60 protein-coding genes and 2 pseudogenes are annotated in these 82,269 nt (G+C 44.8%); 32 read left to right on the forward strand and 30 right to left on the reverse strand.

Annotated features, from left to right (window positions below; genetic code table 11):
- Window positions 1-80: 80 nt before the first annotated feature.
- Both QUA25_RS15840 and QUA25_RS29510 read left to right on the forward strand, forming a co-directional pair.
- Window positions 81-602: pseudogene (locus QUA25_RS15840) on the forward strand (IS630 family transposase); the annotation flags it as partial.
- A gap of 311 nt (window positions 603-913) precedes the next feature.
- Window positions 914-1,030, forward strand: a complete 117-nt coding sequence (locus QUA25_RS29510) for a transposase (RefSeq protein WP_445304874.1) — start codon at window positions 914-916, stop codon at window positions 1,028-1,030.
- Between the two features lie 487 nt (window positions 1,031-1,517).
- Here the strand turns inward: QUA25_RS29510 and fabD are convergent, their stop codons facing one another.
- The 3 genes from fabD to plsX all read right to left on the reverse strand — a co-directional run bounded on the left by fabD (window position 1,518) and on the right by plsX (window position 5,020).
- Window positions 1,518-2,399 carry an ACP S-malonyltransferase gene (fabD, locus tag QUA25_RS15850; protein ID WP_333039425.1) on the reverse strand — a complete coding sequence of 294 codons (882 nt, stop codon included), beginning with the start codon at window positions 2,397-2,399 and terminating at the stop codon, window positions 1,518-1,520.
- A 405-nt stretch (window positions 2,400-2,804) separates the two neighbouring features.
- A complete protein-coding gene (locus QUA25_RS15855) occupies window positions 2,805-3,806 on the reverse strand; it encodes a beta-ketoacyl-ACP synthase III (protein ID WP_333039428.1) in 1,002 nt (333 codons plus the stop codon).
- A gap of 164 nt (window positions 3,807-3,970) precedes the next feature.
- Window positions 3,971-5,020, reverse strand: coding sequence for a phosphate acyltransferase PlsX (plsX, locus tag QUA25_RS15860; RefSeq protein WP_333039555.1), 1,050 nt, complete (start codon window positions 5,018-5,020; stop codon window positions 3,971-3,973).
- Between the two features lie 214 nt (window positions 5,021-5,234).
- Between plsX and QUA25_RS15865 the strand changes: the two genes are divergently transcribed.
- The 8 genes and pseudogenes from QUA25_RS15865 to QUA25_RS15900 all read left to right on the forward strand — a co-directional run bounded on the left by QUA25_RS15865 (window position 5,235) and on the right by QUA25_RS15900 (window position 10,914).
- Window positions 5,235-6,569 carry a D-alanyl-D-alanine carboxypeptidase gene (locus QUA25_RS15865; RefSeq protein WP_333039430.1) on the forward strand — a complete coding sequence of 445 codons (1,335 nt, stop codon included), beginning with the start codon at window positions 5,235-5,237 and terminating at the stop codon, window positions 6,567-6,569.
- An 81-nt stretch (window positions 6,570-6,650) separates the two neighbouring features.
- Window positions 6,651-6,935 carry a 30S ribosomal protein S16 gene (gene rpsP / locus QUA25_RS15870; RefSeq protein WP_333039433.1) on the forward strand — a complete coding sequence of 95 codons (285 nt, stop codon included), beginning with the start codon at window positions 6,651-6,653 and terminating at the stop codon, window positions 6,933-6,935.
- Window positions 6,874-7,425, forward strand: coding sequence for a KH domain-containing protein (locus QUA25_RS15875; protein WP_190663637.1), 552 nt, complete (start codon window positions 6,874-6,876; stop codon window positions 7,423-7,425). Before rpsP ends, QUA25_RS15875 begins: the two co-directional genes overlap by 62 nt.
- 374 nt (window positions 7,426-7,799) lie before the next feature.
- Window positions 7,800-8,753 carry a PhoH family protein gene (locus QUA25_RS15880; protein WP_333039441.1) on the forward strand — a complete coding sequence of 318 codons (954 nt, stop codon included), beginning with the start codon at window positions 7,800-7,802 and terminating at the stop codon, window positions 8,751-8,753.
- A gap of 178 nt (window positions 8,754-8,931) precedes the next feature.
- Window positions 8,932-9,339: a ChuX/HutX family heme-like substrate-binding protein gene (locus QUA25_RS15885; RefSeq protein ID WP_333039443.1), complete on the forward strand. Its 408-nt coding sequence runs from the start codon at window positions 8,932-8,934 to the stop codon at window positions 9,337-9,339.
- 254 nt (window positions 9,340-9,593) lie between these two features.
- Window positions 9,594-10,370, forward strand: coding sequence for a DUF6816 family protein (locus QUA25_RS15890; protein WP_333039446.1), 777 nt, complete (start codon window positions 9,594-9,596; stop codon window positions 10,368-10,370).
- A 24-nt stretch (window positions 10,371-10,394) separates the two neighbouring features.
- A pseudogene (locus tag QUA25_RS15895) lies at window positions 10,395-10,586 on the forward strand (photosystem II q(b) protein); the annotation flags it as partial.
- A gap of 205 nt (window positions 10,587-10,791) precedes the next feature.
- Window positions 10,792-10,914, forward strand: coding sequence for a hypothetical protein (locus QUA25_RS15900; RefSeq protein ID WP_333039449.1), 123 nt, complete (start codon window positions 10,792-10,794; stop codon window positions 10,912-10,914).
- A gap of 29 nt (window positions 10,915-10,943) precedes the next feature.
- Here QUA25_RS15900 and QUA25_RS15905 read toward each other — a convergent pair whose 3' ends face one another.
- Window positions 10,944-12,149 (reverse strand): ISAzo13 family transposase, encoded by a 1,206-nt coding sequence (locus QUA25_RS15905; RefSeq protein ID WP_333039450.1) that lies wholly within the window; start codon window positions 12,147-12,149, stop codon window positions 10,944-10,946.
- 162 nt (window positions 12,150-12,311) lie between these two features.
- Between QUA25_RS15905 and QUA25_RS15910 the strand changes: the two genes are divergently transcribed.
- Window positions 12,312-12,767, forward strand: coding sequence for a Uma2 family endonuclease (locus tag QUA25_RS15910; protein WP_333039454.1), 456 nt, complete (start codon window positions 12,312-12,314; stop codon window positions 12,765-12,767).
- A gap of 60 nt (window positions 12,768-12,827) precedes the next feature.
- On the opposite strand, the gene QUA25_RS15915 is transcribed toward QUA25_RS15910, so the two are convergent.
- Window positions 12,828-14,219, reverse strand: coding sequence for an ATP-binding protein (locus QUA25_RS15915; protein WP_333039457.1), 1,392 nt, complete (start codon window positions 14,217-14,219; stop codon window positions 12,828-12,830).
- A 224-nt stretch (window positions 14,220-14,443) separates the two neighbouring features.
- Here QUA25_RS15915 and QUA25_RS15920 point away from each other — a divergent pair, with 224 nt between their 5' ends.
- A complete protein-coding gene (locus QUA25_RS15920) occupies window positions 14,444-15,853 on the forward strand; it encodes a hypothetical protein (RefSeq protein ID WP_333039459.1) in 1,410 nt (469 codons plus the stop codon).
- Window positions 15,854-15,969: 116 nt separating this feature from the next.
- Here QUA25_RS15920 and QUA25_RS15925 read toward each other — a convergent pair whose 3' ends face one another.
- The 4 genes from QUA25_RS15925 to QUA25_RS15940 form a co-directional block, all read right to left on the reverse strand.
- The gene (locus QUA25_RS15925; protein ID WP_333039462.1) at window positions 15,970-16,953 is read right to left on the reverse strand and encodes a hypothetical protein; all 984 of its coding nucleotides are present in this window, start codon (window positions 16,951-16,953) and stop codon (window positions 15,970-15,972) included.
- Window positions 16,954-16,978: 25 nt separating this feature from the next.
- Window positions 16,979-17,176, reverse strand: a complete 198-nt coding sequence (locus QUA25_RS15930; RefSeq protein ID WP_333039464.1) for a DUF433 domain-containing protein — start codon at window positions 17,174-17,176, stop codon at window positions 16,979-16,981.
- A 323-nt stretch (window positions 17,177-17,499) separates the two neighbouring features.
- Window positions 17,500-17,745 (reverse strand): Uma2 family endonuclease, encoded by a 246-nt coding sequence (locus QUA25_RS15935; RefSeq protein WP_333039467.1) that lies wholly within the window; start codon window positions 17,743-17,745, stop codon window positions 17,500-17,502.
- Complete coding sequence (locus QUA25_RS15940) at window positions 17,720-18,028, reverse strand: hypothetical protein (RefSeq protein ID WP_333039470.1); 309 nt, start codon at window positions 18,026-18,028, stop codon at window positions 17,720-17,722. Before QUA25_RS15940 ends, QUA25_RS15935 begins: the two co-directional genes overlap by 26 nt.
- Before the next feature lie 242 nt (window positions 18,029-18,270).
- Between QUA25_RS15940 and QUA25_RS15945 the strand changes: the two genes are divergently transcribed.
- The 3 genes from QUA25_RS15945 (at window position 18,271) to QUA25_RS15955 (ending at window position 19,995) form a co-directional block, all read left to right on the forward strand.
- Window positions 18,271-18,435, forward strand: a complete 165-nt coding sequence (locus QUA25_RS15945; RefSeq protein ID WP_333039473.1) for a hypothetical protein — start codon at window positions 18,271-18,273, stop codon at window positions 18,433-18,435.
- Between the two features lie 233 nt (window positions 18,436-18,668).
- A complete protein-coding gene (locus QUA25_RS15950) occupies window positions 18,669-19,307 on the forward strand; it encodes a lysophospholipid acyltransferase family protein (RefSeq protein ID WP_333039474.1) in 639 nt (212 codons plus the stop codon).
- 154 nt (window positions 19,308-19,461) lie between these two features.
- Window positions 19,462-19,995 carry a hypothetical protein gene (locus tag QUA25_RS15955; RefSeq protein ID WP_333039477.1) on the forward strand — a complete coding sequence of 178 codons (534 nt, stop codon included), beginning with the start codon at window positions 19,462-19,464 and terminating at the stop codon, window positions 19,993-19,995.
- 266 nt (window positions 19,996-20,261) lie between these two features.
- Here QUA25_RS15955 and QUA25_RS15960 read toward each other — a convergent pair whose 3' ends face one another.
- From QUA25_RS15960 to QUA25_RS16000, 9 genes are all read right to left on the reverse strand, one after another.
- Window positions 20,262-20,807: a GAF domain-containing protein gene (locus tag QUA25_RS15960; protein WP_333039478.1), complete on the reverse strand. Its 546-nt coding sequence runs from the start codon at window positions 20,805-20,807 to the stop codon at window positions 20,262-20,264.
- Between the two features lie 176 nt (window positions 20,808-20,983).
- A complete protein-coding gene (locus QUA25_RS15965; RefSeq protein WP_333039480.1) occupies window positions 20,984-21,574 on the reverse strand; it encodes a YdcF family protein in 591 nt (196 codons plus the stop codon).
- Between the two features lie 727 nt (window positions 21,575-22,301).
- Window positions 22,302-23,132: a GUN4 domain-containing protein gene (locus QUA25_RS15970; RefSeq protein ID WP_333039482.1), complete on the reverse strand. Its 831-nt coding sequence runs from the start codon at window positions 23,130-23,132 to the stop codon at window positions 22,302-22,304.
- 150 nt (window positions 23,133-23,282) lie between these two features.
- Complete coding sequence (locus QUA25_RS15975; protein ID WP_333039484.1) at window positions 23,283-24,425, reverse strand: hybrid sensor histidine kinase/response regulator; 1,143 nt, start codon at window positions 24,423-24,425, stop codon at window positions 23,283-23,285.
- A gap of 150 nt (window positions 24,426-24,575) precedes the next feature.
- Window positions 24,576-27,230, reverse strand: a complete 2,655-nt coding sequence (locus QUA25_RS15980) for a GAF domain-containing protein (protein WP_333039485.1) — start codon at window positions 27,228-27,230, stop codon at window positions 24,576-24,578.
- Window positions 27,231-27,244: 14 nt separating this feature from the next.
- Window positions 27,245-27,472 carry a hypothetical protein gene (locus tag QUA25_RS15985; RefSeq protein ID WP_333039487.1) on the reverse strand — a complete coding sequence of 76 codons (228 nt, stop codon included), beginning with the start codon at window positions 27,470-27,472 and terminating at the stop codon, window positions 27,245-27,247.
- A gap of 340 nt (window positions 27,473-27,812) precedes the next feature.
- Complete coding sequence (locus QUA25_RS15990) at window positions 27,813-28,946, reverse strand: glycosyltransferase (RefSeq protein WP_333039489.1); 1,134 nt, start codon at window positions 28,944-28,946, stop codon at window positions 27,813-27,815.
- A gap of 713 nt (window positions 28,947-29,659) precedes the next feature.
- Window positions 29,660-30,808, reverse strand: coding sequence for an NAD-dependent epimerase/dehydratase family protein (locus tag QUA25_RS15995; protein WP_333039493.1), 1,149 nt, complete (start codon window positions 30,806-30,808; stop codon window positions 29,660-29,662).
- A gap of 110 nt (window positions 30,809-30,918) precedes the next feature.
- Complete coding sequence (locus QUA25_RS16000) at window positions 30,919-31,509, reverse strand: chromophore lyase CpcT/CpeT (protein ID WP_333039495.1); 591 nt, start codon at window positions 31,507-31,509, stop codon at window positions 30,919-30,921.
- Between the two features lie 158 nt (window positions 31,510-31,667).
- Here QUA25_RS16000 and QUA25_RS16005 point away from each other — a divergent pair, with 158 nt between their 5' ends.
- On the forward strand, window positions 31,668-31,892 hold the full coding sequence (locus QUA25_RS16005; RefSeq protein ID WP_333039497.1) for a KTSC domain-containing protein: 225 nt from the start codon (window positions 31,668-31,670) through the stop codon (window positions 31,890-31,892).
- A 245-nt stretch (window positions 31,893-32,137) separates the two neighbouring features.
- Here QUA25_RS16005 and QUA25_RS16010 read toward each other — a convergent pair whose 3' ends face one another.
- Together QUA25_RS16010 and petL are read right to left on the reverse strand one after the other, a co-directional pair.
- Window positions 32,138-37,600: an AAA family ATPase gene (locus QUA25_RS16010; protein ID WP_333039499.1), complete on the reverse strand. Its 5,463-nt coding sequence runs from the start codon at window positions 37,598-37,600 to the stop codon at window positions 32,138-32,140.
- Window positions 37,601-38,323: 723 nt separating this feature from the next.
- Entirely contained in the window at window positions 38,324-38,425 is a 102-nt protein-coding gene (petL, locus tag QUA25_RS16015) for a cytochrome b6-f complex subunit PetL (protein ID WP_006633742.1), read from the reverse strand.
- Between the two features lie 77 nt (window positions 38,426-38,502).
- Between petL and aroB the strand changes: the two genes are divergently transcribed.
- Window positions 38,503-39,597: a 3-dehydroquinate synthase gene (gene aroB / locus QUA25_RS16020; protein ID WP_333039501.1), complete on the forward strand. Its 1,095-nt coding sequence runs from the start codon at window positions 38,503-38,505 to the stop codon at window positions 39,595-39,597.
- A 96-nt stretch (window positions 39,598-39,693) separates the two neighbouring features.
- Here aroB and QUA25_RS16025 read toward each other — a convergent pair whose 3' ends face one another.
- Window positions 39,694-40,464, reverse strand: a complete 771-nt coding sequence (locus QUA25_RS16025) for a tetratricopeptide repeat protein (RefSeq protein WP_333039503.1) — start codon at window positions 40,462-40,464, stop codon at window positions 39,694-39,696.
- 191 nt (window positions 40,465-40,655) lie between these two features.
- Between QUA25_RS16025 and QUA25_RS16030 the strand changes: the two genes are divergently transcribed.
- Window positions 40,656-41,495 carry a stomatin-like protein gene (locus QUA25_RS16030; protein WP_333039505.1) on the forward strand — a complete coding sequence of 280 codons (840 nt, stop codon included), beginning with the start codon at window positions 40,656-40,658 and terminating at the stop codon, window positions 41,493-41,495.
- Here QUA25_RS16030 and folP read toward each other — a convergent pair.
- From folP to QUA25_RS16055, 5 genes are all read right to left on the reverse strand, one after another.
- Window positions 41,486-42,355: a dihydropteroate synthase gene (gene folP, locus QUA25_RS16035; protein WP_333039508.1), complete on the reverse strand. Its 870-nt coding sequence runs from the start codon at window positions 42,353-42,355 to the stop codon at window positions 41,486-41,488. The genes QUA25_RS16030 and folP overlap by 10 nt on opposite strands.
- A 135-nt stretch (window positions 42,356-42,490) precedes the next feature.
- Entirely contained in the window at window positions 42,491-43,051 is a 561-nt protein-coding gene (locus QUA25_RS16040; protein WP_333039511.1) for a Uma2 family endonuclease, read from the reverse strand.
- 129 nt (window positions 43,052-43,180) lie between these two features.
- The gene (gene tpiA, locus QUA25_RS16045; protein ID WP_333039556.1) at window positions 43,181-43,906 is read right to left on the reverse strand and encodes a triose-phosphate isomerase; all 726 of its coding nucleotides are present in this window, start codon (window positions 43,904-43,906) and stop codon (window positions 43,181-43,183) included.
- A gap of 75 nt (window positions 43,907-43,981) precedes the next feature.
- On the reverse strand, window positions 43,982-44,167 hold the full coding sequence (locus QUA25_RS16050; RefSeq protein WP_006633749.1) for a PCP reductase family protein: 186 nt from the start codon (window positions 44,165-44,167) through the stop codon (window positions 43,982-43,984).
- A 100-nt stretch (window positions 44,168-44,267) separates the two neighbouring features.
- Window positions 44,268-45,236, reverse strand: a complete 969-nt coding sequence (locus QUA25_RS16055; RefSeq protein ID WP_333039513.1) for a hypothetical protein — start codon at window positions 45,234-45,236, stop codon at window positions 44,268-44,270.
- 850 nt (window positions 45,237-46,086) lie between these two features.
- Between QUA25_RS16055 and QUA25_RS16060 the strand changes: the two genes are divergently transcribed.
- Window positions 46,087-47,091, forward strand: a complete 1,005-nt coding sequence (locus QUA25_RS16060; protein WP_333039517.1) for a PleD family two-component system response regulator — start codon at window positions 46,087-46,089, stop codon at window positions 47,089-47,091.
- 234 nt (window positions 47,092-47,325) lie between these two features.
- The gene (locus QUA25_RS16065) at window positions 47,326-53,358 is read left to right on the forward strand and encodes a response regulator (RefSeq protein WP_445242239.1); all 6,033 of its coding nucleotides are present in this window, start codon (window positions 47,326-47,328) and stop codon (window positions 53,356-53,358) included.
- Between the two features lie 312 nt (window positions 53,359-53,670).
- Here the strand turns inward: QUA25_RS16065 and QUA25_RS16070 are convergent, their stop codons facing one another.
- From QUA25_RS16070 to psbD, 3 genes are all read right to left on the reverse strand, one after another.
- A complete protein-coding gene (locus QUA25_RS16070; protein ID WP_333039522.1) occupies window positions 53,671-57,528 on the reverse strand; it encodes a GAF domain-containing protein in 3,858 nt (1,285 codons plus the stop codon).
- Window positions 57,529-58,096: 568 nt separating this feature from the next.
- A complete protein-coding gene (gene psbC, locus QUA25_RS16075) occupies window positions 58,097-59,476 on the reverse strand; it encodes a photosystem II reaction center protein CP43 (RefSeq protein WP_333039523.1) in 1,380 nt (459 codons plus the stop codon).
- Between the two features lie 156 nt (window positions 59,477-59,632).
- On the reverse strand, window positions 59,633-60,691 hold the full coding sequence (gene psbD, locus QUA25_RS16080; RefSeq protein ID WP_333039525.1) for a photosystem II D2 protein (photosystem q(a) protein): 1,059 nt from the start codon (window positions 60,689-60,691) through the stop codon (window positions 59,633-59,635).
- Between the two features lie 203 nt (window positions 60,692-60,894).
- On the opposite strand from psbD, the gene QUA25_RS16085 reads away from it, so the two are divergent.
- The 7 genes from QUA25_RS16085 (at window position 60,895) to QUA25_RS16115 (ending at window position 69,413) form a co-directional block, all read left to right on the forward strand.
- Window positions 60,895-61,461 (forward strand): photosystem I assembly protein Ycf4, encoded by a 567-nt coding sequence (locus QUA25_RS16085; protein ID WP_333039529.1) that lies wholly within the window; start codon window positions 60,895-60,897, stop codon window positions 61,459-61,461.
- A gap of 176 nt (window positions 61,462-61,637) precedes the next feature.
- Window positions 61,638-62,423 carry a peptidylprolyl isomerase gene (locus QUA25_RS16090; protein ID WP_333453084.1) on the forward strand — a complete coding sequence of 262 codons (786 nt, stop codon included), beginning with the start codon at window positions 61,638-61,640 and terminating at the stop codon, window positions 62,421-62,423.
- 218 nt (window positions 62,424-62,641) lie between these two features.
- Complete coding sequence (locus QUA25_RS16095; protein WP_333039535.1) at window positions 62,642-63,913, forward strand: beta-ketoacyl synthase N-terminal-like domain-containing protein; 1,272 nt, start codon at window positions 62,642-62,644, stop codon at window positions 63,911-63,913.
- Window positions 63,914-64,253: 340 nt separating this feature from the next.
- The gene (locus QUA25_RS16100; protein ID WP_333039537.1) at window positions 64,254-65,348 is read left to right on the forward strand and encodes an ATP-binding protein; all 1,095 of its coding nucleotides are present in this window, start codon (window positions 64,254-64,256) and stop codon (window positions 65,346-65,348) included.
- Window positions 65,349-65,545: 197 nt separating this feature from the next.
- Window positions 65,546-67,423, forward strand: a complete 1,878-nt coding sequence (gene mutL / locus QUA25_RS16105) for a DNA mismatch repair endonuclease MutL (protein ID WP_333039539.1) — start codon at window positions 65,546-65,548, stop codon at window positions 67,421-67,423.
- A 168-nt stretch (window positions 67,424-67,591) separates the two neighbouring features.
- Window positions 67,592-68,416 (forward strand): transglutaminase family protein, encoded by an 825-nt coding sequence (locus QUA25_RS16110; RefSeq protein WP_333039541.1) that lies wholly within the window; start codon window positions 67,592-67,594, stop codon window positions 68,414-68,416.
- 310 nt (window positions 68,417-68,726) lie between these two features.
- Entirely contained in the window at window positions 68,727-69,413 is a 687-nt protein-coding gene (locus QUA25_RS16115) for an alpha/beta hydrolase (protein ID WP_333039543.1), read from the forward strand.
- 153 nt (window positions 69,414-69,566) lie between these two features.
- On the opposite strand, the gene QUA25_RS16120 is transcribed toward QUA25_RS16115, so the two are convergent.
- Entirely contained in the window at window positions 69,567-70,031 is a 465-nt protein-coding gene (locus tag QUA25_RS16120) for an SRPBCC family protein (RefSeq protein ID WP_333039545.1), read from the reverse strand.
- Between the two features lie 147 nt (window positions 70,032-70,178).
- Between QUA25_RS16120 and QUA25_RS16125 the strand changes: the two genes are divergently transcribed.
- From QUA25_RS16125 to QUA25_RS16145, 5 genes are all read left to right on the forward strand, one after another.
- Entirely contained in the window at window positions 70,179-71,117 is a 939-nt protein-coding gene (locus QUA25_RS16125) for a transposase (protein ID WP_333039546.1), read from the forward strand.
- A gap of 362 nt (window positions 71,118-71,479) precedes the next feature.
- On the forward strand, window positions 71,480-73,156 hold the full coding sequence (locus tag QUA25_RS16130; RefSeq protein ID WP_333039548.1) for a mechanosensitive ion channel: 1,677 nt from the start codon (window positions 71,480-71,482) through the stop codon (window positions 73,154-73,156).
- Between the two features lie 111 nt (window positions 73,157-73,267).
- Entirely contained in the window at window positions 73,268-73,666 is a 399-nt protein-coding gene (locus QUA25_RS16135; protein WP_333039549.1) for a transposase, read from the forward strand.
- 821 nt (window positions 73,667-74,487) lie between these two features.
- Window positions 74,488-80,532 (forward strand): AAA family ATPase, encoded by a 6,045-nt coding sequence (locus tag QUA25_RS16140; RefSeq protein WP_333039550.1) that lies wholly within the window; start codon window positions 74,488-74,490, stop codon window positions 80,530-80,532.
- Window positions 80,533-80,541: 9 nt separating this feature from the next.
- Window positions 80,542-82,041: a response regulator gene (locus QUA25_RS16145; protein ID WP_333039553.1), complete on the forward strand. Its 1,500-nt coding sequence runs from the start codon at window positions 80,542-80,544 to the stop codon at window positions 82,039-82,041.
- Window positions 82,042-82,269: the final 228 nt, after the last annotated feature.

An 82,269-nucleotide genomic window follows, 5' to 3' on the forward strand; every position in this document is an offset into this window, starting at 1 on the left:
GAGCAAATTAGTTCGTTGTCATCTTACAAGTTTATTCTTGAAGCCCTATTCTATGCAGCTTCATATTAAATTGGTATGAGAGAATGAAGGGTAACTACCGAAAAGCTACAGAAGAATACATTAATTTACTTTTAGAGACAATTGAACTAGAGCCGGAGCAATGTGGCTATGAATTCGGGAGATGGACGACAGCCAGACTGGCAATATATCTAGGAGAGAAGACAGGAATCGAGTTGAGTAGTACCCAAGTAAGGAGGATTTTAAAATCAAAAAAGTATGTTTACATCTGGGCTAAATATAGCTTAGAGGATAAGCAAGATACCGTAGAGAGAAGTTTATTTAAAGATAAATTAGCTGAGTATCTAAGAATCGCCAAAGAATCTCCAGCTCTTCTACAGGTATGGTTTTGGGATGAGAGTGGATTTAGTTTGAGAGTAATTAGAAGGAAAAATTGGTGTAAAAAAGGGACTCGAAGCAAGAAAAGAGGAGACCGAAGAAAGGGTCGTATTAATGTCATGGGTGGAGTGAGGTATTCAGACAAGAAAAGATGGGTAGATTTTATTCCATCTGGAAATTCTGCTAATTTTTATGCAGTGCTGAAAATTTGTAAGGATTCAGGTCACTGAACTCCTTGCTGGGCAAAGACTTTAGATCTGGAGCTTGATGCTAAATAAATCTCTATTCTCAATAAAAGACAAAAAATGACAGTTTTTCGTCCTTTATTGACAATCAACCACGAAAGGCAAAAACCCTTATTTTGCCCTACAACCCTTGCCAGACAAGCGTTGGAGCCGCAAGTTTTTAGACCTGAATCCTTACGAAAATTTTTTATGGAGATTTAAGAGCCGAGTGGATATTGCAAGGGAATTTAGCGGAAGATTTTCAAGATAAAGGCTGTAAGTTTGTCATTATTTTGGACAATGCTAGTTTTCATAAAAAAGCAGAGATTTTGCAGAAAATAGCAGCAGATATGCCTAATCTAATCATAGAGTTTCTGCCCAAGTATAGCCCGGACTACAACGCGAGTTGAGTTGGTATGGCATTCGGCTAAGGAATATGTTGCTAATAGATTATTTGAATCCCTTGAAAAACTAGAGTCACTGTTAAATAAATTGTTAAATGAAGGAGAACTAATTATGAAATGGAACCGAAAAGTAAAAAATAAAGGTAACGCGAGTTAATGCAGTTTAGATGTTTGACAGCTTACTGCTCGCTCAAACTCTCGATCAATTTATGAATCATTTACGATTGCTATAGTCCACATAAAATTCCATGACAGTAAATGTATAGTTTGTTACATTATACACCATAAAGTCAGGAGAGCCATTCCTCTTTTACCATGATAACCATTAGTCTTTCAGCAACGCCTATTTTCTAACTGTCTGGATCGTCTATCCCCAATTTGCACAACAGGCAATATTCGGATTTGCCTGTTGTGCGATTCATTTTTCGGCAATCTTCATGCCTGTTAACTCTCAATTTTATAACCTGCCGTTTAATAACAGGTTAAAAATAGATTAAGCGGGGAAATCTGCAAAACTGCTAACATTTACCAGCGCTAAATCTGGACAAGTCCGTTTGATCAAACCTGTGAGAACTTTGCCGGGGCCAATTTCCACTACGCGATCGATTCCTTGTTGTGGCAATTGCAGGGAAATTTCTCGCCAGCGCACGCCTTTGGTCATCTGCTGAGTCAACCGCTGCTTTAAAGTGGCTGCGCTGGTAGTGGCTGACGGTTCTGCGTTCGAGAGCACCAGCATTTTAGCATCGGAAAACCTGGCAGACTTTAAGGCTAGTTGAAACTCTGCCGCCACTGATGCCATCAGGGGAGAGTGAAACGCACCGGAAACATTCAATTTAACGGCGCGTTTGACTTTGATTTTGGCAAGCAAATCTTCTACTGCTGCGGGCGTTCCAGAAATCACGACTTGTGCTTCGCTGTTGTCGTTTGCCAGCACTACGTCTCGGCTGTATTGAATTTGCAATTCTAGTTCCTGCCTGTCGAACCCGATCAAAGCCACCATTTGCCCGCCGGAGGCAGTGTCCATGAGTTCGGCGCGGCGTTTGACTAAGCGCAATCCGGTTTCAAAGTCAAAGACGCCTGCTGCGTAGAGGGCAACATATTCTCCTAAACTGTGACCGGCAACTACCGCTGGCCGATCGCTTTTTTCTCGCATTAAGTCGGTCAAAATACTTTCTACTACGAACAAGCAAGGCTGAGTGTAGAGAGTTCGAGATAGTTTTGCTTCTTCTTTTTGGCAAACTTCCGAGACAGACCAACCTAAAATTTCTTTAGCGAGCTCAAATTTGGCTTTGGCTGTTGGCAAGTTTAATAAGTCTGCACCCATCCCGATCGCCTGGGAACCTTGCCCGGGAAATACCCATGCTGTTTTAGTCATTTTTCCGGTAATCTGCTAATTGGTGGTTGCTAATTGGTGATTGCAAAAATTCTTTCTTTCCCGCTTCTAAGTTCGCTCGCTGGTATCCGCTATCTTTCGGTTAACGAACTCTCTACTCGCGACTCACAATTATAACATAATAATTGCAGTTTTTACGAAGTTTATATTTTTTTTGCTACTTTAATTAAATTAATAGCAGTAACAAAATTTTCCACCTTCTAGCCCGGGAAAGTCGATCAAACAATAGAGGATTTTCTATTTCAGGGCGTGCTTGTCAAGAACTCCTCTCCCGGGGGTGTGCGGCTGCACACCTTGCCCTATGTATGGCGTGTTCAAGGATTTGTATTTTGCAAGTGTCACAGCCCCGACAATAAGCAGGGCTAGTTTACAGCCGGCCGCCAAATATTACCTTCCCCATTGAAAAATCGCCGCCCCCCAAGTCAAACCTGCACCGAAACCAGCCGCAGCAATAGTATCGCCCGGTTTAACTTTACCCAGACGCACGGCTTCGTCTAAGGCAAGGGGAATTGAAGCCGCTGAGGTATTGCCGTAATTCGCCAAATTGCTAATTACTTTTTCGGGGGGAATCTTTAGCCTTTGGGCAACTGCATCAAGAATCCGCTGATTGGCTTGATGTAACAACAGCCAGTCAATTTCAGCACCGCTAATATTTGCCCGAAACATAGCTTTTTCTATGACTTCCGGCACTTTTTTTACGGCAAAGCGATAAATTTCTTGACCATTCATTGTGATGGGATTAAATCCGCCAACTCCGACGCTGACGCCCTCAATTAATTCTTTTGACTCGGCTTTGTAAGCCAAATTTAGAGACGAATTTTGTGTGCCGTCGCTGCGAATTTCAAATCCCAAAAAGCGATCGACTTCTGAAGCTTGTAATACCACCGCACCTGCACCGTCTCCAAAGAGAATACAAGTACCCCGATCCGACCAATTCACCCACCGAGATAAAATATCTGCTCCGATCAGCAAAACATTTTGATAAACCCCTGTCCGAATGAACTGCGAGGCTGTAACTAAACCAAAAACAAAGCCCGAACAAGCTGCTGTTAAATCAAAAGCCACAGCTTTTGTGGCGCCCAACTGATATTGAATTTTACTGGCAGTGCCAAACAAATCGTCAGGACTCGAAGTCGCCAAAATAATCAAATCAATATCTGTCGGCGAAATTTCTGCCATTGCGATCGCCTGAAGCGATGCCTCCGAGGCTAAATCGCACAAAGAAGTACGAGCGTCCGCCAGCCTGCGGGAGCGAATGCCCGTCCGCGCCCCAATCCACTCGTCAGAAGTTTCTACTATCTGACTCAAACCGTTATTATCCAGCGAAACCTGCGGTGTACAAGAACCGCTACCTGTGACGGCAATGCCGAACCCTGATTGCTGCAACATTCCTCTCCATTTACTCGCTGTTCGATCGAGAAATTAAAAATTAAAAACTACCAATTAAAATTATTTTTTAAACTGCTGAAATTACTTTATTTTAAGCAAAACAGTGGGTTTAAGCTGACTTTTTTAATTTTACATTTTTAATTTTTAATTCCTACTTACTGCCTCTAATTCACAGCTTCTTGTTCCATAGCGCTTTGGTGATTGGACGATCGAATTCGCTCCAGCACTTGGTTGTCAATAGCCTCCTTCGCCAAACGAATGGCATTAAAAATAGAGCCAGCTTGAGACGAACCGTGGCTGATAATGCAAACTCCAGCAACGCCCAATAGCAAACCGCCGCCGTGTTCAACGTGGTCTACCCGCTGCTTAAATCCTTGCAAGCTTTTTTGCAGCAGAGGATCGTTAATTTGATTTTGGAGTCCTTTGACTAATTCTTCCTTAAGAACTTGCACCACAACTTCGCCCACCGCTTCGGCAAACTTCAACAACACGTTGCCGACAAACCCGTCGCAGACAATCACGTCGAATTTCCCCGACAGCACGTCGCGGCCTTCGGCATTGCCCACAAAAGGAATGTTCGGGTTGTCCACCAATAACTGGTGGGTACGTACCGCTGCGTCGTTGCCTTTAGAAGGTTCTTCGCCAATGTTGAGCAGGCCGATTTTAGGTTCGGCGACGCCCAGCACGCACTGGCTGTAAATAGTTCCCATAAGAGCGAACTGCTCCAAAAATTTGGGGCGGCAGTCCACATTAGCGCCGACATCGAGAATAAGTACAGAGCTGCCCGGTACCATTGTCGGTAAAACCGCACCGATCGCAGGGCGATCGATTCCGGGGAGCCGGCCCAACCTGAGCAGGGCAGCAGCCATTGCCGCGCCGGAGTGACCGGCGGACACCACAGCATCAGCTTGCTGCTGCTTTACCAAGTTCATCGCTACGTTAATTGAAGCGTTGGGCTTGCGTTTGAGGGCACTCAAAGGTTCTTCGTGCATTTCCACCGCTCCTTCAGAAGGAACGATTTCTAGCTGACCTGTAGAGACGCGGCCGATCGCGTCTTGTTGCCGGAGCGAGTCTTCTATTTGCTGCGGGTCGCCCACAAGCAAAATCTCTACGCCTAATTCTTCTTGTGCCTTAAGCGCTCCAGCTACAACTTCGGCGGGGGCATGATCCCCGCCCATAGCGTCTATTGCAATTCTTGCGCGTGTCGATCCCATTGACCAATGTTTGAGAAACACTAAAAATTCTACCAGGAAGTCAGGAGCGTGAATCCAGAAGTCTGAATAAAGAACTAAAATCCGCTCGCAACGGCGATCGGACAATTCTCATTTCCGACTACTCTGATAGAACTTGTTTTGTCACTACTTTACTATTTTTGACTGCAAATTGAAAAAATCAATGCAATAGTTTACATGACTTTAGGAGTAAAAGATGCTGGATTTATTTAGCTCAGGGATCGTGTCTCTGTGGCTGGACATGGCTGGGGTACGCAGTGTCGGGCCTAATGCTGCGTCAGTGCTGGCTTGGCGGGGAGGGATACCCGGGTTAGTGGTGGCCGAAGATTTGGCTTTTGGGGGAATAGATGCGGCAAATCCAGACTTGCCAGCAGAAGCGACGGTGCGGGAATATTTAAAAGATTTGAAAGACAAGAACCTGATTGATGGGAATCAGGGAATTTGGGTGCAAGCGGGAATGGTGCCGCTGGTAAGTCAGCAGGGCAAGACGCTGATGCCTGGGGCTTCGCTGACTAAGATTGCTACTTCTCTGGCGTCGCTGGAGACTTGGGGCGCGGATTATCAGTTTGAAACGCGGTTCCGAGCAACGGGGCCGATTACCAATGGTGTATTGCAGGGAGATTTGGTGGTCAGCGGCGGGGGCGATCCGCTGTTTGTGTGGGAGGAGGCGATCGCCGTTGGCAATGCTCTCAATCAAATGGGTATCGAGCGCGTGGCGGGAAATTTGGTGGTGACAGGCAATTTCCGCATGAATTACCAGTCCGATCCTTTGGTGGCGGGGGAGATACTGCGGCAAGCTCTTGAGGGTAGCAATTGGCCTGCGGAAGTGGTGGCCATGTATTCTAAGATGGCTCCGGGAACTAGAAAGCCGCAAGTAACGGTTGCCGGCAGCGTCATTGCTGAGAAATTTGTGACTTCGGGGCATTTGCTGCTGAAACGCCGATCGCTCCCTTTAGCGGAAATTCTCAAGCAGATGAACGTCCACAGCGACAATGAAATAGCTCAGATGCTGGCCGACGACTTGGGCGGGGCAAAAATAGTCCAGCAGCAAGCGACTTGGGCTGCGGGAGTGCCGGAGGAGGAACTTCAATTAGTTAACGGTTCGGGATTGGGAGTGGAAAATCAGATGTCTCCGAGGGCTGCTTGTGGGATGATGCAGGCGATTGCCCGCAACCTTCAGACTACAGGGCTGACGATTGCTGACTTGTTTCCGGTGTCCGGGCGCGATCGAGGAACTTTGGAAAACCGACACATTCCGCGATCTGCTGTGGTGAAAACTGGTACTTTGGACACGGTGATTGCTTTGGCTGGAGCCATACCCACGCGCGATCGGGGTTTAGTTTGGTTTGCAATTATTAATCGCGGCACCGATTGGGACTCTTTGAGAGCGCAGCAAGATATATTTTTGCAAAAATTGGTGCAGCAATGGGGAACTGCATCGATTTTGCCACTAGCAATTACACCGCACATTGACGGCGCCAGACCTGCCTTGGGGGCAGCAAATCGTAGCGATATTTTGGTCGGAGGTTAAGAAATAGGGGTTGAGTTGGAGTTCGGGGAAGGAGCGCTGACAAAATAGCTTAGAATTGGAACAAGACTATTGTGCAAGAAGATGATCAAACTGCGATTGAAGAGATACGGGAAAAAACGCGAGACAAGCTACCGGATTGTAGCGATGAACAGTTCTACTCGCCGCGACGGCCGTCCCCTAGAAGAGCTCGGCTATTACAACCCCAGAAATAATGAAACCAGGCTGGATGTTCCAGCGATTGTCAAGCGCCTGCAACAAGGCGCTCAGCCAACTGACACCGTGCGTGACATCCTGAGAAAAGCCCATGTATTTGAACAAGTCGGAGCCGGAGCCAACGTTGAATCCAGCACAGCAACAGTCAGCTAGTCCCAACTATGCTGGACTGGTTAAATTTTTAATTGGGCCTTTTTTAGAGACCCCAGGCTCTTTGCGGGTTGATTGCGAACTGCACCCGCGCCAATCGCGGGTCTGGGTTAGGCTTGCTTTTGAAGATCCCGACAAAGGCCGGGTGTACGGTAGGGGCGGACGCAATATTCAGGCAATTAGAACTACGCTCGAAGCGGTGGCGCAGACGGCGGGTCAGTCCCTCTACTTAGATATATACGATGGTGAAGCGGGCGATCGTGGATCTGGCCCGCCCAGGGGCGATCGCGATCGTCCGGATCGCGATCGCCCAGATCGCGACCGCCCGGATCGCGACCGCCCAGATCGTGGCTCGCGGGAGCCGCGAGGCGACTTCCGACCCCGGACGCCACCTCCGTCGCCGAGTCCCTTAGCTAGCAGAACTCCGAGAGAACAACCTCGCCGTACTAACACACCTACGTTTAGAACGAGCCGAAATACTCCCGGTTATTAACTAACTGCAGAGCCCAGAAAGAATTTTAGATTTTAGATTGCCTGTTGTAGACTTTGTATTACAAGCCCCGTTTGGTTTGAAATTGCCGGTTTTGCGATCGGAAACAAATGTAAAATTTAAAATTTCAAATGTCAGCGGCATCAGGTTAATCTAAAATCTAAAATTTCCAATCTAAAATCTAAAATTGCCTGACTTAATAGAAGGGAGATTTGATTTGTGCCTCAAGCACCAAACTCATTTGGGAGCTAAATCTAAAAGACGCCTTAGATACTAGGTAAAACCTAGTAACGGGCGTTTTTTTGTTCGCAAATAGTGAGTGGTTTAACGTTTAGTTGTTAACTTTTAATTGCTTATTTGGAGGAGCTTATGTTGGCATGAATGAAAAACTAACAATAGAGTTACCGAGCATTCAAAGCGCAATGTCGCTGGCGGGTAATCAAGAAGAAAACCTGAAAATGATCTCTAAGCAAACCGGTGCTACCCTGGTAATGCGAGGGCAAGAACTGCTGATTTCCGGCACAAAAAGTCAAGTAGAATTGTGTCATAAATTAGTGCGATCGCTCTCCGACTATTGGAAATCCGGCAAAAATATTACCGGAGTTGAAATCCAGACGGCGCGCCAAGCTTTGGATACCAACCGCCAAGGCGATTTACAAGACTTACAGCGAGACGTTCTCGCCAGAACCCGCCGCGGCGAAGAAATTAGAGCCAAAACCTTCAAGCAGCGGCAATACGTCCAAGCAGTACGCACGCATGACCTGACATTTTGCATTGGCCCCGCTGGTACTGGCAAAACATTTCTAGCAGCTATATTCGCCGTGCAAGCGCTGTTAAGCAAGCAGTACGAACGGCTAATTTTAACCAGGCCAGCCGTGGAAGCTGGTGAAAAATTAGGGTTTTTGCCGGGAGATTTGCAGCAAAAAGTCGATCCATATTTGCGCCCGCTTTACGACGCCCTACAAGAAATGATCGACCCTGAAAAAATGGCCGATTTAATGGAAAGAGGCTTGATCGAAGTAGCTCCTTTAGCTTATATGCGGGGGCGCACTCTCAGCAATGCTTTCGTAATTTTGGACGAAGCTCAAAATACGACGCCGGCTCAGATGAAAATGGTGTTGACTCGTCTGGGCTTTCGATCGAGAATGGTAGTAACGGGCGATATCACTCAAACAGATTTGCCGCCAAACCAACAGTCGGGATTGTCAGTCGCCCAAAACATTCTACGCAACGTTGAGGGCATTGCTTTCTGCGAATTTTCTCAGGCGGATGTGGTGCGACATCCTCTAGTGCAGCGGATTGTCGCTGCTTACGAACTGCACGAAACATGAAGGAATAAGGCCCTTCGACTTCGCGATCGGGTAAAAATAAGGAAGAAGGAAGGCTTTAGTTATCTGGGAGAGAAGGGAGAAGGAAAATTTATCCTTTTTTCTCTAATTCGTTTTCCTAATTCCTAACTTTCATTTGATTATCATCGATTTAATCCACAATCCACAATCCAAAATTGATATGACTGCGACTCTGAAAGAATTCTTGGAAGCTTGCGAACAATTGGGAACGCTGCGTTTAATCGTGACTAGCAGCGCGGCGGTGCTGGAAGTGCGCGGTTCAATTCACAAGCTGTTTTATGCGGAGTTGCCGAAGGGAAAGTATGCCAATATGCACGCCGAAATATTTGAGTTTCACCTAAATATGGACAAAATAAAACAGGTGAAGTTTGAAACTGGTGAGGCGAAAAGAGGCAATTTCACTACTTATGCTATCCGTTTTCTGGACGAACAGAATGAGGCTGCTTTGAGCGCGTTTTTGCAGTGGGGAAAGCCGGGGGAATACGAACCAGGACAGGTGGAAAATTGGCACGAATTGAAGGAAAAATACGGGGAGGTTTGGGAACCTGCACCTGTTGAGGCGCTTTAAAACCTAGGCTTTTCCACCTTTGAATTGGATATTGGGGGCGGGTAGGATGCCCCACCCCTACTCCCCACAAGCAGAATATTTATTTTTGTGCAACAGGCATCTTGCCTGTTTATGAAAATGGTATAAAATATGATGTTTAACGGATTTGTTGTCTAATTTTTGAATTAATGAACCGCAGAGGGCGCAGAGAACGCAGAGAAGAGATAAAGAAGAGAAAGAGAGACAGAAGGTTAGTTGTTTGAATGTAATGTGGTATGAAGGTAATTTGGGGTTTTTGTCTGGTTTTGGTGGTACTGCTGTGGGGTGGCGGTGCGAGGGCGGGGGTTTTGGGCGATCGCATATCAAGTTTTCCCAATTGGGAAAGCAAGCCTCCTATCGCTGTAGCTAAGGGAGACTTGGTATATCCAGACTGGATGGCGGGGAATTGGAATGTTGCTAGCACTTTGGTAGATTTAGCCGCTCCTTTAGCGCCAAATATTGTCACGCCAGGGTTTGAAAGCAACCGCCAGTATTTGGAGCATCCGGTATTATTTAAAGTGCGATTTCAACCTGAAAAAAATCTTGGGTTAATTTCTAATTATACATTTAAAAAGGCTCAAAAGATTGTAGCCGATCGCACTTTTAACGGTTTGAATATTGCTAAGGCTTATTTAGGCGATGGTGGGGTAGTTTCGGTGAAAGTCGATCCGACCAATCCCAACCGCCAAATTACTGTGTTGAAAGGGGAACGCCAATTAATTTCGATTGTTACCAGTCGCAGCACTGAAACGCCGAATCCTCGCGAGTTTGTGTCTACAGAGATTTCTCAGCAGATTTTTCGGGGAGAGTCTGATATTTATTTAAATGAGGTGGAAACAACAACGGCTTATCGAGTTGTTGGAGGCGGAGAAAATGGCGATTCTGCGAGTAAAAGAATTGAGGCCGATCAGGTGACGGCGATTTATTTGTCGCCGCAAGACCCGGATTATTTTGCTGCTGGGGGGCATCCTGTGGCTCTGTATCGATATCGGTTGGAGTTGGTGCGGGCATAATTAAGCTGTCATCTCGATCGACCTAGCAACTTCAATTTCAACCAATCGATTATCGACTCTCAAGGTCGTGCGATCAATACTTGGGCTGATGTGATTAACCGCGCTAACTGGGGTAGGAAAGTGATGCACGAGCGCAATGCTCACAACTTCCCGCTTGATTTGGCTGCTGGTGAAACCACCCCAGTAGCAATGGTTGCTCCTTCTATCAATGGTTAATTTTTAACTTGAGATAATCAAAAAGCGCCCCTATTTCTAGGAGGACTTTTTGTTTGGAAAAAATAATTTTGCGATGACTCGGCGGTTGAAACCGCGTCTACACAAACGAAGTCCACCTCCGCGGACTAAAGAATAGAATATTAGGATAGACGCCAAGTTTTAGAAGTCGTATTTTATAGAAAAGCGATTGTAAAAGGTAAGTCAAATGGTTGTCGCAATTTCTAAAGCAGGATTGGGTACAGGTGTGGCTTTCCTGTCAAACGTGACATGGGAGACTCTGGAAAAGTTGGATGCAGATTTGGCTGACACTGGGGCGCGTTTAACTTAGGAATGACAATTTAATAACTTTAGCGTCTGCTAAATAGTCGGAACTGCACGATAATTCCATTTTGGTAGATAGTCATCAAAAATAATTTTCATTGTTTCTTTAAATCCCTTAGCTACTTTTCGACCAGTTTCATAAATTTTATCGCTCACATTTACTACCACAGAAAGCCCGGTTTTAGTATGAGTTTTTGCCATGAGTTTTTTCACTAACTCAATACTGGTAAAAATTACTCCTTGACAGGCTCTGGTTACGTGAGGAAACAAACGATGTTCAATCGGATTATACTTCGATGTATAGGGAGGATAGTGTGCGATCCTAATTTCTATTCCTAGCTCGTCAACTAATTTTTGTAAATCCGATTTAAAGATATGATGATTGGAATTATTACTGCCACCGCCATCGCATTTTATCAAAATTGAATCGGCTTGAGGGTAGATAAAATTTCCGTAATTAACCCACCATAATTTTATCGATTCACAAGCAAATTCACTCGTGTCTTTACTGATTCCCAGGTTTAAATATCCTCGGTTATGTTGTAGATCATAAATTCCATGAGGTACTACTTTTCCGTCAGCCAAACTCCAAAAATCATGGTCAAATGTCGTAATAGCTTCCGTAGTATATAGACTTCCGGCTCGATATAGATTTCCAATAAATTCCTTCTTTTTCGTGTCCATACTAACAATTGGATTTCCCTGTAACTCATACTCTGCCGTAATTCGTGCCAGATTTTCAAATTGTTCATTACGATTCTTTGTTACTCCGGTTGTTTGTTTTTTTTGAGCTTGACGTTTCACATATCCATGTTTTTTTAACAGTTTTTTAACAACTGTTGTACTGACTATTGTTTCCTGAGCCTTCAGACCTTCAACTATTTGTTGCTGGGTAAGATTTGTCCATTTAATTTTTTCCGACATTGGATCTCCGGCTGTGTGGTTTTTTAAGACTTCTAAAAAACGCTCATTTAAATCAGGTATCTCCGACTCCCTAGTTTTTCTTCCTCCTCCACGTCGGCGAATTCTGTGTTGATTTAAAGTAGTGTTTGATTCAGTTTTTAATTCCTTAATTCCCTTGGCTATTGTATTCCTGTCTACTCCCAAAACTCGGGCTATGTAAATAATTCCACCACGACCAAGTTTTACGGCTTCTATCGCTGCATATTTTCTTTGATCTTTTTCAGATAAAGACTGGTGATGTTTTCGCATTAAATCAGTAATTTCGTCTGAGTAACACATAAATTAAGTTAGTAAGAAATGATTTAAATCAAAAAATCCTGGGCGACATAAGAAGAACCAAGTAGGTATAATATTTGACATCTCTACCGAAACATAAACCTCTTCATATTCACTCATTTATTTATTATACATCGCTGATGTTATTAAATTTTCATTCCTTATTTGGATGGGTGTTTAGAAATTATGGGTTCTTTTTCTGAGGAACATGAAGAGTCTACAAACACTTTAGATCAGCTTTTAGAAATGTATATGCGGACGAAAGACATTCGTTTTTATGCGCGTGGTAGTACAACCATCGGGATGAAGGAATTGGGCGCACGGAAGGAACCAGATGAGTCTTATTGTTTGGGTACGCGCAAGTCAGTTCCAGATTTGGCGATCGAAATAACAGTGACGAGTGGTGGAATTGATACGCTGGAAATCTATCGTCGGGTGGGTGTGCAGGAGGTTTGGTTTTGGGATGATGGGGTAATTTCGGTTCATTGTTTGCGCTCTACGGGATATGAGTTGGTCAGTAAGAGCGAATTGTTGCCGGAGTTGGATTTGCGATCGATCGAGTTTTATTCGCGGATGGCCGACCAATATGATGCGGTGAATGCTTTTATGCGATCGATGTAGAATAGAAAAGAGTAATTCTGTGGTTTAATTGCTTTACTATCGGGTGAAATTACCGATAGGTTATAGAATATTTAAGTTGCACTGAATGTATGCTTTGAATACGGGATTGAGAAAAAACATCGATCGCGCTCCTACTAACATTTTTTCCACTAAGCCGCGTCGGGCTAAGGATTGTATGGCTTGCCAAAATTCTGATTGGGATAATTCAGTATCAGCAGGTTGTCGTGAAATATCTACAGCTTCATTTTGACTGGCTAACGAGTATAACGCCTTTTTTTCTGAGTCTGATAAACGCTCTAGATGAGATTCTAAAAAGGGTTCTAACTCACCTAAAAATAAATCTGCTGTTCCATCTGCTAAAAATAGGGAAACGCTACCGTTAAATAATTCCAAAATTGTAGCAGCGATGATATTTAGCCAGGAAGGATGTCCTTGATAAAGGTCGATCAAGTCTGACCATTTTTCCTCATCTGCTAATTCTTTTTCTCTGAGAATTTCTGCTGCTTGTTCTCCTAACCCTTTGAGGTTTAAGGTTTGCGTCGAGAGGTTTACTGCTTCTAAAGCAGTAATTTCTCTTGGTTTTTCCCAACAGAGGAGGATTAAACAACTTTGATGAGAGGATGTGGCAATTTGTTTGAAAAATTTGCCATAATCTTCATAGCCGGCTAAATATTGACCGGCTAATTGACTGCTTTTAAAAATATTTTGTACGTCATCAAGGATTACTAAACAGCGAGAATATCGAAAATAATCGATGACTGTGGGTAATGAGGGTTGTGGCGATCGCCCAAAAAATTGCTTGAGTTCGGTTTTGAGGGTTGAAAGTGTGGGTGTGTCAGCGAGGCTTAACCAAATAATATAATCAAATTGGGTTTGAGTTTGTTCGATGAGTTTGAGGGCGATCGCGCTTTTGCCAATTCCGCTTAAGCCGTAGATGGTAATCAAGCGGGTGTGGGCTTGCAAAATCCATTGTTTGAGGGTGGAGAGTTCTGAGGTGCGATCGTAAAAGTAAGGGAGTTCGGGTGCGTCTGTTAAATCGATTATGGGCGATCGGGCATTATTTTGGGGAGAGTCAGGGGCAGAGGGCGATCGCTGCTTGGCCTCTTCTGCACCTTGCCGTTTTTCTCCACAGATATTGATATGACTATTAATGTAACCAACAATCTGTGAACCATTATTGTTGTAAATATTAGACAATGCTTGTGTTTCTAAAATAGATCGAACATTAGATTGTTTAATATCTTCTCCCAATACGTCAGAAAGCATCTTCCATAATTTTCTAGAAACTTGTTTAATATGATCTTCACTCCGATTGCACTTTTTAGCTATTTTATGATATTTCTCCCCCTCCCAAACTTCTTTTAATATAGAGCTTTGCAATGAATCAATATGTTTTCCCGTCTTCACAAATACTTGCTCGTCAGTCCATTGTAAAACCTCTTGGATATCCATAGCTAAAAGTTGGTTTATTTTTGACAATCACACTATATCACACTTTCTGACACCTGTGAAACTAAATAACACTTTTTATTCTTAGTGAAAAGTGTTTTAAAAATGTAACTGTACACTAAATAACACTTTTATTGATCTCAAAAAATATAGTTTCCGAGTAAAATAATTAGAGATACAAGGAATCTAGTATAAATTTATAAGTTATCAAAGGCTCTGGAGGAAATATGACACGGTTTAACTGGTTTGCCAAAGACACCTCTCAAGAAGATCACAAACTCACTTCTGGGGATGTGCAGCGGATCGTGGGCGAATTTAATAAATGTTTGCCACGCATTCTGGGGATACCTGAAGTTTTAGAGGGGATCACCTTTGAGGAAGCTATAAATTATTTCCAGAGCGATCGCCCTGGGACTCCTAATGTAAAAAAAGGAGCAATTATTTGCCAAAAGCATCCCGAAGGAAAAATTATAGGACAGGTATTTTTAGATCAAAATAACCACTTGATTTGTAGTTCAAATGAAATACCTTATGGTCGTCACTTCATCGCCAAAAAGCTCGACCAAAAATTAACTGATATCTTGGGCGATCAAGAATTAGTTCCCATTGAGTTGAAGGCTAAAGAATCTGGTGAATCTCAGCTTAGTGAAGAAACTACTCAAAAACCGCGGATTGTAAAAATTTCTAAGATAGTTAGTATCATTATTTGGTCGATTATAATTCTAATTGTATTAATTCCGTTACTGGGACGATTAGTTATGAGTCAGGCTTTAGCGGCAGAATTAACCTCTCCTCCCTCCATAGAAGTTACTCAATCTCTAGTCGCCTTTGGTGGAAGAGAAGAAGCTTTCAAAAACGCTTTGAACACGGCGAATCAAAGTGCGAAAAAATATGCTAACAATGAATTAAATCGGTGGGAGGAACAATTAATTAATCGAATTGATACAGATTTTTTAAATTGGTATTTTAATTACTTTAATCAGAAGCAGCAAGAATTTGGTGTTCTTTTTCAATATATAGGCGAGAATGTTATGAATGGGTTTAATACGAGTATAGTCAATGAAAAGATTGCCAAAAGCATAAATGACAACATTCAAAGAGAGTTTGCTAGGAGAGTATTGCAAGCAAACTCAGCAGAAATGAAATTTCATACAATAGTAATTGAGACAGCTAATTTTTATATTGAACAAGTATCTAAGGAGTTTGATGATGTACCAAAAATGTATAAAATTCCCCAAGCCGACTGGGATAAATATTTAGAAGGTATAAATTTTAGGTTAGAAAATGAACGAGGAAAGGAAGTATCTTTAGTAAGATTTGTAGGGGCTGCTGGAACTGCTAAAATTACGGCTACAATTGCTGCTAAAGCAGGTAGTAAAGCTGTAGCTGCTATTTCTTCGCAACTAGGAAGTATGATTGAGCCTACCCTGGCCATAACTTTAATCGCTTGGGATTATTGGGATTATACTCAAGGAGTTCAACAAGACAAGCCCCGTTTGCGTGAAGATTTAGTCAACTCTTTACATGACATCAAAAAATCTATTTTAAGCGAGCCAGAACATAGTGTAATGTCTGTTGTCAATGAATTGGAGCAAAAAATTAAAAACAATGTTTTGCAGGCGAACTTTCCGGCTTAAAAGTTTAGAAGTGATATGCTTTCTATCTAGATAGCAATTATAGGCTGCGTCAGGTAAAATCAATCTCCAATTTGAGAACAGGACTTGCCCTGACGCACTGTTATCCCCACATTTAACTAGCGAGGCCCAGCTTCAATTGCAGAATTGGCTATTTGAACGAGCGTTTCCTCTCGCCCATTCTTCATCGTTACTCGATACAAAACTCCTTGATACTGCCATTCAACTAAAGCCGTGCAGTAAGCACCGCAGCCATTATAAAAAACTCCTTGTGTTCTGCCAGCTAATTGAATGGTTTTGAATTCACTCCTAAATCCTCTAGGCGGTGCTTGGGCTGGTTCTCCACCTCTTTCTGCTGAGATACTCCCGATATAGCAAGGCGTACTGCTGCAATTAGGTATGTGGCCCATTTCAACACTATAGCCATTTGTTTCTACTTGGTTTTTCAAGTAAATTTTTTCGGAGAAGGGAAGCTGACTGGGGAGAAAAATTGGTACTCTCGTCTTACCTTCAATCTGCGAAAGAATTTCACGAACTGGAAAAGAAATACTTGATCGCGAATTACCAGCTTCAGAATTAGCAGACTGAGGGCGAAACCCTTGCACAAAATTCGTCCACCGCTGAATTTTATTACCAGTAATATCTAAAATTGGAATAGAACGAGTCCTCGATATTGGCCGCCCAGCCTCCCCCTGAGAATATTCGATCGCAGTACGCTCTGGTTTCCCTAAACCGTAAGTATTAGCAATATCGCTAGCCAACTGACAGTTGATTCTGAATTGCCCCATATCAATTTTACCATTTCCGGCGCGGTAATACCAAGTTCTACCGCCAGCGTTGGGTATCTCCCGACAATCCGAATATGTCACCTCAAACATCTTGGCGATATGCACGTCATAGAGGCGCAATTGACCCCCATAAGCAGATTTTGTGGTATTGGTTTCTGACACCGTAAGGGTATAAGTTCCTTCCGCGTGTTGCAATCTCATGGGAACTTGTGTTTGAGCGATCGCCCCTGGTATACCCTGAATTTGGGTTACTGCTCCCCAACTCAAAGTAACAAACCCCAAACTTGTTAGTAATAATTGTTTTGTAACTTTCATTTGTCACTTAAAAGCTAGAGGATATTTACAGCCTATCTTCAATATAAGCTAAAGCTGCGTTAATTTGTTCCTCTGTAAGCTCAAATAATCCCCTGATAAACTTAGGCGGATATTGAGCCGTCACATAGTCCATGATGTCGTAGATAGTGATGCGCGTACCTGCGAGCTTCCGTCCTCTTTCTGTACGGATGATAGCTATTTTTTCGTTAGATATGTTTGTCATGCTTATCGCCTCCTAGAACAATAGTCCGGACAGTTTTTATAGGGCCCAATGGCTTATGCTCGCTTGACTTTGAGCCACTATGAATAATTAAATCAATGTCAGATCCACGCCTGACTTACATTTAATTCGACTAATTCGACTTTTTTATGATCCTTGCCCCGCGTAAGCTTGTAGTATCGTTCCAAAAACTGTCCGGAGTCTTGCTAGAAGTTATCTTTATATTAATATCTGATTCGCCGCAATTTTTGGATTCTGTCTTACTAACTGCCTAAGTTAAATTATTAATAATACTCGCAATTTTCCAGAGTCCGATCGCACTTTCATTAAAAAGCCAGTTTTTGAAATAACTCCGCAATCGGAAGAGTAAAGCGGGGGACGATTTCTTCGCCATCTAGGGAATCAGCAGACTTGAGCAGGCGATCGGGATCTTGGGACGATCGATACACCAACACATACTGTTCTTTAGGATGAATCACCCAAACTAAACGCGCTCCATTTTCAAAATATTCTACGAGTTTCTCGTAAATTTCTGCCACTATATTGCTAAGAGAAAGGATTTCTACTCGCATTACGCTCTGGTTTCCCTAAACCATAAGTATTAGCAATATCGCTAGCCAACTGACAGTTGATTCTGAATTGCCCCATGTAAATTTTACCATTTCCGGCGCGGTAATACCAAGTTCTACCGCCAGCGTTGGGTATCTCCTGACAGTCCGAATATGTCACCTCAAACATCTTGGCGATATGCACGTCATAGAGGCGCAACTGAGCCCCATAAGCAGATTTTGTGGTATTGGTTTCTGACACCGTAAGGGTATAAGTTCCTCCGCTCAAGTTCAAGATAATCTTCAAGGAAAATACTCAAGACTCGTCGAAAGTCGGCGGCACGGCAACCCAGATTAAAGAAAGTAATTAACAGACCGGCAGTTAGCTGCACTCACCAAACGTTTAAAGAACAAGTGCTCGGAGGTAGCGAGTTTGGCACGGCGCCAAATATTACCACGCTCCGAAATGCAACAACTCCCCTGCTGCAAGTCTTAGGCAAGAACAGCATTGGTTAGGCCACATTCGCTCAAGTAGCCAATCAGAAAGCGGTGCGCGTTGTTCCAGTCAACGGTGCGACGCCGGATGCGGGTAACTATCCTTACAAGCGGCAGTTGTACTACGCCTACAAAAATCCTCCTAGCCAAGCAGTTAAGGATTTCTTGGGCTATGCGACTTCTTCGGGAGGACAGAAAGCTATGCTGGCCGGAAATTGAGCCTTTGCAAACCTCCGACATTCAGTGAAATAGTCCACCAGACTGAAGTCTGGCGCTACACAAGCTTGCGTCCGCGCCGGCGGACTTCTTCTTTAACCCACGTAGGTGGGTTTTGTGTGTGTAGCCGCGGTTTCCAACCGCCCGCAACCCTACAAACCTCAAAATACTATTCATTTGTCATTGCTGAACTGATAGGCTAATATTCGATGTAATTTAAAACTTAAGGTTTTTCTGTGAGCAAAAGTCGCGAACCCGTCGAAAGTTTACTTCTCTACTATTTATTCAAATGGTCCATTGTCAGCCCGATGCTGCACCTGTACTTTCGAGGCCGCATCTACGGTGCAGAAAATGTTCCGACAGAAGGGCCTGTGGTAGTAGTCAGCAATCACGCCAGCGATTTTGACCCGCCGATTTTGTCGAATTGCATGAGGCGGCCTGTCGCATTTATGGCAAAGGAAGAGTTATTTAAAGTTCCTATTTTGAAACAGGCAATTACGCTTTACGGTGCTTACCCAGTCAAGCGGGAAAGTGCCGATCGCAGTGCTATTCGCTCGGCGATCAATTCTTTGGAAAATGGCTGGGCGACGGGTGTATTTTTGCAGGGAACTCGCACCCCAGACGGCAGAATTACTGAACCGAAATTAGGTGCTGCGCTGATAGCTGCTAAGGCAAAAGCGCCGCTGTTACCTGTTAGTTTGTGGGGAACTCACGCGATTTCGTCGAAAGGTTCGGCAGTGCCGCGTCCGGTGCCGCTGACGGTGCGAATTGGCAAGCTAATTGAAGCGCCCGGTTCCTCGGATCGCGAGGAGTTGCAAGCGCTGACTCAAAGATGTGCGATCGAGATTAATGCCATGCACGATTTGGGTCGCTGATTTTATAACTTTTGTTGCTGTTTTTCAGGTTATATCTACAGATAGATGAATGCTGAAGATAAACATCGAAAAATATCAATATAAGTGATTGAAAACAAGCGCAATAATTAGGCTTGAATTTGACTTTCCTTTGATAGGAGATAAGAAGAAAGATATGGTAACAAGCAATCAAACCCGCGCGTTGGGATTGTTTTCTAACCGCGAAGATGCGGAGCAAGCTCTGACAGAATTGAAATCTTCCGGGTTTCCAATGGATAAAGTTTCGGTTGTTGCTAGGGATGCAGGCGAGTCTGTAGGCGAGACTGAAACGATCGCTCAGGTGGGCGATAAAAATCTAGACACAGGAGCAGGAGTGGTAGCAGACACTCTGACAAATAGTGCTTTAGCCACCGTGCTAGTGGGTCTCGGAAGTTTAGCTATTCCCGGAATCGGGCCGATGATTGCAGCGGGCACTTTGGGCGCCTCACTGTTGGCTAGCGTAGCAAGCACTGGCGTCTCGGCAGCGGCTTTCGGTGGAGTGGTGAAGGCATTCACTGACTTGGGAATTCCCGAAGAAACAGCTAGAATTTACACCGATCGCCTGCGGGCCGGCGATTATTTGGTGGTAGTAGATGGCGCTGAGGATGATATTAGTCGGGCTCAAGGGATTTTCAGCAGTCGGGGCATTCAAAATTGGGGCGTTTTTTAAACAAGAATTGTGCACCAAGTCTATCCCTAGGGCGATGCACACCTCACCATTGGTGACAACAATCCGCTCAAATTTAGTACCAGACTTTTCGGTGAAAATTAGCGCATCGATCCCCCCTAACTAAAAAAGGGGGGAAGCGGAAACGGTGTTTCGTCCCCCGGGAAGGGTATTGAGATTCGGCTAAAACCGCGATCTAGATGCGGTTTTAGTCTGAAGTGGACATTCATTCATTGCCCACGCGCTCCCTACAGGTAAATTATTGATTTTTATCGCTCATCTTTTGATGCTGAGGCGGTGACATAAGCGACAGCTAAAGGCGAAATTTTTTCTGTAACTGCTGCGATAACTTGGCGATCGAAGTCAGTCCAAACTCTGGGGCGATCGAACCTACAAGGCTGCAAAACCCCCCACAATAAGCCGTCAGCACAAAGGTGAGCGTGAATCAAAGCTCGATGTCCGAACTCTTTTGCCTCAAAATCTTTGTTGACAACTTCAGGATTTGCTGTTTCAACATCCTCAACAAAAATCGAAGGTTCAGTTCGCAAAGCTGCTGCAAACAAAGGGTCTTCTTCCCCTAAAGATTCCGGTTCTTTTTTCCATTCTGCGTCCCAAACCTCTGGAATGTTCGAGTTGTGACGCCAGCAGTAAGGTACTCTGCCCATTTGCGTTTCAGGATTGCGGAGGTAGAGAAAGACCCGATCGCAATTTAACACCTCCCCTAAAGCCGGCACCAAAGCCGAAAAAACAGCATCCGGCGTTTTGCTGTCACTCAAAATTTGCTCTAGAACTTGTGGCAGAATTTGGTCGGTCATTAACTTTAGCTTTTGAAGTTCATCTACTAATTTTAAACTACTCCTTCTTTTCTCTTCTCTCCTTTTACCCATTTGTTATCAGCGTCTTCCCGATGCCTTAAATCGCTATAGAAGACAAGTTTTAAAACCAGAGGGAATGGGAAAAAATTTAAAACTTGCTCAATGCTTTCCTTTGTTTATTCAATTCTGGCTTGGCTGAAGTCAGCACCCGTATAACCGGTTGTCAGCCAAAGAATAGCCCTAGCACCGTCGCGAACAGCTTTTTCCACCGGTTCGGGGGTTCGCCCAGACGGAACTGCCACAGGCTTAAAACTAATGCCTCGACTGCCGAGTACGATTTCGCCGATAATCTGAGCTCGCCGCATATGATCGTCAGAAGTGATCAGATACACGCTCTCAATCCCTTGAGCTTTCAATTCATCTACCAGGGTGGTAAAATTTGTTACCGTGTCCACCGCTCTGTAGTCTAAGTGCAGGCGATCGGACTCAATTCCCGCTTCTGAAAATACCCATTCCGCGAACTCCGGATTGCTCCCAGACGACACCCAAATCGGCAATTCAGGATGAGCCCGAGCAAATTTGGCGGCAAACACCTCTCGCTCCGTAGCCCCACCTAGAACTAACAAAGCTTGGGGTCTCTGAAATTCGCTCTTAACCTGCTGATAGCCAAACCAGCACGCCGTCAAAAGCCCTACTAGGAACCAAAAACTGCGTGAAGTGTTCAAACGCTTGTAACGCTGCGTGTTTGAGTTGATTCTTAACCACATCTAAACCTATAAAAATTTTATGTAACTCACAAAGGAACCATAACAAAAAATACCGCACGTATAGCCCACTAACAGGAATTAAAAATTAAAATTAAAAAAAGGGTCGGGGGATCATAGATTTTAGATTTTAGATTTTAGATTTTAGATTGACTCTACGCTTGTGGTGGGGCTTAAACAGGTGATTTTAGATTTTAGATTTTAGATTTCAGATGGATTCTATAGATGTTCTGCGTAAGTCCTCATCTTCAAGCAAGTATTCGTCTGTGGGCGAATTCGTTAGCGGATATGCAAAAAAGAGGGGCAAAACTTAGGCTTACCCCTCCTGCTGTTAATTTTTCTTGATTTTTAACGGGACTGGCCGGGTTCGAACCGGCGACCTAGCGCTTCAGATTTGTGTGAGTTTCCCCACTCTCTGGACTATACCTTCACCATATGCTTGCAGCTTTTAGGTGGTGACCGTCTAGTCTCTAAACCTTCCTGATTTCAATATAGGCGATTGTTTAATCGCCCTGAACTCAGGCTTGGCTTGGTATTGCCTTAGAGTTATAGGAATCCACGAACTCTTTAGGTTTCACCAAATTTGACCACATTCACTCCCAGAGTTTCCTCGCAGGGTGCCCGATGCTTCAGGAGGCGCTTGCTCTATCCATCTGAGCCACAGCCCCAGTTGCTAAACCGTTTTGATTATAGCAGTTAATGTCGATTTTGAATTTTTTATTTTCGATGATTAGCGATCGCACGCTACCAATTTCGCAGCGATGCGGGCAAAGTTTTCTGCTGCCGTGAGTTTACCAGCACCGTAACAGGCGCGCTGTCTCCATGCGGTGACGGGGAGATGTCCGGGGGGAGCATCTTCGTTGAAGGAGAGCTCGCTGTAATATTTCCAATTTTCCTTGACTCGCCAGCCGACTCGATCGCAAAATTCAGTATAATTTGCCTCGGTACTTTCCCAAATCTGCTGCTGCACGCTTAACCCGAACCGCCCGCTGCTGTATTGTTGCCAAAGTTGGTCGATCGTGCGAAGGTCTGTAAGAGGAAAACTGTCAATATCGGCTGCACTCAGCCAGCCTTCGTCTTGCCTGACAGCGATTTGCAGCAAGATTTCCCAAGTGTGTTCATCAGCTTTGCGCCATTTTCCGGTTTCTAATAGCTTTGTCAGTTGGCGGTAGTCCATCCCCACTTCCGAGATAGCGGGAGTTTGGTCAGGTATGGCGGCTATTTTGTCTTCTAGTCGCAGTAGAGTGCTGACAATCAATTCGGGGTTTAGTTGTTCGAGGCGGTACAGAACCCATTCTAACTGAGATTGAATGTACGTGCGGGCGATCGCACCTTCCTGAAATTCGCTCTGCAACTCATCAAATTTAGCTGACCAATTTTGTTGATTGCGAGCCAATTCCCACATTTGTTTGGCCCACTGCAATCTAACTTGTTCTTTTTTTAAATAAGTTTTGGAAGGCTTAGCACGTTGCGGGTAGGGAGTCAAATCCCAGCCGCAAATCGAGCAAAACTCTGCTTTTTCTTCTATGTATTCAGCACCGCACACTGGACAGTTAGACATATTGCCATAAATTCGGTTGCCAAGTAATTATATTACATCGCGTAAATTAACCCTAATTCTATTAGGTACGCACTTTGCACCCTACAATGAGAGTTTTTCTGTACTAATTTGGGCATTTAGCACCCGAAAGTTAGAGTTATTTATACCCCTCTAACAAGGCAAGCGAATAGTAAACAAACTGCCTTTGCCCAAATCTGATTTTACCTCGATCGTCCCGCGGTGAGCTTCGACAATTTGCCGACAGAGGTGTAGTCCCAAACCTGTAGCGGATCTCTTGTGAGTTCCCGAACCAAACCTTTCAAATAACTTTGCTTTTTCGGTGGGAGAAATACCGGCACCAGTGTCTTTTATTTCTATTATTACCCATGCCAGCGGTTGGTTTTTGAAGCTCGTATAAGCAGGTGAATTGGCAGCTTTTAAGCTGACATCTATTGAGCCCTTGTCGGTGAATTTAATCGCATTTCCGATGAGATTTGTTAGCAAGCGGTGGAGTTCCAGACGATCGCCCGGATACTTCGCAATCGGTGCACTTTCTGCACTTTCTGTCAAGTCTAAATTTATCGACAAACCTTTAGCATCGGCTAGGGGAGCTAGTTCTTCAGCTACCTCAGTAATAAGCTGGCGCAAATCCACGGCAGCGAAACTTAGGGATTTGGCGCCTGCTTCGTAGCGGTAGACTTCCAGCAGCATATTTACGAGCGCGATCAGGTTTTTGTTGCTGCGAACCATCGTCCCGAAAGCGTCGCGCATGGGAAGGGAAATTTCTCCCAAAGCTCCCTGCTGCATTAAAGTTAGCATTCGATCGGCTGCTACGAGGGGCGTCCGCAAGTCGTGAGCGAGTCGGGAGACAAAATCTTCGCGCTGGAGGGCGATCGAATTGCGCTCGTCTACGCTGTGTTTTAGTCGCAGGAGCGATCGAACCCTCGCCAGCAGTTCATCCATTTCTACTGGTTTGCGGATGAAATCGTCTGCTCCCATGTCCAATCCCTGCACTACGCTCGCACTGTCGTGAGCAGTGATCAGCAAAATCGGCATAAACGGCAATTCCTTATTTTCTCGGATTCGTTTAGTGACTTCGTAACCATCCATTCCCGGCATCATCACGTCTAGCAGTACCAAATCCGGGGCTGACTTGTCAATTTGACTCAAGGCAGAAAAGCCGTTTTCCGCCGTGCTAATTTCGTAACCTTCTTCTTCTAGGATTGTCTGAACCAACAAAACATTATCTGGTGCGTCGTCTACCACCAGAATGCGATCGGCTTTTGTGGCATTCGGAACAGATAAATAACTCATTTAATTGTTAGCCTGGAAATAAATACTAACTTTAATATGCCATCCGATTTATCATTTCACATTTTTACACTTGTTAACTCTGTCATAAGGAAGATTTAAAATCTTTATCAAATCTTTTTACTTTTGAGCACTCGGATGTAATATGAGCTACTACTTGGTTGTCATCCTATGCACACCGTCCCAATCATCGGGCGGGGGTACTTCCAAATAGCTCAGGGATCGATCGAGGTGAACTTCCACAGGTCGATCGCTGGGTCGCATTGCTAAAGCCGCTTCAAAATAACTAATAGCTTTCTGAAAGTTTCTAGCAATATAAGCATCCCTACCGTTACTGTAAAGTTCCAAAAACCGAAGGGTTTCCCCATCAATTGGTTCAGAACTATTTTGCAGCAACTCGTAAATACCAACTGGCTGATTTTTGCCCTTAACCCGCACCTTGTCTAACTCTCGCACCCAAATTCCTTCGCGACACAAACTGTATGTAAATTCGCTCAAAATTATATCGCATCCGTACTCCTTTGTAAGCTGTTCCAATCGCGAACTCAAATTCACCGCATCCCCGATTACCGTGTAATCCATGCGCTTTTGGGAACCAATATTTCCCGAAACCACTTCTCCAGAACTAATCCCGATTCCGAAGCGAAATGGATCTGCACCGGGGCGAGAATCATTAAACTCTTTCAAACGCCGGCGCATATCTAAAGCCGACTGCACCGCCATCCAACCGTGACTTTCCGGGGGATTCAGCGGCAGGGGTGCGCCGAAAACTGCCATTAAAGCATCGCCGATAAACTTGTCTAAAATGCCTTCGTAGTGGATAACGGCCTCCACCATCGTCTCAAAATATTCGTTCAGCAGAGATACCACATCGGACGCTCCCAAATTTTCGGTCAGCGTGGTATAGCCGCGAATGTCGGAAAATAAAATAGTCACTTCTTTGCGTTCGCCCACCATCAAGGCGCCTTCGCCCAAGGCCATCACTTTATCTACGACTCCAGGAGTCAGGTAGCGGTACATCGTATTTTTCATCCGCTTTTCGCGGCTGATGTCTTCGAGTACCACTAAACCGCCGCGCACTCCGCCCTCTGGATTTAGCAGCGGGTTGACCGTCAAATTCAAACTGCGTTCAATTACTTTAATTCGAGAGGCGGGGATGGGCAGCGGGCAATAAGGGTGATACAGGGCAGAATTTCGCAGGGCAAATAGAGATTGGGCATTAGCTAATTCTGCCAGCGCTACTTCCTCAGTCCACGCGCGGTTTTCGCCCCAAGCGTAATATAAAGTAGGCTCAGCGCGATCGGGCACAGCCAAAATATAACTTTCTTCTTCTTCTTTTTGTTGTTGGGAATTAAGTGTTTTTTCTACCAACAGTCCCACAGTTAAACTTTGTTCGGGAACGTAATGTCGGGCAGCATTTTTGAGACTGTCTTCTAGTCGAAATTGCAAATTGTCGATCGGCACAACTTCCCAAACATAGCGATTCACCAGTTTATCTTCCCAAATCTGGGGATTGTGTTTGCTTTTAGCTTGATTTACCGGACAGCCCAACAATTCTAGGGCTGCTTCATTGATAGTCACAACTCGCCCCTTCAAATCCGTGGAAATCACTGCATCAGAAAGACTTTGCAGCATATCTTTTTGATACTGCTTTTCCACCATCACGTTCTGAAACAGTTGAGAATTTTGCAACGCCATTCCCGCTTGGGAATTAAACGCTCGCAAAAACTCTTCGTCGGAAGGGGTGAAAGTACCTTGGTTCTTATTAATTAGCTGAGTTACCCCGATCAGCTCACCTTTAGCGTTATGCACTGGCATACACAAGACAGTCCGAGTGCGGTATCCCGTTTGCTGGTCTGTAGAGGGGTCAAAGCGGGGATCGTCGTAAGCATCTGTAATATTTAGAGGTTGACCAGTCGAAGCCACGTAGCCAGCAATTCCCCTATTCGCCGGAAGGCGGACTTCCATCATCGTTGTGCCGTCAGCCTTAGCTAATTTTGTCCAAAGTTCGTTGGTTTCCCGATTTAACAAAAATAGCGTGCTGCGATCGGCTTGCATCAAGTCGCGAGCTTGATCCATCACAGAGCGCAAAGTTGTTTCCAAGTCAAGACTTTGACCCAAAGTCGTGGTGGCTCTCAACAGTGCGGCAACCCCTCGCTGGTTGCGGGCCACGACGTAGAAAGACTGACAGCTTTCGAGAATAATCCCGATCGAATCTGCAAAAGCCTGGAACTGTTGTTCGTCTTCCTCGCTAAAGGAGACTTTGCCAGCTTTATTTAACAGTCTGACCACCGCTACGGGTTCCTCTTGGCTCTTACTGCTAAAAATTGGCATACAGAGCATGGTATCGATCTGGTAGCCCGGTGGTTCGTCTACTTCGGTATTAAAATACTCGTGCGATCGAGCTTCGGCGACATTAATCGATTTTCCGGTTGTTGCTACGTAGCCTAAAATGCCTGCATCCATAGGCAAGCGCACTTCTACATCCTCGCCCGTCAGTGGATCGAGTGTTTTGTGCCACAGTTGATTTTTGTTGGAGTCAACCAAAAAAATTGTTGTCCGGTCTGCTTGCAAAATTTGACCAATTTTGACAGTGAAGGCATCTAAAAGTTGCTCTAAGAGACTTTCGAGTGCTTCATTGTTAATCAGGTCCATCGCCCGGATAAATTGCTGAAATTCAGCCGTGATAAAGTCCAGCAGGCACACTAATTCAGGAACTGGCAGGCTCTTAACACGGGAGGTCAATGCCCCCATAAAATTGACTTGAGTCAGTGTAGCCAGAACGCTACCAGTATTGGAGAATGTCATGATTAACTGCTTGCTCAGAGGGATAGACTGACCGCAGGTCGATCGGCGCGAGATGCGACGGCGGTGCAAACTCTTGAATTTGTTTGCAAGCGCATCGGCACTCGCTTGTCGCTTTGATGAATCGTGAGTTCAAAAGTGGCGCACGCAACTTCTGTTTGCTTGTTATGTATGCTCGATCGATCTTTTTTACAACCTCGATACTGATGAGGGTTCGTCAATTCAAGCTGAACTTGAGTTCGCAAAACGGCTAGCCTGAAAATTAGGTGACAGGCTTTAGTTCGATCGAGAGTGCAGTGTGGATTTGACGCTCTGTGCTCGGCCCCAGCGCGCGGTGTGACTGTTTTAGCGCACTCGGCGACCGTATCCGGTCAGGTAAAGGGCGCTATGAAAGCAGCGCGCAAGGCATTCCTACAGAGCTTACTCATAGTTTAATGGTAAACGCAACAGCAGGATAGCGACGGTAATTTATGCAGCAAAAAAGTTTGATCAATCTTTGAAAACATCCCTCTTCACTACCAACTGACGATCGAACAGCGAAACTAAGCTGGCGGTGAAGTTTAAAGGTGCTACAGATCCTCACATTTAGGCTGCTCTGGGCACAGACTGGGCAAATACCACTGATTGATAGTACCGCTGGAGTTGTGCGGTGGCGGCGGCCCAACCCCAGCGTTCGGCTTCTCGGCGAGCGTTATGGCGCAAGGTTTCCCGTTCTTCGGGATTCGCAAACAGACGCTTGGTGGCGGCGAGTGCTCCTTCTTCGTCGGCGGGGTCAAATAAATATCCGTTAACACCGTCGGTGACGATATCGGGAATTCCGCCGCTGCGCGCCGCCACTACAGGCGTCCCCGCAGCCATTGCTTCTAGGAGCACTAAGCCCAGGGTTTCGGTGCGGGAGGGAAAAATGAAGGCGTCGGCCGATGCGTAAGCTCTTGCGAGTTCTTGCCCCTTGAGGTAGCCGACAAAATTAGTGGGTGTACCGGCAAAATATTGTTCAAGGGTTTGCCGATGCGGGCCGTCTCCCACTAAGGCGAGGCGGGCATCGGGAATCGCTGCGAGGACTGGTTTGATCCGTTCGATTTCTTTTTCTGCACCGAGGCGACCGACGTACAGCAGCAGGGGACTGTCTGGGTTATTTTCCGAAAGGCGCGATCGCATTTCTCGACTTGCCAATTCCGGGACAAACATTTCAGTATCTACGCCCCGCTGCCACAAATCTACCCGATCGATGCCGTGGTTTCTGAGTTCTTCCACCATTGCTGTAGAAGTACACAGATTCAATTCTGCTTGGTTGTGCGCTCCTTTGAGTAGTTCCCACAATAAAGGTTCGAGGACTCCGAAACCGTAGTGGTGCAAGTATTTGGGCAAATGCGTGTGATAAGAAGCCAAAATCGGAATGTTGAACTTTTTGCCGTAATATATACCGCCCAATCCCAAAATAGCGGGATTGACAACGTGAATAATATCCGGTTTAAACTGCTCTAATTGCCGACCGACAGCCGGAGAAGGAAGTGCCATTTTTAATTCCGGGTACATCGGCAAAGGCAAACCCTCCACACCGTAAACTCGGGCGCCTTTGTACTCTTTAATCCCGTAATCTGGAGAAAATATCAGAACTTGTTCGCCTGCGCGCTGCAAGTGATCTACAGTGTGAATCAGGCGCGTCACAATGCCGTCTATTTTCGGCAGAAATGTTTCAGTGAAAAGAGCAATTTTCATAAAAATAAGTTACTTAGGGAGCCGATAATCATAGCCAGGGGCCAAGGTCATCGGTAACAAAATACACTGTGTCGCGGGGAGTAAGTCATGGCGTGCGATCGGCTGATTTTCTACACTTCTTCTTTCTGTTGCACTACCGCTTATTTCGAGCGAGAGGTTTTTGGGATAAAATGCCAATTCCCTGAATGCCAATTGATACAATTATCCCACCTAAAAGCCTTCCCACACTTTCGGTCAAGCAATTAATTCTGTGAATTTCCTGTGCTGTTCCGGCAATTTATCTTGCTTTTTAAGTGGCAGATAAGCCTTCGCTAACTCGCCACTAATTTAGATAGATCACTTGTCGTTACAGCAGCTCATTCCGCTATTAAATAATAAGCACAAACTGCCCTCGCTGACAATCCCAGCAGAACCACCAAAAGCAACAGAACGAGAATTTGACTTTGTGCGGCTTTATTCCCCAAAAGCCCGCACAAAAAACCTTATGCCATTTGGCAATTAAGCGCAGAGGACGCATAGGACACAAAACAAAAGATCAAAAAGATAGATATGAAAAAATTAATCTACAACGAAATCCCTTCTGAACTTGCAAACATTTCTCTTCTCTTCCCTTCTTTTCTCTTACTTCGCGCCCTAGCGCTTACGCGCCGCTTCGCTAACGCGCCTTCGCGGTTCGTTAAAAAATCTCTTACCCCGCAGGTAGATACCAGAACTTACTTCCAAGAAACCTTCGGCAAAATCTGGTTTTTATCGACACGGTGCTGATATTTTGTAGCAAAATTCAGCAGAGAATCGAGCAGGGAATCTGAGAGATAGTGCGGTTGCAAACCGAGGTCTAGCAAATTGGTGTTTTTGGCATTGAAATAATGTTCTTCTTTCTCGACTCTGGGATTTTCGATGTTGTTGATTTCTACTTTTAATCCCATTGCCATGCCTGCTTTTTGCACCAAGGAGGCTAAGTCGCCGACGCTGAATTGTTCGGTGAATTGGTTGAAGACGCGGAATTGTCCGGCTTCGGCGGGGTTGGCGATCGCCAATTCCACGCACCGCACGGTATCCCGAATGTCTAAGAAGCTGCGGGTTTGTCCGCCAGTTCCGTAAACGGTCAAAGGATGACCGATCGCAGCTTGGATGCAAAATCTGTTCAATGCTGTCCCGAATACTCCGTCGTAGTCCAAACGGTTGATCAACAGTTCATCCATGCCGGTTTCATCTGTGAGCACGCCGTAGACTACGCCCTGATTTAAGTCGGTGGCTCTTAAACCCCAGATTTTGCAAGCAAAATGGATGTTGTGGGAGTCGTGGACTTTTGACAGGTGGTAGAAACTGCCTGGTTGTTTGGGATAGGGTAGTGTATCCTTGCGGCCGTTGTGTTCGATCGTAATGTAGCCTTCTTCAATGTCAATATTCGGGGTGCCGTATTCACCCATTGTCCCCAATTTCACTAGGTGACACTCGGGGAAGTCTTCGCGGATGGCGTACAGCAGGTTGAGTGTCCCGACGACGTTATTGACTTGAGTGAGGACTGCGTGTTCGCGATCGATCATTGAGAAAGGTGCCGAACGCTGTTCGCCGAAATGGACGATCGCCTCTGGTGCAAATTTTCTCATGCTTTTGCTGAGAAAATCGTAGTTGGTGATGTCACCGACGAACAAGTCGATCGACTTGCCCGTTAAATCTTGCCATCGCTGGAGTCGTTGCTGAATCGGTGCGATGGGAGTGAGGGTGTCGCTGCACAGTTCCAGATCCCAGTGCCGCCGCACGAAGCTGTCGAGGATGCCAACTTCGTAACCTTTGTTAGAAAGGTAGAGTGCGGTTGCCCAACCGCAATAGCCATCGCCACCAATAACCAGGACTTTCATAAATCAACGGTGAATCTTGCTTGCCAATACTGGGTTAATGTACCAGGTATTGGTGCATTCTGAACCTTTAATCAAGCGTGTTGGCCCAGGAAGGAGTCTGTTTTTTTAGATTAAACCTGAATTTCGTCGGCGAAACTGGCCCGGCGGGTGAATTCAAAGGGGCCGGCCTGGGCTCCCCAGACGTGGGCGTCGGTTTCTGGGTCACGTCCGCGATCGTGGCTAATAAATTTGTCTTGGTCAATCTCGAATTCGCTGTCTAGATAGGTTTTTTTGCCCTTTCTGACCACCATGCAGCCTTTTCCGGGTTCGACAGACCCTTTGAAGCTGTGGCCCGTCCACTGCGTAATAAAGGTGCAGCCGGGAAGCAGTGTCAGTTGTGCTTTTTTGATTTCTTGCAGCCGTTGCGGGTCGCGGGAAGCGCCGTAGAATTGTTCTTCGTTTTCTATGGCATAATTTTCGATGTCGATTCGATCGTCCACGGGGACTAATTTCAAAACTCGGACTCGGTACGGTACATTCAGTTCAATATCGTAGGCTTGTTCTAGGTACAAGCTGATCCCATCGAGGAGTTCGACGGGCAAAGGCCTCATGCAAACGCGGATGTGGGCGAAGAATGGCGGGTTTTCAAAGGCTTGGGCTTGGTTGCTGAAGTCGGCAGCCATCCAGCGGGCGAGGGTGACGATATCTGTGGAATGAGTCATTTCGATTTTAGATTTTAGATTTTAGATTTTGGATTGAGGGAGTAGAAATTATTTTAGGGGAAATTCAGGTGCGATCGGGCTTTAAAGTCGTGACTTCTTTAAAAAGTCCGGGATTTGGGTATGCTTTTTTTTCAGGTGCGCTCACTTATCGGGAAATCATGAAACTACAACCAGTCGAATCTAGCATGATAAAAGCTGTGGGTTATGACGAAACAACTTCTACTCTGGAGGTTGTTTTCAATAGTGGCAAAACCTATCTATATTCTGAAGTGCCGAATAATGTCTATCTAGAACTGATGGACTCTGATTCCAAAGGGAGTTACATGAGAGATTGTGTGATTGACTGCTATCCGTACCAACAGGCGAAGAAACGGCGGCGGTAAGTACGGCATTAATCTAGGCGTTTTGAATCTCTAATCGTGATTTTTGCGAGCGACGAACTCTCACCCAGATTTTTTGATTGTGGAGGTGAGAGGAACAATTGGAATTGCTGGATACTCACCCTTTGTTTACCACTCGGTGTCCCCGATGCGATCGTCCCTTTCCCAATTACGAAAATCCCGGTTATTTTTTAAGCCCCTTCTAGTTTCCTCTTGACATCAATATTTGAGTCCCTCTCTAGCTCAAGTTATACCAGATAGTTTATCGGAATCTCAATTACAAAAATTGTCCCGCTGCTCACGGTCGAATCACAGGTTAATTTACCCCCATGTTTTTTGATAATAGCATAGCTTACAGATAAACCTAAACCTGTACCACTACCCACAGGTTTAGTTGTAAAAAATGGCTCGAATATGCGTTTTTGAATATCGGTAGGAATCCCACTACCATTATCAGCGATCGCAATTCTTACCAACTCTTTTTCTATGACTTCAGTCTGAATCTTAAGAAAAGGATGTTTATTAGTTTTACTAACTTGTTTGAGAGCATCAAGAGCATTACTAATAATACTGATAAATACCTGATTCATCTCACTCGCATAACAGGTGACATGAGGAAGGCTGCCATACTCTTTAATCACTTGTACCTTTGGTTGATTGTCACTTTCTTGGAAGCGGTTTTGTAAAATTAGTAAAGTGCTTTCAAGCCCGGCGTGTAAATCTACAGATTTCATTTCTGCTTCGTCTAAACGAGAAAAATTACGCAAACTCAGGATAATTTGTTTGATTCGTTCGCTTCCGACTTTCATGGATTGCAGGATCTTAGTTAAATCTTCCGTGATAAATGCTAACTCAATTTCCTCAATCTTTGCTTTAATTGCTGAGCTTTTATTTGGATATTCTTGCTGATAAAGTTCCAGCAAATTCAGCAAAGCTTTTATATAATTTTCTGTGGGCTGAAGATTACTATGAATAAAAGTAACTGGGTTATTAATTTCGTGTGCTATCCCCGCTACCAGTTGACCGACGGCTGACATTTTTTCACTCTGAATTAATTGTGCTTGGGTTTGTTGTAAATTTTTCAAGGTTTGCTCTAAATCAAAAGCTTTTTGGCTTAACTCTTCTGTTTTTCGCTCTACTTCCGCTTCCAAGGTTTGAGAGTAGTTTTCTACTTGTTTATACAAACGGGCGTTTTCAATGGATATAGCGGCTTGAGCACTAAGAATTGAGAGGGTTTCGATGCGCTCGCTTGTAAACGCTCCCACTGTAAGATTATTTTCTAAATACAAAATCGCGATTAATTTTCCCTGCTTGCTAATCGGAATACATAAAGCTGATTTAGGCTGCTGGGTGATGATATAGCCATCGCCTGCAAATTGAGTGGAAGCACTCAAGTTATCAAAAACCGCCGTTGTTTGACTTCTGGCTACAGAATAAATAAACTTTTGGGGTAATTCTTGACATTCAGCTAAAGGAATATGCCTCTTTTCTGTATGGTTTTGATCCGCTTTCGCCACTACTAACCATTTTGCCTCTTGATCAATCACTAAAATTCCGGTTTGCGCTCCGGCATGGGCGATCGCAATTTGCATCAAAGTCGCTAATAGTTTCTCTAATTCAATTTCCTGTGAAATAGCTTGTGCTGCTTTCATCACCGCCGGAAAATCTAACCATAAATTCTGGGTGTTGCTGTTACTGGTGCTAGTTACGCTTCTCATCAGCGTGGGAGAGATTGTTCCCCCAGATATGATAGCTCGTTTAGTCGGTTGGAGAATAGCCCCTAGTAGTTGGGGATAGTGTTGTTCTAAATAAGCAACTTTCGCCTTCGCACCCCATCGGGTGTAACAGTAATATGCTTCCTGCATATATCCAGAAGCAAATTTTTCTTTGCCCCAGCCCAGATAAAATTTAGCTGCTAGTTCATTAGCTAACGCTTCTTCTTGGATATATTGGTTTTCTTTGGCTCCGGCAATTGCGCGATCGTACAAATCTCCGGCTTCATAATTCTTGCCTAAAACTCGGCATTTTTCTGCCTCTACTAAGTTAACTTTATGTTGGTGATTCATCGGTGCATGGTGCGCCCATTCCGCCAGTGTAGTTTGATGGGTTTCTACCTCCTCAAGAGTGTTAGTTTGCTCAATTTCTAACTGGGTACAGTAAAATGTCAAGTAGGTTAACCCGGCATAGAAATGGAAAACTGGAGTATGAACTTGTGCTCCTGTGGCGATCGAATAGCGGTTAGCTTGGACAATGTAATCTAGGGCATTAGTGTAGTTGCCAAAAAGATAGGCAAGCATTAATTTGTAGGCATAAACAAAACCTAGCGCATAAAAATTATTATCCTGATGGTACTTAGGAATCATCAAACCTTCATCGTATGCAGTGCCGTTTAATAAATCCGCTTGATTAATAATTGACCTCAAGTTCTGCACTGTTTGTTGTTGCATCTTTAGATAAGCCAGAGCAGAATATTGCTTCATACTCCCTAAGACAAGACAGTAATTTTCGCTTTCTGGTTCCCAATCCTCCAGCTCTAATCCAGCAAAGAACTGAGCATAAAAATAATGGAATATGCTGTAGCCAGCATTGAGGAAATCGCCGCTTTCCATGCCAGCTATAAAAGCCTCTTTGGTCATTGGAATTGTAGCCCTTATTGCTTCTCGACGATGCTGAATAAAACACACAAACCACACTAAGGTTACACACTTAAACTCACGTACATTAAACCGATCGAGTAAGCTCAGAGCTACTAGCCCAAAACTATACGCCCTTTCTACCTCTCCCAAAAAAGTAGACAGTACCATACCATAAGTTACATATCCCGTGGTTGAGGCGGGCGCATTTCCAAATTGAAGTGATAGGCTCACCATTGTGCAGCCAAGCACAGGCAGCAAGGCCGGACTTGCTTGTACAATGGGCGCCAACAACATTGTTAATAGTTGAATTGATGCAATTGTCCGAGGCTCGCTCATTATAGGCAGGTGAATCAGTTCCTCCATCTGTTTGCCTTCGAGTTGCTTGGTAAGGGTTTGTAGCGCGGTGTTAGTAAAAGCTTCATCAGGTTCAGAGGGCAGTTCAACCCCCAATTGTGCTAGAGCGACTCTACCTACAGCGATCGCTTCTAATATCTGAGCCTTTGCTGTCAGTGCGTTGATTTGAATCTCAAATATCTTTACTTTATCTAGTATTGTTTTGGCCGATCGCAAAACCAGATCGGCCATTTTTTCCATATTATCAAAATCAGCATTTAAGTAGGCAGTTTCCGCCGCAGATACATACAGATTGAGGGTTAATTCATACTGAGTTTGCCAACAGTCTGGGGTTAGCAATTCAATCCCTATTTGCACAAAACTTCTGGCGGCTGAATAGGCTGTAGAATTTCTGGCTTTCTGTCCGGCTGCTAAGTTTAGTCTCGCTAAGGCTTCTCGTTCTTCAGCTTGAGTAATTAACCCACTTCCTACATTCAAATGCCCGACAATATCAAATAGATTTTCTTCCTTTTCTATCTCTGATAAGTTTTGTTGGAGCAGTTGACCAATTTTGAGATGAGTTGCCTGTTTTTGGTTTTTTGGGATCAGAGAATAGGCAGCTTGTTGAACGCGATCGTGCAAAAATCTGTATCTAGCATTTTGTTTATTAGCATTTTTATTTTCTAGGCTGAAGTTATTATTTCCTTCAACCTGATAAAACTTATAAACATTACTAATCGGTAAAATCAAAGCCTCCTGCAATGCTCTCCATAACACAGTGGCTGTATCTGTTTCCGATTGTTCTGAAACTATTGCCAAAGTATGCAAATCGAACTGCGCCCCAATACAAGCAGCTAACTTTAAGATATCTTGAGTTGGGATTGGTAATTTCTGCAATTGCAACCCCATGAATTCAACAACATCATCAGTAATTGCCAAGGCTTTGATTTGGGCAATATCGCACTGCCAATGCTGGATATCCCAATTAAAGGTAATTAAATTGTCATCGTGTAAAGCTTTGAGAAACTGAGTTGCAAAGAAAGGATTTCCCTTGGTTTTTTGATAGACTAATTTTGTCAAAGGCTGGGCAAGAGATAGTTCGCTATTTAGCGTATCTGCTACCAATTGATTAATATCGGATTCTCTTAACGGTGGTAATGTAATCGTATTTACCGTTGCCCCAGTTTTGAGCAGTTCATCTATGGTTAAGATAAATGGATGTACTGGTGACACTTCATTATCTCGGTAAGCACCTAATATCAATAGATATCCTGTATCTTGTTGCCTCAATAATGAGAGCAAACTCAGTGATGCAGAATCAGCCCATTGCCAGTCATCTAAAAACATCACCAAGGGATGTTCTTTACTGCTAAAGACTTTGACAAATTTTTGAAATAATAAATTAAAGCGATTTTGGGCGGCTGTTCCTGATAATTCTATGGCTGGTGGCTGTTTACCGATGATGTTTTCTAACTCAGGAATTACATCAATTAATACTTGCCCGTTTTCTCCCACTGCTGCGAGAATATTGGTTTTCCATGTTTGCAATTGTTCTTCGGATTCTGATAATAGTTGCCCGATTAAATCGCAAAAAGCTTGTACGAATGCTGAAAAGGGAATATTCCGTTGAAATTGGTCGTATTTCCCTTTAATAAAATAGCCGCGTTGCCGGACAATGGGTTTATGTACTTCATTAACTACTGCGGTTTTCCCAATGCCCGAAAAACCCGCTACTAGCATCATTTCTGTTGTGCCATTAGCGACGCGCTCGAAGGAATTTAATAGTTGATTGACTTCGGCTTCTCTTCCGTAGAGTTTTTCTGGAATTAGGAAGCGATCGCTGATATCTCGCTTTCCTATTTCAAAAGGTTCTATTGTCCCTGTAGTTTGTAGTTGAGCTAGACAGATTTCTAAATCGTGCTTAATTCCCAAGGCAGTCTGATAACGATTTTCGGCATTTTTTGCGATCAGCTTACTGACAATTTCTGACAAAACTAGCGGAATTTCTGAATGAATTTGATGGATGGGTATCGGCTGTTTCGCGAGGTGACAATGTACCAATTCCATTGCATCTTCCGATTTAAATGGTAATGTTCCCGTCAATAATTTATAAAATGTCATTCCCAGAGAATAAAAGTCACTACGATAATCTATGCCTCGATTCATTCGACCAGTTTGTTCAGGAGAAAGATAGGCTAAGGTGCCTTCTAAATCATTAGTATTCTGAATCTCTTGGGTTTCTCTTGGTAGGAGAGAAGCAATACTAAAATCAATTAATTGGATTTTTTTGGTGGCGGGATCAATCAGAATATTAGCGGGTTTTATGTCTTTGTGTATGACTCTATTTTGGTATAAATAATGCAGAATCTCGGTTACTTTAAGAGATATTCTGAGAAATTCAGCTAAAGGTAAATATTGAAAGTGGGGATTTTCATCCGTGGCTGTTTGGAGATAGTCAGATAAGGAAATTCCACCAAAGTCTTCCATGACTAAGGCATAGCCATTGCCATATAATTCTAGGGTTAAGGGTTTGACGATACTAGGAAAGTCGAGATTTTTGGCAATGGTATATTGGTTGCGGAATTGAACGAGTTCGTTAAAGTTTGGGTATTCATTTCGTAGTAATTTGATGGCGACGGGTTGTTGGTCGCTGGTACGGATGCCTCGATAGACAAGGGTGCGCGTACCTGTGTATAATTGCTCTGTGATTTGATAATCGGGTAAGTTGGCGATCGCATTCATAATTTTTTAAGCTAATCTTAAGTTATTTTGTATTGCTGCCCAAGTAGCAGGATTTACTTGTCTGGGATAAATTTCTAAAGAAGCTCGATCGTAGCTAACTACTCGGCAAATATTATCAGAGCGTTTGTTAAAACGCCCGCTTTGCAATAATTGTGACCTTATGTAAGTAGGTGCAGATATTTAAACAGAACTTACGCGACGGTGGCTGAGGATGGATAAACTGGCGACTACTCCCCGTACCTGCTCTGGTTTGACTTCTTTGTAGCGTCGCTTTGTTATTATTTGATTTGAGCGATTGCTTTATGGCAAACATAGTTGGATATTCCAATTAATTCAGATGCCAGGGTGAGAGTTTTCACCTATAACTTGTTGCAACCAATAGGTTTAGGTAAATTTAGTAACATATTTGAGTATCGGAGTCTTGCTCTTTTGATTCGCAACAACTTCCAGCCTTACTTTCGTTTCATTTTAGAAGATTTTTCGGGTCTGTTGCTTTGTGCCGAGAAGTATCTTCGGGGTTAGATTAATTAGTGTTCGTCCAGGAATTGTCAGTCAGCCAAGAGTCTCATTAAGCTAATTTAACTCTCAGGTTGTATCGACCGAAGCATTTGCGCGCAAAATCTCCTAGTTTAATCAGAGATTTTTGGGGCGCAAAGACTTCGGACGATCAATACTTTTACCAGAGGTTTCAATCTCTGAGTTCCAAGTCACAAAGCAGGCGAATTAGATGAGTTTCACAGCCCGCAAACCAAACATCAGCACTGTCGCCAAGCCGATCATGCCGCCGAAAATCCCAAAATAAGTTATTGCTCCGCTAAGAGTCATTGCAATTTCTCCAAAACAATCAATAAAAAGACCTATAAGAACTATAATCTAAAATCTAATATCTAAATTAGATAAATATGCAATCCATAATTAAAGTTGACTTGGGGCCACAATCTTACAATGTTTGCGTGCGATCGGGCGGTTTAGACGAACTCGGCAGTCTGATGGGCGATCTAAGTTTGGGCAAAAAAGTGCTGCTGGTGTCGAATCAGTCGATTTTTCGGCAGTACGGCGAAAGAGCAACAGCAGCCCTCGAATCGGCCGGTCTGGAAGTCAGTAGCTGCATTTTACCACCGGGAGAACAGTACAAAACTTTAAATTCGGTGCAGAAAATTTACGGTGCGGCTTTAGCAAACCGTTTAGAACGTTCCTCGACAATGGTGGCTTTGGGCGGCGGGGTGGTGGGCGATATGACAGGTTTTGCTGCGGCGACTTGGCTGCGGGGAATTAATGTCGTGCAAGTTCCGACTTCGCTGCTGGCGATGGTTGATGCTTCAATTGGCGGCAAAACGGGGGTAAATCATCCTTTAGGGAAGAATTTAATCGGGGCTTTTCACCAGCCGCGTTTGGTGTTAATTGACCCGGATGTACTCAAAACTCTGCCGGCGAGGGAGTTTCGTTCGGCGATGGCGGAAGTCATCAAGTACGGGGTGATTTGGGATGCTGAACTTTTTGGGAAGTTGGAGAATTGCAAGCGTTTGGATCAAATGCGCTATGTGAAGGCGGATTTGTTGGCTGAAATTTTGAGTAGGTCTTGCCAAGCTAAGGCTGAGGTGGTCAGCAAAGACGAGAAGGAATCGGGTTTGCGGGCGATTTTGAATTACGGACACACCATCGGTCATGCTGTGGAAAGTTTGACCAATTACAAGGTGATCAATCACGGGGAAGGAGTGGCAATCGGCATGGCTGCATCAAGCCGGTTGGCTGTGGAGTTGGGAATGTGGGATGCTGAGTGCGATCGCCGCCAGTCTGCTTTGATTGAAAAAGCGGGTTTACCTGCCAAATTGCCGGCGGGTGTCGATGTTGAGGAAATTTTGCATACTTTGCAACTAGATAAAAAGGTGCAGGATGGCAAGGTGCGGTTTGTGTTGCCGGTGCGCTTGGGTGAGGCTGCTGTGAGCGATCGAGTGGATGGGGATTTGATTATACAAGTTTTGAAGGAAATGCTTTAGATTCTCGTTTTTGGGGGTGTTTAACCGTCGCTGAACCCCCATTAACGCCGATCGCCAAAGATGTTTTTTCTTTCAATGGGCGATCGGCGGTTGAGTTTAGGAACCGCTCGACTGCGAATTAATTTCCTCCAAAATTTTATCTACTCTGTTAGCCGCTTGAGTTCTACCTTGCTTGATAAATAACTCCTTAGCTTTTGTCAGGCTGGCTACGGCCTCCGCTTGGTTTTCCTTGTCTCCTTGCTGGTACAAACCGACTCCTAAATTGTTTAAAGCATCGGGATATCGATCGTTAATTTTAACGGCTTGTCTCCACTGAACAATTGCCTCGGGCAACTGCCCCTGACTTGCCATCGCCACGCCTAAATCGTTGTGAGCTTTGGCGTGCTGCGGGTTGACTTCAATTGCTTTTTGGAAGAGAACGATCGCATCGCTCATTTTACCTTGCCCCGACAGCATACTTCCCAACTTGTAATAAGCATCCGCTTCTTTGGGATAGCGAGCGATTAGTTGCCGGTACAAAGCTTCGGCATTGACAGCATTTCCTTGACCGTAAAGGTCGTTGGCAGTTCTCAAACCCATCGTGTAGCCTTTACCTACAACTTGGCACTTTTTCTCGGAGTTGCCTTCCTGCTTGCAAATCCTGAGTTCGTCTCCCTTCATCTCGTAGGACAGAACTTCTCGAACAGCAGGGCCTCGGCGCGGTGGCTGCAAGTTCTGCGACTGCAAGTTTTGCGAGAGTTGCAGGGCGATTGGCTCAGCTTGTGCCGGTTGCGCCGCTGCGACACTGCAGATTCCTGCACCCACCAAAATGCTTGGGGCCATCCACCTCAAAGGTTTGAACCAGCGAAACTCTCGATCGTTTTTCATGTCTTTTGTGGAAACGTGTTGTTGATATGCTGGGTTTCACTAGCGCCGTAAGAGTCGGAGCCGATGAGGCCCACCCGATGAAATAGTTAGTTATTAACAGTCGAGATATTTTAGCACTGTGTGGCCGAGTTTGAGTTAAATTAGAGTAGAATTCCGATCGATTCTCAGTCAACCTTAGCAGGAAAATAGAAATGGGGCAGTCTATTCTTACCATGCTCTTTGCGCTCATCCTCGGCTACGCTGTTAACTCAAGCGTCAAAATAGTCAGCGGTGGCGACGAAGCTTTAGTGGAACGTTTGGGTCAATACAAGCGCACCCTCAAGCCAGGATTCCACTTTATCAGCCCCCTGGTCGAAAAAGTCGTCTGCGTGGACACAAGCCGTGAAAGAGTTTTAGACATTAAACCTCAGTCAGCGATCACGGGAGATAATGTGGCTCTCGAAGTCGATGCCGTTGTGTATTGGCGGGTTGTGAATTTACAGAAAGCTTATTATGGAATAGATCAAATTGAAAATGCGATCGCCAACTTAGTTTTAACGACGTTTCGCGCTGAAATTGGTCGATTGCCCATGCAAGACATCTTGGGTTCCCGAGATGACATGAATAAAAAGTTACTCAAAAAGTTGGACGAAGCTACCGAAACTTGGGGTGTCAAAGTAATTCGGGTGGAAATTCAAAGCATAACACCTCCGAAAAGGGTGCAAGAAGCTATGGAATTGGAGCGCGCCACCAAGAGCGAGTGGCAAGCAATGGTCAATAAGGCGATCGGCACTAAGGAGTACATGAGGCTCTTAGTTGAAGCTTTAGACTCTCATCCGAATAGCAAGCAAGTTTTGAATTACTTAGTAACCGAAAAATACTTAGACGCTCAACAAAAATTGGGCGAAAGCGACAACGCCAAAATTCTGTTTATGGACCCGAGGAGCATGAGCGAAGCTCTGGGCGAGCTGATGGGTTCTATGCCCGATGTGACGCCTCCTTCTGAGGGCAGGGAAATAACAGTTATCGAGACTAACACTTCTCAAGACTGATTCCTGAAGATAGCGTCGGCTACCTGAGAGACATCGCCCATTTCTCTGACATCGTGAACGCGCAAGATATCTGCCGAATTTGCGATCGCACCTGTACAAGCCGCCGCTGTCCCCCAAATTCTTTGTTTCGCTTCTGGCTGATTCAAAATGTGACCGATGAAGCTTTTGCGCGATACTCCTACTAAAATCGGACAGTTTAAAACACTGAATTTTCGCAACTCGCGCAGGATTTCTAAGTTTTGACTGTAAGTCTTGGCAAAGCCAATACCAGGGTCGATAATTATTTGAGATTTGTCAATCCCCGCAGCAACTGCCGCCGCAATTCGACTCTCTAAAAATTCCTTAATTTCCCCAATTAAATCCTGATAATCCGTGAGTTTTTGCATTGTCTGGGGAGTTCCCCGAATGTGCATTAAAATTATTGGCACTTTTAACTTAGCAACGGTTGACAGCATTTCTGAGTCAAAAGTTGCTCCCGAAATATCGTTAATTATATCCGCTCCGACCTCAACCGCAGCTTTGGCAACCTGCGCTCTGGTAGTATCGACAGAAATAGGAACTGAGCCAAAAATCTCGGCTTTTTGCCGCAGTATTTGTACGAGAGGTATAACGCGATCGATCTCCTCTGCTAAGGATATTTCCACTGCACCGGGCCGAGTAGATTGACCGCCAATATCAATAATATCAACTCCCGATTTTACCATGTTTTCCGCTTGCGCCAAAGCAGATTCTATGGTATAGAAATCTCCGCCGTCGCTAAAACTGTCAGGGGTAACATTTAAAACGCCCATTAAATAAGTACGTTTTCCCCACTCGAAAACTTTATTTCTAATAATAATTTTTTCTGGGTTATTTGTCATGGCGATCGGGGGATTTGAGATTTGACTGGACGCACGGGTAGCCAGAAACCGGGTTTTTCACTACAATATTTCGTTGCAACCCACAGATTCTGTAAAAAAACCGGTTTCTTTGATTATTAATGCGTTCAGGACTGTTCAACCAAAACTTAACCAGCTAAAAACAGTGTCAACTGTCAATTCTAATTCGATTTTATCAATGATTGGCAACAGAGCTGCACGTTTATACAGTTCTACTTTTTGTCCTGGAAATACTGCCAAAATACTCTCTTCTTCTGGGTCTAATAACCACCCCAACTCAGTTCCGTGTCGCGAACAGTGGAGTAAGTTACTCAGCACTTTTGTTTGGCTTTGGTTTGGAGAGAGAATTTCTATCGACCAGTCGGGATTAATGTCAAAGCGGCTAGCAATTCTACCCGACGGCAAAAAAGGAATTCTTTCCCATCGGAATACTGCTACATCTGGCACGATTGATGCGGCGCCAAAAGTGCAGCGTAACTCGGGAAAAGCATTGGCAATTTTCCGAGTTTTCGCTACTTGATTGATAGTCTTGCAGAGTTCACCTTGAAGTACGCTGTGTTCATCTTCAGGCATGGGCTTCTGAATGATTTGTCCCTCAAGAAATTCTGAGGCCGGTTCAGTTTCAGGAAGTTTGAGGAACTCGTCTAAGGCTGGTTTGGGTTTAACGATCGCAGTCATAGGTTAATTCTCCCGATCCGAGAAACACTGAACGGCACATCACAATTGTAGGCGATCGCTGTTTAATTCCCGCCGCCCTTGTTCCAATTACCAATTAACAATTACCAATTAGCAATTACCAATTAGCAATTACTGATAATTGACAATTCGATCGAAGCTAGCAGCTTCCAAACTCGCCCCGCCTACCAGAACCCCGTCAATCTCAGGCATCGCCATAACTTCATCAATATTCTCCGGTTTAACAGAGCCGCCGTACTGAATTGGCACGTCAGGATTAGTCAATTTACTGCGAATCAAACCAATAACTCGGTTAGCTTCCTTCGTTTCGCAAGTATCGCCCGTGCCGATCGCCCAAATAGGCTCATAAGCAATGACTAACTTATTTTGGTCAACATCAACCAAATCTTTTTCCAATTGAGAAAAAATGTGAGCTTCAGTTTCGCCTGCATCTCGCTGCTGCTTGGTTTCCCCAACGCACAGAATCGGAATTAAATCGTATTTCTGAGCAGCTTTCAGCCGCAAATTCACCGTTTCGTCAGTTTCCCCAAAATATTGGCGTCGCTCGCTGTGGCCGATAATGACATAACGGACACCAAGTTCACTCAGCATTGGCCCGGAAATTTCCCCAGTAAAAGCTCCAGACTCTTGCCAGTGGACGTTCTGAGCACCGAGTCTGATCCGGCTGCCGTGCAAATTTTTCGACAGGACAGCCAAGGAAGTGAAGGGAACGCAAAGCACGACTTCCCGTTCCTCTGGGGTTTCCGTCAGGCAGGACATGAATCCTTGAAGAAACTCTAGGGATTCTGCCCTAGTTTTGTACATTTTCCAGTTGCCAGCAATAACTATTTTCCGCACGGGTGACTCAGTAGCTCTGTGAACATCAAAATCAGGCAAATTATAGTGTAAAGCTTTAGGGTACCTTTCGAGCCCTTATTGCCCAAACTCGATGCGAGCTTGCTCAACTAAGTCAACGGTGACGACTTCGGTTTCGGCTTCGCGGGCCAACTGCTCGATGCGGACGCGAGCTTGTCCCCGGACAAAATAGGGAATATTTTTCAGCTTCGCCTTGGCTTCTGGCGTCCATTTTAGATCATCGGAAAATTCGGAATCGGGCATGGCGTATTGAGCGATCGACTACAAGCCTGCATGGATATGGCTTTGATGGAAAGCCTGGATGTCTTAAATTTACCACGATTTGCGATCGGGCCACATCTTCTCACTCTGCCTTAAGTTTGTTGCCTAAAATCGCCGACGCTTCTTGTAAAAGCTGATTCTGCTCTTGTCGAATTGCCTCCAACCTTGTCAAAATATTAGCAAGTCGTTCTTGAGACTCCAAACTGTTTGATTCAACTCCCCTCAATTGTTGTAAACCTGAATTATTTTGGTATTCGGGATTCTTTGAAACCAAGGAGTTTACAGCCACTGCACCGAAATTACTTACAGATTTAGAGCCGAAACTCAAAACCCCTTGCATAAATTTTCCAGGACTTTGCAGAATAAATAACCAGCCTTCTGCAAAAAAGCTACCTAAAGCCTGAAAAAAGCCCAATATAATGAATATAAATATCAGCAACATTGCTAAAGATATCAGCGGATGACTCACCAACCAGAAGACTACAGGGTGAGCGTCAATCCAATCTTTGACAGTACCATTGATAGCACTTTTGATGGCATCTGAAGCGGCACCGCTCATATTTCCCGCCTTGTTAATGCTATCTTCTAATGAAGCCTTAGCCTTTTCTGTAGCTTGATTTACACTCTCTACAGCTTGGCTAGTGCTTTGATTCAGAGTATTGACCGCAGAGTTAGTAGTTTGATTAATAGTTTCTTTAGCAGTTGCCACAGAGTGAGAAACAGCATCAACAGCTTTGTTGGTACTTTCACTGACGCGACTAACTGCTTGATTCGCGACTTCAGATATAGAAATTCTCGCTTTTTCTGTTTTATCCGCTACAGTACCTAAAGCATTGTTCGTAGCTTGATTCACAGTATTAACGGCAGAATTCGTAGTTTGAGTCAGAGATTCTTTTGCGTGATACGCAGTTTCGGAGAGAGAAGATTTAGCTTGTGCTGTTGCTTCTGAAACAGAATTCACTGCTTTTCCGACTTTTTCAGTCCAAATTTCTTTCGTTTTTTGAACGCTTTGAGAAAAATTTTGAGAAAAATCAGATCGTGCTACTTCCATAGTAAGTTACCTCCATCAAGTTAATTTACTCTTTCCCAGTGATTATAGTAGAGCTTCTATTTTTAATAGGGGGACTTTAGCAAAAAATTGAGTGAGAAATAAAGCTAAGATATATAGAGTAAACTTTTGAGCTTAGTCTCTTTCCTGATGGAATCTGATGAGATCAACAGTTGGGACATCCATGCTCCCAGGCTTTGAAAGATGATGCCAAGGCTTTGACGATGTGTTCCCTAATCAAGCCCAAAGACAGGAGTTTAGACACTATCTGGGGGATTATGGGGAGAAAAAAGAGAAAAAACCTATCCCAGCTCGCGCAGAACTCTGTAAAGGTTTCTTAACAAAGCTTACGCTTTTTTGCAGTCAGAGCTTCTTGGTGCTAACAAACGCTCAACCAAGGGGGAAGCGATACGTGATAGTGTGACCATCAGATGTATTCCCCAAAAATAGCTCGGACGATCCCTCAAAGATGAGGGAGGAATTTGATGCACCTGAAAAAGTTTGAATTAATTTAAAAAATATAGCATATTATCCCATCGACGATAGTGGGATAACAGGTGATCGTTCGTCAAAGCTCGCTTGACGTTGTAAAAACAGTTTAATGCCCCCAAGAATAATTACATATTTACAAATATTAGCGCAAGTTACCGGACTTTATATCTCCGAAAAAAAGCGATAAATTTTAAGTAGACTGTGGCTGTTGGTTTAACCAACCCGACGCTGTCTAGGATGTTGTTGCGGAAGCTGATATGGTGTATAATTTATGACATATTTTCCCCATTTTAACTTTCCATCCCAAGCTCAAAATATGCTAGGCTAGAATGTTTCCAAAGCTTGAGATACACAATGACGTATGTATCAATCATTAGAAGAGTCAGCCATTTCGAGTAACGCATCTACGGAACCGTCCTCTCTAATTCTCATTGTGGATGACGATGCCTTGATGCGTTTGCAACTTCGACTGTATTTACAGAAGGAAAAATACCGAGTGGCCGAAGCTAATGATGGGTTGACAGGGCTAGCAGCTTATGAGGAATCAAATCCAGACCTGATCCTGCTAGATGCAGTGATGCCTACTATGGATGGTTTTGCTTGTTGTCAAAAATTATCTGAAGTGCCTGAGAGCGATCGCCCACCTATTTTGATGATTACTAGCTTAGAAGACAAAGAATCTGTCGATCGAGCGTTTGCAGCGGGAGCGGCTGACTATATCACTAAGCCGATTCACTGGGCTGTTCTGCGACAGAGAGTGCGACGGTTGATTCAGCAATTCCACTTGCAACAGCAACAAACCCTACTTTACAAACAGCTAGAAGCCGCCAATCGGCAATTAAAATACCTCGCGTCAATTGACGGCTTGACTCAGATTGCCAATCGCCGTCAGTTTGACCAACAGCTAGAGGAGGAGTGGCGACGCATGACGAGGCAGCAAACTCCTTTGTCACTGATTTTGTGTGATATCGATTTGTTCAAGCCTTACAACGATACTTATGGACACCAAGCAGGGGATCTATGTTTAAAGCAAGTTGCGGCAGCTCTCAATTGCAGTATTAATCGAGCTGGAGATTTAGTAGCACGTTATGGAGGTGAAGAATTTGTAGTGATTTTGCCCGAAACAGAGCTTGAGGGAGCCGTCAAAATAGTTAAAAAAATTCAGGCTCGCGTCCAAGCTTTAGCAATAGTCCATAAGAGTTCTCCGAATCATTGCATTACCCTCAGCTTCGGTATTACCACTGTGATTCCCACCCAAGAGAGCCTGCCAGAAACTTTAATTACTGCTGCCGATGCAGCACTTTATCAAGCCAAAGACCAAGGTCGTAATACTTTTTGTACCAAGACTCATACAGTTAATGAGTGAACTCATTAAATCATAAGAGTAAAAACTAAGCCTCTCGTAATTTGGAATAATTTTTTCTTAAAAGTTGAGCGAAATATCAAGTCCTGCATGAGTAAGTCTTGATTTTAGTCTTAAAGCCTAAATAATCGGTGGTGCGATCTTCATGGAAACTGTCAGGTAAATAACAGATAGGCTCTCTGGCGCTTTTTTTATCGGAATCAGGTCATATTAAGCAACTAGCGAGTATAAAAGTTTATGGGAAGGGCTAGCTCAGTGCGTAATAAAAGATGGTTAGGTGCGATCGCCCTTCTCACTGGAGCGGGTTTTCTGGGCAACTATTTCAATTTGTCTCTTTTCTTTGGGGTTGATTTCCTCTTTGGCAGTATTGCAATACTGATTATTACTTACTACTTCGGCTGGGGTTGGGGAGGTTTTGCCAGTCTAATAGCAGGCAGCTATACTTATCTGCTTTGGAATCATCCATACGCCACCATCATTTTGGTAATTGAGGCACTGTTTGTAGGGTTTCTTTGCCAGCGCAAACATCCGAACCTCCTTTTATTTGATGGGATGTACTGGTTCTTAATTGGAATGCCTCTCGTTTGGCTTTTCTACGGTCAAATGCTGCACATGGAGGCGGCTCAAGTCTTGCTAGTTATGTGCAAACAAGCAGTCAACGGCATTTTTAATGCCTTAGTTGCCAGCTTAATCATTTCTTATGCGCCGAGTCATCTGTGGGTTAGGCATTCAAAGCATTTCCATATCTTCTCATTAAAACAAACTATTTTTCATCTGTTGGTTGCTTTTGTCTTTTTTCCAGGACTGCTCCTATTAGTTATTGATGGTAGATACTTAGTCGCTCAAATTCAGACGACTGTGCAAACTGAGTTACAAACAAACGGGATAAATCTCAGTAGCGATCTATCTAGATGGAATCAGCGACATCTCTTAGCGTTGAATACATTAGCGGAAAAATCGCTCATTCCTGAAGCCGCCACTGCTGCTAATCAAGCGATTCAATCATCCGATAAACTGCAACAAGACATTAGCCTGATTGAGCAGTGGTTTACAGATTTCGACAACATTTATGTTGCCGATTCATCGGGAACAGTTTTAGCGGCTTCTTCTCCTTTAAATCAAACCCGTCGGTGGTTGATTGAACAAAGCACCGAACATAAATCTCTAATTACCCTGGCTCAAGAGCGGTTGAGGCCTTGGATGGCTCCTATCCACAACGATTTATTAATTGATGAACCTCATGTAGGATTGAATTTTCCCCTGCAAGTTCAAGGTAATTTCCTTGGCCTGATCCACGCTTCATTAGCATTAAGCAAGATCCAAGCTCTATACATTTTTCAGCAAGAAAATCACCAATTACGCATTACATTGTTCGATCAAAACAACCGACAGATTGCCAGTAATCAATCCGACCAAAATCTTTTGAACACTGTTGATAAGTCAAAAGATGGCAGCACTCGCACCTTAGAGGGAACCTTGCAACAATGGGTTCCTAGCAAGGGCAACTATCCGATGATCCGTTGGAAAAACTCTCTCTATATACAGGAATTTATTATTAGCTCCGATCTGGACTGGAGATTACGCTTAGAAATTCCAGCAGCTCCCTATGTAGAAAATTTACAAAACCGCTACAGGATAGATCTGATTATTCTTCTCGTCATCACAATGTTGGCATTTTTGTCTGCAACGGTGGTTAGCGAACGACTGGTCAAGCCGTTATCCTTTTTAGCTCTCGCCACTACTGACTTACCCAACAAGCTTTCAGAAAAAACATTTGAATGGAAACATAGTTCTGTTACTGAAATCAATGAGCTTGCTAGCAATTTTCAAGTGATGGCGATCGCGCTAAATCAAAAGTTTAGGGAGATTAAACAGGCCAACGCTACATTAGAACAGCGGGTTCAAGAACGAACGCAAAGATTATCCAAAATCAATCGCTCTCTGAAAGCTGAAATTAAGAGACGTAAACAAGCCGAAGCTGAACTAAGAACAAGAGAGGCGGCGATACGAGCTTTATATGAAGTCACTGCTACCCAAAATCTCAATTTTGAGCAGCGTATCCAAGCGTTGATTGACATGGGATGTCAGAATTTTGGGCTTGCAAGTGGCATCTTGGCTCGTGTGCAAGATAATACTTATGAGGTGATGGTTGCACGATCGCCCGATCAACTCCTGAAACCAGGTGATGTCTTTGATATTAAGCAAACTTTGTGCTGTGAAGCTTTAGACACAAATGAACCCCTAACCATCGAACATATAGGCACATCAAAATGGCGTTGCCATCCTGCCTATCTTGCCCTTGGCATAGAAGCTTATATTGGAACACGAGTGTTAGTTGCAGGCAAAGTCTACAGTACCCTCAGCTTTTCTAGTAAATCTCCCCGTGCAGAAAGCTTTAAATCTGCCCATGTAGAATTACTGAAACTGATGGCTCAATGGATTGGTAGTGAAATTGAACGGCATCAGGCAGAAGTCGCTCTGCAAGCGAGTGAAGAGCGGTGGGAACTCGCCCTACGTGGTAGTAATGATGGGGTATGGGATTGGCACGTCAACACCAATGAAGTATTCTTCTCCGCTCGCTGGAAAGAGATGTTGGGCTACGAAGATCATGAAATCCCTAATCACCTGGATGAATGGAGCAAGCGGGTGCATCCCAATGATCTCGATTGGGTGATGCAAGTAATTCAAGATCACTTTGAGGGCAAAACTCCCTTTTATATTACAGAACATCGATTGCTTTGCAAGGATGGGAGCTACAAATGGATTTTAGCTCGAGGGCAAGCGCTTTTGGATGAAGCGGGCACAGTTGTCCGTATGACTGGTTCTCACAGCGATACTACCGAGCGCAAAAAGTTGGAGCAGGAAATTCAAGCCAGAGAGCAATTATTAAATGCTTTCTTTAACGGAGCTTCCCTAGCAGGGGTGGGGCTGTGTATCTACGATCGGCAGTTTCGATTTTTACAAATCAATGAGGCACTAGCTGAAATTAATGGCCACTCTGTCGAGGCTCACTTAGGTAAGACAACCGATGAGATTTTGGGAGAATTTGCTCCTGGTGTAAATGCACTGTTACAACAGGTTTTAACGACAGGAAAACCTTCCATCAACTTGGAAATTAGCACAGAAGTATCCAGTCAAACTGCTGCCCAGCGCTACTGGCTAACTTCTCATTTCCCCATTTTCAAGGATGCAGAGCAGCCTGTAGCAGTGGGTTGCATTCTGATTGAAATTAGCGATCGCAAACGAGCCGAAGCGGAACTGCAACAAATGAGTGCGGCGCTAGAAAATGCTGTGGCAGGCATTTCTCGGCTGGACTCTCAAGGACGCTATATGTCTGTCAATATGACTTATGCTGCCATCTGTGGATATGGGCATGAGGAAATGCTAGGGATGGAATGGCAAAGAACCGTTCATCCTGAAGATGTTGAGAAGATGGTGGCTGCTTATCAGCAAATGTTGAGGGACGGCAGAGTCGAAGCGGAAGCTAGGGGAATGCGAAAAAATGGCTCTAGCTTCTATAAACAAGTGGTGATGGTCTCTGCTTATGACGAGCAAAATGTGTTGGTCGGGCATCACTGCTTCATGAAGGATATTACCGATCGCAAGCAGGCAGAAGAAGCACTACAACGACAATTGGAAAAAGCCCTACTGCTGAAGCAAATTACCCAAGAAATTCGTCAAAGCCTCAATGCCCAGCAGATATTTGAAACGGCCGCTGTTCAGATTGGGCAAGCTTTTGGGGCCAGTCGCTGCTTAATTCGCACATACCTGGACAACCCACAGCCTCAGTTTCCTGTCGTTGCAGAGTATCTAGGAGTGGGATATGCACCCAGCGGGGAGAATGACATTCTGGCCGCGAGTCATGCTTATACCCAACAGTTGATGGCTCAAGATAAAGCTATCGCCTCCCCGGATGTCTACTGCGATTCATTCCTCACCTGTGCTCATTCAATTTGTACCAGTCTCAATTTGAGATCGACATTAGCAGTGCGAACCTCTTACCAAGGAGAACCGAATGGTGCCATTTGTTTGCACCAGTGCGATCGTTACCGTCAGTGGACCGCCGATCAAGTGGAGTTGCTAGAATCAGTGGCCGCTCAAGTAGGAATTGCCCTAGCTCAAGCCAAATTACTAGAGCAAGAAACTCGACAACGAGAAGAATTAACTCTGAAAAACTTTGCCCTGGAGCAAACTAGACGGGAAGCAGAAGCAGCGAGCCGAGCCAAAAGTGAGTTTCTGGCGATGATGAGCCATGAAATTCGCACTCCCATGAATGCGGTTATTGGTATGACGGGACTACTGCTCGATACAGAACTCAAGGCTCAACAGCGAGACTTTATCGAGACGATTCGTAATAGTGGGGATACCCTTCTGAGTATCATCAACGACATCCTTGACTTCTCCAAAATTGAGTCGGGCAAGCTGGAGTTAGAAAAGCATCCTTTGAGCTTGAGAGATTGCATAGAAAATGCGATCGACCAACTTGCAGTTAAAGCAGATGAGAAGGATATTGAGTTGGGCTACCTCATCCAGCCTCAGACTCCTAAGTTGATTTTGGGTGATGTCACCCGTCTCCGTCAGATTCTAGTTAACTTGCTCAACAATGCGATTAAGTTTACTGAAGCTGGGGAAGTTACCATTTCCGTGGAAGCCTCTCTAGTTGATTCTGACAAAACAATTTCTGAGCCAGGGAACTTGTCAGAAAGCTTGTATGAAATCCAGTTTGCTATTCAAGACACAGGCATTGGTATTCCAGCCAACCGGCTCGATCGACTGTTTAAGTCTTTTAGTCAAGTAGATGCTTCGACGACTCGGCAGTATGGAGGGACTGGTTTAGGTCTGGCGATTAGTAAGCGACTTACTGAAACGATGAACGGCATGATGTGGGTTGAGAGTTCCGGCCACGTCGGAGGAACCCCTTCACCCAAATGGCAAGCCGCTAAGCCTCATCGAGTCTCAATGGGTTCGACCTTCTACTTCACGATTGTGGCATCCTCTGTTGCTACTGAGTTAGCCGAACAGATTGAAATGCTACCAGAACTATCTGGCAAGCATTTATTAATCGTGGATGATCTGGCCACTAACCGACAAATTCTGACATTGCAAGCTGAGACTTGGGGGATGCAGATTCGCGCTGCCCAATCGGCGGTGGAAGCGCTCAACTGGCTTGAGAATGGAGAAACGTTTGATGTCGCTATTTTAGATATGCAAATGCCACAAATCGACGGCTTCACACTCGCCTCAGCCATCCACCAGCATCCTAAGTGCCACCGTTTACCCCTGGTGATGCTGACTTCAATGGGCAAACCAGAAGTGAGTTCTTCAGAACTCTCCACCCACTTTGCGGCTTGTTTAAGCAAACCCATCAAACAATCCCAACTTTATGAAGTCCTGACCCAGGTGCTACAAGCCCAACCGACGAAAGTTCAACAGCGCCCCCCTAGCTCTGTTCAGGATGAGATTAAACTTGCCCAGAGACTTCCACTGCGAATTCTGTTAGCAGAGGATCATCTGGTGAATCAGAAGGTGGCACTGCTGCTGTTAGAGCGTTTGGGATACCGGGCCGATGTTGCTGCCAATGGATTGGAAGTTTTGGAAGCCCTGAATCGCCAGCCTTATGATGTAGTGCTGATGGATGTACAAATGCCAGAGATGGATGGACTAGAAGCCAGCCGTCGTATTTGCCAGGAGTGGCCGGCTCATGCTCGTCCCTGGATTATTGCAATGACGGCAAATGCCATGCAGGGCGATCGCCAGGTTTGTCTTGATGCTGGCATGAATGACTATATCAGTAAACCAATTCGAGTAGATGCTCTCATCCAAGCGCTGAGTCAGTGTCCACCCAACCCGGAACCGCAGCAGGCCCAAAAGGAGGAATCAGATAGCCACAAGCCAGAAATTGATATGCCAGCGGTTAACCTCACTGAACTGCAAGCCTTCTGTAGCAGCATCGATCAAGATTCAACCCAGATTTTGAGCTTGCTGGCGAACTGCTACTTTGAGGAATCTCTAAAGTTGCTACAAGCTATGAAATTAGCGATCGCCCAAGCGGATACTCAAACCCTAAACCGAGTGGCTCATACCCTCAAAGGCAGTAGTGCGAATCTAAGCGCGGCTCCTCTGGCCAAGCTTTGTGCCACGCTAGAAGTTATGAGTACATCTGGTGAACTCGATCAAGCCTCAACGCTTTTGGCTCAAATCGAGGGTGAGTACGATCGTGTCAAGAATACTCTCCAAAAAGAGCTACAAAAGAGCGAAACTAATCTATGAAAGTCAATTAAATAGGCATCTTTTTGCATCAGGACTTAGGCAACTGTCACCCGCGATGCCGCAAGGTGGCTATGCGATTTCATACCCACGATCAAGCCTGATTCCAAATCTGTCAGCATCGAAATTATTCATATATTTCTTCTCGACCTCTGTGTAAATCAGCGTCAGTCCCTTGTCATCTGTGGCCAGAGAAATTCTCTTTTTTTTACCGCCGATGAGGGCAGATAAACATAGATTAACACAGATGAATTGTATCAATTTCGGCTGCACCCTGCGTGATTGTTGACTGTTGACTGGATTTTACAATAATGATTAATGACTAATGACTGCTGGCTGCTGTCGAAGCGGAATCTCGATCACAAACTCAGTACCCTTCCCCAATTCCGAATTGCATTTTAAAATGCCACCGTGTTTCTCTACCACAATTTGGTAACTAATTGACAGTCCCAATCCTGTACCTTTCCCTACCGACTTAGTGGTGAAAAAAGGGTCAAATATGCGTTTTCTCATAGATTCCGAAATTCCCGTGCCGTTGTCAGAAATCCGAATCACCGCGCTCGGAACAGTATCATTAAGTTGACCGATAGCAGTAGATATTTTAATTTGAGGAATTACAGATTGACCCGCGAGCAACTTGTGCGATTCCAAAGCATCGATCGCATTTCCAATGACATTCATAAATACCTGATTCAACTGTCCCGCATAACACTCAACTCGAGGCAAAATGCCGTATTCTTTGACTAGCACAATGTTTGGACTGTCCGCATTAGATTTCAGCCTGTGCTGTAAAATTAACAGCGTGCTGTCAATGCCCTCGTGAATATCAACCGCCTTCATTTGACTTTCGTCAAGACGAGAGAAATTCCTTAAAGACAGAACTATTTGACGGATGCGATCGGCTCCCACCTTCATTGAGGATAGCAATTTTGGCAAATCTTCTAGCAGAAATTCCAAGTCAATATCTTCACTCAATTTGTCTATTTCAGGACTAGACGCTGGATATTGCTGCTGGTAAAGTTCCAGCAAACTCAGTAAGCTAGCAGTATATTCACTAGCGTGATTGAGATTGCCGTAAATAAAATTAACCGGATTGTTGATTTCGTGAGCAATCCCGGCTACCAGTTGCCCCAAACCAGACATTTTTTCAGTTTGAATCAATTGAGCTTGAGTGTGCTGCAAATCCTTTAAACTTTGAGCGATTTGTTCTGCTTGGCGTCTGGTTTGAGCCAGCAAATCGGCTTGTTGGATAGCAACGCCTAATTGATTAGCAATCTGAGCTAAAAAGTTAACTTCTGAACTTTCCCAACAGCGGGGCTCAGAATGTTGATACGCTGTCAGCAAACCCCAAAGTCCTTGTCCTACAAAAATCGGCGCGATCGCATAAGCCTTCACCTGAAATTTCTCTAAAATACCGACAACACACTCCGAGTGGCCAACTTGATAGATATCGTCTACGGCTAGAGTTTCATTATTGGCATATCTGCCGCCTCGGTTTTCCTGCAAATAAGTATCTTGCCAAACTGTACTAATACCTTCCCCTACCAATTTTATCCAGCCATTTTTCACAAACTCGGCCACATAATAGCCACTCCAATCAGGATTAAATTGATAGACAGCAATTCTATCAACTTGCATAAACTGACAAACTTCTTGGGTTGCAGTCTTAAAAATCGCGTTGATATCGAGAGATTGTCGAATCTTAGCCACCACTTCAAACAGTATTCGCTGTTGCTCGGCTGCCCACTGCAAATCAACTGATTGCTGCCGCGTTTTAGCCAACAAATCTGCTTGTTCTAATCCTACACTCAACTGAATTCCAACTTGCCTAGCAAACTGAATTTCCGAAGTGTTCCAATGGCGCAAACCGCTGCACTGGTGCACGCACAGCAAACCCCAAAGTTCGCTGCCATTCATCAGCGGCATAATCACCTGAGCTCTAATTTGAAATTGAGCTAAAAGAGCAGCATGGCAGTCTGAGAGTCCAGCATTTTCGACATCTGATAGCACTTGAATCTGTCCCTGACTATATTTTTTGGCATAGTTTTCGCTAAAGAAATGATCGCGAACTTTGACATTCATTGCCGAAGAAAAACCAGGCAAAACATCTTCGATAATAAATTCGCCTTCATTAAAGTTTAAACTAGGATCAAAGCGATAAATGCCAACTCTATCTGCCTTTAAGATCCGCCGCAATTCTGTAGTTGTAGTACGAAAAATTGTATCTAAATCGAGAGATTGTCGAATCTTAGCAACTACCTCAAACAGTATTCGCTCCTGCTCTGCTGCCCGGTGCAACTCAACTGCTTGCTGCTGAGTTTGAGCTAGCAAATCTGCTTGTTCTAAAGCGATGCTTAGCTGAGCGGAAATTTGGGTAGCAAATTTAATTTCAGAAGATTCCCAGTTGCGGGGAGCCGAACATTGGTGTACGCACAGCAACCCCCAAAGGTGGTTGCCTTTCATAATCGGTGCAACTAAAGTAGCTTTGACCTGAAATTGCTCCAAGACTTTGTGAAAGCAATCTTGCAGTCCGGCCTGCCTGATGTCGGACATGGCGTGAACTCGCCCCGGAGAGTAGAGATTGGCGTAGTTTTCTCCAAAGCAGCGATCGTGCACTTTGACTGCCATTGCTGACACAAAATCTGGCAAAACATCTTCGGAAACGAATTCGCCGTCGTTAAATTGTGATGCGGAATCGAAGCGGTAAACCGCAACTCTATCGGCATTTAAAGCCCGCCGCACTTCCTGGGACATCGTGCTAAAAATTTTGTTCAAGTCGAGGGATTTCCGCATTTTTGCCACCACCTCAAACAGCACTCGTTGCTGTTGGGTCAACTGCTGTAGTTGAGCGGTGCGCTTTTGAACTTGATTTTCTAAGTTTGTGTTAAGTTCATCTATTTGTTGATCTAATTGGTAGTGGTTAATAGCATTAGAAAAGTGCGTGCCAAAAATTTGGAGCAATTCAATTTCTTCAGCCTTCCATTCGCGAATTTGGGCAGTTTTTGACTCTTTCCACGCTTCAAAAGATATCCGAGATTGGGCGAGGCGCTCGTCGCTATCAAACTGTCTAGCCCAGAGAGTTTCGGTGTCAAATTCTTCTCGAAAAATGGTTAAGTAACCGAATATGTGCTGGCGGGTTCTGAGCGGTACGATTAAAATGCTGCGAATTTTGGTCGATCGAAATGCAGGTTGCAGGCTTCTCAAACTGCTAATTTGGTACAAGTCGGAAATTGCCCAAACCTGTTGCTCGCCGGATTTAAAATATTCGTGCCAGACGCTGTATTGCTCAACCTGCGGGTATCTTGCCGAAATTTGCATCTTCGGCCCTGAGCCGCAAGTGTAGACTGTGAGTTCCCGATTCGAGTTATCCGAATAGGGAACTAGATTCGTCACCTTGCTGCTGTCGGAAATGAATGGCGTGGCAAAAATGCACAGCCTGCCGCCGGCAGCGTCTAGTGCTGCTACCGATTCTACCAAAGCTGTTTGGAGTTCAATCGCCGGCTGGGAGTTAAGGGCTGCGGCGACGCGGTTGACGGCAGCTTCCCGTTGAGCTTTCGCCCTCGCTTGGGCGAGGAGGGTTGATTGGGCTATGGCGACGCCGAGCTGATCTGCCACCATCTGAACGCCTTGGAGTTCGTTTTCTCCGACACTCCGGGACTCGGAGTGATGAGATACCAACAACCCCCAGAATTCTTCGCCGTGAAAAATTGGTACTACCAAGCAAGCCTTGACGCCCAGTGCAGTCAAGTATTCAGCGTGGCAGGGGTCAACAGCACGAAAGCGCATTTCGTCGGGCAGCAGTTGGCCGGAAACTGCCTCGCGGCGTGGACTTTGGCCTAGCTGCCCGGAATCTATATCGACGATCGATCGCACCTGTAGTTGGGCGAACAGTTCGCGGGCGTGAGGGGGAATATCGTCTGCTGGAAAATGCAGACCCAATAGGGATGGCAAGCGGTTGCCGTTAATTGATTCAGCAATAACTTCACCGCTACCGTCGCTATGAAATTTGTAGATTTTTACTCTGTCTGTTCCCAAGAAGGATTGAACTTCCGCTGCTGTTGCGCTCAGAATTTCGGGTAGTTCTAGAGAGCGGCGAATGCGGTTGGCGATGCGTTCGAGCAAATTTGCTCGATCGAACCTCACCTTGACATTTTCGATCTTTAATGAGTCCATTATTAATCTTTTGCTTTCCTAGCAATAATAGTAAGCCGCCCAAAAGTTTTGTGCCTGTTAAAAAATTCGGCAAGCACAGCCATTTAATAAAATATAAATATCCTGATGGCGATCGTCGATTAGTTTTGCACCTGTAGCAATCTGCCTTAAAATTGCAAGTTTTCAGTGCAACTTTCCATTGTGTGGGATTAAAACTTTTGTACTTTAAATATAAACTTTGTCGAGCCTGCCTTGCAAGGCATATACCCCAACGGATTAAAATTGTCAAGTTTCAAGACTTGTAGAGTCATTCACCGCCAGCGATGAAGGTCGCACCGAAATATCTCAGCCCTAGATGCAAAAGCTCGCTCAGGAACGAGCTGACGGAAAGAAACAGGATTGAATTCAACAGCTTAACTCAGAAACCGGGTTTCTACGTCTTGGATTGTATCTGCAGCTAGCGGGTTCGGAGAACAGTTGATCGACAATCCGCAGCTTTTTCAGATATTATTTGCTCAAAAAAAAGCTCCTGCCGTTAAGCAGGAGCCTTTTTCAACTAGACAATCAAATCAGAAATAAGTTCGATCGATTAGTCTAAGTCTGGCATAGAAAGTACCGCTTCATTTTCGCGATCGATACCCTTCTCAAAGCCAGCGACAGCCGCGCGAGCGCGACCAGCGTGCCACAAGTGGCCGACCAAGAAGAAGAAACCCATCACAAAGTGGAAACAGGACAGCCAAGAACGAGGAGAAGTGAAGTTAAACGAGTTAACTTCAGTCGCCACACCGCCCACAGAGTTCAAAGAACCCAAAGGAGCGTGAGTCATGTACTCAGCCGCACGGCGAGCTTGCCAAGGCTGAATGTCATTCTTGATTTTGTTCAAGTCCAAACCGTTAGTACCGCGCAAGGGTTCCAACCAAGGGCCTTGGAAATCCCAGAAACGCATCGTTTCACCGCCGAAAATGATTTCGCCAGTAGGAGAGCGCATCAGGTATTTACCCAGACCGGTGGGGCCTTGTGCAGAACCGACGTTAGCACCCAAGCGTTGGTCGCGGATCAGGAAGGTCAAAGCTTGCGCTTGAGAAGCTTCCGGGCCCGTCGGGCCGTAGAATTCGCTGGGGTAAGCAGTGTTGTTGAACCAGACAAAGCAGCAAGCTATGAAGCCCATCAGGGACAAAGCGCCCAAGCTGTAAGACAGGTAAGCTTCGCCAGACCAGATTAAGGCGCGGCGAGCCCAACCGAAAGGCTTGGTCAAAATGTGCCAAACACCGCCAGCGATACAAATCAGGCCAAGCCAGATGTGACCGCCGATGATGTCTTCCATGTTGTTGACGCTGACAATCCAGCCTTCGCCACCAAAAGGAGAGCGTACCAAGTAGCCAAAAATCACAGCCGGATTCAGAGTGGGGTTCGTGATAATACGCACGTCGCCGCCGCCCGGAGCCCAAGTGTCATAGACACCGCCGAAGAACATGGCCTTAGCTACCAGCAGCAGAGCGCCGCATCCCAACAGAATCAGGTGGTAGCCGATGATATTGGTCATCTGGTTCTTATCTTTCCAGTCGTAGCCGAAGAACGAAGAGTATTCTTCGAGAACTTCTGGGCCGCGAACGGCGTGATAAATGCCGCCCAAACCGAGAACAGCAGATGAAATCAAGTGAAGAACGCCGACTACGAAGAACGGGAAGATATCCGTAACTTCACCGCCGGGGCCGACGCCCCAACCCAAAGTAGCGATGTGGGGCATCAAGATTAAGCCCTGTTCGTACATGGGCTTTTCTGGGATAAAGTGAGCGACTTCAAACAAAGTCATTGCACCGGCCCAGAACACGATCAAGCCAGCGTGAGCGACGTGTGCGCCCAGCAGTTTGCCGGAGAGATTGATCAAACGAGCGTTGCCAGACCACCAAGCGAACCCGGAGGATTCTTGGTCGCGACCGCTTGCGTAGGAATTAGAGAGCGTTACCACCCGGTAGAACCTCCAACGATTTTAGATTTTGGATTTTGGGTTTTTTTGTTCCCTAGTAGGGCACGGTATCACCGCGCCTGCGCCGGGGAATAGGGATTTGGATTTCAGATTAGTTTAAAAAAATTAAATTAATCTGAAATCCAAATCCTGATTTTTTTAAAGTGCGTTACCGCGAGGCAGAACTTCTTCAGGGAAGATGAAGTTTTCGTGGGGTTGGTCCGTAGGAGCCATCCAAGCACGAATGCCTTCGTTAAGCAGAATGTTCTTAGTGTAGAACGTTTCAAACTCAGGATCTTCAGCAGCGCGCAATTCTTGGGATACGAAGTCATAGGCGCGCAGGTTTAATGCTAAACCGACGATGCCAATGGAGCTCATCCACAAGCCTGTGACAGGTACGAACAGCATGAAGAAGTGCAACCAGCGTTTGTTGGAGAAGGCAATTCCGAAGATTTGCGACCAAAAACGGTTGGCTGTAACCATTGAGTAGGTTTCTTCTGACTGAGTTGGGTTGAAGGCGCGGAAGGTGTTTGCGCCTTCGCCGTCTTCAAACAAGGTGTTTTCTACGGTTGCACCGTGGATGGCGCACAGCAGCGCGCCGCCCAAGATGCCTGCAACGCCCATCATGTGGAACGGGTTGAGCGTCCAGTTGTGGAAGCCTTGCAGGAATAACAAAAAGCGGAAAATTGCTGCGACGCCGAAACTGGGGGCGAAGAACCAGCCTGATTGACCCAAGGGGTAAAGCAGGAACACCGACACAAACACGGCGATGGGGCCGGTGAATGCTAGGGCGTTGTAGGGACGGATGCCTACCAAACGGGCGATTTCAATCTGACGCAGGCAAAAGCCGATCAGTGCGAAGGCGCCGTGGAGGGCTACGAATGTCCACAGCCCACCGAGTTGGAACCAGCGGGTGAAGTCCCACTGTGCTTCGGGGCCCCACAGGAACAGCAGGGAGTGTCCGAGGCTGTTGGCTGGGGTGGAGACTGCTACGGTGAGGAAGTTGGCTCCTTCGAGGTAGGAGCTTGCCAAACCGTGGGTGTACCAGGATGTGACGAAGGTGGTGCCTGTTAACCAGCCACCGATGGCTAGGTAGGCGCAGGGGAATAGCAGGATGCCAGACCAGCCTACGAAGACGAAGCGATCGCGTTTGAGCCAGTCGTCGAGGACATCAAAGATGCCTCTTTCGTTCTGGGCGCGTCCGACTGCGATTGTCATTGGGGTAAAATCCTTTTGCTTGTTAAAAGACCAAGGTTTCTAATTAAAGTTAACATAACTATATATTAGAAGTTCAGAATTTTTCAACATAATTAGCAGGAGTTGATACACAATGCCGATCGGTCGATCGCGATCTCGTCAGCGAAGCGTGACGCTCGGTGGGCTAATTGAATTAAGATTTGGCTTTAAGGCTGTTTAATTTTATGACTGCAAAAACAATGACCTCGATCGATCCTGTCCTGCGCTACCCGGTTTTGGGCTCCCGCCGCTTCAGCAATTACTGGTGGGCGACGGTGGTCAGCATTGGAGGGACTGGTTTCCTGCTGTCGGGCATTTCCAGCTACTTGCACGTTAACCTGCTGCCTTTTGCTGACCCGACTCAGCTTGTTTTCATCCCCCAAGGCATTGCGATGGGTTTCTACGGTGTCTGTGGCGTGCTTTTGGCGCTTTACCTGTGGCTGACTATTCTCTGGGATGTCGGTGGCGGTTACAACGAGTTCGATCGGCAAACTGGTAACATTCGGATCTTTCGCTGGGGTTTTCCCGGCAAAAACCGCAAAGTTGATTTTAATTGCAAGACATCGGATGTGCAATCTGTGCGGGTAGACATTAAAGAAGGTCTCAGTCCCCGTCGCAGTATTTATCTTAAGCTTAAAGACCGCCGTCAGTTTCCCCTGACTAGAGTCGGACAGCCGATTGCTTTGTCGCAAGTGGAAAATCAAGCAGCCGAATTGGCTCGATTTTTGCAAGTTCCCCTAGAAGGACTTTAGGGATTTTTGATTTTCGATTTTCGATTGGTAATGTCTCGTAGGGTGCGCAATGCGCACCAAATCGATAAATATTGGGTGAGCACGAAGCGGTGCAAATTATCCCTGGTAAATCGATAAGTCTAGGGTGCGCATTGCGCACCTTACATCATTGAGTGAAAGTGAAAGTGAAAATACAAATGCAAATGCAAGTCAAAATTCAGCGGTGGTTGTTCTCACTTTTAATAATTGGCGCGTTGTTTGTCGGAGGCTGCGGTAATTCCCCTGTGGCAAACTCGACTCCCACATCGAATCCGGCGTCGGGTGAAAATATTTCTTTGTCTCCGTCTCCGTCTCCTGCTGCTGTAGCGGCGAGTTCGCAATTTAGCAATTTGCCACGATTGGAAGGAAAAGCAACGGTGGTGATGACGGTTAAAGGTGCTCCAATTACGATCGAACTCGACGGCACAAATGCGCCAATTACTGCGGGCAATTTTGTCGATTTGGTTCAGAAAGGAGTCTACGACGGGCTGGTATTTCACCGAGTAGTTCGGGAACCTCAGCCTTTTGTAGTTCAAGGCGGCGACCCCCAAGGTAAAGACCCTAAATTCCCTACGGCGCGGCTGGGAACTGGTGGTTTTATTGACCCAAAAACTACTGCCGAACGCAGGATTCCTCTAGAAATTAAAGCTAAAGGTGCTGCAAATCCGACTTACAGCGCGACGCTACAAGAAGCTGGGGTTAAGGATAAACCCGTGTTGATGCACAGTCGCGGGGCTGTTGCTATGGCTCGATCGCAGAGTCCTGATTCGGCTTCTTCTCAGTTTTACTTTACTTTGACCGATGTACCGTTTTTGGACGGTAGCTATGCGGTTTTTGGGTACGTGAAGCAAGGCATGGATGTGATTGATAAGATTGAAGCGGGCGATCGCATTGATAAGGCTACTGTTACTCAGGGTTTGGAAAATTTTAAGCCTGTTCAGTAGTCAATAGTCAGTCGTAACTCGTCATATCAATTCCGGTTGCACGATCGAGATGATTGTTGACTGTTGACGGTTGACTCGATTTTATTATTCCGATGCAACCGGAAACGATATCAATTGTTGCTCGTTGCTTAGTAGTTAATAATTAGTTCCAATCATAAATAACTAATAACTAATAACTAATAACTAATGACTAAAAATTTGGGAAGCTGAGGGCATTTGTGGATGTTGTTGTTACGGGAATCGGGCTGGTTTCTGCTTTAGGCACTCTGGATTGTAGCTGGAAAAGATTGTTGTCTGGGGAATCAGGAATTCGGCAACATCAACCTTTTATAGAACTGGAACGGCGACCTTTGGCTTTAATTGGCACAAAACCTGTCGATTTAATGAGTTTAATTCGACAGGTTTTAATAGATGCTGTGCAAGATGCTAATTTGACTTTGCCTTTGCGCGATTGCGGGATTGTGATCGGTTCTAGCCGAGGCTTCCAGGCAAATTTGGAACTGTTGGCAAGCGAAGGAAGTTCGGCAACGAGCAATGTACGGGATGTAACGGATGGAAGAAAGACGGAAGTTGGAAGAAGTCTGAGGGAATTGGGAAGAGGGAAGTCGCAAGAAGCAAGGGAATTCCCAATTACCGATTCCCAATTCCCAATTCCCAATTCCCAATTACCGATTACCAATTCTCAATTTGTGAATTTTTTGCCTCACATGGGGGCGATCGCAGCGGCGAGGGCAATTGGTTCGACGGGGCCGGTACTGGCGCCTATGGCTGCTTGTGCGACGGGTATTTGGTCGATCGCCCGTGCTGTTGATTTAATCCGCACTGGTGAGTGTCAGCGGGCGATCGCAGGTGCTGTGGAAGCGCCTATCACACCGCTGACTCTGGCTGGATTTAGCCGGATGGGTGCTTTGGCAAACACTGGGTGCTATCCGTTTGACGAAAATCGGGAAGGCTTTGTGCTCGGTGAAGGCGGGGCTTTATTTGTATTAGAATCTGCCGACTTGGCAAGGCGTCGTGGTGCTAAAATTTACGGTCGAGTTTCCGGTTTTGGCTTGACAAATGATGCTTGCCATGCTAATGCGCCGGATTTGGGGGGGGGAAGTGCGATCGCGGCGGTAAATCAATGTTTGAAACGCAGTAATTTAGAGGCGGTTGATATAGATTTTATTCATGCTCACGGTACTGCAACTGATTTAAATGACCGACACGAAGCACTGTTAATTGAGAAGTTATTTAACCGAGGAGTTGCTGTTAGTTCGACTAAGGGAGCTACGGGTCATACTTTGGGAGCTTCGGGAGCTTTGGGCGCGGCTTTTTGTTTGATGAGTATTAAATATCAGATGTTGCCGCCTTGCGTGGGAATGAAAAAACCGGGGTTTGAATTAGATTTTGTGCGCTGTACGCGATCGGCTATTGTCAGAAATGTGGTTTGTTTAAGTTTTGGCTTTGGCGGGCAGAATGCTGCGATCGTTTTATCGGGCGATCGTTAATTTTTGTAAACTCGGTCGAGCGGCATTTAAATTACACGATATCTCTACAGTTAAAATCTTCTGAGGTGGCCGGAGAAACCGCCCGCACATCCAATATAAATCTAAAAAATAGTACAATATTTAGGTATTTTAGTCAATTAACTCTGAATTTTGGTGATATTACTGCTGCTGCTGCTATGCTAGTCTGGCTCTGCATCCCGACCCAGATCCTTGCGTCCAAGCCTGGGATGTCAGAAAATAGAGGCAGATTAAAGCAGTATTGTATTTTATTAACGCATCGATGCCGATCGGCGAAAATAGAAGAAAGAAACTGTTGAAATTAAGTTTCAGGTATTTTAACATGGATCTGGTATTTCATCGATTTATGTCTTATTTTGAACCAGAGCAAGCTGCTCACCTTTGCCAAATAGCTGTTTTGGAGAGTTTTGCTGAAGAAACGTTGGTTTTTGAAGAAGGAGAAACAGCGGATTTTTTATATCTAGTTTTAGAAGGTAAAGTCGAGTTTAGCAAGCGAATTGAAAATCATAAATATCAAACTGTTGCTGTCGCTAAGCCAGACGATTATTTTGGTGAACTCGGAGTTTTAGACGGAGAACCACGCAGTGCTAGAGCTGTGGCAGTTGCAGGCTCGACTTTGGCCAAAATAGGCCGTGAAGAACTCATAACAACTCTCCAGTTTGCTAAAGGCAGTTCGGTACTGCAAATGTTTAGCTTCATTACTAAAAATTTACGGGATACCACGGATCAATATGTTAGCCAGTTGGTACATAAACAAAAAATGGTATTGGTAGGAGAAATGGTGAGTACAATTATTCACGATTTCAAAAGTCCTTTTACCGGAATTAAACTCTCCACAGAAATGCTCAAAGAAATGCACCCCGATGAGGAAACTCAGGAGTGGTGCGAACTTATTCAATTGCAAGTTCAGCGGATGTTGGGGATGGCTGAAGAAGTATTAGAGTTTTCGCGCGGTAATTCTGTATTACATAAAAAACCAATTAATTTAATTCAGACATTGCAGCAGTTTGAAAAGTTGAACAGAGTTTATTGTGAAGCAGCAAAAGTAGATTTAGCAGTACGGGTGACAGAAGTTATAGTGGAAGCGGATGAAAATAAGATTTTGCGCGTTTTACAAAATTTAGTTGGGAATGCTGTTGAGGCTTTTAGTGGCAGAGGGGGTCGGGTGGAGATTGCGGTGACACAAAGTGAGGAGTGGGCAGAAATTAGCATTTACGATAACGGCCCCGGCATTCCGCCGACAATTAAGGAAAAGTTATTTGAACCGTTTGTAACTTATGGCAAGCGGACTGGTACTGGGTTAGGAACGGCGATTGTTAAGTCGATCGTTGAGGCTCACAAAGGGAAAATTACTTATGAGTCAGAGGACGGGAAAGGCACAACTTTTTACATCCGCTTGCCGAAAATTATGGCTTGAGCAGATCAAATTTAAGTAGGTAGGAAGATATAGATTTAGGACTTTCTCACTAAGCCTCAGAGACTTAGTTGATGAGTAGATATCTTGTGATAAAATAATATTTTCTTAATCAACCGGGTTTAAGAGCGTAAATCCTAATACTGTGTAGCGACTTGGAGAATCAAGTATAATTGAATTAACGAAAAGCTAAAAATTTGATGCCCGTTACTATTCAAACCTTACCCACAGAAGTTATCAATTTAATTGCCGCTGGCGAAGTGATTGACTCGATCGCCGCAGCGGTAAGAGAATTAGTTGAAAATTCTCTGGATGCTGGTGCAACTCGCATCGTTGTTTCTGTTTGGCCGGAACAGTGGCGGGTGCAAGTTGCAGATAATGGTACGGGAATGGATCTGGAAAATTTGCAGCAGGCGGCTTCGCCTCATAGTACGAGCAAAATTACCACTGAAGCTGACCTTTACAAAATTGATACTTTGGGATTTCGCGGGGAAGCTTTGCACAGTTTAGCTCAGTTGGGCTGTTTGGAGGTTTTGAGCCGATCAAATGATTTGGGATTGGGAGATTTTTCGGAAAATCGAGAGTCGGCGCGAACCCCCGCCAAATCATCGTTTAACAAGGGGGGATTTGAAAATGCTCGATCGGGCTGGCGGGTGATTTACAACAACGCAGGCGTTGCTGTGGAGGTGGAAACAGCGGCGATCGCTCCTGGTACGGTGGTGACTGTTGATAATTTGTTTGGCAATTGGCCTGTGCGCCGCAGTTTTTTGTCACCGGCACAGCAAATGCGATCGATCCAATTAACCCTTCAGCAAATTGCTATTTGTCACCCGCACGTTAATTGGCAGTTGCGTCAAGGAAATACGCCTTGTTTGCACGTAACTCCTGGTAGCACTGCGGCACACATTTTACCTCAATTTGTGCGCGGTGTGCGATCGAGCGATTTGCAATATTTAAAGTTAGATTTGCCAGCCAGCCCTGCAAATAATAAAGCAGCAAATTTATTGATAGAAACTCAACTTGTTGGCGTTACAGTTAAACCTAATTACCAATTACCAGTTGCTACTTCCCAATTCCAAATGCCTAATTCCCAGTGTTTGGAGTTAGTAATTGGTTTGCCCGATCGCTGTCACCGCAGGCGGCCGGATTGGGTGAAAGTTGGGGTAAATCGGCGAGTTGTGCGATCGCCCGAATTAGAGCAAACTATTCTCAGCGCCTTTGCCCGCACTTGTCCGCGCGATCGCTATCCCGTGTGTTTTGTTCACCTGCAAATCTCTCCCTCGGAAATCGATTGGAACCGCCACCCGGCTAAGGTGGAAATTTATCTGCACGATCCGAGTTTTTGGCAAGAACAAGTTAGCGCGGCAATTAGTCGTGCTTTGCACCTAAATGATGAGGTTTTACCTGCTGCCCCAATTCCCGATAGAGTGGGACAATTGCTGAAGGCATCGGAACAAAAAAGTGCTTACAGTGTCGGGATTTCGGCTAGGCAGAATGATGAAGGTGGCGAACAGGAAAAAGCTAATAAAGTAGGATTGATGGAATTGAGGGCGATCGCTCAAATTCACAATACTTACATTGTTGCGGAACATCCGAGCGGAATGTGGTTGATAGAACAGCATATCGCTCACGAGCGCGTTTTATATGAGCAATTGTGCGCGGCTTGGCAGCTAAAATGTCTAGAAAAACCCGTAATTCTCAGTCAATTATCTGCACTGCAAATAGAGAATTTATCCCGCTTGGGTTTGGAAGTAGAAAGTTTTGGCGAACAGCTATGGGCCGCCCGCGAAGTTCCTGAATTGTTAGCCGATCGAGATGACTGTGCGGATGCGCTTTTTGAACTCAGTAAAGTCGCAGATTTGCAAGCTGCTCAAGTTGCTACTGCTTGTCGCAGCGCTATGCGTAACGGTACTCCTTTGAGTCTTTCCCAAATGCAAAATTTGTTGGATGAATGGCAGCAAACTCGCAATCCGCGCACTTGTCCTCACGGTCGCCCTATCTATTTTGCTTTGGAAGAATCGACTCTGGCTCGGATTTTTCGCCGCAGTTGGGTGATTGGCAAAAGTCACGGGATTTGAAGGTTAAAAGTTAAGCTGTAAGGTGCGCGTTACATACAAGACTGTTTTTTTTGAACCGCAGAGGGCGCAGAGAACGCAGAGAGGAAGAGAAGAGAGATGTTTTTAATATTTTTTTGGGCAACTGGATATTCGTATAAAATGTCAATTAAAATCAAATAAATCATAAATATGGATTTTCCGATCGCCCGACAACTCTTTTATCGAGAAATAAATCAGCCTGATGGCTCGATCGATTTGGCGAAAGCTGCTCTTTACATGGCTTTGGAAGAATACCCAAATTTAGAACCCGATGAGTATCTCAACGCTTTAGACACGATCGCAGATGAAGTGCGTGCTCGCCTGCCGGCACAGAATTATCCGCTGCGGATTCTTCAAACTATTAATGCCTATTTATACGGGGAGTTGCAGTTTTCGGGGAATGATGCTGATTATTACGACCCGCGCAATAGCTTTTTGAATGAAGTGATCGATCGGCGTACTGGCATTCCGATCTCTTTATCTTTGGTTTATTTGGAGGTTGCTAAGCGCATTGATTTTCCGATGGTGGGAATTGGAATGCCGGGACATTTTTTAATTAGACCGGATTTTGAAGATGCTGGCATTTTTGTTGATGCGTTTAACGGCGGGGAGATATTATTTCCTGAAGATTGTCAAGCCAGACTTTCTCAAATTTACGGCCAACCTATGAAGTTGCAGCCGGCTTTTCTCGCCCCGGTAAGTCGCCGACATTTTTTGGGGCGAATGCTGGGAAATCTGAAGGCGATTTACTTGCAGCAGCGAGATGCTGTGAGGGTACTTTTGGCGATCGAACGGATTTTGCTGCTGTTTCCCGATGCGCTGGGGGAACGGCGCGATCGCGGAATTCTCTATTATCAACTGGGACGCTTGGTGGAAGCGCGCCACGATTTGGAACTATACCTGAGAAATGCTCCGAATGCTCCTGATGCTGCTAGAATTCGCCAATTGGTCGATCGGCTCGATCGGGATCTTTGAACTTAAATTCGCTATATGTCGCACAGCACACTATAAGAAATAAAAGTGACATTCAATAAACTGCTGCCCGACGACCCAATTTCGCTTTTATCATTTTTGCAAAGGTATATAAAATTGTCAAAACGCTAAGTATAACATATTAATTAGCAATTAACACCTATCTTTTGATAGGTTGAATTTGCTGGACTTGACTGTAAAATTATAGGTCATTTACGGAAATCCTGATTCGACTTTCCCGACTGATATCCGCACTGATACCCGCACAGACGAGCGATCTAAAAAGTATTTTGACGTAAAGAGGCACAAACTCATGAACTTTCAGTTTCAACAAAGTTATCTCAACGGAATGCAACCGCTGTCAGCCCATTTAACCAAAAGAATGTCAAAGTCTTTATCATTAGGTTTGGCGCTTTTGCTGGGAACAAGTGCAGTATTCCTAAGCAGCGGCAAAGCCTTTGCATTAGATAATGTTACCGTAAAATACGGTGCTGTTGACGTAACATTACCGATGAGCGACTTGCAAAGCTTTGCACAAACCGGCCAAGCATCATCTCAACTGCAAAGCGTTCTGAGTCTTGCGAAACAAACTCCCCAGTCGATGCGCGAAATATTAACGCGAGAAGTGCCTTTAGATTCCCAATTAGTAGCGCGGCTAGCAAGCACTTATTTTGGGGAAATTGTTTTTAAACAATTGGGCGAGGTTGCTTATGCGCCGAGTGCTCGGCTTCAAAGCGTGCCCGCACTGCGCGATGCTTTAGTCGCCGCTTCCAAAGATGGCAAAATATCGCTGATTGAATTGATGCAAAATTACAGCCCTGCTGCTTTAGAAGTTGACGGCAATCAAGCGATGGTTATTTACGAACGAGTGATTAAAGATGTGCAAGATTTGCAAGCTTTGTATCAGAATTCCCCGGCTTTGCAAAATACGGCTAACCAAGCCGTGAATTCGGCGAGAGAAATGATTTGTCAGCCCACTCCATCGGGAAGTGCGAAATAAATAACTGAAGTTGGAGGGAAGGGGGAATGGGGAATTGGGAATTGGTGCTTTTTTTCCTATTAGCTCTAGCTTTCAGCTATTAGCAATTACTCATCACCCATTACCAATTCTTCGGCTACGCGAGGGTAAAAGTTCCCAATTACCCATTATCCATTACCCCTTACCCATTCTTTGAGATAGTTGCTCGGCTACCCGCTTGAGTCGGCGGAGTTGGTCTTTCATATCTTTTTCTGTCCAAGGGGCTGCAAAGCGATTGAAACCAAATCTAATTAAACGATTGGGAATTTGAAATTCAAAGCGGTTAATCAAGAGAGTTCCTTGGATTTGCGGCTGGCATTCCCAGCGATCGCATCCTTTGAAAAATCCGTCAAACCCCCAAACAATTAAACCGGGTTGTCGCTCCAACACAACACTCTCTAAAGAGGGTTGCAAAACCGGAATTTTTATGATAAATAAGCTGCGACTTCCTACGGTAGTATCCCATTCGCCCTGGGGATCGCAGCGTAGCAGGGGATTGAGCCACTTGTGCATTAAAGTGCGATCGACTATACATTGCTCCACCAGAGTAGCAGCAGCGCGAATTTCAATGGATTGCTCGAAAACTTGACGAATTGACATGAGAACCTGCAACAAGGAGGGTATTACAAAACTTTGCTTACTTGATAGTCCTTTATTTACTTGTAACGTCAATTTTCCCAGAAATTAAAAGATTGACACACTCATAAATACAGTGTATCATCTTGAAATAAAGTATATATACTGATTATGGAGTTAGTCGAAAGGCACATCATTAAACCAAATCATAGGTTTTATCGAGAAGCCGATAGACTGTCTTTGCTTTGCAAAAATATTTACAATAGCGCTAATTACATCTACCGTCAAAACTTTTTCGCTCGCCAACAAACAAACGCTCTGGCTGTTTATCACGCGCTCAAAACAAGTCATGATTACAAATCACTGCCTGCAAAGGTAGCACAAAGCACCCTCGGCTTAATGATCAAAGCATGGACTAGCTACTATCTGGGGGCGCGAAACTATCAGGAAGACACGACTAAATTTAAAGCCGCCCGGAAAATCCCTCATTATAAAGGTTCAAGAGAGCGAACAAGAGAGGAGGGGCGCTATGTTGGTGTATTTAATTGTCAAGCTGTCAGCAAAAAAGCATTAAAAAAAGGATATTATCGTTCCTCTGGGACTAATATTTGGTTGCCCTCAAAAGTCATCTCGCTTCTGGAAATCCGGATTGTTCCCAAAGTAGGTTGTTATGTTGTCGAGGTGTTCTCTGAAAAGTTAGAACAGCCTTTACAAATTAATCAGAGAGTAGCTGCTATAGGTTTAGGATTAAACAATCTGGCAACATTAACCTACAATGTTCCTGGGTTAGTACCGACAATCTACGAGGGACAGGGTGTTAAGTCAAGAAACCAATACTGCAATCAAGTTTCATCGGCATTGGAGTCATTGCTGCCCGTAGCGCAAAAAAACCGTAAAAAAGTCGCCCAATTGTGGCACAAGCGTAACTGTAAAGTGGATTACTACCTCTACACGACGAGTTCCGCAATTATTAAAGGACTGGTTAATCATCAAATGGGCTTGCTGGCTATAGGCGGGAACGATGATTTTAAAGATGGGATTAATACTGGTAAAGTTAATAATCAAAATTTTCCCTGTATTCCCCATTGCCGGTTTGTGCAAATGTTGTAGTACAAAGGACAACTTGCGGGAATTCAAGTTGGGTTAGGTGAGGAGAGTTACACCTCCAAATGTTCAGCTTTGGATTTGGAACCAATTTAACAACATTCCGACTACATTGGCAGTAGGGTAAAAAGAGGATTGTTCAGAACCCAAACTGGACGCTTCATAAAGGCCGATGTAAACGGTTTTTTGAATATTGGCCCAAAAGCAGTAGGAGATGGGTTGATCCCAAATTCGATAGAGGGTTTTGTAGTTAACCCAGTACATTAAAAGTGTACAAATATTAAATTTAGGCGATGCCTAGATTTTTTGGAACTATTATTAAAGTTTCGTCTTCTCCTTGTCAAATGTGACGTTAACCTGAGAAAAAAATGAATGAAACTTGGCAAGAAATAACTCAGCCGATATCGGGCCCCATAGCGGCTTTGTCCGATCGCATTTTGGCCCAGGCCCAGCCCGGGAATCCGCTGACAGATGCCGAACGCGGAATTAACAATTTCCTTCAGGGCTCAAACATTGAAAATCTCCTCTGGGCAGTCGGTATCCTGCTAATTGGCTTGATAGTATCAGCCCTCGTCTCATCTGTAGTCGGGGGATTGCTCAAGAAGACTACGATCGACAATCGGTTGGCTGCTTGGATTACCGGCCGACCGGAAGGAGCTGGAGCCCCGCAAGTGGAAAAATGGATTTCCGCAGCGGTGTTCTGGATCATTTTTATCTTTTTCCTAATTGCCTTTTTCAACCGCCTGAATCTAACGGCTGTCTCGCAACCCCTCAATACTTTTCTCAATCAAATTACCGGTTTCTTGCCGAAGTTAGCCGGCGCGCTAATTTGGTTGGGGATTGCTTGGGTGTTGGCAACTGTAGCCAAAATGGCCGTATCGCGGGCGATGCGGGCTTTTAGCGTGGACGAGCGCTTGAATCAGGAGGTGGGCGCAGCGCCCACTGAGCGCCCTTTGCTGCTGAGCGATACTGTGGCCAATGCGCTGTACTGGTTCATTTTTCTGCTGTTTTTGCCACTGATTCTCGACTCACTGGAAATGCAGCAGGCTCTGCTGCCGGTTAATAATTTACTCAACCAAATTCTGGCGGCAATTCCGAAAATTTTGGAAGCTGTGCTGATTGGGTTTGTGGGCTGGCTACTGGCTATGGTGGTGCGGCGGATTGTCACGAATCTGTTGGCCGCTGCTGGGGCGGACGGTTTGGGCGCTCGGTTTGGAATTTCGCGGACTTCGGGCGGACAATCGCTGTCGTGGATTGTCGGGACGATCGTCTATGTTTTGATTTTGATTCCAACGGCGATCGCAGCTCTGAACGCTTTGGACATTCAGGCGATTTCGCAGCCGGCAATCGCGATGCTCAACACGGTTCTGGGCGCGCTTCCCAACATTTTTACAGCAGCGCTAATTCTGGGGGTTGCTTACTTTTTGGGTCGCTGGATCAGCGATTTGGTGACTAATATCCTGACGGGAATTGGCTTTAACAATGTCTTTTCTTGGTTGGGAGTGCAACAGCCGAAACAGCGACTGCGGCTACCGCCGAGTTCGATCGATCCGGAGGCAACGATTCTTCAGGAACCGGAACTTCCGGCCCGCACTCCTTCTGAGTTTGTCGGCATCGTGGTGCAGGTGGGCATCATGCTGTTTGCTGTGGTGGCTGCTACCGATGTGCTGCGGATTCCAGCGCTGACTGCGATTGTTAGCGGTATTGTCCTGGTTGCAGGTCGGGTGCTGGCTGGTTTGGTGGTATTTGCGATCGGCTTGTATTTGGCGAATCTGGCCTTTAGTTTGATTGCCAGTTCTGGAACTCGCCAAGCGCGGCTTTTGGGCCAAACGGCTCGGATCGCGATTATTGCTTTTGTTTCGGCCTTGGCGCTGCAACAAATGGGCATTGGCAGCGATATTGTGAATTTGGCTTTCGGGCTGCTGCTTGGGGCGATCGCAGTTGGCATTGCTCTAGCTTTTGGTTTGGGCGGGCGCGAGATTGCGGCCGACCAAATTCGCGAATTGTTAGCGTCGTTTAAACAAGATAAGACGCCACGTTTGTAATTCTATAAAATGGCGTTTGTACTTGACAAACGCCATTTTTTATACTTTTGATTAAATACAGTAGATTCCACGTATATATGATACAGTGTATTTAGTACATAAGCGAAAGAAATGAAACCCTATTCGATCGAGTTGCGTGAGAAAATAGTTAAAATCTATGAACAAGATGATACATCAATTAGGAAAATAGCCGCCAGATTTGATGTGAGTAAAGGGTTTGTTCAAAAAATTTTAAAACAAAAACAAACGACTGGTCATGTTCAACCCGGAAAACAGGGTGGAAGCGCCAAAAGTGTGTTAAACTCGCGCCGGACGGAATTGACCCAGATGGTAGAAAAATATCCGGATAGCACGTTGTCAGAATATTGTGAATATTGGCGTTTGAACTACAAGGAAGCTGTCAGTCCTAGCATGATGTGTCGTGAACTACAAAAACAAAATTTGACGCGAAAAAAAAGACCATACGCAGTAGTCAGTCTGCCACTGAAAGAAGTACCTTCTGAGGTGTGAATATTGGGAAAAGGTGAAAAAAATTGACCCTGACAACCTGGTTTTTTTGCAGTAAATGGGCGTTTTATTGGGGTTTACACGAACCCATGCACCTTCAAAATGTGGTCATAGAGTCTACGATTTAAAACCCTTTTATCGGGGTGCAAAAGTTACAGTAGTCGGAGCCATCAGCTTAAAAAAAGTAGTAGGATTAAGAACCATAAATGGATCAATGGAGTGTCAGGCTTTTGAAGTCTTTATTCAACACTTTTTAGTCCCCAACTTAGGGGATAGTACAGTCGAAGTGAATTGATAATATACCAGCTCATAAGTTGGCGGTAATTGAACCATTGATTCCAGCGGCTGGTGCCAATGTCCTGAATTTATCACCCTATTCTCCGGATTTTAATCAGATAAAATTATGGTGATCACAACGGAATTTTTTTTACATCCGTTCTCACCAACAACTACCAAGATGGTTGACGTAATACTTGCTACGGCGCTTGATTTGGTCAATACCAAGCACTTCAAAAACTGGTTTACAAGCTGCTGATACTGTACTTCATAAATCTGGAATACGCTGTAATTATCAGCAACGGGAAAACACTCGCTCGACACCCCAACAGAAAGTGCAGCCGACTAATCCCTCAACAAACACCCAAAACGCGCATTGAGGCACTACAGTTAACAACACAATCTCATGAGACCAGGATGGCCAGAAGCGAAACATGAGCTCACTTTTGTTGAGTAAACTACTATGTTACAATCAGCTCTAACAATAATTAAGTTTTAAAACCGGCCTTAACCTCACGCTCAATTTCCTTGCGCTCCGTAGAATAACAATGACTCTCAACTTAGTTGGCTATCAATTCGTTGAAACCCTCCACAGCGGGATAAGAACTTCAGTCGATCGCGCTCGGAAGGATTCGGACTTTTCCAGCGTGATCGTCAAAAGGCTAAAGGCTGAGTATCCCACTCTTTCTGACATAACCCGCTTGCGACACGAATATCAAATCCTGCACAGCTTGAACGTAGAATCGATTGTCAAAGCCATTAGTTTAGAAAGCTATAAAAACGGTTTAGCACTGATATTAGAAGATTCAGGCTCCGAGTCTCTCAACGATTGGATGAATGGTAAAAAACTCACAATCATTCAATTTCTTTCTTTGGGTCTCCAGCTTGTCTCTGCCTTAGCAGAACTCCACAAACATAACATTATTCATAAAGATGTAAAACCACAAAATATTATCATCAACCCAGCCACTGAAAAAGTTAAACTTATTGATTTCAGCATCGCTTCGCGCCTGGAGCGAGAAAATTCGACGCTCAGCCATCCAGATTTGCTCGAAGGCACACTCGCCTATATGTCGCCCGAACAAACTGGCCGGATGAATCGGTCAATTGACTACCGCACTGATTTTTATTCACTAGGCGTTACCTTCTATGAAATACTCACAGGCGAGTTGCCCTTTAATTCCACAGACCCGCTGGAATTGGTACACAGCCATATTGCCAAAACTCCCATTCCCCCTCACCAGCTAAATCCTGAAATCCCACCACAAATTTCAGCGATTGCGATGAAGTTATTAGCTAAAAATGCTGAAGACCGCTACCAAAGCAATGAAGGACTAAAATTTGACTTAGAAACTTGCTTGCTCAAACTACAGGCTAGCGGATATATTTCCAACTTTGTTGTTGGAAGTGCGGATAAAGCAGGGCAATTAAATATACCGCAAAAGCTCTACGGTCGCAACCAAGAAATTGAAAAACTTCTAGAAACTTTCGATCGCGTTGCCAGTGGCACAACCGAATTAATGCTGGTTTCCGGTTATTCCGGGATAGGCAAAACAGTTTTGGTCAATGAAGTTCACAAACCCATTGTGCGGCAACGAGGCTATTTTATTGCAGGTAAATTTGACCAGTTCAAGCGCAATATTCCTTATGCTTCCCTGATTCAAGCATTCCAATCCTTAACTCAGCAACTTCTAACCGAAAGCGAAGTAGAAATCCAAACTTGGAAAGAAAAACTTTTATCCGCTTTAGGCGATAACGGACAAGTCATCATTGATGTTATCCCTGAAGTCGAATTAATTATTGGCAAACAGCCACCCGTAGCAGAACTAGGGGCAACTGAAGCTCAAAACCGTTTCAGCCGAGTCTTTAAACAATTCATTGGCGTATTTACGACTATTGACCATCCCTTAGTTATCTTCCTCGATGACTTGCAGTGGGCGGATTCAGCATCGTTGAAGTTAATTGAATTGCTAATAACTGATTCTGATAGCAAGTATTTATTGCTGATTGGGGCATATCGAGATAACGAAGTTTCTCCAACTCATCCGACGATTCAAACAATTGACAAGATTCGCCAAACTGGTGCGACGGTGAATAATATTGTCCTTCAACCATTACACCTAGTTCATGTCGAAGAATTAATTGCGGATACTTTAAATGAATCTGGCGGTTCGGAATCCCTGTCTGTAAAGACGCGAAATTTCGCGTCTCTACTTTTTAATAAAACGCAGGGCAATCCTTTCTTCTTAAGTCAACTCCTCAAAACTCTATATCAAGAAGATTTGTTGACTTATGATTTATATTCTGGCGTGTGGCAATGGAATATCGAGCAAATTCAAGCGATCGGCATCACCGATTACAATGTTGTCGAACTAATTGCTAGAAACATACGCAAATTGCCCGAAGATACACAAAAAGTATTAAAATTTGCTGCTTGTATTGGCAACACTTTTAACTTAGAAGTTTTGGCGATTGTCAATCAGGAATCTTCCTTAGTCACGGCAGCGCAATTGTGGGCAGCACTTCAAGCTGGGTTGATTTTACCTTTGAGCAATGAATACAAAATTCCCCTCGTATTTAGTCAGGAAGAATCGGGCGGTTTTACCTTAACTGATGTGAAGGTTGACTACAAATTTTTACATGACCGAGTGCAGCAAGCTGCCTATTCTTTGATTCCCGATGAGCAGAAAAAAGAGACCCACTTAAAAATCGGTCAACTGCTGCTGCAAAGTACAACGCCTGAAGACCGAAAAGAAAATATTTTCGCTTTAGTTAACCAACTCAATTATGGTACTGACTTACTTACCAATGAATCCCAAAAATATGAACTAGCCCAATTGAATCTAATTGCAGGTCAGAAAGCGAAAGCTGCTACAGCCCACGATTCCGCCGTCAAATATTTGCAAGTGGGTTTATCTCTGTTAGCGGTAGATAGTTGGGACAATCAATATGAACTGGCTTTAAGGCTGCATGAAGAAGCAGCAGAGTCAGCATATTTGAGTGGTGATTTTGACCGAATGCAGAGATTCGTTGAGATAGTACAAAACTGCGCCAAAACGCTATTGGACATAGTAAAAGTGTACGAAGTCCAGATTCAAGCTTATATGGCGCAGAACAAGCTGGTCGAAGCATTGAATACGGGGCTGCAAGTCTTAAAGCAGTTGGAGGTAGAGTTTCCCGACTCGCCAAACCCATCTGATATTGGGCAGGCGCTGGGGGAAACTGCGGCAATTTTGAGCGGAACTCGAATTGAGGACTTAATCGATCTTCCTGAAATGACCGATCCTTATCAATTAGCAGCGATCAGGATTTTGTCAAGTATATTTTCTGCTTGCTATTCTGGAATGCCCGTACTGGTGCCTTTAACAGTGTGCAAACAAATCGATTTATCCGTTCAATATGGCAATGCTTCTGTGTCTCCCTTTGCGTATGCGGTATACAGTCTTCTTCTTTGCGGGGCGGTAGGAGATATTGAGCGGGGCTATGAGTTCGGTCAATTAGCTTTACGTCTAGTGTCAAAGTTAAATGCCAAAGAAATCGAAGTCAAGACTTGCCACTTAGTGTATGCTGCCGTTCAACATTGGAAAGAACACGTCCGAAATACCTTAGAACCTTTCCTGGCAGCTTTCTCTACTGGGCTGGAAACTGGAGATTTAGAATATGCTGGCTATGCCGTCATGGTGTGGAGTCATTACTCGTTTTTTGTGGGCAAGCAACTAATGCAGCTCCAACGAGAGATAGCAACTTACACAGATGCCATTCATAAAATCAACCAAGAAACAGCGCTTAATAATACAAAAATCTGTTGGCAAGCCGTCTTAAACATGATGGGAAGAAGCGAAAATATATGCCAGTTAAAGGGGGAAATCTACGACGAAGATAAAATGCTGCCGCTATATCAGCAAACCAACAACCAACTGGCAATTCATTACTTATACTTGCACAAACTTGCGCTGTGTTATGTGTTTGAGAATTATGCGGAAGCTTTAAAAAACATCCCTCAAGTAGAAAGTTCTTTCGGATCGTCTACAGGGCAGCTAACTGTTGTTATCTTCTATTTCTACGATTCTCTAGTACGGCTAGCTGTGTATCCTGAAACTTCGCAGTCCGACCAACAGGACATTCTTAACCGAGTACAAGCCAATCAAGAAAAATTGCAAAAATGGGCGCATTATGCCCCAATGAATCATCTACATAAATTTTATTTAGTAGAGGCAGAAAAAAATCGTGTTTTAGGCGAAAAAGTAGAAGCGATCGAGATGTACGACAAAGCGATCGCTCTTGCCAAAGAAAACGAGTACATCAACGAAGAAGCACTAGCTCACGAACTCGCTGCTAAATTTTATTTTTCATGGGGTAAAGAAAAGATTGCCCGCACCTACATGACCGATGCTTATTATGCCTATATGCGCTGGGGAGCTTTAGCTAAAGTTAAACATCTAGAAGAAAAATACCCGCAATTAATAGCGCGATCGCCTGCGGTCACCGAAACCCCTTTCGATCCTAAGATGACAATTCCTCCTTTGACCATTACAGGCGCTCAAACAGAGTTGCTAGACTTGGCAACTGTAATGAAAGCATCGAGTGCCATTTCTAGCGAAATTGTTCTACCTAACTTGCTCACCAAGTTAATGAAAATTTTGATAGAAAACGCAGGCGCTGAAACTGGATCGCTTATTCTCTTAAAAGAGGGTCAACTGGTTATAGAAGCGGCGGGGACTAAAGATGGAGTCCGAGTGCTGGAATCTTTACCAGTATCAACTTCTGGGCTAGTGCCTATCTCGGTACTTAATTACGTCACCAGAACTCAGAAAGATGTCGTTTTAAATGATTCGGGCCGCGAGGAAATCTTTAACGCCGACCCCTACATTACCCACCACAAACCAAAATCAATTTTGTGTGCGCCTATCCTATATCAAGGTAAGTTAACTGCCATCCTGTACCTAGAAAACAACGTGATTGCTGGCGCTTTCACGCCGAAGCGGGTAGAAGTGTTGCGGATGCTATCGGGACAAGCTGCGATCGCCTTAGAGAATGCCAACCTCTATCACACTTTAGAAGTCAAAGTAGAAGAGCGAACCGAGGAATTAAAAGCCAAAAATACGCGCCTAGAAGTAGAAATTCAAGAGAGACAGCGAGCCGAGCAAGCCGCCGAAGCCGCAAACCGCGCCAAAAGCCAATTTCTCGCCAACATGAGCCACGAACTTCGCACACCGCTCAACGGCATTTTAGGTTATACCCAAATCCTCAAACGAGACACAGGTTTAACCAGTCAGCAAAATTCTGGTATTAACATCATTCATCAGTGTGGCGAACACCTCCTAACTCTGATCAATGACGTTCTAGACCTCTCCAAAATCGAAGCCGGAAAAATGGAACTCTACCTCACCGAGTTTCACCTGTCAGACTTTCTCCAAGGCATTACAGAAATCTGCCAGATTCGCGCCCACCAGAAGGGAATCTCTTTGATTTACGAACCGCTAACTCCACTTCCCACTTGCGTCCAAGCCGATGAAAAAAGATTGCGGCAAATTCTCATCAACTTACTCGGTAATGCCATAAAATTCACCGAAAAAGGAGGCGTTAGTTTTAAAGTAGAAAGATTAGAGACTCAGCAATCTTTGCCATCACCCATCGCCAATCCCGAATCCTTAACAGCGAAATTTATTTTCCAAGTAGAAGATACAGGCATTGGCATCGCGCCGGACGAACTCTCAAAAATATTTTTGCCCTTCGAGCAATCCAGCGGTTCAGTTAGCCAGATAGAGGGGACAGGATTAGGGCTGCCAATTAGTCGCCAATTAGTGGAAATGATGGGCGGCGAACTGAAAGTACAAAGCTCTTTAGGTAAAGGCAGTATTTTCTGGTTTGAGTTAGAGTTGCCTATTACGGAAAGCTGGGAAGGGTATCAAAAAGAACCTGAAAAAATTATCAGGGGTTTCTCAGGCGATCGGCGGAAAATTTTAGTCGTTGACGATCGCTGGCAAAATCGCTCTGTCCTCGTTAATCTTTTAGCTCCCATTGGGTTTGAATTAATGGAGGCAACGGACGGTCAAGACTGCGTGAATAAAGCGCTGTTATTTCAACCGGACTGTATTATAATTGACTTAGTAATGCCAGTCATGGACGGCTTTGAAGCGGTGAGGCGGCTCAGAAAAATCCCTCCATTGAAGGATGTAATCGCGATCGGAACTTCTGCTAGCATTTTATCCGGCGAACCCCAAAGCATTTTCCAGGCTGGTTGCAACGCTTTTCTCCTCAAACCAATTCGGGCAGAAAAGTTATTAGAATGCTTGGGCCACCATTTACGTTTAGAATGGGTTTATGATGAGCGAACAACTTTCAGTTCCGAAGGTATCTTCACCCATCCCCCTTCTCAAATCCAAGACCAACAACTGATTGCTCCCCCTTCGGAAGAAGTTGCAGTCCTGTTCGATTTAGCCATGAAAGGTGAACTCCTCAGTATTGAGAAGCGAGCCAGCAAGCTGAAGGCAATAGATATGCGTTATGCACCTTTTGCCAATCAGTTGCTTGAATTAACCAAAAACTTTGAAGAAGACAAATTAGTAGAATTTGTTCAACAGTTTAGATGAGGACTAAAAATGACTAGCGAATCTTTAGACAGAGGAACTATTTTAATTGTGGATGATACGCCCACTAATCTGGGTTCAGTATTGGATTTTTTGAGTACATCTGGCTTCACTGTTTGGGTAGCTCGCAGTGGGTCTAATGCTCTCAAAAAAGTGCAATATTGCCAGCCGGATTTAATTTTGTTGGATGTTCTGATGCCAGAAATGGACGGATTTAAAACCTGTCAACATCTAAAAGCTAATGACTTAACTAAAGATATCCCTGTCATTTTTATGACCGCGCTGGACGATACAGAAAGCAAAGTCAAAGGCTTTAATGTGGGGGGAGTTGATTATATTACTAAGCCCCTTCAACAGGAAGAAGTTTTAGCTCGGGCTATCACGCACCTGAATCTGCGAAATCTAACTAAAAAGCTTCAGGCGCAAATTGTCGAGCGCGAGCGAGCGCAAGCCGACCTACAAGTTTTGACACAAGAGCTAGAGAGGCGAGTAGAAGAGCGCACCGCTGAACTTTCCCAAACGAATGAACGCCTCAAGCAGGAGGCTGCTGAACGCAAGCTTGCACAAGCAGCTTTGCAAGCATCGGAAGCGCGAGAGCGACACAAAGCCCTACAGCTCGAAAATTCCCTGCACGAACTCAAGCTGGTGCAAAGCCAGCTCATTCAGAGCGAAAAAATGTCCGGGCTAGGCCAACTCGTAGCTGGCGTCGCCCATGAAATCAATAATCCAATTAATTTTATTTATGGAAATCTTTCCTATGCTCTGGAATATTCAAAAACTTTGGTCACTATCCTTGACCTCTACGAAAAGCACTATCCTAATCCGGCTCCAGATATACAAGCAGAAATCGTGGCAAGCGAGCTAAATTATCTCAAAGACGACTTGCCTAAAATGTTCAAATCGATGTACTTAGGAGCCGATCGCATCCGCGAAATCGTTTTATCTTTGCGCCTCTTCGCACGGCAAGAAGGATATGAAATGAGATCGGTCAACCTTCACGAAGGCATTGACAGCACGTTAATGATTTTACAGAGCCGACTAAAATTTAAGTCAGACCGCCCCTCGATTGAAGTGGTGCGGGACTATTGCCCAAACCTGCCTGAAGTGGACTGTTATGGGGGAGAAATGAATCAGGTATTTATGAATGTACTTGCAAATGCGATCGATGCTATTGACGAGTGGAACACGCAGAGATCGCTAGAAGAAATTAAAGCGAATCCTAGCGTGATTCGGATTAGCACAGAAGTAACAAGCAGCAATTGCGTAGCTGTCCGAATTGTGGACAATGGGCCAGGGATCTCGGAAGAAGTTCGTCGCCACGTATTTAACCCGTTTTTTACGACAAAACCCCCCGGTAAGGGCACAGGTATTGGGCTATCGATTAGCTGGCAAATTGTAGTGGAAAAACACCGGGGAAGCTTGGGGTGTATTTCTGCACCAGGCGGGGGAACAGAGTTTACTATTGAGATTCCGATTCGGCAGGAGTCTCCTGTCTTGTCGCTGTCAGCTTGATGTTCGGCAAAAAGTTAGTGAATCTATGGGGTTGATTTTTTAGAACAATTTCAGGATAGCAAGTTTAAAAATTTAGGGGCTATCGCGCTTCGATGTTACTCTCTAACCCACCACTGATTTCTCACCTACAGAATGAAGTATTCGGGTGCGATCATTGGTAACAAGTTAGAAAGGAGTAGATTTTGTCAATACCTCTTTCTGCAGAAATATTATGGAACAATAATGATA

Source organism: Microcoleus sp. Pol17C6, from assembly GCF_036701145.1.
In the GTDB taxonomy this organism is placed as follows: domain Bacteria; phylum Cyanobacteriota; class Cyanobacteriia; order Cyanobacteriales; family Microcoleaceae; genus Microcoleus.

Excerpts from the sequence above, each read along its gene's own strand:
- QUA25_RS16005 (WP_333039497.1), top strand. The coding sequence starts at position 31,668 with ATGAAACTACAACCAGTCGAATCTAGCATGATAAAAGCTGTGGGTTAT.
- QUA25_RS16030 (WP_333039505.1), top strand. The coding sequence starts at position 40,656 with ATGGGGCAGTCTATTCTTACCATGCTCTTTGCGCTCATCCTCGGCTAC.
- plsX (WP_333039555.1), bottom strand. The coding sequence starts at position 5,020 with ATGGGATCGACACGCGCAAGAATTGCAATAGACGCTATGGGCGGGGAT.
- QUA25_RS15960 (WP_333039478.1), bottom strand. The coding sequence starts at position 20,807 with ATGACCGACCAAATTCTGCCACAAGTTCTAGAGCAAATTTTGAGTGAC.
- QUA25_RS15975 (WP_333039484.1), bottom strand. The coding sequence starts at position 24,425 with ATGAGTTATTTATCTGTTCCGAATGCCACAAAAGCCGATCGCATTCTG.
- QUA25_RS16000 (WP_333039495.1), bottom strand. The coding sequence starts at position 31,509 with ATGACTCATTCCACAGATATCGTCACCCTCGCCCGCTGGATGGCTGCC.
- QUA25_RS16070 (WP_333039522.1), bottom strand. The coding sequence starts at position 57,528 with ATGGACTCATTAAAGATCGAAAATGTCAAGGTGAGGTTCGATCGAGCA.
- QUA25_RS16065 (WP_445242239.1), top strand. The coding sequence starts at position 47,326 with ATGGGAAGGGCTAGCTCAGTGCGTAATAAAAGATGGTTAGGTGCGATC.
- mutL (WP_333039539.1), top strand. The coding sequence starts at position 65,546 with ATGCCCGTTACTATTCAAACCTTACCCACAGAAGTTATCAATTTAATT.
- QUA25_RS15890 (WP_333039446.1), top strand. The coding sequence starts at position 9,594 with ATGAAGGTAATTTGGGGTTTTTGTCTGGTTTTGGTGGTACTGCTGTGG.
- QUA25_RS15920 (WP_333039459.1), top strand. The coding sequence starts at position 14,444 with ATGACACGGTTTAACTGGTTTGCCAAAGACACCTCTCAAGAAGATCAC.
- QUA25_RS16085 (WP_333039529.1), top strand. The coding sequence starts at position 60,895 with ATGACTGCAAAAACAATGACCTCGATCGATCCTGTCCTGCGCTACCCG.
- QUA25_RS16130 (WP_333039548.1), top strand. The coding sequence starts at position 71,480 with ATGAATGAAACTTGGCAAGAAATAACTCAGCCGATATCGGGCCCCATA.
- QUA25_RS16055 (WP_333039513.1), bottom strand. The coding sequence starts at position 45,236 with ATGGAAGTAGCACGATCTGATTTTTCTCAAAATTTTTCTCAAAGCGTT.
- psbD (WP_333039525.1), bottom strand. The coding sequence starts at position 60,691 with ATGACAATCGCAGTCGGACGCGCCCAGAACGAAAGAGGCATCTTTGAT.
- QUA25_RS15935 (WP_333039467.1), bottom strand. The coding sequence starts at position 17,745 with ATGCGAGTAGAAATCCTTTCTCTTAGCAATATAGTGGCAGAAATTTAC.
- QUA25_RS16140 (WP_333039550.1), top strand. The coding sequence starts at position 74,488 with ATGACTCTCAACTTAGTTGGCTATCAATTCGTTGAAACCCTCCACAGC.
- QUA25_RS16060 (WP_333039517.1), top strand. The coding sequence starts at position 46,087 with ATGTATCAATCATTAGAAGAGTCAGCCATTTCGAGTAACGCATCTACG.
- QUA25_RS15875 (WP_190663637.1), top strand. The coding sequence starts at position 6,874 with ATGTATTTGAACAAGTCGGAGCCGGAGCCAACGTTGAATCCAGCACAG.
- QUA25_RS16010 (WP_333039499.1), bottom strand. The coding sequence starts at position 37,600 with ATGAATGCGATCGCCAACTTACCCGATTATCAAATCACAGAGCAATTA.
- QUA25_RS15980 (WP_333039485.1), bottom strand. The coding sequence starts at position 27,230 with ATGACATTCTCCAATACTGGTAGCGTTCTGGCTACACTGACTCAAGTC.
- QUA25_RS15990 (WP_333039489.1), bottom strand. The coding sequence starts at position 28,946 with ATGAAAATTGCTCTTTTCACTGAAACATTTCTGCCGAAAATAGACGGC.
- QUA25_RS16110 (WP_333039541.1), top strand. The coding sequence starts at position 67,592 with ATGGATTTTCCGATCGCCCGACAACTCTTTTATCGAGAAATAAATCAG.
- QUA25_RS16135 (WP_333039549.1), top strand. The coding sequence starts at position 73,268 with ATGAAACCCTATTCGATCGAGTTGCGTGAGAAAATAGTTAAAATCTAT.
- QUA25_RS16090 (WP_333453084.1), top strand. The coding sequence starts at position 61,638 with ATGCAAATGCAAGTCAAAATTCAGCGGTGGTTGTTCTCACTTTTAATA.
- QUA25_RS15930 (WP_333039464.1), bottom strand. The coding sequence starts at position 17,176 with ATGACAAACATATCTAACGAAAAAATAGCTATCATCCGTACAGAAAGA.
- aroB (WP_333039501.1), top strand. The coding sequence starts at position 38,503 with ATGCAATCCATAATTAAAGTTGACTTGGGGCCACAATCTTACAATGTT.
- QUA25_RS16050 (WP_006633749.1), bottom strand. The coding sequence starts at position 44,167 with ATGCCCGATTCCGAATTTTCCGATGATCTAAAATGGACGCCAGAAGCC.
- QUA25_RS15995 (WP_333039493.1), bottom strand. The coding sequence starts at position 30,808 with ATGAAAGTCCTGGTTATTGGTGGCGATGGCTATTGCGGTTGGGCAACC.
- QUA25_RS16100 (WP_333039537.1), top strand. The coding sequence starts at position 64,254 with ATGGATCTGGTATTTCATCGATTTATGTCTTATTTTGAACCAGAGCAA.
- QUA25_RS16115 (WP_333039543.1), top strand. The coding sequence starts at position 68,727 with ATGAACTTTCAGTTTCAACAAAGTTATCTCAACGGAATGCAACCGCTG.
- QUA25_RS15905 (WP_333039450.1), bottom strand. The coding sequence starts at position 12,149 with ATGTGTTACTCAGACGAAATTACTGATTTAATGCGAAAACATCACCAG.
- QUA25_RS15965 (WP_333039480.1), bottom strand. The coding sequence starts at position 21,574 with ATGTGGTTAAGAATCAACTCAAACACGCAGCGTTACAAGCGTTTGAAC.
- QUA25_RS16120 (WP_333039545.1), bottom strand. The coding sequence starts at position 70,031 with ATGTCAATTCGTCAAGTTTTCGAGCAATCCATTGAAATTCGCGCTGCT.
- QUA25_RS16040 (WP_333039511.1), bottom strand. The coding sequence starts at position 43,051 with ATGACTGCGATCGTTAAACCCAAACCAGCCTTAGACGAGTTCCTCAAA.
- QUA25_RS16025 (WP_333039503.1), bottom strand. The coding sequence starts at position 40,464 with ATGAAAAACGATCGAGAGTTTCGCTGGTTCAAACCTTTGAGGTGGATG.
- QUA25_RS15855 (WP_333039428.1), bottom strand. The coding sequence starts at position 3,806 with ATGTTGCAGCAATCAGGGTTCGGCATTGCCGTCACAGGTAGCGGTTCT.
- QUA25_RS16145 (WP_333039553.1), top strand. The coding sequence starts at position 80,542 with ATGACTAGCGAATCTTTAGACAGAGGAACTATTTTAATTGTGGATGAT.
- QUA25_RS16125 (WP_333039546.1), top strand. The coding sequence starts at position 70,179 with ATGGAGTTAGTCGAAAGGCACATCATTAAACCAAATCATAGGTTTTAT.
- QUA25_RS15955 (WP_333039477.1), top strand. The coding sequence starts at position 19,462 with ATGGTAACAAGCAATCAAACCCGCGCGTTGGGATTGTTTTCTAACCGC.
- petL (WP_006633742.1), bottom strand. The coding sequence starts at position 38,425 with ATGACTCTTAGCGGAGCAATAACTTATTTTGGGATTTTCGGCGGCATG.
- QUA25_RS15880 (WP_333039441.1), top strand. The coding sequence starts at position 7,800 with ATGAATGAAAAACTAACAATAGAGTTACCGAGCATTCAAAGCGCAATG.
- QUA25_RS15915 (WP_333039457.1), bottom strand. The coding sequence starts at position 14,219 with ATGGATATCCAAGAGGTTTTACAATGGACTGACGAGCAAGTATTTGTG.
- QUA25_RS15885 (WP_333039443.1), top strand. The coding sequence starts at position 8,932 with ATGACTGCGACTCTGAAAGAATTCTTGGAAGCTTGCGAACAATTGGGA.
- QUA25_RS15900 (WP_333039449.1), top strand. The coding sequence starts at position 10,792 with ATGGTTGTCGCAATTTCTAAAGCAGGATTGGGTACAGGTGTGGCTTTC.
- folP (WP_333039508.1), bottom strand. The coding sequence starts at position 42,355 with ATGACAAATAACCCAGAAAAAATTATTATTAGAAATAAAGTTTTCGAG.
- rpsP (WP_333039433.1), top strand. The coding sequence starts at position 6,651 with ATGATCAAACTGCGATTGAAGAGATACGGGAAAAAACGCGAGACAAGC.
- QUA25_RS15925 (WP_333039462.1), bottom strand. The coding sequence starts at position 16,953 with ATGAAAGTTACAAAACAATTATTACTAACAAGTTTGGGGTTTGTTACT.
- QUA25_RS15865 (WP_333039430.1), top strand. The coding sequence starts at position 5,235 with ATGCTGGATTTATTTAGCTCAGGGATCGTGTCTCTGTGGCTGGACATG.
- fabD (WP_333039425.1), bottom strand. The coding sequence starts at position 2,399 with ATGACTAAAACAGCATGGGTATTTCCCGGGCAAGGTTCCCAGGCGATC.
- QUA25_RS15970 (WP_333039482.1), bottom strand. The coding sequence starts at position 23,132 with ATGTCTAACTGTCCAGTGTGCGGTGCTGAATACATAGAAGAAAAAGCA.